General features: G+C 63.7%; 104 protein-coding genes and 1 riboswitch (2 of these 105 cut by a window edge). Of the genes, 58 read left to right on the top strand and 46 right to left on the bottom strand.

The features are described 5' to 3' along the window. The 4 genes from B0919_RS14170 to B0919_RS14155 all read left to right on the top strand — a co-directional run. A protein-coding gene (locus tag B0919_RS14170; protein ID WP_078012931.1) for an acyltransferase family protein crosses the window boundary here: on the top strand, positions 1-914 show its 3' portion. The gene continues 274 nt to the left of window position 1, outside the view; 914 of the gene's 1188 nt are visible here — the last part of the coding sequence; its start codon lies off the left edge, out of view; its stop codon occupies positions 912-914. Between the two features lie 141 nt (positions 915-1055). After that, entirely contained in the window at positions 1056-1781 is a 726-nt protein-coding gene (locus B0919_RS14165) for a DUF3891 family protein (RefSeq protein ID WP_078012930.1), read from the top strand. Positions 1782-1854: 73 nt separating this feature from the next. Then, positions 1855-2832, top strand: a complete 978-nt coding sequence (locus B0919_RS14160) for a YihY/virulence factor BrkB family protein (protein WP_078012929.1) — start codon at positions 1855-1857, stop codon at positions 2830-2832. Positions 2833-2892: 60 nt separating this feature from the next. Continuing rightward, positions 2893-3555, top strand: a complete 663-nt coding sequence (locus tag B0919_RS14155) for a hypothetical protein (protein ID WP_139362132.1) — start codon at positions 2893-2895, stop codon at positions 3553-3555. A 126-nt stretch (positions 3556-3681) separates the two neighbouring features. Here the strand turns inward: B0919_RS14155 and rlmN are convergent, their stop codons facing one another. The 3 genes from rlmN to B0919_RS14140 all read right to left on the bottom strand — a co-directional run bounded on the left by rlmN (position 3682) and on the right by B0919_RS14140 (position 6098). Beyond that, positions 3682-4755, bottom strand: a complete 1074-nt coding sequence (rlmN, locus tag B0919_RS14150) for a 23S rRNA (adenine(2503)-C(2))-methyltransferase RlmN (RefSeq protein WP_078012927.1) — start codon at positions 4753-4755, stop codon at positions 3682-3684. Between the two features lie 63 nt (positions 4756-4818). Then, a complete protein-coding gene (locus B0919_RS14145; RefSeq protein ID WP_078012926.1) occupies positions 4819-5418 on the bottom strand; it encodes a hypothetical protein in 600 nt (199 codons plus the stop codon). 254 nt (positions 5419-5672) lie between these two features. After that, on the bottom strand, positions 5673-6098 hold the full coding sequence (locus B0919_RS14140; RefSeq protein ID WP_078013021.1) for a thioesterase family protein: 426 nt from the start codon (positions 6096-6098) through the stop codon (positions 5673-5675). A gap of 189 nt (positions 6099-6287) precedes the next feature. Here B0919_RS14140 and mnmD point away from each other — a divergent pair, with 189 nt between their 5' ends. The 5 genes from mnmD (at position 6288) to B0919_RS14115 (ending at position 10154) form a co-directional block, all read left to right on the top strand. Next, a complete protein-coding gene (gene mnmD / locus B0919_RS14135) occupies positions 6288-6968 on the top strand; it encodes a tRNA (5-methylaminomethyl-2-thiouridine)(34)-methyltransferase MnmD (protein ID WP_078012925.1) in 681 nt (226 codons plus the stop codon). A gap of 67 nt (positions 6969-7035) precedes the next feature. Further along, entirely contained in the window at positions 7036-7794 is a 759-nt protein-coding gene (locus B0919_RS14130) for a protein phosphatase 2C domain-containing protein (RefSeq protein ID WP_078012924.1), read from the top strand. Positions 7795-7866: 72 nt separating this feature from the next. Next, positions 7867-9093 (top strand): DUF2157 domain-containing protein, encoded by a 1227-nt coding sequence (locus B0919_RS14125; protein WP_078012923.1) that lies wholly within the window; start codon positions 7867-7869, stop codon positions 9091-9093. Continuing rightward, entirely contained in the window at positions 9093-9659 is a 567-nt protein-coding gene (locus B0919_RS14120) for a GDYXXLXY domain-containing protein (protein ID WP_078012922.1), read from the top strand. Before B0919_RS14125 ends, B0919_RS14120 begins: the two co-directional genes overlap by 1 nt. A 3-nt stretch (positions 9660-9662) precedes the next feature. Continuing rightward, complete coding sequence (locus B0919_RS14115; RefSeq protein ID WP_078012921.1) at positions 9663-10154, top strand: hypothetical protein; 492 nt, start codon at positions 9663-9665, stop codon at positions 10152-10154. 78 nt (positions 10155-10232) lie between these two features. On the opposite strand, the gene B0919_RS14110 is transcribed toward B0919_RS14115, so the two are convergent. The 4 genes from B0919_RS14110 to bshC form a co-directional block, all read right to left on the bottom strand. Further along, on the bottom strand, positions 10233-10742 hold the full coding sequence (locus B0919_RS14110; protein WP_078012920.1) for an ExbD/TolR family protein: 510 nt from the start codon (positions 10740-10742) through the stop codon (positions 10233-10235). A gap of 67 nt (positions 10743-10809) precedes the next feature. Beyond that, complete coding sequence (locus B0919_RS14105) at positions 10810-11397, bottom strand: 5-formyltetrahydrofolate cyclo-ligase (RefSeq protein ID WP_078012919.1); 588 nt, start codon at positions 11395-11397, stop codon at positions 10810-10812. After that, positions 11394-12359 carry a hypothetical protein gene (locus tag B0919_RS14100; protein WP_139362131.1) on the bottom strand — a complete coding sequence of 322 codons (966 nt, stop codon included), beginning with the start codon at positions 12357-12359 and terminating at the stop codon, positions 11394-11396. Before B0919_RS14100 ends, B0919_RS14105 begins: the two co-directional genes overlap by 4 nt. 58 nt (positions 12360-12417) lie before the next feature. Further along, positions 12418-13998 (bottom strand): bacillithiol biosynthesis cysteine-adding enzyme BshC, encoded by a 1581-nt coding sequence (bshC, locus tag B0919_RS14095; RefSeq protein ID WP_078012917.1) that lies wholly within the window; start codon positions 13996-13998, stop codon positions 12418-12420. Positions 13999-14158: 160 nt separating this feature from the next. Here bshC and B0919_RS14090 point away from each other — a divergent pair, with 160 nt between their 5' ends. After that, positions 14159-14362 carry a hypothetical protein gene (locus B0919_RS14090; RefSeq protein WP_078012916.1) on the top strand — a complete coding sequence of 68 codons (204 nt, stop codon included), beginning with the start codon at positions 14159-14161 and terminating at the stop codon, positions 14360-14362. Positions 14363-14619: 257 nt separating this feature from the next. On the opposite strand, the gene rimO is transcribed toward B0919_RS14090, so the two are convergent. From rimO to B0919_RS14040, 11 genes are all read right to left on the bottom strand, one after another. Beyond that, entirely contained in the window at positions 14620-15933 is a 1314-nt protein-coding gene (rimO, locus tag B0919_RS14085) for a 30S ribosomal protein S12 methylthiotransferase RimO (RefSeq protein WP_078012915.1), read from the bottom strand. A 310-nt stretch (positions 15934-16243) separates the two neighbouring features. Then, the gene (locus B0919_RS26070; RefSeq protein WP_410503625.1) at positions 16244-16336 is read right to left on the bottom strand and encodes a hypothetical protein; all 93 of its coding nucleotides are present in this window, start codon (positions 16334-16336) and stop codon (positions 16244-16246) included. 183 nt (positions 16337-16519) lie between these two features. Next, the gene (locus tag B0919_RS14075) at positions 16520-17665 is read right to left on the bottom strand and encodes an acyltransferase family protein (RefSeq protein ID WP_078012914.1); all 1146 of its coding nucleotides are present in this window, start codon (positions 17663-17665) and stop codon (positions 16520-16522) included. Between the two features lie 171 nt (positions 17666-17836). Next, a complete protein-coding gene (ftsY, locus tag B0919_RS14070) occupies positions 17837-18814 on the bottom strand; it encodes a signal recognition particle-docking protein FtsY (protein WP_078012913.1) in 978 nt (325 codons plus the stop codon). 237 nt (positions 18815-19051) lie between these two features. Then, a complete protein-coding gene (locus B0919_RS14065; RefSeq protein WP_078012912.1) occupies positions 19052-19213 on the bottom strand; it encodes a DUF4295 domain-containing protein in 162 nt (53 codons plus the stop codon). 8 nt (positions 19214-19221) lie between these two features. Then, entirely contained in the window at positions 19222-19404 is a 183-nt protein-coding gene (gene rpmG, locus B0919_RS14060; protein WP_059068866.1) for a 50S ribosomal protein L33, read from the bottom strand. A 197-nt stretch (positions 19405-19601) separates the two neighbouring features. Continuing rightward, positions 19602-21248, bottom strand: coding sequence for an aminopeptidase P family protein (locus B0919_RS14055; RefSeq protein ID WP_078012911.1), 1647 nt, complete (start codon positions 21246-21248; stop codon positions 19602-19604). A 183-nt stretch (positions 21249-21431) separates the two neighbouring features. After that, positions 21432-21671 carry a 50S ribosomal protein L28 gene (gene rpmB, locus B0919_RS14050; RefSeq protein WP_059068864.1) on the bottom strand — a complete coding sequence of 80 codons (240 nt, stop codon included), beginning with the start codon at positions 21669-21671 and terminating at the stop codon, positions 21432-21434. 94 nt (positions 21672-21765) lie between these two features. Beyond that, entirely contained in the window at positions 21766-21939 is a 174-nt protein-coding gene (locus B0919_RS25285) for a DUF5522 domain-containing protein (protein WP_176133047.1), read from the bottom strand. Between the two features lie 9 nt (positions 21940-21948). Further along, positions 21949-22329 carry a RidA family protein gene (locus B0919_RS14045; RefSeq protein WP_078012910.1) on the bottom strand — a complete coding sequence of 127 codons (381 nt, stop codon included), beginning with the start codon at positions 22327-22329 and terminating at the stop codon, positions 21949-21951. 48 nt (positions 22330-22377) lie between these two features. Further along, complete coding sequence (locus tag B0919_RS14040; protein WP_078012909.1) at positions 22378-23286, bottom strand: LEA type 2 family protein; 909 nt, start codon at positions 23284-23286, stop codon at positions 22378-22380. Between the two features lie 195 nt (positions 23287-23481). Between B0919_RS14040 and rocD the strand changes: the two genes are divergently transcribed. The 6 genes from rocD (at position 23482) to B0919_RS14010 (ending at position 29285) form a co-directional block, all read left to right on the top strand. Then, entirely contained in the window at positions 23482-24744 is a 1263-nt protein-coding gene (gene rocD, locus B0919_RS14035) for an ornithine--oxo-acid transaminase (RefSeq protein WP_078012908.1), read from the top strand. Positions 24745-24888: 144 nt separating this feature from the next. Beyond that, the gene (locus B0919_RS14030) at positions 24889-25119 is read left to right on the top strand and encodes a hypothetical protein (protein ID WP_078012907.1); all 231 of its coding nucleotides are present in this window, start codon (positions 24889-24891) and stop codon (positions 25117-25119) included. A gap of 131 nt (positions 25120-25250) precedes the next feature. Further along, entirely contained in the window at positions 25251-25799 is a 549-nt protein-coding gene (locus B0919_RS14025) for a hypothetical protein (RefSeq protein WP_139362130.1), read from the top strand. Between the two features lie 265 nt (positions 25800-26064). Further along, positions 26065-26904, top strand: a complete 840-nt coding sequence (locus tag B0919_RS14020) for a hypothetical protein (protein WP_139362129.1) — start codon at positions 26065-26067, stop codon at positions 26902-26904. An 81-nt stretch (positions 26905-26985) separates the two neighbouring features. Then, on the top strand, positions 26986-27978 hold the full coding sequence (hemB, locus tag B0919_RS14015; protein WP_078013020.1) for a porphobilinogen synthase: 993 nt from the start codon (positions 26986-26988) through the stop codon (positions 27976-27978). A gap of 98 nt (positions 27979-28076) precedes the next feature. Further along, entirely contained in the window at positions 28077-29285 is a 1209-nt protein-coding gene (locus B0919_RS14010; protein WP_139362128.1) for a transglutaminase domain-containing protein, read from the top strand. A gap of 39 nt (positions 29286-29324) precedes the next feature. On the opposite strand, the gene B0919_RS14005 is transcribed toward B0919_RS14010, so the two are convergent. Together B0919_RS14005 and B0919_RS14000 are read right to left on the bottom strand one after the other, a co-directional pair. Continuing rightward, the gene (locus B0919_RS14005) at positions 29325-29996 is read right to left on the bottom strand and encodes a hypothetical protein (RefSeq protein WP_139362127.1); all 672 of its coding nucleotides are present in this window, start codon (positions 29994-29996) and stop codon (positions 29325-29327) included. 205 nt (positions 29997-30201) lie between these two features. Further along, positions 30202-31656 carry an APC family permease gene (locus B0919_RS14000; RefSeq protein ID WP_078012902.1) on the bottom strand — a complete coding sequence of 485 codons (1455 nt, stop codon included), beginning with the start codon at positions 31654-31656 and terminating at the stop codon, positions 30202-30204. A 140-nt stretch (positions 31657-31796) separates the two neighbouring features. Between B0919_RS14000 and B0919_RS13995 the strand changes: the two genes are divergently transcribed. The 3 genes from B0919_RS13995 (at position 31797) to B0919_RS13985 (ending at position 34970) form a co-directional block, all read left to right on the top strand. Continuing rightward, positions 31797-32744 carry a cation diffusion facilitator family transporter gene (locus B0919_RS13995; RefSeq protein WP_078012901.1) on the top strand — a complete coding sequence of 316 codons (948 nt, stop codon included), beginning with the start codon at positions 31797-31799 and terminating at the stop codon, positions 32742-32744. Positions 32745-32854: 110 nt separating this feature from the next. Beyond that, positions 32855-34105, top strand: coding sequence for an amine oxidase (locus tag B0919_RS13990; RefSeq protein ID WP_078012900.1), 1251 nt, complete (start codon positions 32855-32857; stop codon positions 34103-34105). A 139-nt stretch (positions 34106-34244) separates the two neighbouring features. Next, a complete protein-coding gene (locus B0919_RS13985; protein WP_078012899.1) occupies positions 34245-34970 on the top strand; it encodes a phospholipase D-like domain-containing protein in 726 nt (241 codons plus the stop codon). A gap of 172 nt (positions 34971-35142) precedes the next feature. Here B0919_RS13985 and B0919_RS13980 read toward each other — a convergent pair whose 3' ends face one another. Continuing rightward, positions 35143-36039 carry an alpha/beta hydrolase gene (locus tag B0919_RS13980; protein ID WP_078012898.1) on the bottom strand — a complete coding sequence of 299 codons (897 nt, stop codon included), beginning with the start codon at positions 36037-36039 and terminating at the stop codon, positions 35143-35145. A gap of 287 nt (positions 36040-36326) precedes the next feature. On the opposite strand from B0919_RS13980, the gene B0919_RS13975 reads away from it, so the two are divergent. The 3 genes from B0919_RS13975 to B0919_RS13965 all read left to right on the top strand — a co-directional run bounded on the left by B0919_RS13975 (position 36327) and on the right by B0919_RS13965 (position 38693). Next, positions 36327-37049, top strand: coding sequence for a tetratricopeptide repeat protein (locus B0919_RS13975; protein WP_139362126.1), 723 nt, complete (start codon positions 36327-36329; stop codon positions 37047-37049). Between the two features lie 67 nt (positions 37050-37116). Beyond that, positions 37117-37815, top strand: coding sequence for an outer membrane beta-barrel protein (locus B0919_RS13970; RefSeq protein WP_139362125.1), 699 nt, complete (start codon positions 37117-37119; stop codon positions 37813-37815). A gap of 92 nt (positions 37816-37907) precedes the next feature. Continuing rightward, entirely contained in the window at positions 37908-38693 is a 786-nt protein-coding gene (locus B0919_RS13965; RefSeq protein WP_078012895.1) for an SDR family oxidoreductase, read from the top strand. A gap of 262 nt (positions 38694-38955) precedes the next feature. On the opposite strand, the gene B0919_RS13960 is transcribed toward B0919_RS13965, so the two are convergent. The 3 genes from B0919_RS13960 to B0919_RS13950 form a co-directional block, all read right to left on the bottom strand. Further along, the gene (locus tag B0919_RS13960; RefSeq protein WP_078012894.1) at positions 38956-39846 is read right to left on the bottom strand and encodes a RimK family alpha-L-glutamate ligase; all 891 of its coding nucleotides are present in this window, start codon (positions 39844-39846) and stop codon (positions 38956-38958) included. Positions 39847-39972: 126 nt separating this feature from the next. Beyond that, the gene (locus B0919_RS13955) at positions 39973-42441 is read right to left on the bottom strand and encodes a M4 family metallopeptidase (protein WP_078012893.1); all 2469 of its coding nucleotides are present in this window, start codon (positions 42439-42441) and stop codon (positions 39973-39975) included. Between the two features lie 401 nt (positions 42442-42842). Beyond that, positions 42843-44177 carry an amidohydrolase gene (locus B0919_RS13950; protein ID WP_078012892.1) on the bottom strand — a complete coding sequence of 445 codons (1335 nt, stop codon included), beginning with the start codon at positions 44175-44177 and terminating at the stop codon, positions 42843-42845. 65 nt (positions 44178-44242) lie between these two features. Here B0919_RS13950 and B0919_RS13945 point away from each other — a divergent pair, with 65 nt between their 5' ends. Next, positions 44243-44917, top strand: coding sequence for a phosphatase PAP2-related protein (locus B0919_RS13945; protein WP_078012891.1), 675 nt, complete (start codon positions 44243-44245; stop codon positions 44915-44917). A 4-nt stretch (positions 44918-44921) separates the two neighbouring features. Here the strand turns inward: B0919_RS13945 and B0919_RS13940 are convergent, their stop codons facing one another. Beyond that, on the bottom strand, positions 44922-45713 hold the full coding sequence (locus B0919_RS13940) for an SDR family NAD(P)-dependent oxidoreductase (protein WP_078012890.1): 792 nt from the start codon (positions 45711-45713) through the stop codon (positions 44922-44924). Between the two features lie 64 nt (positions 45714-45777). Beyond that, the gene (locus B0919_RS13935) at positions 45778-46596 is read right to left on the bottom strand and encodes a phytanoyl-CoA dioxygenase family protein (RefSeq protein ID WP_078012889.1); all 819 of its coding nucleotides are present in this window, start codon (positions 46594-46596) and stop codon (positions 45778-45780) included. Positions 46597-46803: 207 nt separating this feature from the next. Here B0919_RS13935 and B0919_RS13930 point away from each other — a divergent pair, with 207 nt between their 5' ends. From B0919_RS13930 to B0919_RS13915, 4 genes are all read left to right on the top strand, one after another. Further along, positions 46804-47589, top strand: a complete 786-nt coding sequence (locus B0919_RS13930) for a WG repeat-containing protein (protein WP_078012888.1) — start codon at positions 46804-46806, stop codon at positions 47587-47589. A gap of 345 nt (positions 47590-47934) precedes the next feature. Continuing rightward, a complete protein-coding gene (locus tag B0919_RS13925; protein WP_176133046.1) occupies positions 47935-48447 on the top strand; it encodes an energy transducer TonB in 513 nt (170 codons plus the stop codon). Between the two features lie 272 nt (positions 48448-48719). After that, entirely contained in the window at positions 48720-49034 is a 315-nt protein-coding gene (locus tag B0919_RS25280) for an energy transducer TonB (protein WP_176133045.1), read from the top strand. A gap of 265 nt (positions 49035-49299) precedes the next feature. Next, a complete protein-coding gene (locus B0919_RS13915; RefSeq protein ID WP_078012885.1) occupies positions 49300-50859 on the top strand; it encodes a hydroxymethylglutaryl-CoA reductase in 1560 nt (519 codons plus the stop codon). Positions 50860-51131: 272 nt separating this feature from the next. On the opposite strand, the gene B0919_RS13910 is transcribed toward B0919_RS13915, so the two are convergent. The 4 genes from B0919_RS13910 to B0919_RS13895 form a co-directional block, all read right to left on the bottom strand. Then, the gene (locus B0919_RS13910) at positions 51132-51659 is read right to left on the bottom strand and encodes a hypothetical protein (protein WP_078012884.1); all 528 of its coding nucleotides are present in this window, start codon (positions 51657-51659) and stop codon (positions 51132-51134) included. Between the two features lie 153 nt (positions 51660-51812). Further along, positions 51813-52343: a hypothetical protein gene (locus B0919_RS13905; RefSeq protein WP_139362124.1), complete on the bottom strand. Its 531-nt coding sequence runs from the start codon at positions 52341-52343 to the stop codon at positions 51813-51815. A 196-nt stretch (positions 52344-52539) separates the two neighbouring features. Further along, complete coding sequence (locus B0919_RS13900) at positions 52540-52908, bottom strand: hypothetical protein (RefSeq protein WP_139362123.1); 369 nt, start codon at positions 52906-52908, stop codon at positions 52540-52542. A 271-nt stretch (positions 52909-53179) separates the two neighbouring features. Continuing rightward, on the bottom strand, positions 53180-54385 hold the full coding sequence (locus B0919_RS13895) for a homogentisate 1,2-dioxygenase (RefSeq protein WP_078012881.1): 1206 nt from the start codon (positions 54383-54385) through the stop codon (positions 53180-53182). Positions 54386-54740: 355 nt separating this feature from the next. On the opposite strand from B0919_RS13895, the gene B0919_RS13890 reads away from it, so the two are divergent. Further along, a complete protein-coding gene (locus B0919_RS13890) occupies positions 54741-55499 on the top strand; it encodes a response regulator (RefSeq protein ID WP_078012880.1) in 759 nt (252 codons plus the stop codon). Positions 55500-55634: 135 nt separating this feature from the next. Beyond that, entirely contained in the window at positions 55635-57491 is a 1857-nt protein-coding gene (locus tag B0919_RS13885) for a sensor histidine kinase (protein WP_078012879.1), read from the top strand. 313 nt (positions 57492-57804) lie between these two features. On the opposite strand, the gene B0919_RS13880 is transcribed toward B0919_RS13885, so the two are convergent. The 4 genes from B0919_RS13880 to B0919_RS13865 all read right to left on the bottom strand — a co-directional run bounded on the left by B0919_RS13880 (position 57805) and on the right by B0919_RS13865 (position 63310). Then, positions 57805-59502: a S41 family peptidase gene (locus tag B0919_RS13880; protein WP_078012878.1), complete on the bottom strand. Its 1698-nt coding sequence runs from the start codon at positions 59500-59502 to the stop codon at positions 57805-57807. A 480-nt stretch (positions 59503-59982) separates the two neighbouring features. After that, positions 59983-61122, bottom strand: coding sequence for a TlpA disulfide reductase family protein (locus B0919_RS13875; RefSeq protein ID WP_078012877.1), 1140 nt, complete (start codon positions 61120-61122; stop codon positions 59983-59985). 115 nt (positions 61123-61237) lie between these two features. Then, complete coding sequence (locus tag B0919_RS13870) at positions 61238-62263, bottom strand: LLM class flavin-dependent oxidoreductase (protein WP_078012876.1); 1026 nt, start codon at positions 62261-62263, stop codon at positions 61238-61240. A gap of 51 nt (positions 62264-62314) precedes the next feature. Then, complete coding sequence (locus B0919_RS13865; protein WP_078012875.1) at positions 62315-63310, bottom strand: RimK family alpha-L-glutamate ligase; 996 nt, start codon at positions 63308-63310, stop codon at positions 62315-62317. A gap of 406 nt (positions 63311-63716) precedes the next feature. After that, positions 63717-63817: riboswitch (SAM riboswitch) on the bottom strand. 196 nt (positions 63818-64013) lie between these two features. Here B0919_RS13865 and ruvX point away from each other — a divergent pair. The 15 genes from ruvX to B0919_RS13785 all read left to right on the top strand — a co-directional run bounded on the left by ruvX (position 64014) and on the right by B0919_RS13785 (position 83379). Further along, a complete protein-coding gene (gene ruvX / locus B0919_RS13860) occupies positions 64014-64433 on the top strand; it encodes a Holliday junction resolvase RuvX (RefSeq protein ID WP_078012874.1) in 420 nt (139 codons plus the stop codon). Beyond that, positions 64430-65017, top strand: coding sequence for a peptide deformylase (gene def / locus B0919_RS13855; RefSeq protein ID WP_078012873.1), 588 nt, complete (start codon positions 64430-64432; stop codon positions 65015-65017). The genes ruvX and def overlap by 4 nt, the downstream gene beginning before the upstream one ends. A 96-nt stretch (positions 65018-65113) precedes the next feature. Further along, the gene (locus B0919_RS13850; protein WP_078012872.1) at positions 65114-66097 is read left to right on the top strand and encodes a zinc dependent phospholipase C family protein; all 984 of its coding nucleotides are present in this window, start codon (positions 65114-65116) and stop codon (positions 66095-66097) included. Between the two features lie 135 nt (positions 66098-66232). Next, a complete protein-coding gene (locus tag B0919_RS13845; RefSeq protein WP_078012871.1) occupies positions 66233-66604 on the top strand; it encodes a DMT family protein in 372 nt (123 codons plus the stop codon). A gap of 103 nt (positions 66605-66707) precedes the next feature. Continuing rightward, positions 66708-67535, top strand: a complete 828-nt coding sequence (locus B0919_RS25275) for a hypothetical protein (protein WP_176133044.1) — start codon at positions 66708-66710, stop codon at positions 67533-67535. A 51-nt stretch (positions 67536-67586) separates the two neighbouring features. Further along, complete coding sequence (locus B0919_RS13830; protein ID WP_078012869.1) at positions 67587-68273, top strand: response regulator transcription factor; 687 nt, start codon at positions 67587-67589, stop codon at positions 68271-68273. A 13-nt stretch (positions 68274-68286) separates the two neighbouring features. After that, positions 68287-69654: a sensor histidine kinase gene (locus B0919_RS13825; RefSeq protein WP_139362122.1), complete on the top strand. Its 1368-nt coding sequence runs from the start codon at positions 68287-68289 to the stop codon at positions 69652-69654. A gap of 27 nt (positions 69655-69681) precedes the next feature. Further along, positions 69682-69900 (top strand): DMT family protein, encoded by a 219-nt coding sequence (locus B0919_RS13820; RefSeq protein ID WP_254846577.1) that lies wholly within the window; start codon positions 69682-69684, stop codon positions 69898-69900. 58 nt (positions 69901-69958) lie between these two features. Next, on the top strand, positions 69959-71131 hold the full coding sequence (locus tag B0919_RS13815) for a hypothetical protein (RefSeq protein ID WP_078012866.1): 1173 nt from the start codon (positions 69959-69961) through the stop codon (positions 71129-71131). Positions 71132-71247: 116 nt separating this feature from the next. Then, complete coding sequence (locus B0919_RS13810) at positions 71248-71559, top strand: CD225/dispanin family protein (protein ID WP_217701033.1); 312 nt, start codon at positions 71248-71250, stop codon at positions 71557-71559. A 27-nt stretch (positions 71560-71586) separates the two neighbouring features. Further along, positions 71587-71991, top strand: a complete 405-nt coding sequence (locus B0919_RS13805; protein ID WP_176133043.1) for a DUF2752 domain-containing protein — start codon at positions 71587-71589, stop codon at positions 71989-71991. 352 nt (positions 71992-72343) lie between these two features. Continuing rightward, positions 72344-74689: a patatin-like phospholipase family protein gene (locus B0919_RS13800; protein ID WP_078012864.1), complete on the top strand. Its 2346-nt coding sequence runs from the start codon at positions 72344-72346 to the stop codon at positions 74687-74689. A 526-nt stretch (positions 74690-75215) separates the two neighbouring features. After that, positions 75216-75764 (top strand): phage tail protein, encoded by a 549-nt coding sequence (locus B0919_RS13795; RefSeq protein WP_078012863.1) that lies wholly within the window; start codon positions 75216-75218, stop codon positions 75762-75764. A 219-nt stretch (positions 75765-75983) separates the two neighbouring features. Further along, on the top strand, positions 75984-76712 hold the full coding sequence (locus B0919_RS13790) for a phage tail protein (protein ID WP_254846576.1): 729 nt from the start codon (positions 75984-75986) through the stop codon (positions 76710-76712). A gap of 184 nt (positions 76713-76896) precedes the next feature. Continuing rightward, positions 76897-83379, top strand: coding sequence for an Ig-like domain-containing protein (locus B0919_RS13785; protein ID WP_176133042.1), 6483 nt, complete (start codon positions 76897-76899; stop codon positions 83377-83379). Between the two features lie 80 nt (positions 83380-83459). Here the strand turns inward: B0919_RS13785 and B0919_RS13780 are convergent, their stop codons facing one another. After that, entirely contained in the window at positions 83460-85538 is a 2079-nt protein-coding gene (locus B0919_RS13780; protein WP_176133041.1) for a T9SS type A sorting domain-containing protein, read from the bottom strand. A gap of 489 nt (positions 85539-86027) precedes the next feature. Here B0919_RS13780 and B0919_RS13775 point away from each other — a divergent pair, with 489 nt between their 5' ends. Next, positions 86028-87836 (top strand): peptidase, encoded by a 1809-nt coding sequence (locus tag B0919_RS13775; protein WP_078012859.1) that lies wholly within the window; start codon positions 86028-86030, stop codon positions 87834-87836. A gap of 362 nt (positions 87837-88198) precedes the next feature. Here the strand turns inward: B0919_RS13775 and B0919_RS13770 are convergent, their stop codons facing one another. From B0919_RS13770 to B0919_RS13735, 8 genes are all read right to left on the bottom strand, one after another. Beyond that, on the bottom strand, positions 88199-89536 hold the full coding sequence (locus B0919_RS13770; protein ID WP_078012858.1) for a Gfo/Idh/MocA family protein: 1338 nt from the start codon (positions 89534-89536) through the stop codon (positions 88199-88201). Positions 89537-89704: 168 nt separating this feature from the next. Continuing rightward, positions 89705-91276 (bottom strand): alpha,alpha-trehalase TreA, encoded by a 1572-nt coding sequence (gene treA / locus B0919_RS13765; protein WP_078012857.1) that lies wholly within the window; start codon positions 91274-91276, stop codon positions 89705-89707. Positions 91277-91371: 95 nt separating this feature from the next. Further along, entirely contained in the window at positions 91372-92397 is a 1026-nt protein-coding gene (locus tag B0919_RS13760; protein WP_078012856.1) for a glycoside hydrolase family 43 protein, read from the bottom strand. Between the two features lie 165 nt (positions 92398-92562). After that, complete coding sequence (locus tag B0919_RS13755) at positions 92563-93162, bottom strand: hypothetical protein (protein WP_078012855.1); 600 nt, start codon at positions 93160-93162, stop codon at positions 92563-92565. 13 nt (positions 93163-93175) lie between these two features. Then, positions 93176-93880, bottom strand: coding sequence for a hypothetical protein (locus tag B0919_RS13750; protein ID WP_078012854.1), 705 nt, complete (start codon positions 93878-93880; stop codon positions 93176-93178). Positions 93881-93984: 104 nt separating this feature from the next. Continuing rightward, positions 93985-96483: a hypothetical protein gene (locus B0919_RS13745; protein WP_078012853.1), complete on the bottom strand. Its 2499-nt coding sequence runs from the start codon at positions 96481-96483 to the stop codon at positions 93985-93987. Between the two features lie 17 nt (positions 96484-96500). Then, on the bottom strand, positions 96501-97658 hold the full coding sequence (locus tag B0919_RS13740) for an alpha-xenorhabdolysin family binary toxin subunit A (RefSeq protein WP_078012852.1): 1158 nt from the start codon (positions 97656-97658) through the stop codon (positions 96501-96503). 363 nt (positions 97659-98021) lie between these two features. Beyond that, on the bottom strand, positions 98022-98417 hold the full coding sequence (locus tag B0919_RS13735; RefSeq protein WP_078012851.1) for a hypothetical protein: 396 nt from the start codon (positions 98415-98417) through the stop codon (positions 98022-98024). A gap of 185 nt (positions 98418-98602) precedes the next feature. Here B0919_RS13735 and B0919_RS13730 point away from each other — a divergent pair, with 185 nt between their 5' ends. After that, complete coding sequence (locus tag B0919_RS13730; RefSeq protein WP_078012850.1) at positions 98603-99934, top strand: NAD(P)/FAD-dependent oxidoreductase; 1332 nt, start codon at positions 98603-98605, stop codon at positions 99932-99934. A 194-nt stretch (positions 99935-100128) separates the two neighbouring features. Here B0919_RS13730 and B0919_RS13725 read toward each other — a convergent pair whose 3' ends face one another. Beyond that, positions 100129-101100: a cation diffusion facilitator family transporter gene (locus B0919_RS13725; protein WP_078012849.1), complete on the bottom strand. Its 972-nt coding sequence runs from the start codon at positions 101098-101100 to the stop codon at positions 100129-100131. A 156-nt stretch (positions 101101-101256) separates the two neighbouring features. Between B0919_RS13725 and B0919_RS13720 the strand changes: the two genes are divergently transcribed. The 4 genes from B0919_RS13720 (at position 101257) to B0919_RS13705 (ending at position 104368) form a co-directional block, all read left to right on the top strand. Further along, the gene (locus B0919_RS13720) at positions 101257-102180 is read left to right on the top strand and encodes an SMP-30/gluconolactonase/LRE family protein (RefSeq protein ID WP_139362121.1); all 924 of its coding nucleotides are present in this window, start codon (positions 101257-101259) and stop codon (positions 102178-102180) included. A 122-nt stretch (positions 102181-102302) separates the two neighbouring features. After that, positions 102303-102740 carry a carboxypeptidase-like regulatory domain-containing protein gene (locus B0919_RS13715; RefSeq protein WP_078012848.1) on the top strand — a complete coding sequence of 146 codons (438 nt, stop codon included), beginning with the start codon at positions 102303-102305 and terminating at the stop codon, positions 102738-102740. Positions 102741-102978: 238 nt separating this feature from the next. Continuing rightward, positions 102979-103374: a carboxypeptidase-like regulatory domain-containing protein gene (locus tag B0919_RS13710; RefSeq protein ID WP_078012847.1), complete on the top strand. Its 396-nt coding sequence runs from the start codon at positions 102979-102981 to the stop codon at positions 103372-103374. Positions 103375-103735: 361 nt separating this feature from the next. Then, on the top strand, positions 103736-104368 hold the full coding sequence (locus tag B0919_RS13705) for a response regulator transcription factor (RefSeq protein ID WP_078012846.1): 633 nt from the start codon (positions 103736-103738) through the stop codon (positions 104366-104368). 214 nt (positions 104369-104582) lie between these two features. Here B0919_RS13705 and B0919_RS13700 read toward each other — a convergent pair whose 3' ends face one another. Further along, entirely contained in the window at positions 104583-104993 is a 411-nt protein-coding gene (locus tag B0919_RS13700; protein WP_078012845.1) for a hypothetical protein, read from the bottom strand. 108 nt (positions 104994-105101) lie between these two features. Further along, a complete protein-coding gene (locus tag B0919_RS13695) occupies positions 105102-105692 on the bottom strand; it encodes a helix-turn-helix transcriptional regulator (protein WP_139362120.1) in 591 nt (196 codons plus the stop codon). Between the two features lie 921 nt (positions 105693-106613). On the opposite strand from B0919_RS13695, the gene B0919_RS13690 reads away from it, so the two are divergent. From B0919_RS13690 to B0919_RS13655, 8 genes are all read left to right on the top strand, one after another. After that, positions 106614-107111 (top strand): carboxypeptidase-like regulatory domain-containing protein, encoded by a 498-nt coding sequence (locus B0919_RS13690; RefSeq protein WP_078012843.1) that lies wholly within the window; start codon positions 106614-106616, stop codon positions 107109-107111. A gap of 271 nt (positions 107112-107382) precedes the next feature. After that, a complete protein-coding gene (locus tag B0919_RS13685; RefSeq protein WP_139362119.1) occupies positions 107383-109269 on the top strand; it encodes a hypothetical protein in 1887 nt (628 codons plus the stop codon). 52 nt (positions 109270-109321) lie between these two features. After that, positions 109322-110500 (top strand): M12 family metallopeptidase, encoded by a 1179-nt coding sequence (locus B0919_RS13680; RefSeq protein ID WP_078012841.1) that lies wholly within the window; start codon positions 109322-109324, stop codon positions 110498-110500. 599 nt (positions 110501-111099) lie between these two features. Next, positions 111100-111393 (top strand): hypothetical protein, encoded by a 294-nt coding sequence (locus B0919_RS13675; RefSeq protein ID WP_139362118.1) that lies wholly within the window; start codon positions 111100-111102, stop codon positions 111391-111393. Between the two features lie 205 nt (positions 111394-111598). Then, positions 111599-111907, top strand: a complete 309-nt coding sequence (locus B0919_RS13670) for a hypothetical protein (protein WP_078012839.1) — start codon at positions 111599-111601, stop codon at positions 111905-111907. Between the two features lie 171 nt (positions 111908-112078). Next, positions 112079-112879 carry a hypothetical protein gene (locus B0919_RS25505; protein ID WP_217701032.1) on the top strand — a complete coding sequence of 267 codons (801 nt, stop codon included), beginning with the start codon at positions 112079-112081 and terminating at the stop codon, positions 112877-112879. Positions 112880-113128: 249 nt separating this feature from the next. Next, on the top strand, positions 113129-113653 hold the full coding sequence (locus B0919_RS13660; protein WP_078012838.1) for a hypothetical protein: 525 nt from the start codon (positions 113129-113131) through the stop codon (positions 113651-113653). A 281-nt stretch (positions 113654-113934) separates the two neighbouring features. Then, positions 113935-114224, top strand: partial view of a hypothetical protein gene (locus tag B0919_RS13655; RefSeq protein WP_139362117.1) — the beginning only. Its footprint extends 433 nt past the window's final position; only the first 290 of its 723 coding nucleotides appear in the window; the start codon lies at positions 113935-113937; its stop codon lies beyond the right edge, outside the window.

Genomic DNA, 114224 nt, shown 5'->3' with positions numbered 1-114224 from the left:
GGCTCCAGCGCCTGCTGCTGCCGTTGGTGTTTGGCATGCTGGTGGTAGTGGTGCCACAGGTGTACTACGAGCGGCTGACGCAGGGTGCCGGCTATACGTCCCTGCTCGACTTCTACCCCCACTACTTCGAGGGCACTTACCCCAAGGGCAACTTCTCCTGGAACCACCTGTGGTTTATTGCTTACCTGCTGCCCTTCTCGCTGCTCAGCCTGCCCCTGTTTCTGCAGTTGCGCAAGCCGGCCGCGCAGGCCGCGCTGGCCCGCCTGAGTCAGTGGCTGCAGCAGCCGGGCCGCGTGCTGCTGTTTGCGCTGCCGCTGGTGCTGCTGCAGCTCGTGTTGCGCCCCTACTGGCCCGACCACCGCAACCTGGTTTCGGACTGGTTTAACTTCGCTTTCTACCTGACCCTGTTCATCTATGGGTACCTGCTAGGCCCCTTGGCGGGCTTCTGGCAGGCCGCTGAGCGGCAGCGCTACCTGTTCCTGGCCCTGGGCCTGGCCGCTTTCAGCTTCTATTACTGGGCCGACGACTATTATTACGCTCTTATCGGCGGGGCCATCAAGCGCGCTGTGCAGGGCTTCAACTGCTGGTGCTGGATACTCGTCTGCGTGGGTTTTGGGCGGCGCTACCTCAACCGCAACTCCCCGCTGCTACAGCGCGCCAACGAGGCGGTGTACCCATTTTACATTCTGCACCAAACGGTGCTTATCGTGCTGGGCTACTACGTGCTGCAATGGCACGCCACCAACGGCGCCAAATTCCTGATTATTGCCTTGGGTACCTTCGGCTTCACCGCGCTTCTTTACGCCGTAATCGAGCGTTTTTCGGTGCTGCGGGTGCTGTTCGGCCTCAAGCCCCGGGCGGCGCGCAAAGCCGCGCCGCATCAGGCACTGGCTACCGCTGCTTATCAGGCTTAGCAAACGGTCCATCGGGAAGTGAGCAGCCGCCGGGCAAACCACACGGGAGTTGCGGCGTAACCGGTCAGCGTCCGTAGCTACCGGGGCCAGTAGCCCGTATCAAGCAACCGGTTCCATCGTACCTCTGGCCCCATCTGCTCCATGATTGTCAACTACACCGCCGACGGCTGGCAGCTGATTTACCAACAGGCCCACGCCCTGCTGGCGGCCCAGCTGCTGCACCAGTGGCCTGCATTTCTGCCCCTCGACCGGTGGGTGGGCCTGCTCGCCGCCGCCGCCCAGCACGACGACGGCCAGCGCCGCTGGGACGGCCGCTACGCCCTCACGCCCGCCGGCGCCCCGGCCGACTTCACCATGAAGGACTTCTCGCTGGAGCAGGCCACCGAAGTCATGCACGAGGCGCGCTTTCAGGGCCGCTGGCGTAGCCTGCTCACCAGCATGCACATGAGCTTTCTGTACGAGGAGCTGCGCGGGCAGCAGCCCGAAATCGATGTTTTTCTCGATGAGCAGCGCCAGTGCCAGCAGCGCTGGCGCCGCGAGCTGAAGCTGAAGAAAGATGAGGCCCAGCAGGCCTACGCCCTGCTGCAGTGGTGCGACCGGCTCAGCCTGATTCTGTGCCGCCGCGAACTGCCCGAAATGGAGCGCGCCCTGGAAATCAGCCTGGGGCCCGACGGCCAGCGCTACGACGTGCGCCAGCGCGCCGATGAGTCGGTACAGGTGGCGCCGTGGCCCTTTGCCGCCGCTGAATTTGAGGTATCGGTAGAAGCCGCCGTGCTGCGCCAGCTGCAGTTCGGCAGCGACGAGGAGCTGAGCGCGGCCATTAAGGCAGCCCCAGCCGAAACCCTGCGCTGGACGTTGCGACGCTGAGCTCCTCGTCAACGCGTGGAGCCCCGGGGCCGTAGTACCGCCTAGACTTACTCCGCCGACCTAGCTCCGTGCCATGGCTTCTCATTTCCGCCTCTCTTCGCTGCCCTCGCTGCTGAGCAATACGTTCGCGCAGTTCAACGAGAACAACTCCCTGCGCCTCGCCGCCGCCCTGTCCTACAACGCGGTGCTCTCTTTGCCGCCGCTGCTGCTCATCGTCATTGCCACGGCCGGCACCCTGCTAGGGGAAGAGGCGGTGCAAGGGCAGGTGTTTGCCCAGCTCAATGGCCTGGTCAGCGCCGACGCGGCCAAGACCATCCAGGACTCCATCAAAAGCTTCAACCAGCAGCGTCAGGGCGGCATGTCGGCGGCGTTGGGCATTGGCACGCTTATTTTCACGGCCACTACTTTCTTCGTCACCCTACAGGAATGCCTCAACAGCATCTGGAACCTGCGCGTGAAAACGGATAACAACGTGGGCGTGATTAAGCAATTCGTCCGCGACCGGGTGCTATCCTTTGGCCTTATCCTGAGCGTGGCCCTGCTGCTGCTCATTTCGTTCGTCATCAGCGCCACGCTCAGCTTTTTCACCGGTTACCTGCAGCGCATTCTACCCGACGTGGCCGTAGTGCTCATCCGTCTGGTCGATTTCGTGCTGTCCTTCAGCGTCACCACGGTGCTCTTCGCGCTGATTTACCGCTTCCTGCCCGACGCCCTCATCCGCTGGCGCGACGTGTGGGTGGGCGCCGCCTGCACCGCTCTGCTCTTCGTGCTCGGCAAATACCTGCTCACATTCTACATCAGCACCGCCGACCCGGGCTCGGCCTTCGGCGCGGCGGGCTCCATCATTGTGCTGCTGATCTGGATTTACTACTCCTCCCTCATCATCTTCTTCGGGGCCGAGCTTACCCAGCAGTACGCCGACTGTTACGGCGCCCACGTAATGCCCAAAGCCCATGCCGTCCGCATAGAAGTGCGCGAGGTGCCGCCCGGCGAAAGCAAAGAAGAGCAGAAGACCGGCCGCCCCCACGCCGAAGGCCGCTGGAAACAGTAAGGCTATAGCACGCCGCGAATAGAATTAGGCGGCTGACCGGCTCCGCCTTACCTTGCCGGCATGAAGCTTTTCTATTTCCTGTTAGTTATCTGGGCGTTGACTATATCTGCGGCCCGAGCTGGTGGCCCGCCAACTCCCCCGGATACCATCCCCGGGCAACAGCAGCTGATCCGCCGGGTTGCGGCTGATGCCTGTAAAGAACTGGGCTCCCCTGCCGCTTCTCTTTCGGCGGCCGAAGCGCAGGAGCAGTTGGAGCGAGGCATCGAGGCAGCCATTACCAAGCACGAAAAAGCCGCCGAGCGGCTCAGCCGTTCGGCATCTTCGCCCGATGCGAGGCGGCAGTTCAGCGAGGGGTTTTCCACTGCCGTGGCGCTGGAACTGATTAAACACTGCCCCGCCGGCCAGCAACTCTACAACGCGTTCAGCAATACGGTGGCCGCGCACAGCCCTGCCGATCAGCTCCTGGAATCCATCGGCAACGACTTGTGCGCGAGCCTGGCCCGCCACCAAGCCAACGGGGATTTTGCCACCCGCAAGCCGGCAGAGCGGATGGAGCTTTTTCACGCCGATTTTTTACGGGTGGTCAACGGCTACGGACCGCAAATCATGCGCGTGCACGGCGCTAAGGCCAATACCCAGGCGTGGGTTGCGGACATGAGCACGCAGGTAACCAGCTACCTGGAACGGCACTGTCCCAACGCCCTACTGTCCTTGGGCCGTTAGCCAGCGCGCCCCGACGGCAGCCTGTGCCCGACCGCAGCCAGATGGCGCCCGGTAGGCTATTACGCAGCACGGCCCGCTACGCAAACTGTGCGTAGCGGGCCGTGTATGCTTTGTGAAGCACAGCGGTTACGCCGGCTGGGGCTGGCCTTCCTTGGTGGCTAGCTGCCCGCAGGCAGCGTCAATGTCCTTGCCGCGCGAACGGCGCACGTTCACCTGCACGCCGCGGTCGGCGAGGTACTTCATGAAGGGCACGAGGCGGTCCTCCTGCGCATTGAGGAAGGCAGCCGGCGCGATGGGGTTGTACTCGATCAGGTTGACCTTGCAGGGAATCCACTTCGTAATTTCCAGCAGGTTCTTAGCGTCCTCGATGGAGTCGTTGAAGTTGTCGAACACGATGTACTCGTAGGTCACCATGCGGCCCGTCACCTGGTGGTAGTGCTGCAGGGCCTCCTTCAGCACCGGCAGCGAGTTCGACTCGTTGATGGGCATGATGGTGTTGCGCTTCTCGTCAGTGGGCGCATGCAGCGAGAGGGCCAGGTTGGCTTTGAAGCCGTCGTCGGCCAGCTTCTTGATCATCTTGGAGATGCCGGCGGTGCTCACCGTGAGGCGGCGGGCGGCCATGCCCAGGCCCTCCTTGTTGTCAGTGATGCGCTCCACGCTCTTGAGCACGTTGGCATAGTTGAGCAGCGGCTCGCCCATGCCCATGTACACGATGTTGGTGAGCGGGGTACCAAAGTGCTCCTGGGCCTGCTGGGCGATGATGGCGACCTGGTCGAAAATCTCGGCCGTGTCGAGGTTGCGTTTGCGCTCCATGTAGCCGGTGGCGCAGAACTTACACGTCAGCGAGCAGCCCACCTGCGAGGAAATGCACGCCGTCATGCGCTCATCTTTCGGGATGAGCACGCCCTCCACGAGGTGGCCGTCGTGCAGGCGGAAGGCATACTTGATGGTGCCGTCCGAGCTTTGCTGCTGGGTATGGATCTGCACCGAGTTGATGCGAAAGTGCGCCTCGAGCAACTCGCGGGTGCTCAGCGAAATGTTGTTCATTTCGCTGAAGCTGGTGGCCACATTGCGCCATAGCCATTCCATTACCTGCTTGGCGCGGAAAGGCTTTTCGCCGTGCTCCACGAAGAAGGCTTTCAGCTCGTCGAGCGTGAGTTTGCGGATGTCGCGTTTGGTGACGATGGGCAGCGTGATCATAGCACAAAGGTACAACCAAACAGCGGCTTAGGTTCCCGGACGGGTCCGGGTTTGCGGGCGCGCCTAGAAGGCCACCGCTTTGCGCTGGCTGGGCAGGTAGGCCAGCCGGCGTGCCGGGGCGTCGCCCTGGGCGTAGCGGAAGCCGGGCAAGCCGGTTTGCTGCAGCTCAGTCCACACGCCGGCTTCCACCCCAGAAGCTGGTGCCGTACCGGGTGGCACGGCCGGCATCACAAACTGTTTTTGGGTCAGGAAGCCCCGAAACTGCGCCAGCATGTAGGCTTGCTGCCGGGCCGCGGGTGCCCGGCGCAAGGCTGTGGGCAGTAGCGCCGTGGCCGCAAACTGCTCGCGCCAGAGCGTGTCGCCGGCGGCCGAGATGATACAGAAGCGCACCACCGCCCGCTGCACGGAGTCGCCCACCAACTGCAGGCTGAATAAGTCCTGGTCACGTGCGGTGGAAAATACGTGCCGGCTCACGCTCTGCGACAATAGCCGTTGCTTGGGCAGCGCCGCTACGGCCGTGGCCGAATCGGGCCCGGTGGGGTACTGCACGGGTTCAGGGGTGGGCGCCGCCTGGACTTGGGTTCGTTTGGGCTCCGAGTCGCAGGCGGTAAGCAGGGAGCCGGCCAACAGCAGCAGGCCTATGGGGCGGGAGAGTACAGTCATCGAGCAAAAAAGCGGGGCGCAGGCTGCGCGGCCCGGCAGGTAGAGGTCAAAATTAGCGGCAGCAGGCGCTGATACGGATAAGTGCGCTACCTCGGCTGGCACAAACGCCGCCCGCGTCACCCGGGGCGGCAGGGCCGGATGCGCCGCGCCCGGTCATTTACGGTGGCAGTTTCCGCCTTTTTTGGCATTCCGTCTTCGAGCAGCAGCTGCCTATAACACCACTAGCCGACGCGGCCCCAACTCAGCCCGCGGGCTCAGGCCGACAGGCGGGCAGCCGCTTCCTCGGGCAGCGTGGCGAGCTTGCGGGTAGTGTAGTCGAAGCACAGCATGCCGGTTTTGGCCCGGGCTATTTCGCGGCCGGCGGTGGTGTGTACGTGGTACACCACGTCGAAACCGTACTTGTGCAGGTCGGTGGCGGCCATCTGCACGCGCAGTACGTCGCCGTAAAAGCCTTCGCCCTTGTACTCCACGGCCAGGTCGGCCATGATCATGCCCTGCCGGGTGGCCGGGTCGAACTCGGTGAGCTGCATCTGGCGCAGAAACTGCACCCGGGCTTCGTGCAGCAGGCTCACCAGGGCGTCGTTGCCGAGGTGGGCACCGTAGTTGAGGTCGGTGATGCGGACGGGCAGGTCGATGGTGACCGAAAACGCGGTGGGCAGCGCAACTTTAAGACGAGCCATGAAATAAAAAGAAGTTTGGAACTGCAACCTGCGCTCCGGCAATTACGATTAAGGCGATTTTTCAGCGTTTTACGGCCCACAAATATCGGCACGCCTAATTTGTGGAAGTTTATGATTTGACATTAACTTACATCCCGCTCCAGCCGCCTTGGGTGCGTTTCTGTTCCCCCTCTTCTCCTCCGTTCCCCCATGATTGTAGAAGTTCGCCCCACTGCCGATGGGTCCAGCACGCTTTACGTGCCGGCCCTCGACGAGCATTACCATTCCACCCACGGCGCCGTGCAGGAAGCCATGCACGTGTACCTGCAGGCGGGCCTGGAACCAGCCCTGAATGCGGCCAGCGGCCCCGCCCCGGTGTGGGTGCTGGAAGTTGGCTTTGGTACGGGCCTGAACGCGCTGCTCACCCTGCAGCGCAGCTTTACCTCGGCCGCCCCCATTTTCTACGATACCATTGAGAAGCACCCGCTATCGGCCGCCGTGATTCGCAAGCTGGGTGCCGAGCGCTACATCCTCAACCCTGAGCTGCTGGAATGCTACGAGCTGCTGCACGAAGCCAGCTGGGACACCACCGAGGCCCTGACACCCAACTTCGCCTTGCTGAAGCTGACCGGTGCCCTGCAGGATACGCCGCTGGCCGAGGACACCTACCACGTCATCTACTTCGATGCCTTTGCGCCTGAAAAGCAGCCCGATATGTGGACCGACGAAGTGTTTCAGCAACTGTACGCGGCCACTGCGCCGGGCGGCTGCCTGGTGAGCTACTGCGCCAAAGGCAGCTTCAAGCGCAGCCTGAAAGCGGCCGGCTGGCAGGTAGAGTCCTTGCCCGGCCCGGCCGGCAAACGCGAAATGACGCGGGCCTGGAAGCGGTAACCTGACTTACCCATCCCGGAAACTATCTTAGGGCGTCGGTTCCGCGTGCGGGGCCGACGCTTTTTGTATGCCCGATTCTTATTCCTCACCCCCGATTATCTCGCAGCTCACCCGCATCGGCGCCCACCACCTCAACCACTGCGAGGATTACACCGTGGTGGAAAGCCTGGGCGGGACGCGGCTGCTGGCGGCCGTGCTCGACGGCTGCACCATGGGCACCGACAGTTATTTCGCCGCTACGCTGGTAGGTAAGCTGCTGCGTCGGATTGCGGTAGAGCTGAGCTACGAGGCGTTTTATCAGCGGCAAGCGGCGCCTGAGCTGGCAGATACCCTGCGCGAGGTGATGCGCCGGCTAATGCCCGAGCTGCGCGCCCTGAAAAGCCAGCTGCAGCTCCGCGACGATGAACTGCTCACCACCCTGCTGTTGGCGGTGGTTAATACGGCTACTGGCGCCGTTGAAACCCTGGCCCTGGGCGACGGCCTGATATGCCTGGACGGACAGCTGACCGAATACGAGCAGCAAAACACGCCCGATTACCTGGGCTACCACCTCGCCGAGGACTTCGAGCTGTGGTACGCCGCGCAGGCACAGCGCCTTTCGGCGCTCGGCGTCAGGGAGCTGAGCCTGAGCACCGACGGTATCTTCACCTTTGTGCAGCCGGCGGCTCCTGCTGCGCCCTTGCCGCTCAATCCGGTCACCTACCTGCTGGGCGACACCACGGCCCCGGCCTCGCCCCACATGCTACGCCGAAAGCTGCTGGCCCTGGAACAGCGCGGCCTGGTAGCCACCGACGACCTGGGCATCGTGCAGCTGCGCTGGGCGTAGCCGGGCTGCTTGAGCTTTGGAAGGCAGCAACTAGCCGCAAGTGCACCTTTCCGCGTAAGTTGAAGCCGCATTATGAGCCAACGATTTCTCGATACCGAAGGGCCCGGCTGGGTAGAGCGCGGCATCATCAGCGCCGAACAGCTGCAGCAGTTGCGGGCGCTGTACCCCGAGCAGCCGCGGGCCATCGGCTTGCTGCCCCTGCTAGGCAGCCTACTAGTGGGCCTGAGCGCGCTGAGCGTAGTAGCGGCCAATTGGCAGGGCCTGCCCGAAGCCCTGCGCCTGGGGCTGCTCATCGGCGCGCTGGTGGGCGCCTACGCAGGCGGCGAGTACTTTCTGGCGCGCGGGCACCGCTCCATGGGTATTGGCTTGATTGGGCTGGGCTTACTGCTGTTCGGGGCGGGCATCGTGCTCACCAGCCAGCTCTACCAGCTCGTGGGCTACGACGTGACGGGCCTGCTGGCCTGGGTGGTGGCCGGCGTGGGCCTCACTTACCTGTACCAAAGCCGCTCCCTGCTCCTGCTCACGGTGGCCATTGGCGCGGTGGCGCAGGGCTATAGCGTGGGCAGCCTCAGCACCTACAGCTACGCCACCGCGGGGCTGCTGGCTGGCGGCCTGGGTTACTACTGGTGGCGCCGCCCCGATAGCCTGTGCGGCGTGGTGTTGTCGGCCGGGCTGCTGTGGCAGGCGGCGTTGCTGGTGCAGCACCTGCACATCAAAATCACCTGGTTTTTTGTGCCGGCTATGCTGGTATATGCCCTCGGCGACTGGCAGCTAGAGCGCCCGCAGGCCCGCGGCTGGCAGGCGCCCCCGCTGGTAGCAGCGTTTCTGTTTACGCTGGGGCTGGCCATGTTCGGTGAGGCGGGCAGCTACACCAACGAGCTGCGGCCCCAGCCGCTGGGCTTCCTGGGGGCTTTGCTGCTGGTATTTCTGTTGTCTCTGGCCGGCAAACGGGCCCGCGGCCGCCTCGGCAGCGCCGCCGACTGGCTCTTGCTGCTGCCGGGCTACTACTTCCCGGGCGGCTTGCCGCTGGCCGTGGCTACGCTGGTAGTGCTTTATGCCTATTCCGGCTCAGTGCTCTACCGTGGCTTCCGCGAGCAGGCCCCCGACCGCGTCAACCTCGGTACCGTGCTCTTCGTGCTCACGACCATGGTGGCTTACTTCAAGCTCACGTGGGGCTTCATGGACAAGTCGCTGTTTTTCCTGCTCGGGGGCGTGCTGCTGCTCGGGCTGAGCTGGTACCTGCGCCGCCAGGCTAATAGCATCCCGCCCGCCGACCAAACTTCTAACCCGCGTTCCTGATGCCGTTGCCGACCTTTCTGGTGCCCGCACCCGAACACCGCCGCCGCTGGGTGCTGCTGGCCATCGGGGCGCAGGTGGTGTTCCTGTTGCTGGTGGCCGCCGCGGGCTACGCCGTCACCAACTACGGGCGCACCGTCACGCTACGCACCTCTCCCATCGACCCGCGCGACCTGCTCCGCGGCGACTACGTGACCCTCAACTACGACATCAGCCAAGTACCCCGCCGCCTGTGGCGCGGCAGCGCCGAGCCCCGCCGGCGGCGCCCGGTATACGTGGAGCTGCAGCCCGATTCGGCCGGCTTTCACCGCGCCGTAGCCGTGTACCCCGACGAACCCGCGACTCTGCCGACGGGCCACGTGGTGCTGCGCGGCTGGGTAGCCAATGCCTGGCGCCAGGGCCTGCAGCTGCGCTACGGGCTGGAACGCTACTACGTGCCCGAGGGCACCGGCCTGCAGCTGGAGCGGCAGTCGCGCCGCGGCCCCCTGCGCGTGCACGTTAGCATCGCACCGTGGGGGCAGGCGCGTATCACGGAGGTGAGCCATACTCCTACTGCTTCGCCCCGGTAACTCATGCCTCTTGCCATTGGGTATCGTGCGGCACTCTGGATGCTTGGGCTGATTGCGACTAGCTTGCTGCTGTACGGCGGCTTGTTCGGCTTCCGCTCCCTTGCCGGGCCGGAGCTAGATATCCAGTTCCACAACACCTACTTCGTCGTGACGCCCGCGCACGCCCTGGGCTTTATTGCGCTGCTACTGGGTTTGCTGAGCGGCACCATCTATCTGCTCCTGACGCGGTTGCCGGCGCGGGCAGCAGCTTGGGTGGTTGGTCTGGCGGGTTTGGTCCTTATCTGCCTGCTTAGCACTGCCATCAGCGCAGTGTCTACAGCCATCGGCTACTGGGCACTGCCGGGTGAGGCTGACCACAACTTACCGGCTTCGCCTGAGGCTGGTCACGTGTTACCACGGCTGCTCACCTCGCTGAAAGGGCTGCAAATACTACTGGCCGCCGCGGTTTTGTTTGCCGGTGTGAAGCTTGCCCGCAGCTACCGGCTCGGTAAATAGCCAGGGCCCGGCCGGGATTATGGACGCGGCTGATTCGTCTGCCCACAACCCCGGCCGGGCCCCAAATGCAATTACTCGTTAGCGGTGCAGCAAAGCCAGGTCGGCCGGGCTGGTGTCTACCACGGCGTACTTTTTCTGGCCAGTAATGGTCATTTCGTCCAGGGCGTCCACCATGTCGCGGTAGGTAGCGTCGGGGGTAGTTTTGATGAGCACCACGGTACGGGGACTGCGCTGCCGCTGCTTCAGCAGTACCTGCCGCAGCCCGTCGGCACTGAAGCCGGTGGTGTGCAGCTCGGCCGGGTTCTGCGCATCGTTCAGGCCGTAGAAATAGTGCACCCGGTTTTTACCGTCCAGAATCAGCGTCAGCGCGTCGGCCTCCACGATAACGGGCGGCACGTCGTTGATATCAGGCTTCACCGGCATGGTCAGCTGCATCACGTTGGGCTTGCTGAACGTGGTGGTGAGCATGAAGAAGGTCAGCAGCAGAAAGGCCAGGTCTACCATCGGCGTCATGTCGAGGCGGAAGGCGTGTTTCTTGGCGCGGGGCTTGGTGCCCCGGGACTCGGCGGCGGCTTGGATTTCGGCCATGACGGATACGGGCTTTGGTGAAGACTAACTGCCTTACCAACGGCCGCTTCCGCCCCGATATTGTTGGCTACACCGCTTCCGGCGCCGGCCTAAAGCGCCACACCTTCTCCGGCGTCACGCAGGCGTGCAGGGGCACATCGCCGGGCCACACGTCGGCGATGCGCGGTACGGGCGGCTCCAGGCTCAGGCCGATGCGCAGGGCGCGCGGGCATTCGGCCAGGAATCGGTCATAGAAACCCTTGCCATAGCCCACGCGGTGGCCCTGCTCGTCGAAGGCCAGCAGCGGCAGCAGCACCGCGTCGATGTCGGCGGGGCTGATTAGCGGGGCATCCACCGGCTCCGGAATGCCCCAGGCGCTTTCGACCAGCGGCGTGTCGGGCGTCAGCAGGCGGTGCGTGAGGGTGCCGCTGGCCTGCACCACCGGCACCACTACGCGCGTGCCGGGCTGCTCAGTCCATAATCGGCGGATGATGAGCCAGGTATCGGGCTCCTGCCGCCGCTGTAAGGGCAAAAAGAGGTGTACCGCGCGCCAGGCGCCCACATCGAAGCCGGCAAACAGCCGCGCAGCCATGCGCGTGCTGCGGGCTGCCAGCTCGGCCGGCGGCAGCGCCCGTCGCCGGGCCAGCATCAGGCGGCGCAGCTCGGCTTTGGTCATGATCTGGAACGGGCGGCAGTCTTGCGGAAATGCTGCATAGCTGCGTCGCTGCCCGATTCTATGCCGAAGTATGCCCAGGGGTAGGGCGTGAAGCGCGGGGCTAGTTGGTCCAGCAGCGCGTCGCGCCGGGCCCGCTCACCCAGCAGGTGGTACACATAGGCCAGGTGGTTATTGGCGTAGATGGATACCAGCGAGTCGCTGACGGGCAGCGCGGGCAGGGCCAGCACCTGCCCGATGCGGTCCTGATACGCGGGATACCAGCGGCGGAGCGCGGTTGCTTCGCTTTCCGTTTCGCGCTCCAGGTCGTCGTACATTTCCACCAGGTACATCAGCCACAGCGCGTACTGCACCCGCGGCTCGTCCACCGATTCGATGTAGCCCACCAGCTCCTCCTGACTGCCAAACCAGCGCGGCGAAGCCACCTTGAACAAATGGTGGTAGGCCCAGAACTTGCCCGGATCGAGGGCCACGCTTTCGTGAAACGCAGCCAGCGCCGCTTCCACATCGCCGAAGCCCTGTTCTACGCGCACCAGCCGGGCTCGTGCTTCGCTGCGAAACAGCTCGCTGCCAAAGGAGCCGCTCAACCGTTCGTGCGCCAGCCGCAGGTACTGCTCGAACCCGTTGATTTCCGTCTCCGTCAGGTCCTTGCCATACTTGGCAGTGCGGGCTTCCCAGGCCTGAAACAGGTACCAGGCACCGAGCGCCAACCGGCTGAACTCATCGTCCGGGCGGCTAGCCAACCGACTAATTTCCAGGGTGTAGGCTTCCGTCAGGCATAGGCCGTCGAGCAGGCGGGAAAGCTCATCACCGGAGAGGCCAGCAGCCAGGGACGCCAGCTCTTGCCAGCGCTGGGCACGCACGAGGGCGGGCGGGCCATGCGCGCTCAGCAGTCCGAACGACAAATCCCGCCCGGCGGGCGCCGGCGGGCGCCCCGAAAACAAGGAGGACAAAAAGGAAAACATGCGAGCTGGCCGTAGAGGTCAATAGTGGCCTCAAAATAGCGGAATTCCGGCCGCCGCCTTACTCCTCCTCGATAACCGTGAACTGCAACGCCAGCGGGTCGAAGGCCTCGATGAGCTGCGCGACGAAGCCGGGGTTGTTCGTGAGGATGCTCAGCACATTGTCGTGGCGCTCCTGCAGGCTGCCAGTCGGAAACAGCTTTTCCTTGAGCCCGCTCAGCTGGTTGTAGGCCGTTTCGTGCTTGGTTTCGGCGGCCTTGCTCAGGCGCTTCTCCAGCCCCGCCACGATGCCCGCTACCTTCTGCTGCTCGGCGGCCACGGTCTTCACCAGCGTCGGGTCGACGCGCTGGGCCAGGGCCGATACGGCCGCAAAGGCTTCGGCCAGCTGCTGCTGCTGCTCGGCCAGGCTCACTTCCTCCTGCCCCACGGCGGCGGCCACCTGCTTTTTCAGCTCGGACAGCGGGCGGAACAAGTCGTCGGTGCTCAGGCCCAGCTTGCGCAGCTTGCCCAGGTGCGTGCGGCCCACGTACAGGGCCGAGTTGCGCAGCAGCACCAGCGGCATGGGCACCTGGTAGTGGTCGAATACGCCCTTGAGCTGCAGCCAGTAGTTTACTTCGGCCCCGCCGCCCACGTAGCAGAGGTTGGGCAGCAGCAGCTCCTGGTAGAGCGGACGCAGCACCACGTTGGGGCTGAAGCATTCCGGCTCGGTTTCGGCGCGGCGCACGGCTTCGTCGGTGGTCCAGCGAATGTCGGTGTTGCGCACCACCACGTGGCCGTCTTCCAGCTCCAGCCGCTCGCGCGTGCCGGTGCTGCTGAGGTAGAAGAGGTTGAGCGGGCGGCTGTACACCTGCGGCTTGTAGCCCGCAGCTTCCAGGGCTTCGTCGGCCGTCTGCACGGCCTTGAACGCGGGTTGGCTGCGCAGCTCCCCGGCCAGCACAGGGGTCAGCACGGGTTTCAGGTCGGCGTCGTCAGGCTCCACACTCAGCAGGCCGTACTCCCCGAACAGCGTGTGCACGAGGCGGCGCATAGCTTCGGCCAGCGTGGCACTCTGTTCGTAGGCTTCGCGGAAGGCGGCCGGCACCTCGGCGGGGAGTTGGCTGAGCACCTGCTCGGCCAGGCCGTCGAGCTTCAGCCGGCCCACGGGCCCGCCGGTCTGCTCGGCCTGCCACTCCAGCTTCTTGCCGAAGAGGTGCAGGTGGTTGATTTCGGCAAAGTCGTGGTCTTCCGAGGCCAGCCAGTACACCGGCACGAAATCGTGCTGCGGGTACTCGGCCTTGAGCTGCCGGCACAGCTTGATGACCGTGGCGATTTTGTAGATGAAGTACAGCGGCCCGGTCAGCACGTTGAGCTGGTGGCCGGTGGTCACGGTGAAGGTGGTGTCCTTTTCAAGCAGGGCCAGGTTGGCCTGCACAGCCGGATGCACTTCGGGCAAGGTCTGGTACTGCCGCTGCAGGGTAGCCGTCAGCCGCTGCCGCGTGGCGGCGGGATAGTGCGCCTGCTTTTCGGCTATCTGCTCCGCAAACGCTGCCAGCGTGGGAAATCGGTGGTAAAACGGCTGGAGACGGGGCTCCTGGTTCAGGTAATCGGTGAGAAACGCGCTGAACGCGCCGGTGGCGGCGTAGGGCAAACAGTGCACGGGCATGGGCGGTCGGGAAACGTTACGAGCTGCAACGTTCGCAAAAAAACCGGGCCCCGCGCCGAATGTTCACTCGCAACCTTCTTTTCCCGACTTGCGTCTTCCCTGCGCCCGCCCAATTCGGTATATTGCTTACTTACCCTCCACCACTCACTACCACCCCCTTATGCACTTTTCTACCTTGATTTGGGGCTGGCTAGCAGCCGTGGCGCTGCTGCCGTGGCTCTACACGCTGTGGCACATCCGCAGCGGCGAGTTTCCGGGCCGTTCGGAGCGGCGCCGGTGGTTGTTTTCGGTGATGTACCTGCCCATCCTTGGCATGTGGCAGTACTGGACCAGCGGCGTGCACCGCCGCAACCTCTCCCATTAACTTCCCCCTCGTTGCCGGCTCCGCCAACGGCGGTAGTACCGGCAGTCATTGCGAGCAACGCGAAGCAATCCTTCCTCTAGTAGCACCGCCGACACAATACCTACTCACCAAAAACGGCCCCGCCCGAAACCAGAGTTACTTGGTTTTGGGCGGGGCCGTTTTTAGTTTGTGCCAGTTGTACCGCTTCTACCACGAGAGGAACGATTGCCGCGCTCCGCTCGCAATGACTGCCAGTGAACCGCCGCGTGCGCAGCCGCTTACTTCACTACTTCGCCGTACAGGTCGAAATCCGAAGCGTCGGTAATTTTTACCTGAGCGAAGTCACCGAGGCGGATGTACTGCTCGGTGGCGGGCACCAGCACTTCGTTGTCCACTTCGGGCGAGTCGTACTGGGTGCGGCCCACCCAGTAGCCGCTTTCCTTGCGGTCGAAGAGCACCTTGTAGGTGTTGCCCACTTTCTGCTCGTTCAGCTCCAGCGAAATGCCCTGCTGCAGCTCCATGATGGCGTCGGCGCGTTCCTGCTTTACCTCGGCCGGCACGTTGTCCTCCAGCGAGAAAGCGTGGGTGTTTTCCTCGTGCGAGTAGGTGAAGATGCCCAGGCGCTCAAACTTTGTCTTTTCCACGAAGTCGTACAGCTCCTGGAAGTCCTGGTCCGTCTCGCCGGGGTGACCGGCAATGAGGGTGGTGCGCAGGGCTATATCGGGCATGCGCTGGCGGATCTGGTCGACCAGCTCCACCGTGCGGCGCTTGCTGATGCCGCGGCGCATGGTCTTGAGCATGTTGTCGCTGATGTGCTGCAGGGGCATGTCGAGGTACTTGCACACGTTTTCGCGCTCCTGCATCACGTCCAGCACTTCCATCGGGAACTGCGAGGGATAGGCGTATTGCAGCCGGATCCAGTCGATGCCGTTCACGTCGCTCAGGCGGCGCACCAGCTCGGCTAGCTTCCGCTCACCGTACTTCTCCAGGCCGTAGTAGGTCAGGTCCTGCGCAATCAGCACCAGCTCCTTGGTGCCCATGCGCGCCAACTTGGTGGCCTCCGTCACCAGGTCGTCCATCGACTTGTCCACGTGCTTGCCGCGCATCAGCGGGATGGCGCAGAACGAGCACGGGCGGTTGCAGCCCTCGGCAATCTTGAAGTAGGCGTAGTGCTTGGGCGTGGTCAGCAGCCGCTCGCCCACCAGCTCGTGCTTGTAGTCGGCGTTCAGGGTCTTGAGCAGCTGGGGCAGTTCCAGGGTGCCGAAGTAGGCATCCACCTGCGGAATTTCCACTTCCAGCTGGTCCTTGTAGCGCTGCGAGAGGCAGCCCGTCACGTACACCTTGTCCACCTTGCCGGCTTCCTTGGCGTCGGCGTACTGCAGAATGGTGTCGATGCTCTCCTGCTTGGCGTTGTCGATGAAGCCGCAGGTATTGATGATGACGATGCCCGACTCGTCTTTGGTCGATTCGTGCGTCACGTCGTAGCCGTTGCCGCGCAGCTGGCCCATCAGCACTTCCGAGTCCACCAGGTTCTTGGAGCAGCCCAGGGTGATGACGTTGACCTTGTTGGCCCGATTGCCTTTTACTTTCATTCTGCCTATGGCGCGAAGTTTCCCTCCGCGTATCGTTGTGCAGCGCCTCCTCGCGGAAAGCACCTAATCCTGAACATTTTGCCGCGTTTTCGCCGGGGGCGAAAATGGGAGGGCAAAGGTACGAAGACGCCAACGCCTTTTCCTAGGACGAACGTTCCTTCGGTTTACGGATGCGCCACCGGCACCATCCGCTTCATCAGAATATCGGTTTGCCGGTCGTCGCCCAGCGTAAACACGTGCTAGCCAAACGCCACGAAGCCGTTTTTCTGGTAAACCGGATGGCGCGCGGATTTTCTTCCCACACGCCCAGTCACACGTACTTGGCCCGGGCCTGCGCGGCCACCTCCACGGCTTTGTCGTACAGGACCTGCCCCACCTGCTGCCCGTGATAGGCCTTCAGCACGTAAATGCGCTCAATTTCTAGTACCTGAGCTACCTCTGGTCCACACCATGCGTTTCTTTTTATTAATGCTAAAAACGATACGGCTGAGTACCCCGCGCGTCCAGACCCAGCAACCAAACAGCACTTTTTCAGCTAATCAACATTGCCCGGAGGCTAAGCCCGCCGCTCCGCTATACAATAAACCTACAATCCTCGCCCGCCCGTCAGCACGCCGTACACTCCCGGCACCGCCCGGCGCAAGGCCGCGCCGAGTAGCACGGCCAGGGCCGCTACCGCCAGCGGCAGGAGCAGGAACGTAAGCAGCTGCTGCCGCGGCCAGTGCTGCAGTACGGCTTCGGTGGCGTAGTTCACCAAGGGCACGTGCAAGGCATAAATCATAAACGAAAAGCCCGTCAGCCACTGAAACCAGCGCCGCTGCATGGCCACGCGCACCAGCGCGTTCGAGCCAAACCACATGACCAGCACGCCCAGCAGCTCGGCCGCCCGGTGCAGCAGCAGCATCGGCATGAACGGTGGATGCGCGTAGTAAAAGGCCAGCCAGGTTTTCAGCCCGACAATGCCCAGCCAGAGCGCAGCAAAGGGCAGCAGCCGAAACCAGCGCGGCTGCAGCAGTACTTCCTTGCCGCGCCGCCGCAGCCACACGCCTAGGGCAAAGAACAGCAACCCATTGCCTTCGACGAACAGCACGTTAAACTCCGTCAGCCAGAGCAGCGCGGCTACGACGAAGTAGATGCCCGCCGCCCGGTCGAGCACCCAGCGCAGGGCCGGGTATGCCAGGTTGTACACCAGCAGGCTACGTAGAAACCACAACTGAAACGGCACCGGCAACAGCAGCCAGCGCAGCAGCAGCTGCCCCGGCGAATACCCGCTCACAAACGGGTTCTGCGGGCCGAAAATGCTCAGCGCCGCGTCCTGCACCAGCTGCCGGGTGTACGGATGCTGCTCCAGCGCCCAGGTGAAGCCCAGCCCGATCAGGCTCCAGAGCAGGTAGGGCACCAGCAAGGTGCGCAGCCGCCGCTTCACCCGCTGCCCGTGCGGCGTGCCCGCATCGTGGTGGGCAAACAGGTAGCCCGATATGGCAAACAGAATCGGGATGCGGAAGCGCAGCAGCCCGTTGGCCAGGAAGTACTGCAGAAACGACCCCACCGACAGCGGCTCGTCGACGGGCGTCCAGGGCTGTAGGTAGCGGCTGTGCAGGTTGTAGGCGTGCACGTACACCAGCAGCAGCATGGCTACCAAGGACCAGAACCGCAGCTTCTGGCTCAGAAACGGGTCGAGGCGCTCGGGCTGCACCAATGGCGGAGCGGTGGATTTGTAGACGACTTCCATAATCGGGCAGATGCACCCGGCGGCGCAACCGTTGGCTGGTTAGGCAGATAATTGCGGCAGCGCACTCCCGCAATCAGGTACGCTTGGCGTAAGCCCTAAAAAGAACGTCATCCTCCGTGTGGCGCAGGCCAGACAAAGGATGACGAATCAGGAATGGCGACGGGTTCTTCCCTATTTTTTCGAAAACAGCGAGTCTACGAACGTGCGGCGGTCAAACAGTTGCAAATCGGTCATCTTTTCGCCCACGCCGATGTAGCGTACCGGCACATTCAGCTGATCGGAAATGCCGATGACCACCCCGCCCTTGGCCGTGCCGTCGAGCTTGGTAATAGCCAGGGCCGAAACCTCGGTGGCTTTGGTAAATTCCTTGGCCTGCAGGAAGGCGTTCTGGCCGGTGCTGCCGTCGAGCACCAGCAGCACTTCGTGCGGGGCGTCGGGAATAACCTTCTGCATCACGCGCTTGATCTTGCTCAGCTCGTTCATCAGGTTCACCTTGTTGTGCAAACGGCCCGCCGTGTCGATGATGACCACGTCGGCCTGCATCTCCACGCCCTTCTGCACCGCGTCGTAGGCCACCGAAGCCGGGTCGGTGTTCATGCCGTGCGAAATCACCGGCACGCCCACGCGCTGCCCCCAGATGATGAGCTGATCCACGGCGGCGGCGCGGAAGGTATCGGCGGCGCCGAGCACCACCTTTTTGCCGGCCGAGTGGAAGCGGTGCGCCAGCTTGCCGATGGTCGTGGTTTTGCCCACGCCGTTGACGCCCACCACCATAATCACGAAGGGCTGCCCGTCGGCCCGGTCGCTGCGCTCGAGCACGGCCGTGGAGCCGGAGTCGTTCTTTTGCAGCAGCTCGGCAATTTCCTCGCGCAGGATGCGGTCCAGCTCCGAGGTGCCCACGTACTTGTCGCGGGCCACGCGCTTCTCGATGCGGTCGATGACCTTCACTGTGGTGTCGATGCCCACGTCGGCGTGTACCAGCACGGTTTCGAGCTCGTCCAGCACTTCCTCATCGACGGTGCTCTTGCCGACCACGGCTTTGCTGAGCTGGTCGAAGAAGCTGGTTTTGGTTTTTTCCAGCCCTTTGTCCAGCGACTCGCGCTGCTCCTTGTTCTCCTTATCCTTCTTAAAAAAATCGAACAGGCCCATGTACTAGGTCTTAGGGGGTTAGGTCTTAGGGCTTAGCTCGGCACAACTAAGCCAACGAACAGGCCGAAGGGGCGGCGTAACTAAGACCTAAGCCCTAATCACCAAGCCCTAACACGCAAAAAAGTCCCACGGGAAGGCGGGACTTCTTCACTTATCGAACGGGCGCGTAACGGCGGCCCCGTGGGGCACCGGATGGGCGTTGGCACAGCCTTGTGACCGTACGCACCCGCTAAGGCCTTACTTGGTGCCGGAAGCGAGGAACTCCTGCACTTTGTCCACCGGTACCATCTCCTCCTTGAAGGTGTAGGCGCCAGTCTTGGGCGAGCGGACCGCACGGATAACCTTAGCCCAGTCTTTGCCGCCCGAGGTTTTCAGGGTAGCTACTACTTTCTTAGCCATGACTCAGCTTACTTGATTTCCTTGTGAACGGTCATTTTCTTGAGTACCGAGTTGTACTTCTTCAGCTCGATACGCTCCGGAGTATTTTTCCGGTTTTTCGTCGTGATGTAGCGCGAGGTGCCCGGTTGGCCCGAGTTCTTGTGCTCGGTGCACTCCAGGATTACCTGCACCCGGTTTCCTTTCTTGGCCATCGTGGTACGGTCAGAACGTGGGTTTCGATTTTAGGACTGCAAAGATACGCGGAGTTTTGGAAAAGTCAAACTCCTGACTGGTTGTTGGTTGATGGTTTTTGGTTTTTGGTCCCTGGAAGGCTGCTGGCAGCGCCCGAGGGGGCTCCTTTTCAGCCGCGTACACAGCGCCTCAGCGGCCCAAAACGACTAACCAGCAATTACTTCAGCTCCGGCAGCTTGAAGTTGTCCAGCGCACTGGGCCTGGCCATCATGGCTTCCACTTCCGCTACGGTGCGCGGGGCTTCCTTCGAGAGGTTGTCCCAGCCGGTGGGCGTGATGAGCACGTCGTCCTCGATGCGCACGCCGATGTTCCACCACTTCTTGTCGCAGGGGCTGCCCTCGGGGATGTAGATGCCGGGTTCCACCGTGATGACGTTGCCAGCCTTCAGCGGTCCGTAGCTGCCGCGGTCGTGCACATCGAGGCCGAGGTAGTGCGAGGTGCCGTGCGGGAAGTAGCGGCGCACTTCGGCGTCGGTCTTCACGATGCCCAGCTTCCTGAGCCCGTCGGCAATGACTTTCTCGGCCGCATTGTGCGGAGCCCGGAACTCGGCGCCGGGCTTGCAAGCCTGAAAGCCCGCTTCCTGCGCGGCCAGCACCAGCTCGTAAATCTGTTTCTGCTCGGGGCTGAACTTGCCCGAGGGCGGTATGGTGCGCGTCACATCGGCCGAGTAGCCGTGGTACTCGGCACCGCAGTCCATGAGCACCAAGTCGTTGCCCACGCGCGGCTTGTCGTTGGTTTCGTAGTGCAGGATGCAGCCGTTGGCACCTGCCCCCACGATGCTGGGGTAGCCCTGAAATTCCGCCCCGTACTTGCGGTACACGTACTCGTGCAGGCCCTGCACTTCCATCTCACCCATGTCGGGCTTCAGGGCTTTCATCACTTCCTGCTGCCCCACCGCACTGATGCGCACCGCCTGGCGCAGCAGCTTGATTTCTTCCGGGGACTTCACCTCGCGGAGCTGATCCAGCGCGTCGCTCAGCGTACCCCCGTCAATGCGGGAATTGGGCTTGTTTGCTACCACTTTCTCCCGGGCCGCTTTGGAATCAGCCTTCAGAAAAGCCTGCACGTACGCGTCGTTGGCCACGGCCGGCTGGCTGCTGGCCAGGTTGGCCACGTAGGGCCGCAGGTTGTCGCCGTTGGCCACGCCGTAGCGCTGAATCAGCTGCTGCACCTCGCTCAGGCGCGGGTTGTAGTCGGCGGGCACGTTGGCCTTCTGCCGGAACGTAGCCACCAGATTGAACAGGTCGGCGGGGTTGTCGGCATCGTCGCGCACGTCGGCCGGCATGTCCAGCACCAGTACCTGGCTGAACTTGTCCCAGGCAATGGGGGCGGAGGCAAATTCCTTGTTGTCGGCCGTGTATTGCAGTTTGAGTTGCTGCCTGGTGCCATCGGCCCCGAGGCGCCGGCCCGTCCACACCTCCCGCTGCGGGTCGCGGGGCTGTACAAACAGGGCTTCCGTCACGCCGCTCTGCCCGCCCAGGGTTTGCGGGTCTTTGAAGAGCAGCAGCACGCCATCGGGCTCGTCGTAGCCGGTAAGGTAGTACAGGTCGGGGCTCTGGTGGTAGACGTAGCTGACGTCGTTGGCGCGGTTGCGCACCGGCGCGGTGAAGATGACGGCCACCGCTCCGGCCGGCAGCTGCTGGCGCAGGGCTTCGCGGCGCCCGCGGTGAAAGGCCGGGTCCAGGAAATCGGCCGGGCGGCCGGGGCCCGTCTGACGCTGGGCCAGCGCCGGCGCGGCGCTCAGGGCACTTACACAAAACAGCGCGAACGTTCCGCGACGGAACCACGACGACACAGACGACATAGCAGGTAGAGGTAGAAGCCGCCTACGCAACGCACGAGGCGGCCCAAACAAAGGAAGTGAGATTCGGGCGGTTCGTTGCGCCGCGCGGGCCCCAACTTCTGCCAAAATCTCACTTCCCCAAAAAGCAATCGGTAGCCCGGCCCGAGGCCCAGCTACCGATAATACCTTCGCCAGCGGCGCTACTTAGTAAACTACGTAGCCTTCCTGCTTGGCTTTCTTCAGCACGGCCATGATGCCGTTCTTGTTGATCGTGCGGATGGTCGATGCCGCAACGCGCAGGGTTACCCAAGCATCCTCTTCGGGGATGTAGAAGCGCTTCTTCTGCAGGTTCGGGTAGAACTTGCGCTTGGTCTTGTTGTTGGCGTGCGACACGTTGTTACCAACGCGCGTGCGCTTGCCGGTCAGATCACAAACTCGGGCCATGGCTATGTGTACTTTGAAGTGACGATGCTAGAAAAAGGGACGCAAATATCGGCAAAAGTCTGAATTAGTCAAACTATCCCTGAAAAATAGTGCGTTAGACCGCCCCGGATTGGCCCTTGGCGGCTTTCTGAGCCTTCCAGGGGCAGTGCCGGCAGCCGCTGCCGCAGCAGTGGCCGCGCCGCCGGTGGTACTGCTCGGTGAAGACCATGTAGCCCTCGGGGGTGTAGTAAAAGTCGCCGGGCTGCAGGGGCTGGGGTTTGGCTTTCATGCAGTAGCCTCAACCGCGCAACGCCGCAATACATTCAATCTCGACCAGTGCCTCCAGCGGCAGCCGCGACACTTCCACGGTGGTGCGGGCGGGCCGGTGCGCCCCGAATACCTCGGCGTACACCGCGTTCATGCGCTGAAAGTCAGCGAAGTTTTTCAGGAACACGGTGGTCTTGACGATGTCTGCCAGCCTGAGACCTTGCGCCGACAACACCGTGGCCAAGTTCTGCAGCGCCTGCCGCGTCTGCTCCTCGATGGTGCGGGCCTCGATTTGCATGGTAGCGGGGTTGAGCGGCGTCTGACCGGAGCAGAACACGAGGCCGCCGGTGACAATGGCCTGGGAGTACGGCCCCACGGCCTGGGGTGCGTCGGGGTGATGAAGGATTTGCATGGGCGCCAGCAGCCGAAGGAGCTGCCCCGCAAAAGTAACGGCCAGGCGCTACTCCCCTTTGCGCGGAATATCCTTCAGCTCCTTGAGCGTGCCCTCGCTGTTGAAGCGCATGCTCATGTCCTTGGGATTGTGCCGCCCGGCTGCCACCACGGCCACACCATTGAGGTCGTAGGCGGTTTTGTCGGCTTTGAAGAGGCTCTTGAAGGCCACCTTGGGCAGGGCTTTGGGCTGAAAGGTGACGTGAATGGGCATGATTTCGGTCCCGCGCTTGCGAAAGGTCACGTCCTTGGTTTCCAGACCCTTCACCTCCATATCGTCGCCGCCGATGCGGAAAGTGTACTTCACGCTACGGATGGTAACGGGAAAGGGGTTGTAGTTGGTCACGCGCAGGTTCACGGTGGCTTCGCCGCGCTTCAGGCCCAGGTGAGTCACGTCCACGTCGGCTACTTCTACTTTGGGCATTTTGGGTACGTACACCTTCTTCGACACACGTATCGGAATCTTCTCCACGCCCATTAGCGGCAGGCGGGTATACATCTGCATGACCATTTCCACGTCGACGCAGTCCTGCTGAATGTCTTTGATTTTGCGCTTGAGCTGGCTCATATCCACGCTGAGGGGAATATCAAGCTGGCTGCTGCCGCGGCGCTTCACCACGGTGGGCTCGGTCTTGGCGCCCTGGGCCATCCGCTCGCCGTCGATGCGCGTGACGTAGCTGAAGCTGTCAATGCGCAGGCCCATGGGGGCGTGGTTTTGCAGGCTCACCTGCATGCGGGCCTTGAGAGAGTCGGCCGTGATGTTGCCCACATTCATGCTGGCGTTTTCGAGGGTGGGCAGCAGTTTCTTGCCGTTGTCGGTGGCCTTGTAGCCGATAAAGCCGCTCACGACGAGCAGTAACAATAGGCCGAGCAGCGCCCCGAGCACGGGATGCCGCCCGAAAAATGACTTTCTGGCCATATTCCGAGGGAGTTGATAACAGAGTGAGATGATTTGCCCGCCGCGTCCTGCACCGAATCGGCGTAACTCATCTTCTTCACGACCATAGCAGGCAAATTGTTATCGTTCAGCTACTTACTGTCGAGCATCTTCCCTGGTCGTTTTCCGTACTTTTGAAGCCTCCGACCCCATTTACCCATCCCAACATTCCCCGCCATGTCCGTTAGCACGCCCCCCGCTACCGCCGCTCCCATCGAGCTCAGCAGCCACGACCTGATGCAGCTGGAAGACCAGTACGGTGCCCACAACTACCACCCGCTGCCCGTGGTGCTCAGCCGCGGCGAGGGCGTGCACCTCTGGGACGTGGAAGGCAAGCACTACTACGATTTCCTTTCCGCCTACTCGGCCGTGAACCAGGGCCACTGCCACCCGCGCATCATCAAGGCCCTGACCGACCAGGCCCAGAAGCTCACGCTCACCTCGCGCGCCTTCTTCAACGACCAGCTCGGCCGGGCCGAAAAGTACCTCTGCGAGCTGTTCAACTACGACAAGGCGCTGCTGATGAACTCGGGCGCCGAAGCCGTGGAAACCGCCCTGAAGCTGGCCCGCCGCTGGGGCTACGAGCAGAAGGGCATTGCCCCGAACCAGGCCCGCATCGTGGTGGCCGAGCACAACTTCCACGGCCGAACCACCGGCATCATTTCCTTCAGCACCGACCCGGACAGCACCGGCGGCTTTGGCCCCTTCGTGCCCGGCTACCAGGTGGTGCCCTACGACGACCTGGGTGCCCTGGAAGCCGCCGTGCAGGACCCGCACGTGTGCGCTTTCCTGGTCGAGCCGATTCAGGGCGAGGCCGGTGTGGTGGTGCCTTCGGATGGCTACCTGGCCCACGCCCACGAAATCTGCAAGCGGCACAAGGTGCTGCTCATCGCCGATGAAATTCAGACCGGGCTGGGCCGCACCGGCGAGCTGCTGGCCTCCTGCTACGAGGGCCTGCACGCCGACATGCTGGTGCTGGGCAAGGCGCTGAGCGGCGGGGTGCTGCCCGTGTCGGCAGTGCTGGCCCGCAACGAAATCATGCTGGGCATCAAGCCCGGGCAGCACGGCAGCACCTTCGGCGGCAACCCGCTGGCCTGCGCCGTGATGGTGGCCGCCCTGGACGTGCTGCTGGAAGAAAAGCTGACCGAAAACGCCCGCGCCCTGGGCGAGGTGTTCCGCGAGCGGATGCGCCGCGTGCAGGCCAAGCGCCCCGAAGTGGTGGAGCTGGTGCGCGGCAAGGGCCTGCTCAACGCCGTGGTCATCAAGCCCCACCCCGACGGCCGCACGGCGTGGGACGTGTGCGTAACCCTGATGGAGCGCGGCGTGCTGGCCAAACCCACCCACGGCGACATCATCCGCTTCGCCCCGCCGCTGGTCATCACCGAAGAGCAGCTACACGAAGCCTGCGACGTGATTGAGGAGGTTATTCTGGCGTTTTAGGGGCCGGGCGCTGGCTCCAGCTACTTACCTGCACCCAGCCATTCCGCATTTTCGCACAGCTACGGAACGGTTTCGCCAAGTCCGGCGGTTAGGCGGCTGATTGATAGCGCACTTTTGCACTGTCGCCACCACCAAACCCCGGTTATGCTGCTTCGCTACGCCCTACTGTTGACTTTTTCCGTGCTGACTTTGGCCAGCTGCCAGAGCGCCCGACCCACTCTTTCGGCCTCGGGCTGGGCGCTTACCGGCGCCGCCACCGACTCTACCGTAGTGCTGATGCACAGCTCGCAGGGCCCCGAGCCCGTGCGGGCCACCGTCTCGATGACCGAGGCGCGCAGCATGTCGGCCGAGCGCGCCGGGGCCGGGCGCCGCTAGGCCGCCGGGCCGTCCGACTTCCCGTATTCGCCGCGGTGGGCTGCCCAGCCCGCTGCGGCGAACTGCTTTTCGGGCTGCGCCGTAGGTAGCCGAGCCGGTGGTATTTTGCCGCGGCCCCTTGCCTCTGCCCGATGTCTACCCCCTTCCCGCGCCGCCTGACCTGGCTGCTGGCCCTGACCGGCTTGCTCGGCGGCTGCCACAGCGCCAAACCCAGCTTCACGTTCCACTCCGCCGCCAGCACGTCCGTGGCCGAAGCGGCGGTGCCGGCGGCTGCCGCGCCGGTGCCCGCAGCAACCCCGCCGGCCGTAGCGGCCGCGTCGGCAGGGCCTGCGGCGGCGCGGCCCACGCGCCCCGTAGCGGCGGCCCCGGCCGGCCCGACGGCGGCGCGGCAGCTACGGCCGGCGCCCTGGCGGCAGGCTCTGCGGCCCCGGCCGGTAGCGCGCCACCAGGCCAGCCGGCAGCCCGTTCGCCCGCGCTCCGAATCCGGCCCCAATACCTTTCACATCGTGCTGGGTGCGGTGCTCATCGTGAGCAGCATCGTGGTGGGGCTGTGGCTGGGCGGCTGGCTGGGGCTGGGCGTGGGCGCGGCCATCATGCTGCTGGGCGACTATTTCCTGGTGCTGGGCATCGGCGGCAAGCACGCCTGGCTGGAGATATTCCAGGAGTTTTTCAATATGTGACCCTGGCCGGGCGCTTGTTGCGGGCGGGGCCGGCTACGACGTTGCGCGTCGAGCGGAGGAATACCACAACCACCGGGCTACGACCAGCTGAAAAGTCAGCTCCCGGCGGGGCAGCGGCGCTTGTCAGCCGCTATACGGGGCATTACGGCAGCGGCGCCACGTCGTGGCCGATGTCATACCGCCCGGCGTTTTGGCCGGAATAAGCAGCACGAAACGACTTACTTGCCCACTCGTTGATTTCGTTCCACAAGCTTCTTCCTTCCGCATGCGCCGCTGCTGTTTACTCCCGTTTGTGCTGTTACTCACGTTGTTGCCCGGCCTGCTGAGCAGCTGCCAGAGCAGCCGGCCGGCGTTCTATTTCGGCGCCCGGCCCGCGCCGGCTCATGGTGCAGCGGCTGTGGCTTCGGTAAAAGCCGCCGCGCCACCCGATTCGGCCTTTGGTGCTTCATCGGCGGCAGCGGTGGCCCGGCCGGCCGCAAATGCCCGCATAACGGCTCCTCAGCGGCTCCGGCAGCCGCGTTCCACGCATCAGCTCTCTCGATTCGCGCCCAAGCGCCAAAACCCGGCGGACTCCAGAGCCCGCGTAGCTGGCCGGGCCGTCCGGCGAGGCGCTTTTCAGCAGCGGCCCCACCGCAATGCCGCCGACTACGACCACGGCAAAGCCCTGGGTGAAACCATCCTGGCCGCGCTGTACGTGGTGGGCCTGGCCGTGCTGCTGATTCTGCTGCTGTCGGCCACCACGGCGACGGGGCAGCTGATCTGGGGCATTGCGCTGGGCGTGGCGGCCCTGCCGTTGCTGTACTGGATTGGCCGGGTCGTGGCAGCGCTGATTCGTCCGGCCGGAAATGCCCGGCAGCACCGACGTGCCTTCGTTAACGAACGGCCCCGACACCTGATTTCTTCAGCGCGGCAACCGGGCCTTTCCGAAGCTGAGCTATTCCTAATCTGCGTTGCGCTTGTGGGCATAGCGCTACTACTGCGCTTGCTGCTAGGCATTTCGTTCTTAGGGGCGCTGGCTATTGCCGTGTTCGGCGTTCCGCTTCTCGTTATCTGGGCAATGCTTCTGATTGACTTAGCTCGCAATTCCTCGCCGCGGAAGTCATAACAGCGGCCCTACATGTAGTACCCCGCCCCGCAACTTTATCTTTGCTCCGGCTGTTTTGCCCGGTTGATTCACGAGTTTCTCATGGCACTAATCCCCACGCACCGCCCCCGGCGGAACCGCAAGTCCGAAGTCATCCGCAACATGGTGCAGGAAACCAACCTGTCCGTGCACGACTTCATCTATCCCGTGTTCCTGATCGAAGGCGAAAATAAGACCATCGAAGTCACGTCGATGCCAGGCATCAACCGCTACACGGCCGACCGGCTCATCGATGAAATCGGCCGCTGCGTCGACCTCGGCATCAAGGCCTTCGCGCCTTTCCCCAGCATCGACGACCGGCTAAAGGACCGCCTCGCCAAAGAAAGCCACAACCCCGACGGGCTCTACACCCGCACCATCGCCCAGATCAGAAAGGCCTTTCCGGACGTGGTCATCATGTCGGACGTGGCTATGGACCCCTACTCCTCCGATGGCCACGACGGCATCGTGGACCCGGATTCGGGCGAAATTCTGAACGACGCCACCCTGGAAGTGCTCGGCCAGATGGCCCTAGCCCAGGCCCGCGCCGGCGCCGACATCATCGGCCCCTCGGACATGATGGACGGCCGCGTGGCCTGGATCCGCGACGTGCTCGACCGCAACGCGTTCAGCCACGTGAGCATCATGAGCTACACGGCCAAGTACGCCTCGGCCTTCTACGGCCCCTTCCGCGACGCCCTCGGCTCGGCCCCCAAGAAGGGCGACAAAAAGAGCTACCAGATGAACCCGGCCAACCGCCGCGAGGCCCTGCGCGAGTTGGCCCTCGACGAGCAGGAAGGTGCCGACATGGTGATGATCAAGCCCGCCCTGAGCTACCTCGACGTGATTCGGGAAGTGCGCAACCACACCCAGCTGCCTGTGACGGCCTACAACGTATCGGGCGAGTACGCCATGGTGAAGGCGGCCGCGCAGAACGGCTGGGTCGATGGGGAGCGGACGATGCTGGAGGTGCTCATGAGCATCAAGCGCGCCGGCGCCGACGCCATCCTGACCTACTTCGCCAAGGAAGCGGCTCAGGTGCTGCGCCGCGGGTAAGCCAGCTCGGCAAGCTGATTTATGGGCAAGTTCGGCGGGCTCTCCGCTGAATTTGCCCATTTTTATTGCCCAGTTTCACGGGCTATTTCCGCTTGGCTATGTATTCTCGTTTGGTTATCCTCGCCGCCATCAGTCTGGCGCTTACCTCGGCCCCGGCCCACGCGCAGCAGGCGCCAGCTCCTCTTTCGGCTCCTTACCAGGCCATTGATGCGCGCATGCAGCAGCTACCCGACTCGACCGCGCGCTCGGTGGATGGGGTGGCCCGCTACATCAAAGCCGCGTTTGCCACCGACGACGACCGGGCCTGGGCGGCGCTGGCCTGGACGACCCGCCACATTCGCTACGACCTGGACGGAGTATCTACCGCCGATTTTGCCTACGAAGCCGGCGAAGTGGTACAACAAGCCCTGAGTACCCGCGTGGGCACGCCCGCCGCGTACGCCGAGGTCTACGCCGCCCTGGCCAATCAGCTGGGCCTGAAAACCTACGTGGTGAGTGGGCAGGCCCAACGCGCGGCAGAACGCGGCGGCCCGCCCTTTCACTTCTGGTGCGCCACCCGCCTCGGGGGCCAGTGGTACCTGCTCGACCCGGCGTGGGCGGCCGGCTACCTGGCCAACGGCGCCTTCGTGCCGCAGCTGAGCAGTACTTACTTCAAAGTCGCGCCGGCCGAGTTTGTGCGCACGCACCTGCCCTTCGACCCGCTCTGGCAGCTGCTGCCGACGCCCTATTCGCCGCAGCAGTTTCAGCAGGGCAAGGTGCCCGCGCCGCTGGCGCAGCCGTGGGCCGTGGCCGATTCGGTGGCTGCCTACGAGCGGCTGAGCGTGGTGGGGCAGCTGCGCAGCGCCAGCCGCCGGGCCCGGCAAGCCTTGCGCACGTCCCTGACCGAGCTCTACCTGAGCGGCAACGAGCGGTACGAGCAGAACTACTACGTGACGGAGCACAACCGCATGCTCGCGGCCTACAACGAGGCGCAGCAGCACGCGCAGCAAGCCATTGCGCAGCTAAACGCCTTTCTGGCTTACTACAACCACCAGTTTCAGCCCCGCAAGACCGATGCCCAGCTGCGGCAGCTGCTGGCGCCCATCGGGGCCGACTTTCAGCGGGCCCGCACGCTGCTCAGCACCATCCAGTTTCGGGAGGAAACGCGCCAGGCCACAGTGCGGGAGCTGACGGCTGCCGTGCAAAGCGGCGAAGCACGCCTGCGCAAAAGCCAGGCCTTCCTGACGCGGTACCTGGGCACGGCGCCGGCCCAGCGGCCGGTGTTGTTTACGACCAAGGACGCGGCCCGCAACGAAATGCTGCGCTAAGCCGGGCTTGGGCCGGTCGTCGTTGCGCCCCGGAGCGGCTCAGGAGCCAAAATCGGTGCCCAAGAGCCGGCGCACCTGCTGGTCAATAACCTTGTCCTTCAGCAGCTTGTCTCTTTTTACGGCGCAGTGCCCGTAGTACACCACGCGCTTTTCCTGCCGGTCGTACACCAGCGCGTAGAGGCCCAGGCGGCTAGGCTGCGGCGCCGAAGCCAGCATGGGGCCGTAGAGCGCACGTTGATGGCCGTATTGGTTGGCCGTTTGCCAGTTGTTGTCGGTGGTGCGCATGAAGCCGCGGCACATGGTGAGCAGGGCGTAGCGGCCGGCCTGCTGGGCGGCGAAGCTCTCCAGCACGGGCAGCGGCGCCGAGAAGCCTTCGGCCGGCTGGCGGGATAGTTGGGCCATGGCGCGCTCTACCTCGCGGCGCAGCTCGTCGCGGCGCAGGGAATCGTCGGCGGGGGCGGGGCCGAGCTTCAGCTGAGCCGCTTGCCGCTGCAGGCTGCGCTGAAGACAGTCGGCCATGTAGCGCGAAAACCACGGGTCGGTGGGGGCCTCGTCGCCGCGCACCACCAGGGCCATGACGGCCACCGGGCGCACGCACACCATGTCGCGGGCTTCGGCGGGCCGGAAGCCGTGGTAGGCCTGGCGCGTCACGCCGCAGCCCGTCAGCAACGTACCAATAACAACACTACAGGATAGTAAAACGCGGCGCATAGCCTTCGGCGGTAGTATGGACGATGCGGCAAATATAGTCGCTGCATCTGCTCAACGTGCCGTCTTAGAGGCCATTCCGAAAGTTTGGATGGTCATGCTGAGCGCAGTGGAAGCATCTCTGCTGCTTCGTTGCGCCTCACCCCCTGGCCCCCTCTCGAAAAGGAGAGGGGGAGCCTAACGAAGCGGTAAAGATGCTTCGACAAGCTCAGCATGACGTCCTTTTTTCCTGGCTTGGCGCGAACGGCCAGCGGCCCTGCCGCCGGCTCCAGAGCAGAAACACGCCGGTGCCCAGGGCCATCATCAGCAGGGCGGCCAGCTGGAAAGGCAGTACCAGCTGCGTGTGCGTGACCGGGTTCTGGTAGAGCACGGCCCCGTCCTTGATGCTGACGAATACCCACAGCCACACCACCACGGCCACCACCACCGGCAGCGGGTACAAGGGCATGCGGAACGGCAGCCCGGCCGTGCCGCGGCGCCGGCGTAGTAGCATCAGCCCGATGGCCTGCCCTACGAACTGCACCAAGATGCGCATGGCCAGGATGGCGCTGATGACCTCGCCCAGCCGAAACAGCAGGCTGAACACGAAGCCCACGCCCCCCAGCAGCAGCAGGGACACGTGCGGAAACTGCTTGGTGGGGTGCGTGCGGGCAAACACGGGCAGAAACTCGCCGTCGGCGGCGGCGGCGTAGGGGATGCGCGAGTAGCCCAGCAGCACCGCAAACAGGGAGGCAAACGCCACCCACAGCACCAGCGCCGTGGCGGCTTTGGCGGCCGTGGGCCCGTAGATGCGCTCCACGAAGGTGCTCACGATGAACTTCGACTGGCTGGCCTCCTGCCAGGGTATGACCGTGCCCACGCTCCAGTTCAGCAGCAAGTACAGGGCCATGATGCCGAGGATGCTCAGGAAGATGCTGCGCGGAATCACGCGCTCCGGCTCCCGGATTTCGCCGCCCAGGTGGCACACGTTGTAGTAGCCGAGGTAGCTGTAGATGGTCTTGACGGTGGCCTGCCCCATGGCCGCCGAGAGCAGCACGCCCGGCAGCGCCCCCACCCCGCCGGCCGGCAGCCAGGCCACCGCGTGGGTGCTGTGCGTGAGCCCACCCACAATGAGCCAGCCCATCAGCCCCAGCACGCCCACCCACAGCAGCACGCCCAGGCGGCCGATATCGGTGATGCGGCGGTAGAGCAGGGCAATGAGCAGCAGCACCACCGTGCCCGACACCAGCTTGGGCTGCCAGGTATCGTTCAGGGGCACGAGGTAGCCGAAGTACTGCGCGAAACCGATGGCGCCGGAGGCCACCACCAGCGGCGCCTGCACCAGCGTCTGCCACACGTACAGAAACGACATCAGCCGGCCCCATTTCTGCTCACCGTAGGCCAGCTTCAGAAAGCGGTAGGAGCCGCCGGCCTCGGGGTAAGCCGCCCCCAGCTCCGACCAGATCAGCCCGTCGATGAGGGCCAGCGCGGCGCCTACGGCCCAGGCCAGCAGAAAGTACGGGCCCATGAAGCCCATCACCAGCGGCAGCGTCACGAAGGGCCCGATGCCCACCATGTCAATCATGTTCAGGGCCGTGGCGGGCAGCAGGCCCAGCTCGCGGCGCAGGGGCGGCGCGGCGGGCACGGGGGCAGTGGCCGGCACGGGAGTAGAGGTATCGGGCATAAGCAGGCTATACGGGGCAGCGGGGTGCGAAGTAACCCGTAGTAGCGGGCAGAAGTTTTCGGCCGTATGTTGCGCCGGTAAGCCAATCCGTTGGCTTTGCGTATAGCTAGGCCGGTCCGACCATTCCAACTACGCTTTCTGTGGCAAATCCCAATTCGTCCAAAGCCGCCCTCTACGGCGGCCTGCTCGCCAACGTCGGCATTGCCGTCAGCAAATTCGTAGCGGCCTACATCACCCGCAGCTCGGCCATGCTCTCGGAGGGCATTCACTCGCTCGTCGACAGCGGCAACGCCGTGCTGCTGCTCTACGGCATGAACCGCAGCCAGCGCCCGGCCGACGCGCGCCACCCCTTCGGCCACAGCAAGGAGCTGTACTTCTGGGGCCTGATCGTGGCCGTGCTAATTTTCGCCATTGGCGGCGGCATGTCGTTTTACGAGGGCATCAAGCACATCGAGCACCCGGAGCCGCTGACCGACCCGCTGTGGAACTACCTCGTGCTAGGCGTGTCCATCGCCTTTGAGGGCTGGGCGCTTTACCTGGCCCTGAAGGCGCTGTTTCACATGGAAGGGGCCCGCGAAGCCGGTTTTTGGCGCACCCTGCGCGGCAGCCGCGACCCCGCCGTCTTCGCCTCGGTGCTCGAAAACCTGGCCGCCGTGGTGGGCCTGGTGGTGGCGCTGCTGGGTGTGTACTTCGGACACCTGCTGCACAACCCCTACCTCGACGGGGCGGCCTCCATCGTCATCGGTGTGCTGCTGATGCTGGTGGCCGTGTTCCTGGTGGCCCGCTCGCGCGCCCTGCTCATCGGCGAGGGCGTCGATGCCAGCACGCTGGCTACCTTGGAGCGCATCACCACGCAGGACCCGGCCGTGGAAGGCCAGGCCCGCACCCCGCTGACTATGTACCTCGGCCCGGCAGACGTGATGCTGGCCCTCGACGTCAAATTCCGCCCCGATATCAGCGCCACCGAAGTCGAAAAGGCCATCGACCGCCTGCAGGACGCCATCCGGGCCGAGCACCCCGAGTTCAAGCGTATCTTCATTGAGGCGCATTCCGTATCGGCTCGGGAGCGGGTGAGCTCAGCCGTTTAGGCCGGCCCACGCGCTGCCCCGCGCCCTGCCTGCAGCATTCCCGATTTCTTGTTGCCTGTTCTGTCGGGCCGCCCCGTGGTGGGTGGCCGCCACTTCTCAGCTATTACCTTATGCTGCACCTCGATGCGCCCCTGACCCCGCACCGCCCTTCGCCTTTCCGCTCCTTCTGGATGGGCGGCTATGAATGCACCGACCAGCAGAACTGCTTCGGCCACCGCGTGGATTTTCTGCACCAGACGGGCCATTACCAGCTCCTCAACGAAGACTACCAGGACCTGCAGGCCTTCGGCATCAGCACCGTGCGCGAGGGCATCCGGTGGAGCCAGGTGGAGCGCACGCCCTACCACTACGACTGGAGCACCGTGGCCGAGATGCTGGAAGCCGGCCGGCGCTACGGCGTGCAGCAGCTCTGGGACCTGTGCCACTTTGGTTACCCCGACGACCTGACGCCCCTGCACCCCATGTTTGCGCGCCGCTTCGCCTCACTGTGCCGCGCCTTCGTGGACTTTTACCGCTCCGTGCGCCCCGACGACGAGCTGATCGTGACGCCCATCAACGAGGTGAGCTTTATGAGCTGGCTGGGCGGCGACGCCCGCGGCACGGTGCCCTACTGCGTGGGCCAGGGCTGGGAAGTGAAGTACGGGCTGATGCGCGCCTACATCGAGGGCGTGGCGGCCCTGCGCGAGGCCGACCCGAGCATCCGCATCCTGACCACCGAGCCGCTGGTCAACATCGTGCCCCCGCTCGGGGCCGACGCACACCAGCTCCAAGTAGCGCGTGAGCGGCATGGGCACCAGTATCAGGCCGTGGACATGCTCAGCGGGCGCATGTGCCCCGAACTGGGCGGCCGTCCCGAGTACCTCGACCTGCTGGGCTTCAATTACTACTACGACAACCAGTGGGATAGCCACACCGGCGCCCGCCTGGGCTGGGTCAACGAAGCCAACGACCCGCGCTGGCGCCCGCTGCGCAGCCTGCTGCAGGAAGCCTACCAGCGCTATCAGCGCCCCGTCGTCATCACCGAAACCAGCCACCCGCTGGAGCACCGCCCCGACTGGGTTCGCTCCGTGGCGACGGAGTGCAAGGCGGCCCTGGAGGCCGGCGTGCCGCTGCTGGGCGTGTGCCTCTACCCCATCATCGACCGGCCCGACTGGGACTTCCTGGACCGCCCCTGGCACCGCTCCGGCCTCTGGGACGTGGAGCCCCGCGCCGATGGCCGGCTGGACCGCGTGCTCTATGAGCCCTACGCCGAGGCTTTGCGCGAGGCCCAGGTGCAAGTAGCCGGTGCCGTTGTGCCCGCCCCGGCCGAGCCGCACAAGGCCCGCAAACCCCGCAAAGCCCCGGAACTGCTGCTGCCCTAAGTACCCCTTCCAGAAACCGCCGGGACGATTTCGAAATCGTCCCGGCGGTTTCTGAAATCGTGGCCACGACTCTGCCCGGTGCCGTAACGGCTGCCTGGCGGGCGTCGGCACGTCATTTCCCTTGCTTTCTTTCGCTTACATGCCTGCTTTCCCCACCGCTGCCGACCCGTTCCTGCTCCTCAGCCGCTTCCGCCAGGCCCTGACCGATGCCTCGCTTTCGGCCGCCGAAGCCGAGCACCTGCGGCGCGAGGCGGCGGTCTTTGCCGATGCCGGCGGCGACGTGGCGCAGCTGCGCCGGCAGGTGTTTGCGCTGGCCAAGGAATTTGTGGGCACTCCGCTCGACAAGGCCGTTATCAGTTGGCTGGCGGGGGCTACGGCCCTGCTGCCCGGCGCCGAGGCGCACCACCCGCAGGTGTACTTCAGCCCCGGCGACGAGTGCGTGGCGGCCATCAGGCGCTTTATCGGGCAGGCCGCGCACCGGCTGGACGTGTGCGTGTTTACGGTGGCCGATGACCGCCTGACCGCGGCGCTGTTGGCCGCGCACCGCCACGGGGTGCAGGTGCGCCTGCTCACCGACAACGACAAGCTGCTGGACCGCGGCTCCGACGTGCAGGAGCTGTACCGCGCCGGCATCCCGGTGCGCACCGACTGCACGGCCAATCACATGCACCACAAGTTTGCCGTGGCTGACCACCGCGCCGTGCTCACGGGCAGCTATAACTGGACGCGCTCGGCCAGCCTTTACAACCTGGAAAACCTGCTCATCACCGACGACCCCGCCGTGGTGCAGCCCTACGACCGCGAATTTGAGCGGCTTTGGGGCGAAATGGGCGTGTTTGAGGGCCAGCCGACGCTCAGGAAGTAAAAAAGCCGACCCACAGGACCGGCTTTTTCCAACACTCACTTGGTTGCATTATAACTCCTTGCCTTTTGCGCCAACGAGTTGCCGGGGCCACTAGCCAAAACCGGTAACCGGAAGATGCCCGGTTGCTTTGGCAAGCAGCAAATCAGGTAGACGAGCACCCGCAAAAAGTAGCCTAATTCGTCGTTGGCTGCTCTGCCCCCACAAAGGGCAGCAGCCGCTGGTAGATGAGGTTATCGGCCCAATAGAGCTGCAATACCATGGCCACGTGCGTTTTGCCCGGCATCGGGGTGAAGACGGGCGGGGCGCCCAGCGCCGCCAGCTGCTGCCGAAACTTTTCGGAGCTGCGCCGGATAGACGGATACGTTTTGCCGCCCACGAACAGCAGGCAGGGCGGGCTGTCGGCGCGCAGGTGGTAGAGCGCCGATACCTGCCGCCACCCCGCCGAATCGGGGCCGAAGGGCACGAGGTACTGCGCGTCGTTGGGGTACTCCATGCGCTGCAGGTAGTCGTACATATCCAGGCCGGCCGGGTCGTCGAGGATGGTGCCGCGCACGGGATTCTGGAGTTGCCCGCGGCGGGCAAACAGGGCGTCGTCGGTGGCCAGCAGCGCAGCCAGGCCGCCGCCCGCCGAGTGCCCCATCAGGTAAATGCGCTGGGCGTCGCCGCCGTACTCGCCGATGTGAGCCTGCACCCACAGCACGGCCCGCACGCAGTCGTCGGCCATCTGCGGCACCCGCACCTGCGGCGCCAGCCGGTAATTGATGACCACGGCTACCACGCCCTGCTTAGCTAAGCGCCGCCCGATAAAGGAGTAGAAATTCTTGTTGCCGCTGTTCCAGCTGCCCCCGTGGATGAATACAACCACCGCCCGGGGCGCCGTGGGCCGCGTGCGCGGGGCGTACACGTCGAGGCGGTGGCGCTGAGCGTCGTAGGCGGTATCGGTGGCGGGCACGTAGGCCAAGTCGGCGGTGCGGCGGCTGGCGCGGGCGGTGGCGTATTCGTTGGCCACGCCCAGCAGCAGGGGCAACGTGAGCAGGGCCGGCAACGCCAGCCATCGGCGGAAGGACATAAGCGGAAGGGCTGCCGAGAAGCAGGTTGCCGGCATCTACGCAGCGGCAGCGCCCCCGGATGCTGCCTGGGCCCGCAACCGGCCGGCGGCGCAGCGCCCGACAGCCGCCATACCTCGTTCGGCACCGGGAGCAAAGCGTGGCATGCTTTCGGCAGCGGTACGATGGAAAGACATACCACGAGCCCTCACCCGAACGTTGATAACGCCCGGCGCCTCGGAACTTGGTTGCGGAGTACCGGTGTATCTTTAGCCGCTTGGCTGTACGCAGTGTACCCCGGCTCTGCTTTATGACACGGATTCCCCTTCTTCTTTCCCTCTCGGCAGCCTTGCTGCTCGGCAGTCCCGCCTTCGCCCAAAAAGTCAAAACGAAAACCAAAACTGCTGCCGCTGATGTGCCGGCCGCGGCCCGCCGTACGCTGCCGCTGTTTGGGGGGCTTACGCCCGAGGCGGCGCAGCAGTTTGTGGGCGAGGCGTTTCTGAAAAATGCCGAGCAAAGCTTTGCTTCGCGCGCCGAGGCCAGCCAATTCTTCGCCAACAAGGGCTACGAGTACCTGACCGAAGGCAAGGCCGATACGGCCCGCTCGCGTTTCAACCTGGCGTGGGTGCTCGACCCCAAAAACCCCGAGCCCTACCGCGGCCTCGGCCTGCTGGTAGCCGCCAGCTCGCCCGACGAAGCCATCGGCCTTTTCAACCAGGCTCTGGCGCTGAACCCCAACAACACGCAGCTGCTCTCCGATCTGGGCGCCAGCTACCTGCTGCGCTACGGCCAGACCAAGAAAAGCAAGGACCTGAAGACGGCCGACGAGCTGCTGCAGCGCGCCGTGGCGGCCGACGCCAAGAACGCCTACGCGTGGCAGCAGCTCTCCTGGGCGCAGTACTACGCGGAGAAGTACCCCCAATCCTGGGAGTCTTTGCACAAGGCGCAGGCCCTGGACCTGAGCACCCTGGATTTCGAACTGGTCAGCCAGCTCAAAGAAAAGCTTCCTGATCCACAGGGCTTGATTAAGTAACCGGGCGGCAGACAACGTACCCGCCTCGCGGGGCGTATCGGCCTACTCACCTTTGTCTTTTCTGTTCGTGCGCATAGCCCCTCTCCTTCTTGGCGCCGCGCTGCTCCCCGTAGTGGCGGCGGCCCAGGCTCCCCGCCGCCACTACGATGCCCAGGCCCGGGCCTTCTACCGCGGTCCGGTCCGCCTCACGGCCGGCGGCGGAGCCGCGCTCTACATCGGCGACCTGGGCACGCTGCGGCCCGGCCCCGCGTTCAACGCCGGCGTGGTGTACACCTGGCGGCCGCACTGGTCGGTGGGCGGCGAGCTGACGTGGTTTCAGCTGGCCGGCGTCGACCAGCTGAAGGAGCGCAACCTCGGTTTCCGCGGCCGCAACCTCTCGCTGACCAGCTTTGTCCGCTTCGAGCCGCTGACCGACCGCTCGTGGTACGCGGCTACCAGCCGCGAGTACGCGCGCGTGAAGCCGTTTCTGCAGGCCGGTGCGGGCTTTGTCATCTACAACCCAAAGTCCTACCGCGGCACCAATATTCCCAACAACGCCGAGGGCTTCCTGCCGCCCGAGCGCACCGACTACCCCGCCACGGCCCTCGTTGCGCCCGTAGGTGGCGGTCTGACGTTCAACGTGGTACCGCGGCTGTGGATTACGGCCCAGGGCAGCTACGCCTTCACTACCACCGACCACCTGGACGACGTGAGCAAGCGGGCCAACCCCGACCAGAACGACGGCTACGCCCTGTTTGAGCTGAAAGCCGAATACCAATTGAAGTAACCGCCGCCCGGTAGTCGTCCGCAGAAAAGCCCGTTGCTCCTCTTGGGCGGCTTTGTATACCCGCTACCGGCGCGCCTTACCAATTACCTCCCATGCCCTTTCCCGCTGATGCGGCCACGCGCTGGTCGCTGCAAGGCCGCGTGTTTCTCGTTACGGGTGCTTCCGCCGGCATCGGCGCGGCGGTAGCCCAGGAGCTGCTGGGCTTCGGCGCTACCGTGGTAGCCGCCGCCCGCCGCCCCGAGCCGCTGCAGGCGGCCGTCGATGCCTGGCAGCAGGAGGGCCTCGACGCCCACGCCGTAGCCGCCGACGTGAGCACTGCGGCCGGCCGCCAGGCACTGCTCGCCGAGGTGCGCGCCCGCCACGGCCGCCTCGATGGCCTCGTCAACAACGTCGGGACCAACATCCGCAAACCCACCGCCGACTACCAGGAAGGCGAGTACCAGCACGTGATGCAGACCAACCTGGATTCGGCTTTCGCGCTGTGCCAGCTGGTGTATCCGCTCCTTAAAGAAAGCGGGGCCGGCAGCATCGTCAATATCGCGTCGGTGGCGGGCCTCACGCACGTGCGCACCGGCGCCGTGTACGGCATGACCAAAGCCGCCATGGTGCAGCTCACGCGCTACCTCGCCGCCGAATGGGCGCCGGACCACATTCGAGTCAACTGCGTAGCGCCGTGGTACATCCAGACGCCCCTGGCGGCGGGCGTGCTCAGCAACGAAGCCTACCGGGCCGAAGTCATCAGCCGCACGCCCATGGGCCGCGTGGGCGAGCCGCAGGAGGTGGCCGCCGCAGTGGCGTTTATGTGCCTGCCCGCCGCCAGCTACATCACCGGCCAGACCCTGGCCGTGGACGGCGGTTTCGTCGGCCACGGCTTTTAGGCGGCAGCGGAGCGTCGGTTCACTCACTGTCATTGCGGGCGAACCGAAGGTCGATGCAGTCAAGCGCAGCAACCGCAGGAAGGCGTAGCCAATCGGTCCTGACCAATGTGCTGACCCTGAAATGAGCACCGCCCGAAACCAGCTTCTGCAGTTTCGGGCGGTGTCGTTTTGGGCTTCTACCGGTTGTATCGGCAGTGCTACTGGAGGAAGGATTCCGTCGCTTTGCTCGCAATGACAGCCGGTGTGGCCGTGGCGCCGTATTCTACTTTTCGATGCTCGTCAGCCGCAGCAGCGCATCGGCGTAGCGTGCGAAAGCGGCTTCGCCACCGGCCTCCATGTACAGGAACGGCTCGATCAGCTCCAGCTCCATGAGCCAAAAGCCTCCTTCCGGCGTTTCCACCCCATCGACGCGGGCGTAGAGGCAGCCTGGGGCGAAGCGCTCCACGATGTCAGCGGCCACGCGCTGGATAGCAGCCGAGGGCGTTTCGGCGTGAATACCGCCGCCGAACATATGCTGCACGCGGAAGTCGCCGGCTTTTGGGGTTTTGCGCACGCAGTGGCTCAGCTCGCCGCCGAAGTAAATCAGCGACCATTCGCCGGAGGTTTGAATCTGCGGCAGAAAAGGCTGGGCCAGAAAGTCCCCGGCATCGACCAAGGACTGCAGCTGCGGCGCGGCCACGGCGGCTTCCTGGCGGGTGAGGGCGAAAGTGTCCTTGGCGCCGCCGCTCACGGTGGGCTTCAGCACGAGGCGGTCGGTGGCCAGCTCGGCCAGCAGCGCGTCGGTGTCTACCTGGCTGCCGCGGGCCAGCCAACGCGTGGGCACGATGGGCACCCCGGCCAGCTCCATGTCGCGCAGGTACGCTTTGTCGGCGTTGTGGCGCACGATGCCGGTAGGGTTGAGCAGGCGCACGCCGCGGGCGTCCAGCGCGTCGAGCCACTGGTGAAACTCGGTGGGCCGGTCGAAATAGTCCCAGGGCGTTTTCAGCACGGCCACGTCGAAGGATTCCCAGCGTACCGCCGGGTCCGACCACACGGCAAACGTTACGTCGATGCCGCGGCGGCGCAGGTAAGCGGCTAGTTCCTGGTCTTCGTTGGCGACGCCGGTGGCCGCGTACTGGGCCAGCGCGTCGCAGGTAACAAGGGCAATATGCATAGGTGCGAACAGACGAAAGGTAACCGGCCAACGACGCACGGCCCGGCCTTTTCGTTCACAAAAAAGCCCACCGTGTGCAGTAACACGGCGGGCTTTCTGGGTTCTGAGCCCCGTTAGCGAAGCGGGTTATTGCTTCACGAAGCGGGTGCGGAAGGCTTTCTGGCCATCCGACAGGCTTACCTGATAGATGCCGGCGCGCAGCTGGCTTACGTCGAGTTGGCCGTCGGCCAGCAGGCGTACCTGCTTCACTTCCGCCCCGCGCTGGTCGTACACGTGCACGGCCTTCGGCTGGCCGTTGTTCGGCAGCGCCACGGTCAGCATACCCGAAGTCGGGTTCGGGAAGGCGCGGGCCTCACGGGCTTCTTCGTTGCCCAGCGGCGTAGCGCCCGAGATGCTGGCGAAAGTGCTCGGAGCCAGCGTACCGCCCGTGATGTTCACGGTGTAGTCTTCCGTCTCGCCGTAGCTGTAGGCGCTGCAGCTAGTAGTGGCCGATGCGTCGCTCATGATAACGCGCAGGCGCGTGGTACCGCTCTTGGCCGTGGCGGGCACGGTAAAGGTGCCGCTCAGCGTGGCCGCGCTCGAGGAGGAGCCCGACACCACCAGTTCGCCAGCGTCGGTGAACACGCCGTTCTTGTTGTAGTCGATGTACACCTTCCAGTACTCGGTGTAAGCCGTGCTGGTGAAGCCGGCCGAGAAGTAGATGGTCTGCGACGAGCCCGCCGCAATGCTGGTGCTGGTGGCCGTACCATCGTAGTAACCGGCGTCTTTGCTCGATGCCCGGTTGATGGAGCCCAGCTGCACCAGGTCAATCCACTCATAGCTCTGGTTGGAGCCCTTCGACGCGCAGTACGCGGTGGTGCCGGTGCCACCACCCGTCGAGCCTGCGCCCACGCCCACGGCACCCCAGGCGTTGGTCACGGCCGTTACCTGCGTGGAGCCGGCGCCGAACAGGTCGGTGGCGGCGTTGATGGTGGCCGTGCGGGCCGCGGCATAGTTCGAGGAAGCCGTCAGGTACACGCTTTCGGCGCGGAAGGCGATTTTGGCCGCGGCGTCGATGCCTACGCCCGCTACCGAGAAGGCCGTGCCCTTGTCGTTGGTGCCCGAGCCGCCCTGCGCCAGCAGGTAGAACCAGTAGTTCAGCACGCCCGAGTTGGTGTGCACGCCGCCGTAGTCGTTGTACTGGGTGGGCGAGCTGGTGGTAGCCTTCCAGTAAGTGCCCTGGTAGGTGTCGGGCTGGCCGTACTGGTTGGGGTTGCTCATGGAGCGCAAGGCACCGCCGGCTTTCATAATTTCCTCGCCGATCAGCCAGGTGCTCTTGCCGGTCAGGCCGTAGGTGCTCACGGCGCGGGCTTCCACGCAGGCACCCCAGATGTCGGAGAAGCCTTCGTTCATGGCCCCCGACTCGTTCTGGTAAGTCAGGTTCGAGGTTTTTTCGCACACGGCGTGGCCGATTTCGTGGCCGCACACGTCCATGGCCGTCAGCGGCTTAAAGGTGCTGGCCCCGTCGCCGTAGGTCATTACCGAGCCGTTCCAGTACGCGTTTTCGAAGCCCACGCCGTCGCCGGGCGTGTCGTCGAAGTGCACGTAGCTCTTGATTTTAGCGCCAGCGTTGTCGAAGGAATTGCGGTTGAAAACGGCCTTCCAGTAATCGTAGGTGCACTGGGCGCCGAAGTGGGCGTCGCCGGCCACGTTGTCGTAGTTGGCGTTGTTGTACTCCGTCCAGCTGTTGTCGGCGTCGGTGAAGTCGACAGCGGCGGTGTAGCTGCTGCCCTTCTTGGCGTTGTAGGTTTCGACGCCCAAACCGCGGGTGTACTCGCGCAGGCGGTAGGCCGTGGCGCCGGTGGAGGTGGTGTAGCTTTCGTTGGCCAGCGAGCGGGTGCCGTTGTAAGCCGTGGCGAAGGTGGCGGTGCCGGCGGCGTGCTTGATGATGGCGTCCTGCAGCACGATTTCGCCGGTGTGGGCGTCCACGTAGATGTAGGCGCGGCTCACCGGCTCGGCGGCGTACACGTCAAACTTCCAGGCCAGCGTGGGCTGCCCGGCTTTGGCGGCGTCCATGCTCAGGCCGTTGCGCACGATGACCAGCTCACCGGTGGGCTTGAAGGTGCGCTTGCCCTCGGTTTCCATGGCAAAGCGGCCTTCGCTGTCGACCTGCCACATGTACTTACGGGCCCGCACGAAGCCCAGCGCCGACTGCAGCGCAGCTTCGGCCGACAGCGCGGGGCGCGTGCTGAAACCCTCGCCCAGCTTCTCGAAGTCGCCGCTGAGGCTTTCTACCTGACCGTTGCGGCGGTGCGCGGTGTAGGTAGCGTGTTCTACCTTAATGCCCTTGAAGAACTGTTGGAACTTCTCGTGGGTAAAGCCCAGCTCGTCGGCTTCGGCGCGGGCGGCGCGTAGCTCGTCGTGCTGCGTGAGCGGCAGAATAGCCGCCATGGCCTGACGGGAGTCGCTCAAACGGCTGGCAGCGGGGAACTGCACGAATTCGGGCAAACCGTCGGCACCATTGATGCGCTGCACGGCGGCGCGGGAGCCATCCTGAGCCTGGGCCGCCAGGCTGCCGAGCAGCGCCAGACCCAAAGCAGAGTATTTGTTAAGCATAGAACGCGGGTTGGAGGGTTGGTTGTAGAAAAGAGTTGGACGGGAATGGGAGTCGCTTGAGGCGGCGGGCAAATTAATATTTTTTTAATCTTTCAAATGTTTCAAATCGATTTTGGCAAAAAAATTTACTCAAAATAAAAATCCATTAATAATCAACCTCTAAAACCGATTTCGCGTATCGCGCCCACGCCACCAAAAACGAGGCCATTAGAAAAACGCTATTTCTATTACTTGGTCACTGCATCCACCTGTTTTCGCTCCATTTGCACCAAGAGCTATTCCTTGGTCAAAATTCTCTGGCAAACTTCTAACTGCTTTCTATCCATCGTACCATACCGAAATGCAACTGCCCGGCCACAGTCCTGCTAAGAACCATGGCCGGGCAGCACAATGCAGCGGGCTTACTTTTTCTTGCCCGTGCCGCCGCTTAGGTAATCGACGGTGAGCTGCGCCAGGGTACGCACGCCCAGCTCCAGCCCGCTTTCGTCGATGAAAAAGCCGGCGGTGTGGTGCGGGGCCGTAGTAGCGGCATTAGTGCCGCGGGGCATGCCGCCGAGGTAGAGGAACAGCCCGGGCACTTTCTCCTGGTAGCAGCCAAAGTCTTCGGCCCCGGTCACGGCTTTCATGAGCGTCACATTGGGGGCGCCGGCCACGGCCTGCAGCGTGGGCAGCATGCGGGCCGTCAGGGCAGGGTCGTTGTAGGTGAGGGGGGCGGCGGGGCGCACGTCCACCTCGGCCGTGGTGCCGGCGGCCTCGGCAATGTTGGTGGCAATGCGCTTCACGCTGCGGCCCAGCAGCTCGCGCGTTTGGGGGTTGAGGGCGCGTAGCGTGCCCTGCAGCTCCACCTGCTCGGGGATGATGTTGTTGCGCACGCCGCCGTGCACCATGCCCACCGTCACCACGGCGGCGTCTTCGGTCAGCTGCACTTCGCGGCTCACGACGGTTTGCAGCGCCACGATGATTTGTGCGGCCGTTACCACCGGGTCGGTGGCCAGCCAGGGGTAGGCCCCGTGCGCCGATTTGCCCTTGACGCGGATCTGGAACACGTCGGCGCTGGCCATCATGCCCTCGGGCCGGTACTTGATCTGCCCGACTTCGGTCTGGGCGTTGACGTGCAGGCCGAACACGGCGTCGACTTTGGGATTGTCGAGCACGCCCTCTTTCACCATGAGTTTGGCGCCGCCTTCCTCACCGGGCGGCGGGCCCTCCTCGGCGGGCTGGAAGACGAACTTGACGGTGCCGGGCAGGTCGGCTTTCAGGCCGCTGAGCACATTGGCCGCCCCCAGCAGCATGGCTACGTGGGTGTCGTGGCCGCAGGCGTGCATCACGCCCACTTCCTGCCCGCTGTACTGGGCGCGCACCTTGGAGGCGAAGGGCACCTTGGGCTCTTCCGTCACGGGCAGGCCGTCCATGTCGGCGCGCAGGGCTACCACGGGGCCGGGCTTGCCGCCGCGCAGCAGGCCCACCACGCCGGTTTTACCCACCCCGGTTTGCACTTCCAGGCCCAGGCGTTTGAGTTCGGCGGCTATCAGGGCCGCCGTGCGGGTTTCGCGGTTGCCGAGCTCGGGATGCTCGTGAATGTCGCGGCGCCAGGCCACCACTTGCGGCTCCACGCGGCGGGCGGCGGCCTCGATGCGGCCCGCCAGGGCACTGTTGGACTTTTGGGCGGCCGCCGGCGAAGAGGCCGCGGCGAGTAGCCCGCAGGCTACCACGAACGGAAGACGAAGGCGAAACATACAGCGCCGTAAAACTGAAGTGGGCGCTTAAGGTACAACGCGCGCCGCGTGTAACTTGCTTGCCCATGCCCATTGCCCTTTTCTCTACCGCGCCGCCGCTGCGCCAGGCGTGGCATCAGGCCTGGCGCCACCCTGCTTTTCGGAGGCTGCTGGCCGGGGCGCTGGGCGGATTGCTGCTGCTGGCCGCACTGATTCCGCGCTTTTTTGCCTGGGTGCAGCAGCGCCCCGGTGTCCGTCCGCCCGATGCGGTGCTGCTGCACCTGCCGGCCTACGATGTATCCGGCCTCACCTTCGCGGTTATCTACGCGGCCATCGTGCTGGGGCTGGCCGTGCTGCTGCCCCGCCCCCGGCAGCTGCTGCGGGCGCTGTGGGGCTACCTGCTGCTTCACGGCCTGCGCTTGGTCACGCTGGCGCTGGTGCCGTGGGAAGCACCGCCGCACCTAATCGTGCTGCACGACCCGGTTGTCGACCGGCTTTTTTATGCCTCGGCCACCAGCATTACCAAGGACTTGTTTTTCTCCGGCCACACGGCCACCGTGCTGCTGCTGGCCCTGGCGGCTCCGCCCGGCCGGGTGCGTAAGGTCCTGCTACTAGGTACAGCCCTGGTAGCCAGCTTGGTGCTGGTGCAGCACGCGCACTACAGCTGGGACGTGCTCGGGGCGCTGCTGGCCGCGCCGCTGGCGTGGCGGCTGGCCGGCTACGTTACCAACCCCGCGCGCTCCGAGGCCGCGCAGCCCTGAGCGGTTACTTCAGGAGCTTCTCGTACAGGCCAGCGGCAACTTTCTCGGTCAGGCTTTTGGGTACCACGCGGGTGAGGGCGGCCGAGAGCTTGTTCAGGGCACCGGGAATGATTTCGGCCTCGCCGGCCAGCAACCCAGCTACGCCGATACGGGCCACGTCTTCCGCCGACATGGCGAAGCGGGCAGACGTTTCCTGCAGAGCCGCGTTCATGCCGGCACGGTCGGCAAAATCGGTGGCGGTGGCGCCCGGGCTGAGGCAGCTTACAGATACCGGAGTGCCCTGCAGCTCGTAGCGCAGCCCGCGCGAAAACGTGAGCAGAAAGGCCTTGCTGGCCGCGTACAGCGCCAGCGTGGGCACAGCCTGGTAAGCGGCGGTGCTAGCCACGTTCAGGATGTAGGCCCGGGCTTGCTGCCGCAGCTGCGGCAGCAAAGCGTGCGTGAGGGCCACGGGCAGCAGCATGTTAAGCTGCAGCATCTGCTGCTGCTCGGCCAGGGGCAGCTCGGCAAAACGCCCCCACAAGCCAAAGCCGGCGTTGTTGACGAGTACGGCCAGCTGGTCGGTGGCGCGCTGCTGCACCCAGTCGGCCAGCTCCTGAGCGGCGCGCGGGGCCGTCAGGTCCAGGGCCAGGTAGGCGGCCGGCACGCCGTGGGCAATGCGCAACTCGGCGGCCAGGGCGTGCAGCTCCACGCTGGTGCGCGCGACCAGCAGCACACCGTAGCCGCGCCGCGCCAGCTCGTGCGCCAGGGCGCGGCCAATGCCGCGGCTAGCGCCGGTTATCAGGGCGTAAGAAATCATGAAACGAAAGCCGGCAGAAGTCCGGCGAGAGGCCACACGGGGCGGGAAAACAGGGAACGGAAAGTCATTTGACGAGGTGCAAAAACCGCAGGTAAAACGGCGTCGGGCTGTGCTCGTGCTTGGGCTGGTACTTGCCGGCCAGCACGGGCACGTACATCACACGGCGGCGCGAGGCCTCGCCCACCAGCGGCGAGCGGGCCACGCGGTGCCACATGCGCCCGTCGTGCACGGTCAGGTCGCCGGCCTCGGTTTCGATGGCCACTTCAGCGGGGTCGGCGGCGGTATCCTTGAAGTACTTTTTGCGCAGCAGCATGCTGGCCAACGACTGCCGGTGCGTGCCGGGCAGCACCCGCAAGCCGCCGTTGTGGGCCGGGCAGGCGTCGAGGTGTACGCCCACGTTCAGCATGGGCCCGATGCGGCGGCCGTAGAATACGTCGCGCAGGGCATCGGTGTGCCAACCCATCTGCGAAAACTCTGAGCCCGGCACGTTCACGTAGTGGTTGACCACCAGCCCGTCCTTCTCGTTCTCGCCGATGCGGCCGCCAGGGGCGTCCAGCAGCTCAAACAAGGCCGCGAAGCGCGCGTCCTGCAGAAACGCGTGCAAAACCGGGCTGTGCTGCGAGGCAAAGGCGAAGCGCTGCACAATGGGGCGGCCGTCCACATCGTGGCCGTACTTGATGGGCACGCCGTTGACTTTGGCGACGCCCGTACGCAGCCACTGCTGCTGCACGGCTTCGGTGGCCCGCAATAGGACCTGCACGGCCTCGGGGGTAACGAAACCGCGAAAATGCAAGAAGCCGTAGCGCCGGAAGAAGTCTACCTGCGCAGTGGTAAGCCGGGGCGAGGTCAATGAAAACCGCGGGTAATCAGCAGCGAGAAGCATGGCACATCAGCTGAAAAAACGGTACTGCGGAGCCGGGCAGCGGCACTTACTCAAGATACCACCCGCAAGCCGCCATCGAAAGTTTCCGATGCGAACTTATCCGGCGCCGGGTGAAGCCGTGGTGAAGGCCATGATTCACCGCCAATTGTGTATTTTCGGGAAGCCTTAGCCCTGCCCACTCCACCTTTCGGCGGCTCTTGCTTTCGTATGAAACGCTTTGCCTGGCTCCCCCTGACGGGCGGCTTCCTGCTCGGCCACCTGGCCCTGGCCCAGACGCCGGCCACGGCCCCGCGCTTGGTGCCCTACCACAAAGGCGCGCAGTGGGGCTACGCCGACCGCCGCGGCCGCCTGGTGCTGCCCCTGCGCTACGACGAGGCCGGCCCCCTGGTCGACGAGGTGGCCTGGGTGCGCATCGGCACGCGCTACGGCTACATCGACGGGGGCGGCAACCCCATCACGCCGGTGCAGTACGAGCGGGCCGGCACCTTCCGCAACGGCCGCGCCACGGTGATGCTCAACGGCGAAACGTTTGACATTTCCAGCACGGGCAAGCGCCTGACCGAGCCGGCGGAAGTGGTGGAAGAAGACTTCCTGCCCCAGGGCGACCCGATGCGCCAAGGCGGCAAGGTGGGCTTCCGCTTCTCGGTGGGCCAGGCCACCGTGCCGCCGCTCTACGACGAAGTGCGCGACCTGTACCACGACGGCCTCGTGCTGGTGCGCCAGGGCCCGAAGTGGGGCGTGGTCGATAGCCGCGGGCGCATCCGCCTCGCGCCCGAATACGACGCCATCCGGGCCGTGGAACAGAACGGCTACCAGTTCCCCATTGTGGAGCAGCAGGGCCGCTTCGGCTACCTCGGCACCGACGGCAAGCTGCTGGTGCCGCCCAAGTACGCCGCCGCCGAGCCCTTCGAGGCCGGTGTGGCCCGCGTAACCACCACCAGCGGCGTGGTGGGCTACATTGATGCCGAGGGGCGGGAGTATTTCAGCGAGTAAGCGGCGGAATACTGCCGCCGTGGGTACGCGCGTTCAGCATCATGTAGTGCTCTATTGCTCTAGCTGATTATGCTGCACGCGCTGCCCATTACCAACGTTCTGCTCAGCCCCTGCCCGGTACCGGCCGAGCAGCTTACGCCCGTAGCGGGCGGGCACTTCTGCGCCGACTGCCAGCGCGTGGTCTACGACTTCACTGGGGCCTCGCAGCAGGAGTTGGCCGCGGCCCGTGCCGCCGCGCCCGATAGCCGGCTATGCGGCCGGTTTCGGCGCAGCCAGCTAGCAGCTGCGGCACCCACGCCCCCACCTCGACTGCGCCCCCAGCTGCGGCGGTTTCTGCTGGCGGCGTTGCTGATTCTGGTACAGGGCTTATCGGCGCGGCAGGCCTGGGCGCAGGTGTGTGGTAACCGACCACCTTTTAAGGTCGCGGCAGTACCGGCTCAGCTATATCAGCTACCAAGTAGCTGGCCGCTGCTTCCCGATGCGCTACCACCGGCTATTGACCTTGCTAACGAGCCGCAAGAAGCTGTTTTTACGGGTATGCTGGAGCCTACGCCCCAATTTCCGGGCGGCATTGAAGCTTTGCGGCAGTTTCTGCATACCAACATTCATTATCCCGCCACCACGGCCGAAGGAAAAGTCTTCATCACCTTCACTATAGACGGCACGGGGCAAGTCCACAAGGCCAAAGTTCTAAAAGGAGCTCATCCCCTTCTCAATGAAGAAGCCTTGCGGGTAGTGCGCCTTATGCCCCGCTGGCGCGTAGATTTTCAAGGCCGGCAGCCATACAGTGTTGACTATACATTACCTATCAGCTTCATCCTCACGGAGGAGGCCACGAGTCCAGCAGGTTCTAATTAAACTTATCGGCCTACTTGGCTGCTCATCCTATGCTACACGAGTTTCTTAGGGTCCCGCTGTCCTTCCAATTAAAATGCCCCCAGCTCCGACAGCACCTGTTTTTGGCGGCTATAGCACTGGGAATGCAGGCCTTGATAGCTTGTGAAATAGCACCGCGTCCTGGCGCTACTGATACCAACACCTCTAGGTCCAGGCCTAAGCTTTCATTGGCCGAAGCCGCCTCAGGAGCAGTCGACACCAATCGGTTCGAATGCGTATTGCCGATGGAGCGCATGGCCGAATTTCCCGGCGGTCTGGATAGCCTGAATAGCTATTTACAGCGCAATCTGCATTACCCCAATGCTCCACTTCCCTGGCCAGGACTCAAAGGCAAGGTATTCGTCAGCTTTACCGTACTGCGCACCGGCCAGATAGCTCACGCGCATGTTGAACGCGGCGTGAATCCCAAACTTGACGCCGAGGCGCTGCGCGTAGTACGAGCAATGCCCGCCTGGAAGCCAGGGGAGCAATTCGGCCAGCCAGTGGCCATAGTATACACGCTGCCCATTACTTTCTTGCTCGACGCAGATACTACGGGTAGCCAGTAACTATGCCTGCTACCGCTCCAATAGTGTTCGGGCAGCGGTAAGCTGGTTCATCGTACCTCAGTTGGTGGCACCTAGGAGCGTCGTGCGCTTGCTACAGTCCTTTGCACCCAGCCGCAAGCAGGGCCAGGCGATGAACTACGCTACGTCGTAGCGGTGGAGTTTTCCGCCCGGTAGCATTCCATCCGGAAAACCTTAAACTTATACCCAGGCAAGCATCTCTTCCGTACCACAGCCGCTACCACTCTCTCCGAACCCCATCCCGGCCATGATCTTCACCCCGAGCCCGATGTTGCTCAAGCTGCTCTACACCCGCGGCAGCCTGCACAACCTGCCCGACAACGGCGGCGTCGCCTTCTCCCTCAAGAACCGTCTGGACACCGTGCGCCTCACCCGCCTCGATCAGGTGCGCGTCGACGGGCGCACGCTCGGGCCCGAATCCATTACCCTGGACCTGGGCGACGGCAACGTGCGCCCGGCCACCGAAATCGGGGAAGACGGGGGCGTAAACTTCCCGGTGGGCCAGAGCATCACCGTGCGCCTGCACACCGAGCCGCTGCCCGAGGGCATGCACCCGGTGCAGCTGCAGTTCGAAACCGACCCGTTCGGCACCCTGAACGTGGAAGTAGAGGACGCCATCGTGCACCAGGAAGGGGCCCGCGTGCGCATTCCGCGCCACGACCACGACGACTATTCCGAGGCCGCTATCCAGGCCCGGCAGCGCTTTGCCCAGGACTTTACCGGGCAGGAGTTCGAGCACATTCACCAGTACTCCTTCGATGCGCACATGCTGCAGGGCAACTGCGAGCATTTCACCGGCGTGGCGCAGATTCCCATCGGGCTGGCTGGCCCGTTGCGCGTCAATGGGGAGCACGCGCAGGGCGACTTCCTCATCCCGATGGCCACCACCGAGGGCACCCTGGTGGCCAGCTACAACCGCGGCATGCAGGTGCTTAACCTCTGCGGCGGGGTGAAGTGCACCGTCATTGGCGACGCCATGCAGCGCGCCCCGGTGTTCGTGTTTGAGGATGCGCGCGGCGCCCGCGACTTCGCCCGCTGGATTGACGAGAACATCGACCCCATCCGGGCCGAAGCGGAAGGTACCTCGCGCGTGGCCAAGCTGCAGTACATCGACACGTACCTGGCCAACAAATTTGCCTACCTGCGCTTCAACTACAGCACCGGCGACGCGGCCGGCCAGAACATGGTGGGCCGCGCCACTTTCGCGGCCTGCTCCTGGGTTCTGGAAAACTACAAGGGCGCCGGCATCCGCCACTTCTACCTCGAATCCAACTTCGCCACCGACAAAAAGGCTTCGCAGATCAACGTGATGCGCACCCGCGGCAAGCGCGTGGTGGCCGAGGCCGTCATCAAGCGCGACATCCTGCAGCAGCGCATGCGCGTGACGCCCGAGCAACTGGCCTACCACGGGCAGGTGAGCAACGTGGGCGCCTTCCTCTCGGGGGCCAACAACAACGGCGCGCACTCGGCCAACGGCATCACGGCCATGTTCATTGCCACGGGGCAGGACGTGGCCAACGTGTCGGAGTCGTCGGCCGGCGTGATTTACTCCGAAGTGACGCCCGAGCGCGACCTGTACCTGAGCATCACCATTCCCTCGCTTATCGTGGCCACGCACGGCGGCGGCACCGGACTGGCTACACAAAACGAGTGCCTGCGCATGCTGGGCTGCGTGGGCCGCGGCACCGTCAATAAGCTAGCCGAAATCGTGGCCGGCGTGGTGCTGGCCGGCGAGCTAAGCCTGGCCTCGGCCATCAGCAGCTCCGACTGGGTCAGCTCGCACGAGCAGTACGGCCGCAACCGGTAATCAACCCAAGTTGCGGGTAACCTAAAGCCAGAGCTAAGGTTAGTCCCCCTCCTCAGCTGAGGAGGGGCTAGGGGTGGTTGACCTCGATTTAACACGTCCGACACAGAACGTCATGAAAAGCCGCAGTCGAGACATCTCGCGTGCTGATACCGGCTAGTAACCTTTAGCTCTAGCCGTTCAACCACCCCTAGCCCCTCCTCAACTGAGGAGGGGAACTAACTCTAGCCACGTTCTACAACTTGGGCTGTGTCATTCCTCCTTGTTCCTTCTGCCTACAAAGGGTCGGCCGTTACCTTGAACTTGTAGTTGATGCTCATGTCGGTGTTTTGCGTGAGCGGACTGCGGAAGCGCGTTTCCACGCTCAGGATGTACTGATCGGTCTTCAGGTACTTGTCCAGCTTGGCGTTGCTGGAGCGCAGCTCAATGGTTTTGACACCCATGGGCACCTGGTCGAGGGAGGCCAGCAGGGTCCGCTCGCTCGGGTCGAGGCTGATGTACACGGCCACGTTTTCCAGAAAGTCGAAGTTGGCGTTGCTCGGCCCGCTGATGTCCAGCGTGAGCTTGTTCAGGCTCACGTCCTTCACCAGATTGGCGGCGGTGTTGGCCTTGCGGTACTCCTCGGCCGAGTTGAACTGCACCGGAAAAGCCAGCAGCGGCAGCTGGCCCACCAAGGGCGAGGCCGGCAGCTGAAACGCCTGCGAATCCTCGATGTAGAACGTAAGCAGCTCGTTGATTTTCTTACACGCGCCCACCCCCAGTAGCAGGACGGCTATCAGGGGAAGTAGAAGTTTTTTGGTCATAAGCACACGGTGGAGGTTGCGGCGAAAATAGCACGCTACCTGCGCATTACAACATACTCATCAACTAATACTGCCCTGCGCCGCCCAAAGCAAACTGCCCCGGTCGCCCTGGCAAAACCAGCGCAGCCGGGGCAGCAGCCTAAGTGGGCAAGGCTACAGCGGGTCGGCCGTTACCTTGAACCGGGCGTCGGAGCGCACGTTGATGTCCTGGCCCACGGCGCGGCGGATGCGCGCCTCGGTGGTCAGGGTGTAGCTCGGGGCCTTCACGTACTTATCGAGCTTGGTGCCGCTGGGCTGCAGCTCGATGGTTTTGGCGCCCGTAGGCACGTTGCTCAGCGAGGCCAGCGGCACGCGGTCCGTGTTATCGGTGCTGATGTAGAGCGTGATGCTTTCGAGGAAGTCGAAGTTGGCCGTGCTCGGGTCGGTGACGGTTAGGGTGAGTTTGTTCAGGCTCACGTCTTTCACCAGGTCGGCGCGGGTGTTTTCGTTCTGGAACCGCTCTTCCGAGCGGGTGCTTACGGCCACCGGCGAAATGGGCAGCATGGACCCAATCGGCAAGCCGCTACCGGGCACGCGGATGTTCTGCGTGTCCTCGATGTAAAAGGTCAGCAGCTTATCGAGTTTCTTGCAGGAAGCAGCCCCAATGAGCACCAAGGCGGCAAACAGAAATAGGACTTTTTTCATGTACAATCGGGAGTATGGGGCAACATACGCCATTATCAACCCACTTGGTTTCGCTCTAACTATAAAATAACGCAGATTCGCTCCAGAACCCTACAACACATAAATTAAGTACACCCGCACCCAATTATTGTACTTACGCAATTTTTCATGGCGCTTATACACCCACCATTCCGGTGCTACCTACGCTCCGAGCCCATTAAGGCTTGCGCGCCTGCACCTGATACCGCAACTGCAGCTTCAAATCGCCTGCTAGCTGAGCGCCGGACTGCAGCTCAACTGCGGGCGCTACGTAGTACGAGCCGGCTTTTAATTCGCTCAGCATGGACGGGCCGCCGTGGGTGAGCAACAACCGCGTCGCTCCTGACGGAATAGCCGTCGTCTGCGCCAGCACACTGCGGGCGCCTTGGGCATCGATCAGGTAAACGGTAACAGAACGCAGCCGATCGAAATTTTGCGCAGCATAGCTGCTGGTCAACTGCAGCTCTACTTCGCTGAGCGTGGCAGCTTGTACTTGGTTGGGCGAAGTGCCGTTGTTGTTACTAGCCTGATCGAGCCGGGAATACACCTGCCGCACCGGCAAGTAGTGCTGCGGCCCGGGCCCTAAGCCCAACTCCGCGCCTGGGTATAGGGCCGAATTTACCACCTCAAACGTTGCGATGGATTCTTCCTTTTTGCAGCCGAAACCAACGGTCAGCAGCAGTAGCCAACCCAGCGCAGACGGAATGTGAAACGCGATACGCCTCATGGAGTCATCAGTAAAAAAGATAGCAGCTACTTCTCCTGCCCCGCGGGGCAGGAGAAGTAGCTGCCAAACTACGGCGAATCCGCCACCTTACCTAGTCCATCATATCCGCCGGCTTGGGCCCGGCGTGCGGGTAGTCGGGGTTCCAGCTCATGGGGTAACCGGTATCCTCGTACTGCAGGGCGGTTTCGGTAAGGTAAAGCGGGCGGAAGGTGTCCACCATCACGGCCAGCTCGTGGGTTTCTTTCTTGCCGATGCTGGCCTCCACGGTGCCCGGGTGCGGGCCGTGCGGCAGGCCGGAGGGGTGCAGCGTGAAGGAGGCCAGGTCCACGCCGCGGCGCGACATGAAGTTGCCGGCCACGTAGTACAGCACCTCGTCGGAATCCACGTTGGAGTGGTTGTAGGGCGCCGGAATCGACAGCGGGTGGTAGTCGAACAGCCGCGGCACGAAGGAGCAGATGACGAAGTTGTGCGCCTCGAACTGCTGGTGCACGGGCGGCGGCTGGTGCAGACGGCCGGTGATGGGCTCGAAGTCGTGGATGCTGATGGCGTAGGGGAAGAAGTATCCGTCCCAGCCCACCACGTCGAAGGGCGTGTGGGCGTAAATCAGCTCGTGCAAGGCGTCCTCGCGCTTCACCAGCAGGCGGTATTCCTCTTTACCGTCGTCTTCGGTCACCAGCTCGTGCGGGGGCCGGATGTCCCGCTCGCAGTAGGGCGAGTGTTCCAGCAGCTGCCCGAAGTGGTTGCGGTAACGGCGGCACGTTTCCACCGGGCTGAACGACTCGATGATGAGCAGGCGCACCGGCCCTTCTTCGAAGTGAAACTGGTGGATGATGGTGCGCGGAATGACCACGTAGTCGCCCGGCTCGAACTGTACCTTGCCCAACTGGCTCCACAGCTCGCCGCGGCCCTCGTGCACGAAGATGACCTCGTCGGCCAGCGCGTTCTTGTAATAGTAATCCATGCGCCCCGCGGTGGGGTTGCAGATGCTCAGGGCCACGTCGGCGTTGGCCAGCAAGGTCTGGCGGGCCGAGAGGTAGTCGGTGCCGGTGCTGGTTTGGGGCAGGGTGCGCAGGTGGGTGGGCTGCAGCGGGCGGTCCTTCAGCAGCTTGGGCGCGTAGGGCCGGGGCGTGCCCACGCGCTTGATCTGCGTGGGCGGGTTCTGATGATAGAGCAGCGACGAAACGCCCGAGAAGCCCAGCGTACCCACCAGCTGCTCGGAGTAGAGCGAGCCGTCGGGCTGGCGGAACTGGGTGTGGCGCTTGCGCGGAATCTGACCGAGGCGGTGGTAATACGGCATGTTCGGCGAGGAAAACGGGGTGGGAAAACGAAGCTCGGGGTAGGCCGTGAAGGTACGAAAAAGCCGTACCGCCCGGCGCAGTCTGCGCCGCGTACCATGTGCCTGCTGATACGGCCCGGCTCTGCGCCATTCGGCTAGGCAATCAGCTTACTGGCAGGCCTTTGCCAAGGTTGTTAAGACAATCCGCCGGTTATATGCAGCAAGCCCAATGCGTTAGACAATTATTCGCGCCGCTTGGATTTTGGCAATGTCCGCGGGGCTCCCGACATTAGGTGGCCCAATTGCCGCGCCCAGTGACCGGGTAGTTTTTGGCGTCTTGCCGGCATTAGATTTTCCTTGCTGAAGTACCTCTGCCATGAGCGACAGCCGCGTGCACATTTTACTGGTCGAAGACGAAGCCGTGCTGGCGCTGGACCTGAGCGACCTGCTGGAGGCCGAGGGCTATACCGTGGTGGGCCCGGCCCGCAACGGCCGGCGCGCCCTGGAGCTTTTCGAGCAGTACCCCATCGACCTGCTGCTCTGCGACATCAACATTCAGGGCGACTGGGACGGCATCGAAACGGCGGCCCGGTTGCAGGCTCTGCGCCCGCTGCCCATCATCTACCTCACCGCCCACGGCGACCGGGAAACCCTCGACCGCGCCCTGCAAACCAGCCCCGCCGCCTACCTCACCAAACCCGTGACGCTGCCCGGCCTGCGCGCCGCCATTGAAGTAGCCCTGCGGCCTTTCACGGCGCCGGCCACTCCCGCGGCCGCCCCCACCGACCGGGAGCCACTCTCGCGCGAGTCCATTTTGCAGCTCAACGGGCACGTGTTCATCAAGCACAACTACCAGTTTGTGCGCGTGCCGCTGGCCGACATCCTCGTGCTCGAAGCCGATAACACCTACACCACGCTGGTAACGGCCTCTCGCAAGTACGCCCTGCGCCTGCCCCTGAGCACGGTGCTGGAGCGCCTGGCCGTGCCGCAGCTGGTGCGCGTGCACCGCTCCCACGCCGTCAACATTCACCAGGTGGAGTCATTCAGCGAAACCGAGGCGGTGGTGGCCGAGCACACCGTGCCGCTGGGCCGTCAGTACAAGGAGTCGTTTTTGCAGCACTTCCTGGTGCGCTAGCCGCCGCTTACCTACCAAACCCGGTCGTTGGCCCACGTGCGCGGGTTGCTCGGGCGCCGGGCGTAGCAGCCGCTGATCAGGCCGTTTACCTTGCAATACGCCGGGCGGTACCGGCACCGCTTTCTTTCCTGTTTTATGCGTCCGTGGTATTGGTTAGGTAGCCTGTGGGCCGTGGTGGCCATGACAGCGACGGCACAAGCCGGCGCGCCCACCGATACCGCTCAGATACGGCGGTGGAGCGAGCAGGCCCGGCGCGAGCTGTCCAGCAACAACGACTCGGCCCTGCGCCACAGCCGCTACGTGGTGCGGCTGGCCCGGCAGCTGAGCGACGGGCGCGGGCTGGCCCAGGGCTACCTGCTGCTGGGCAGCGCCCTGCGCAACAAAAGCGACTTCGACTCCAGCCTGTACTACGGGCAGCGGGCCCTGACTTTGTTTGAGCAGCAGGGCCGCAGCGAAGGCGAAGCTGCCACTTACAACCTCATTGCGCAGACTTACAAGCGCATGGGCGACGGGCAAACCATCCCGCTGCTCACGCGCAAAGCCCTGCGCCTGGGCTACCAGGCCGAAGCCGCGGCCCGCCGCGGGCCGCACTACTCCGAGCTGAGCCGCGCCTACATCACGCAGGGCATCGTGTACCGCGACCTGGGCCGCCTCGATTCAGCCGAGCAGTGTTACCTCAAGGCCCTGCACGTGGAGCAGCGCTTTCACCCGCAGCCGTCGTTTCTGCCCGTGGTGTACGCCGATTTCGGGCAGCTGCTGATGGACCGCGACGCGAAGCTGGACGAGGCCATTGCCTACTTCAAAAGGGCCATTCCGCTTTACGAGCAGCAAAACAACCGCAACGGCCTGGAGCACGCCTACCGCAACATCTGCTGGGCCTACCGCCGCCAGGGCCGCTTTCAGGAGGCCATTGCCGCCGGCGAAAAAAGCCTGGCCCTAGGCCGCGCCTCCGGCGACCCGCACCGCCTCTGCAACTCGCTGCAATCGGCCTACATGGCCTACCGCGCCGCCGGCCAGCCGGCCCGGGCCCTGGAACTGCTCGATGAGTGGAAAAGCACCCAGGATGCTCTCGTCAACGTGGACATTGCCCAAGCCGTGGCCAAGGTGGAAGCCGCCTACGCCGCCGAGAAAAAGCAGGCCCAGATTACCCGCCTCGGCGAGGACAACGCCCGGCAAAAGCAGCAGCTCTGGGCCCTGGGCGCCGGGGCGTCGTTGCTGGCCGTGCTGCTGCTGGTCACGGCGCAGCAGTACCGCATCATCCGGCGCACCAACGCGCAGCTGCAGCTCACCAACGGCACCATCTCCGAGCAAAACCAGCGCATCAGCGAGCAGGCCACCCGCCTCACGGTGCTGATGAAAGAGCTGCACCACCGTGTGAAGAACAACCTGGCCATCGTCTCCAGCCTACTGCGCCTGCAATCGAATCGCCTCACCGACGAGGGCGCCGTGCGGGCCGTGCGCGAGGGCCAGCAGCGCGTGGAAGCCATGGTGCTCATTCACCAGCGCCTGTACCAGACCGACAACGTGGGCAGCGTAGACATGCGCGCCTACATCCACGACCTCGTCGACGGCCTGCTGGCCGCCTACGGGCACAGCCGCACCTACTTCGACGTGCAAGTGGAGGTGGAGTCGCCGCCGCTGGACATCGACTGGGCCGTGCCGCTGGGCCTGATCCTGAACGAGTTGCTCACCAACGCTTTTAAGTATGCTTACGCCAACGTAGCCCATCCGGCGCTGCGCGTGTATTTCGGCCCCACCGCCGACCACGGCCTGGTGCTGGAAGTGCAGGACAACGGCCCCGGCCTACCACCTCCCGACAGCAGCAATCTGCGTCGCTCCTTCGGGCAGCGCTTGGTCATGTCCCTGGCCGAGCAGCTCGGCAGCCAACTGGAACAGGAAAACCGCGGCGGAGCGTATTTCCGGCTGCGTCTGGTGCCACTACCGGCGGCCTTCGTCGTCACGACGGCGGCGCCCAGCACGGTAGAGGCCTGAGCAAGCGGTCCAGGGCAACGCGCTGTTGTAGGGTTGGCTTCGCTAGGACAATGCTCTATGCCCGTCATGTCGAGCGCAGCCGAGACATCTTGCTCGGGTGGTAAGCTGCTCATTGAACGCCTCGAAAAAGGTTCGTCCTGTCGAGCTTGTCGAGACATCTCGCGTGCTGATGGCCGATAGTGACTTCATCTTGCAACGATTGAAGTTACTACGCGAGCGAGATGTCTCGGCTGCGCTCGACAGGACGGGCTGATTGTGGCTGTTCAGGTGTAAGCTGGCGTACTCAAGTCCCTGACCAGGTAGTTGCCTCCAGCTACTGCCCGTTCGTCTCGCCCAGCGCCAGGCGCGAGTTGGCCTCTTGCAGGCTGATCATGGCCTGTTTCAACTCGTGGTCCTGCTCGCGCAGCACGGCGTAGTAGGCGTCCTTGCCGTAGGCACTGCGGGCCACCAATGCTTTCAGCTGGTTGCGCAGAGCGGGCGTGCAGCGCTCCAGCGCAGCGGCATTGGTGCGCACACCTTCCTGGGCGGCGCGACCAGCTAGGGCCTGCAGCTGAATGGCGCTGACCTCGAAGGTGCGCAGGTACTGCTCGAAGGTAATTTGCTCCAGCTCGGTACGGTGCTCCTGGTAGAGCGTCAGCGCAAACTCACGCACCAGGTTGCTGCCCTGCAGACGGGCGAAGTAGCGGTTCTGGGTGGTGCTGTCGCGCGGCACGAACACGTCTGGCATGATGCCGCCGCCGCCGTACACTGTGCGGCCGTGCGCGGTGCGGAAGCGCAGCTTCGGCGCGAAGTGGACGCTGTCGGCGTGGAAGGCTTCGCCGCGGGCGTAGCGCTCCTGAATGTCGCGGTCGTAAGCGGCCACGCCGTCGCGGTAGGGCTTCTGAATGGAGCGGCCCGAGGGCGTGTAGTAGCGCGCAATGGTCAGGCGCAGCTCCGAGCCGTCGTTGAGCGTAATCGGCTGCTGCACCAGGCCCTTACCGAAGGAACGGCGGCCTACCACCAGGGCGCGGTCCTGATCCTGCAAAGCGCCGGCCAGCACTTCGGAAGCCGAGGCCGAGCCCTCGTCGACAATGACCACCAGCGGGCCGTCCTCAAACTCGCCGGCCACCCGCGAAAACGTCTGGGTGTCGTACTGGTCGCCCTTGCCGTCGGTGTACACGATTTTGCGGGTACCGCTAATAAATTCGTCGGCAATCCTGGTGGCGCGGTCGAGGTAGCCGCCGGGGTTGCCGCGCAGGTCGAGCACCAGCTTAGTCATGCCTTCGCGCCGCAGCCGGCCCAGGGCTTCCTTAAACTCCTCGTAAGTGCCGGCGGCAAAACGGCTGATCTTGATGTAGCCCGTTTGCCCATCCGGGAGCAGCGCGGCCACGTCCACCGAGGCGTTGGGGATGCGGTTACGGGTGAGCGTGAAGATTAGCGGGCGGCTCTGGCCGCGGCGCAGCAGCAGGATGCGCACTGCGCTGCCGCGCGGGCCGCGCAGCCGGGCAAATACCTGGTCGTTGCTCAAGTGCTGCCCCGACACGTTTTGCCCATCCACGGCCAGCACCCGGTCGCCGGGCTGCATGCCGGCCTGCTCAGCGGGCCCACCGCTGAGCGGGGCTACCACCGTCACGGTGTCGCGAAACATGTTAAACTCCACTCCTACCCCGTCGTAGTCGCTCTGCAGAAAGGCCGCGGCCTGCTGCTGCTCCTTGGCGGGGATGTATACCGAGTGCGGATCCAGCCGCTCCAGCAGGCGCTTGATGGCGTAGTCCGACAGCTCCTCGGCGTTGACCGAGTCGACGTATTCGCGGTCCACGTAGCTCAGGATTTCCTTGAACTTCAGGTAGCCGCGGGCCGTGGCGTCGGGGTTCTGGTCGGAGGGCCGAAAGGGGTTGGAGCCCAGCAACACTCCGCTCAGCAAGGCAGCGCCCAGCAATATAGGTTGCCGCCACCGCGCCCAGGCGCGCCGCGTCGCACTGCTACCGGACGCGGGCACGGCCGGAGCTTCGGGGCGAGAAGCTGGATTCATCGGTTATGCGAGCGAGGAGAAGTGGGCGATAAAGAGCGGGTTGAGTCTCAGAATACTAGTCAAATTTACTTCAACTATTCCGAGACCATTGGGCGGAAGCCGTAAGCATGGCTATTTTCAGATAATAAGTCAACAGCATATTCGATTAGAACAATAGTTGAGGTATTGCGGCACCTCTCTGGCAAAGGTCGGGCAGAGCCAGCGCAGCGTCAATCACATGATCAGGGCTGACTGGGCCGAAAACAACGCAGCTCAACGCCGGTGCCCATGTTGAGTAAAGGCGTGAGTGGGCACCGCCGTTGAGCCGGAAAGGGAGGGTGTAAGACTAGAAGTTAGAGCTAGCTCCCCTCCTCAGCTGAGGAGGGGCTGGGGTGGTTGACCTTAACGTCTGGGCGTCATCTAGTATTAGCTTCCTAACCCTAGCTTTTCAACCACCCCTAGCCCCTCCTCAGCTGAGGAGGGGAAGTAGTTTCTTAGCCTTTAATTTGACTTCTTCAGCAGACGGCCCAGGGTATTCTGCAGCTCTTCGCCGGTAAGGTTGGCAGCCACGATTTTACCCTGCGGATCGATGAGGAAGTTCTGCGGAATGGCCTGCACGCCGTACTCCTGGGCAGCGGCGTTCTGCCAGTATTTCAGGTCCGACACGTGGTTCCAGGCCAGCCCGTCGGACTGGATGGCTTTCAGCCAGGCTTCGCGGCCGGTAGGCTTGTCGAGCGACACGCCGAGTACGGTGAAGCCCTGGTCCTTGTAAGCGTTGTAGGCCTTCACCACGTTGGGATTTTCGCGGCGGCAGGGGCCGCACCACGAGGCCCAGAAATCGAGCAGCACGTACTTGCCGCGCAGGCTGCTCAGGCTCATGGGCTTGCCTTCGGCGTCGTTCTGGGTGAAGTCGGGCGCCACGGCGCCGATGGCCGTCTTCTGCACGCGCTTCAACTGCTCACCCAGCCGCACGCCCTGGGGCGTGGTGCGTAGCGCGGGCGCGAGGCCGTTGTAGAGGGCCGCAAACTCGTCGGCTTTGGGGAAGTAGCCCACGGCCTTGGGCAGGGCAAACAGGCTGAAGCGGGCGTTGGGGTTGGCCTTCACATAAGCCGCGTATACCTGCTGTTCCTGGGCATCGAGCGGGTCGAGCTTGGCTTCCAGCGCCTTGATGGTGGCCGCGTCGCTCTGCTTTTCCTTGGGCAGGGCACGAAACTCCTTCATGGCGGCCGTGGCTTGGTCGCTGAGGGGCTTGAGCCTGGCCTGCAGCTTGTTGTTCTCGACGTTGAGCGGCGTGCCCGTGGCCGAGCCTTTGCGGGCCGAATCGGCGCTGGTGAAGACAATGGTCCCTTTTTCCAGGTACAGCTCCGTCGCGTCCTGCGACTTGTTGTAGGCCGTGCCTTTGTGCGCCAGCGTCAGGCGGGCCAGCACGGCTTCGGCCGGGGCGCCTTTGAACTCAAACTCGCCGTTTTTCACCTCTACCGAATCAGTGGTGCGCTGCTTGTTGATGGCGTAGGTCAGGTAAGCCTTGGTCACGTCGGCTTTAGGTCCGAGTTTGCCCTTGAGCACGTAGGGTTCGGTGGGCGCGGGCGCGGCGGCTACCAGCATCAGTAGCAGGGCCGAACCTTGGAGAAGGGTTTTCATAAAGACTTATGTTGAGAGTATCTGCAAAACAACATACTTGATTTGGAGCGCAAAGCCGCATCTGCCACCAAGCCAGTGACGTGGAGTGCTACTCCGCGCCACTGACTTGGCAGATTTAGGCCAGTACCTCAATGACGGCCTCCGAGAAGCGCTCCATTTCTTCCAGCTGCGGGCTGCATTGCAACAGGAACAAATCCACGCCGGCGGCTTCGAACTCGCCCACGCGGTCGGCAATCTGCTGCGGGGTGCCGGTGAGGCCCGAGCGCAGGCCGCGGTTCGACACCGAGTAATCCTGCAGGCTCACCTGGTTTTCGAGCTGCGTGCCCGCCAACCACTGCTGGTAGTTTTTGTAGCCGGCGGCCGAGCCCTGCACGTTGGTGATGCGCTCCAGCTCTTTTTTCACTTCCGCCTCGGTGTTGCGCACGATGCTGTAGGCGGCCACCCCGAATTTCATCGGCGGCAAGCCCAGCCGGTCGCGGCGCTCCTGCAGGTCGCGGATGCGGCGGCCGATGGCTTCGGGCGCGTCGCCGTGCATCACGTAACCGTCGCACTGAGCGGCAATCATGTTCTTGGCCGCCTCCGACTCGCCCCCGGCGTACAGGAACGGGCGCGGGCGCGACACGGGCTTGGGCTGCAGAATGCTGTCCGTCACCTCGTAGTACTTGCCCTTGAAGCTGAAGTGGTCCTGCTTCCACAGGTTATCCACCACCTGCAGCCACTCGGCGGTGCGGGCGTACCGGTCGTCGTGCTGCTCGAAGTGCACGCCGTACTTCTTGGCCTCGTCCTGCCACCACGACGACACCACGTTCAGGGACAAACGCCCGCCGCTGATGTGGTCAATGTTGGCGGCTTGCTTGGCCAGCAGCGCCGGCGAATGGAAGGTGGGCCGCACGGCCACCATCAGTTCCAGTTTCTTGGTGACGGCGGCCAACGCCGCGGCCGTGCTCCAGGCATCCAGACTCGGGGCTTCTTCGCCCTTGATGTCGTTCAGGTTCAGCTCGGCGATGAGCGAAAGGTCGTAGCCGAGTTCCTCGCTGCGCTGGGCCAGCGTCTTGACGTAGTCCCAGTCGGCGCGCATGTTTTCGTCCTCGACGTTGCGCAGCCACCCGCCAAAAACGGGCATCCAATATCCGTAACGCATCTTGCTTAAGGGGCTGATGTGATGGAATGTGCTGAGTGTGAGAGTCAGCGACTAGGCCAGGGCGCCGGCGGTAACGTCGGCCGTGGCGGTGTCCAGCTCCTGCTCCAGGTAGTCCACAAAGCGCACGTAAGGGTCGAAGCCGACCACGTTCACGGCGTCGGCCACGAAGTTGGAGAGGGCGTTGATGTCGTAGAACAGCACCTCGCCGGTGCGGTCGTCCACCAGGTACTCGATGCCGCCCACGTCGATTTTGGCGGTGGCTACCAGGCGCTCCACGGCTTCAATCACCTCGACCGGCGGCGTGGTGGCTTCTACCTGAATGCCCTTCTTGGGCGCCTCGGTTAGGCAGAACTCGCCCTCGGTGGCGGGCTCGTCGGGAATCTGGCAGATTTCGGCCGGGCACAGGTTGAAGCTCGTGCCGGTGGTGTACACCTTCATAGCGTACAGGAATTTGCCGTTGAGCGTTTCCACGCGGGTGATGTGGCCGCCGCGGGGCTGCACGAATTCCTGCACCAGGGCCGTCTGGTCGATGCCGAGGTCAATCTGGCCGGCATCCACGGCCGCCTGCAGGCCCTCGGGCGTATCGAAGCGCACAATGCCCGCGCCGCTGCCGCCGATGTTCACCTTCACCACCAACGGGTAGCTCAGCTCTTTGGCAGCGTCGGGGATGCGCGAGACGTGGTTGACGACGCGTGACTTCGGAAACTTCAACCCCAGACCAGCCAGCAAATCCAGCTGCCGGGCTTTGTTGGTTTCGATGCCGGAAGCCACCGTACCGTTGATGACACGCACGCCCAGACGCTCCAGGTGCGTGAGGAAGCCGGCCGTATGGAAAATGCCCTGGCCGTGCCCGCGCAGGTAGGCCGAGGAACTCATGCGGTTGATGACGAGGCCGTAGCGGCTTTCCTCCTCCGAGGGGTCGAAGAGGTGATGCGCAGCATCGATTTTCTCATAAGGCACGCCGCGGCGGTCCAGCTCAGCGAAAAGCGGCTTGAACCATTCGGGGTGCTCGTAATAAATACCAATGGGCTTGGGGTACTGGGCCATAGCTAACAAAGAAGTGACGAAAGGAATGCCCGGCAGTCAGCGGCTACCCGGTGCGCCCGGGAACCGTGCGGGGCAGAAAAAGCCAAAAACAGAAGGGCCGCGGCGCAGAGCCGCAGCAACGGGGAGGCCGGCCGTAACGGCGGGCCCAGGGCCGGGCTGGCACCGCCCGCCAAACGGCGCACGCGGCGACAGATGCGCGCTACGCCGATTGGCGCAGCCACACCTGCAGGGCAGTGGTTACACTACCGCCAGGTTAGCCCGGAAAAGGCAGGAGTTGACCAGCTCAACAACAACACGCCGCGCAGACGCAGCCCATACAGCAGCCCGACGCCATAGCGCGCGGGGTGAGGGCTCGGAAAGCGAGAGAGAAAGCGGCGATGCGGTTGGTTGAAGCCACGGCTACTTGTTTTTATATGGTCAGGACTTGGCACCGTTCCCGGGAAAAGCTTCCCGCTGGTGGTTGCCGGCGTTTCGCAGAGCCTGTCTCTCCACGCCTCTGTATAAAAACAATCCTTTGGTCGGAAAGAATTGGTAAGGCAAAGGTACAACCGCGCGTTTGAGAAAGACAAACTTTCGTGCAATAGCCATTGTATGTACAGCGTGACAATCGTGCGGGCGTAGCGCAATAGCTAGGTGCCGTATCTTTGCAGCCGCCCCGCCGCATCGGCGCGTGGCACTTGCCGCCTTATCCCACGCTTCAGTTATGCCCCGCCTTCTTGCCATTGATTACGGGAACAAGCGCGTGGGCCTGGCCGTCACCGACCCGCTGCAGCTCATTGCCACGCCGCTGGACACGATTCACAGCAAGGATTTGTTTGACTTCGTGAAGAAGTACCACCAGCAGGAAGGCGGTCTGGCCGGCATCGTCATCGGCATGCCGCGCACGCTGATGAACGAAGCCACCGACTCGACCTCGGCCGTAGTAGGCGTAGTGCGCAAGTTGCGCCGCGAGCTGCCCGAGGTGCCCGTGCACGAAGTGGACGAGCGGTTTACCTCGCGCATGGCGCACCAGACCATGCGCGACGGCGGCCTGGGCCAGAAAGCCCGCCGCGACAAAGCCTTGGTGGACCGCATCAGCGCCACCATCATTCTGCAATCTTTTCTCGACTCTCGCCCGTTATGATTTACCCCATTGTAGCCTACGGTGACCCGGTGCTCAAAGCCCGCGCCAAGGACATCCCGGCTGATTTTTCGGCCGATGAGCTGCAAAAGCTCATTGCCGACATGTACGAAACCATGTACTACGCCAACGGCGTGGGCCTGGCCGCCCCGCAGGTCGGCAAGAGCGTGCGCCTGTTCGTTATCGACTCCTCGCCCATGACCGATGACGACGAGGACGATGACGCCCCGGCCGAAACGGGCATCAAGCGCGCGTTCATCAACCCCGTGATGCTGAAGGAAAGCGGCGAGGAGTGGCCCTTCGAGGAAGGCTGCCTGAGCATTCCCGGCATCCGGGAGCGGGTGTTCCGCCAGCCCGACATCATCATCCGCTACGAGGACGAAAACCGGCAGGTGCACGAGGAAGGCTTCTCGGGCATGACCGCGCGCGTGATTCAGCACGAGTACGACCACCTGGAAGGCGTGCTGTTCACCGACAAGATTTCGGCCTTTAAGAAGCAGATCATCAAGAACAAGCTCACGCGCATTGCCAAGGGCGACGCCAAGGCCGACTACCGCATGCGCTTTGCCGGGCAGCGCGGGCGCTAAGGCCACTGATTCTGCTTGATTTTCTTTGGCAAACGCCCGGCCCAGCCGGGCGTTTTTGCTTTCTTTGGGTAGGCTAATCTACTCTATCCTTACGCTATGCTCCGCCGTCCTATCCTCGCTGGTTTATTGGCCCTGCTGCTCTGGCTGGTGCCGCTGCGGCCCGACACCCGCGCCTGGGGCTTTTTCGGGCACCGCAGCATCAACCGGCTGGCCGTGTTTACCCTGCCGCCCGAGATGATAGGCTTCTACAAAAGCCGCATTGAGTACCTCACGGTGCAGGCCACCCGGCCCGATTCTCGCCGCAACGTGGTGCAGGGCGAGGCCCCGCGCCACTTCATCGATCTGGACGTGTACGGCGACTCGGCGGCCTACAAGCTGCCGCGCAACTACGCCGACGCCGTGGCCCGCTTCGGCGAGGACTCCCTGCAGCGCCACGGCATCGTGCCCTGGCACGTGGCGCGCATGAAAAACCAGCTGACGGAGGCCTTCCGGGCCCGCGACGCGGAGCGCATCATCAGCCTCTCGGCCGATATGGGGCACTACGTAGCCGACGCCTGCGTGCCGCTGCACACCACCCACAACTACAACGGGCAACTCACCGGGCAGCGCGGCATTCACGGGCTGTGGGAGTCGCGGCTGCCCGAGCTGCTGGCCTCCAACTACGACTTCTTTACCGGGCCGGCGCCTTACCTGATCAAGCCCACCGACGCCATCTGGGCCACCGTGACCCGCTCCAGCGCCGCCGTCGATTCGGTGCTGCGCTTTGAGCGCGAGGTGACGCAGAAACTGCCGGAGGACCGCAAATACAGCTTTGAGGAGCGCGGCGGGCGCACCGCGCGGGTGTACTCGCAGGAGTTCAGCCGCGAGTATCACCAGCGCCTGAGCGGGCAGGTGGAGCGGCAGATGCGCCTGGCGGTGCGCATGGTGGGCGCGTTCTGGTTTACCTGCTGGGTAGATGCCGGTCAGCCCGACCTGAACAACCTGCCCAAGCTTACCGCCGACGAGATGCGCCAACTGGCCCTGCGCGACAAGGAGGAGCAGGCCGCTCCGGCCGTGGAAACGCACGGCCACGTGGACTGAGGGGGCAGGGAGTGAGTTTCTGAGTTAGGGAGTTTGCGAGTGGTGCGCTGGTGCTCAGCCGCCACATTTGCTTCTGCGTACGCACCTTTGCCGGCCGGTGCTACCCAGGGCCGGCGGCTTCTTGTTGCTGCACCTATGAAAAGCCTCACGACCATCGTCCTGCTCTGCGTCTCCAACCTGTTCATGACCTTTGCCTGGTACGGGCACCTGTACTTCAAAAAGCTGCCGTGGTTTGCCAAAACCGGGCTGATTGGCGTGGTGCTGCTGAGCTGGGGGCTGGCCTTGTTTGAGTACGCCTTCCAAGTGCCGGCCAACCGGATCGGCTTCGCGGAAAACGGCGGACCGTTCAACCTGTTTCAGCTCAAAGTCATCCAGGAGGTTATTACGCTGACCGTGTTTACCCTCTGCGCCGTGTTCGTGTTCAAGTCCGACACGCTGCGCTGGAACCACCTGGTGGGCTTTGCGCTGCTGGTGGTGGCGGTGTACGTCATCTTCCGCAAGTGGTAGGCTGAAGAAAAATTAATGTGGAGTTCAGCCCGGCCTCAGGTGCGCGGCGGAAGTTTGGGCCGTCGACTGGGAACAAGCCCGGCCGCGTAACCGCTCCAACCGTATGTCTACTTCCCAGCGCCTGCTCATCGGTTTGCTGGCCGTCGGCCTGGCCCTGCCCGCCGTGGCGCAGAAGACCACCAAGACCAAGCAAAAAACCAAAACGGCCGCGTCGGCGGACCCGTCAGCCCCGTTCCGGAAAAGCGCTGGCAGGGTCGTTTACACCTTGTCCGACAGCAACTACTACAGCGGATCCCTGCTGCGCTACACCACCAACGAAGAGGGGCTTTACGACGGCTTTGTGGCCAGCAGCAACGGCAAAGAGCTGGCTGTGCACTTCCCGCCGCCCCGCGCCAAAGAACTGATGGCCGCCGCTAAAGCCGGCCAGTCTGTGCGGTTTGGCGCGCTCAAGCTGTCCTCGCTCACCGGTACCAAGCAGCTCGAGCTAGTGGTACTGAAACGCCCAGAAGGCGACATTGTGTTGGCGCCACCTGCGCCGCCGGCGCCGCCCGCGCCCCCATCTGCCCCGCCCGTGGCCCCGGGTGCGCCTGCCGCCCCCGGGGCTATGGCGCCCCCGCCCCCGGCCCCGCCTGCTCCCCCCGCTCCGCCACGGCCCGAACTGATGGAGATGCGCACGGTGGAAGGCCGCATCAGCGCCCTGCGCTTTGATGAGCAGAACCATCTGCGGGGCATCACCCTGGCCGACCATACTGTGTTGCTGTTTCCGCCCCACGTGGGCGAGCAGCTCCGCGACAAGCTGCAAGTGGGCACCACCGTACAGGCCACGGCCTTGAAACGGAGCCTGCGCGAGGGCGAAGCCGCGGCCGACAACGTGCCCCGGCTCCTGACCGAGTCCCTGACCATCAACGGCGTCAAATTCGTGACGCGCTAACTTTCAGCCGCAACGCGGGGCCATTTGCTCCGCGTTGCGTAGTTTTTGCCGATGCGCATCCTCATTGTCGAAGACGAAACCCGCCTGGCCAGCTTCCTGCAGAAGGGCCTCACGCAGGCCGGACACCTGGCCGACGTGGCCGCCTCGGGCCCGGCGGGCCTGGAGCTAGCCGCCACGGTAGCCTACGACGTAATCCTGCTCGACCTGATGCTGCCTGGCCAAAACGGCCTGGACGTGCTGCGCAACCTGCGCGAGTTTGGCTTGCCCACGCCGGTCATCATCCTGAGCGCCCTCACCGATACCCAACACGTAATCCGCGGCCTCGATGCGGGGGCGGTGGACTACCTGCGCAAGCCCTTCGAGTTCGACGAGCTGCTGGCCCGCCTGCGCATCGTGCAGCGCAAAACCGCCACGCCCGCCGAAGCCGCGCCCCTCGCCGTGGCCGACCTCGTGCTCGACCCGCTGCAGCGCATCGTGACGCGCGGTGGTCGGCGCGTGGAGCTGACCAACCGCGAATTTGCCCTGCTGGAGTTGCTGCTGCGCCACGCGGGCCGCGTCCTGCCCAAGACGCGCATCGCCGAGAAAGTCTGGGACGTGGATTTTGACCTGGGCTCCAACGTCATTGAGGTGCATATCTCGCAGCTGCGCAAAAAGCTCGACCGAGGCGCGACCGAGCCGTTGCTCGAAACAGTCATCGGGCAGGGCTACCGCCTGCGCAACCTGCCCGTCCAGGTCTAGCCCTACACGCGTTATGGCTTTGCTCTCGACCCTGAGTTTGCGCCGCCGCTTGCTGCTGGGCCTGGCTGGCGGGCTGATGCTGCTTACGCTGCTGGCCGGGGCGTACCAGTACTTCAGCCTGCGCCGCCTGCTGGCCCGCGCCGACCACGAGCGGCTGCGCGCCCGGGCTGAGCTGCTGCTCAGCCGCATCAGCCTGGACCCGCTGCCCACCCTGCCCCTGCCCGACCAAGCCAGCGAGCAAATGCGTGTGGTGCTTCGTTTTCCCGGTCGCGCGCCCTGGGAAGTGTTCCGCTCGCCCGGCTTCCCCACCGACAGCGCTGCTTCCCCGACGCACCCGCTGCAACTCGTGCACGTGCAGCGCCCGGCCGCCGTACCCGGCCCCGGCGCCAACGAGGCCCTGCCCACCGGGCAGCTGCTGCTGTGGCTGGCACGGCCGGCCGCGCCGCTGGCCGCCGAGCTGCGCCAGGTGCGCACGGTGCTGCTGCTGGGCTTGCTGGGCAGTGCTGGCTTGGCCGCTTTGCTGGCGGCCTGGCTTGGTGGGGCGGCCCTGCACCCGCTGCGCCGCATCAGCGCCCAGGCCCAACGGATCCGCGACGCGGCCAGCATCGAGCCGCTGCCCGTGCCCGCCACCGGCGACGAAGTGCAAACGCTGGCCGAAACCCTCAACGCCGTGCTCGGCCGCCTGCGCGAGCAAGCCGAAGTCCAGGCCAACTTTCTGGCCGCCGCCGCCCACGAGTTGCGCACGCCGCTGGCCACCCTGCAGCTCAGCCTGGACGTGACCGGCACCGACCCCACCGTGCCCGCCGTCACCCGCGAAGCGCTGGCGGGGCACGGGGCCGAGCTGCGCCGCCTCAGCCGCCTGGTGGAGGACTTTCTGCTGGTCAGCCGACTGCGCACGCCCGAGGCGCTGCCGCTGTACCGCGCCGCCGTGGAGCTGGACGAGCTGGTGCTGGCCATTGTGGACCGCGCCCTGCCCGCCTTCCGGGCCGCCGGGCGGCAGCTACACCTGCACATCGACGAACAGGCCGCGGATTACCGCCTCAGCACCGACGCCGATAAGCTCACCACCATTCTGCTGAACCTGCTTGACAACGCCCGCAAGCACGCCCGGCTGCACACATCGGTACAGGTGCAGGTAGCGCGCACCGCCGACTACGTAGGGGTGAGCGTGCACAACGAACTGCTGGCCCCACTTGGCGACAACCTGACCAGGTTGACGGCGCCCTACTTCCAGGCCGATGTGCTACAAGACGGCGCCGGGCTAGGGCTGTGGATCAGCAGCCGGCTGGCGCAGTTGCTCGGGGCCGAGCTGCACTTTACCGAAGCCGCCGGGCAGCTGCGGGTTGAGTTGCGCTTTCCCGTCGCTGTCCACGGTGCTTAAAGTGGCTTTGGAATGTGCTTCAGCGAAATGGTAACGCGGTGGAATCAGGCCTCAACCGGATCGGCTTCGCGGAAAACGGGGCTGTTCAACCTGTTTCCGCTCAAGGTCATTCAGGAGGTCATTACGCTGACGGTGTTTACCCTGTGCGCCGTGTTCGTGTTCAAGTCCGACACGCTGCGCTGGAACCACCTGGTGGGCTTTGCCTTGCTGATAGCGGCGGTGTATGTGATTTTCCGCAAGTGGTAGGCGGGCTGAATAGCACTTTGCCGTAGCTTCGTGGAATTATCCTTTTCACTCACGCGGCATGCGTCGTTCTTTACTTATTCTTTCAGCCCTGGCTTTTCCGGCCCTGAGCTTTGCCCAGAGCACCTTTTTTCAGCCCGGCTACATTGTGCGAACCGGTGCCCCCAACGATACAGTGCGCGGGTATCTTGACGCCTACCATGCGACGCGCCGCGTGGGCTTCGTGCGGTTTCGCCCTAGCTTGGATGCCCCCGCCGAAACCCTGCGGGCCCGGGATTTGGCGGCGGCTGGCACCGCTGATAGACGCCAGGCTTTTCGCACGCGTATGGTCAACGGCGACAGTCTGCGCATTCTGGAATTAATCACCGCTGGCCCGCTGAACCTGTATACCGGCTATTCGCCCCGTTCCGATGTCGATTTCATGATTGAGCAAACCGGAGGCGAGCTGCTGCCCTTGTCCCGCGCGCAGTATGAGCCGGTGCTCAAAGGCGTGTTGGCCGGCTGCCCATCGCTCACTACCGACAACAGCCAGCCGCGCTTGCACTACGCCCGCGTATCGCTAGGCCGACGTATCGACCGTTACAACCGCTGTCAGCCGGATGTTTCGGCGCGCTATTTCCCCGGCAGCAAGCAGCGCACCGAGCTAAGCATACGCGTGGGGAGCCAACGCAGCCAATTTTGGTCTGTGTACAAGAATCAAGATTTCGGTTTTAAGAAACCAGCGCCTGCTACTGATATAACGGGCGCCGTGCAACTGGCCGTACCCATTGGTGGCAGCCTCAAGGCGGTGGTGGAAGCGTCCTACAGCCGCGCCCGTTCTTTCACGCAGGTCCATGACATGCCCCGGGCAGCGACAAATTACTTCACGCGCAGCATTGATCTGCAAGCACAATTGCTGCAAGTACCCATTATGCTGCGCTGGCAGCTTGGGCGCGACGCCCAGCGCGTACGCCCTTACCTGGAAGGGGGCGGTGGTCTCAGCATGGTACTGAGCCACCGCGCTTGGTACAGCGAAATTCCGGACGTGCCCACGGACCGCCCTGACGCCTACGAATTGGGCATGTCCCCCGTGACGGGCTTTTCCCGCGGTGGCGCTGGCGTGGTCTGCCGTACCCCCATCGGCAACGTTGGGGTAGCATTTCATACCCAGCGTCTATCCACCTCCAGCCCAAACGAGAAGTCTTACTCGTATCGCCTGCGCCAGTCGGACCTCTCGCTGACGTATGCCTGGTAAGAATCGTGTCTGGCCGCGTTAACTTTTGGTCATTATACCCCGGGCCCATTGGCCAGTTTGCGGGCTTTGCTTACCTTCCCGGCTAACCATTCCATCTTCTCAAATTCCAAACCCTTATGGAGCAATCCTATTCCTCCCCCACCGGTGGCATGCCGCCCACCAATGCTCGGCCGAAAAACTGGCTGGTGGAGTCGATTCTGGTGACCCTATTCTGCTGCCTGCCCTTTGGCATCGTGGGCATCATCAACGCGGCCAGCGTCAATTCCCGCTACGACGCGGGCGACTACAACGGCGCCTTGCACGCTTCTGAGCAAGCCGGCAAGTGGACCAAGATTGGTTTGATCATTGGTCTGGCCTCGATTGTACTCAGCTTCATCCTTTCGATGCTGGGTGTATTCGGCAGCCTGATGGGCGCTTCGAACCTGTAAATGACCGCTACGGCATTACAACCCGCTGTGCGCCGCCGGCTCGGCTGGCGCGCAGCGGGTTTGGTATTGGCGGCCAGCGCACTGCTCTTCGTGTACTTCCGCTTCGACCCCAGCCGGTACTTCTTTCCGAAGTGCCCGCTGTACTGGCTGGCGGGCCTGCACTGCCCGGGCTGTGGTACCCAGCGCGCCCTGCACGCTCTGCTGAACGGGCGCTGGGCCGAGGCTGCCGGCCACAACCTACTGGCCGCTGCTTACACGCCCGTGGTGCTGTTTGGCGGCTTGGAGCGGCTGCGCGCCGAAGTAACCGGCCAGCCGCGCCGCGCGTCGTTTCTGTACCGGCCCTGGTTTGGCTGGCTGACCGCGGCCCTGGTTATCGTGTTTGCCGTGCTGCGCAACTTGCCCGGCCCACTCGGCCACTGGCTCGCGCCCTAACTTGCCCACCGCCCCGGCTGCATCAGCCGGGGCTTTTTTGTGGCCGTGTTTTCGAAAGCATTGGCAGATCTGTCACTCCGCACGTTTGCTAGCGGCTGCTCAAAGTCGCTTGCTCACACGTGGCACGCCTCTTCACCGACGGCTCAGGATGCTGGATAAAACGGGCGCGGCAACGCGGGCGCGGCACCGGATATCCGAAAACTGCTTGCCGGCCTGAGTCGCGCCAAAAGGCTGAATTCACCCCGCGGCAGACGCCCCGAGCGGCCCCGCGAATCTCGACCGGCCGGCCCTCACAACCCGGCTTACCCCCCTGCGTACCAAGCGCGTTGCCCTCTCCGCTTCTTCGCTTTCTATGCACCGTTTTCTCCGCCTGATTGCAGGCTTACTGATTCTCTGTTTTGTGTTACCCCGCCCGGCGGCGGCCCAGAAAGTGGGCCTCGTGCTCAGCGGCGGTGGCGCCAAAGGCCTGGCCCACGTGGGCGTGCTCAAGGTACTGGAAAAGAACCGCATCCCCATCGACTACATCGTGGGCACTAGTATGGGCGCCATCGTGGGCGGGCTGTACGCGGCGGGTTACTCACCCCGCGAAATCGAGGAAATTGTCATCAGCCCGCAGTTTCAGGACTGGGTAGCGGGCCGCCCGCTCGAGGGCAAGGTGTTCAACTACTACGACGCCGACCCCTCCCCCGCCGCCCTGCACCTGCGGCTGGCCCTCGACTCGACCCTGAAAGCGCGCGTGACGCCCAAGCTGGTGGACGACGTGACCCTGAACTACGTGCTGGCCACCATGCTGGCCCCGGCGGGCGCCATTTCGGGCTACGACTTCAACAAGCTCTTCGTGCCGTACCGGGCCGTGGCCTCCGAGGTGTTCACGCGTGAGAAAGTGGTGCAGCGCAGCGGCTCCCTGTCCGACGCAGTGCGCAACTCCATGGCCTTTCCGCTGGCCTTTCGCCCCATCCGCCAGCCCGATGGCCGCTACCTCTTCGACGGGGCCGTGGTCGACAACTTCCCCACCGGCGTGATGCGCGAGGAGTTTCAGCCCGACATCATCATCGGGGTGAACGTGGGCGACGTGGCCTACGGCAAGTACCCCACGGGCAAGGACGATGCGCTGCTCACCAGCACGCTCATCTTTCTGGGCTCGAACGCGGCCGACACCCTATCCGTGGGCAAGAACGGCATCTTCATTCAGCCCGACCTGCAGGGCGTCACGGCCGCGGACTTTGCCAAGGTGCGCAAGCTGGTGCACTCGGGCGAGCAGGCCGCCGAGGCCAAGCTGCCACTGGCGCTGCGCCGCATTGCGCGCCGCGAAGACACGCTAGCCCTGCAGCAGCGCCGCCGCGACTTCCAGAACCGTGCCCCCAAGCCGGATTTCAAGGAAATCCGGGTGCAAGGCGTGCCGCAGATGCAGCAGGGGTTCGTCACCCGGTTTTTCCGGCGCACCGGCTCCACCTACACCCCTTCCGACATTGAAGAAGGCTACTACCGCCTCGTCAACAACGACTTCTTCAACAACGTGTACCCGCGCATCCGCTACGACCGGCAGAAGGAAGGGTACGTGCTGAACGTGGATGCGCGCCAGAACTCCAACCTGACGACCGACCTGGGCGTGCTGCTGACCACGCGCTCCATGAGCAATTTTTACCTCGGTGGGGCCTACCGCTACCTCAACCGCTACCTCTACACCATCCAGGCCGACGCCACCATCGGGCGCTTCTACAACGGGGCCGAGGGCTCGTTTCGGGTGAGCATCCCCGGGCGTATTCCGCTGTACTTCGAGCCCACCATCGTCTTCAACAACTTCAACTACCAGGATACCGGCGGCCTGCTCGATAACGGCAAAGCCGCCCAGAACACCGCCCTGCAGCAGCGCGACCTGAAAACCTTCGTGCAGGTGGGCATCAGCCCGAACTACCGCAGCCGCTACATCTTGAGCTTCGGCGCGTTTACCAACCGCGACCGGTTTGCCAACGCCGACGAAATCAGCTCGGCTGCGACCCTCGACCAAAACCGTTTTCACGGCTTCACGGCGGCGGTACAGTTTCAGCGCAACTCGCTCAACCGCCGGCAATACGCTACCAAGGGCCGCCGCGCCGAGTTCAGCTTCCGGGGTGTGACGGGCGAGGAGAAATACAACCCCGGCTCCACGGCCGAGGGCCTGAGTGGCCGCAGCCGCAACCACCAGTGGGTGAAGGCCACACTCTTTACGGAGCAGTACTTCAGCCTGAACAAAGTCGATACCGTGGGCGCCCGCACCAATGCTTGGGGCTACATGACGGAGCTGGTAGCCAGCACGCAGGGCTTGTTTGCCACTTACCGTTCCACGCTCACCACCTCGCCGGCCTTTCTGCCCCTACCCGACTCGCGTACTATCTTCCTCGACAACTACCGCGGCACGGCCTACGCCGCCGCGGGCCTGCGCTACGTGCGCGCCATTGCCGGGTCGTTGGAGTGGCGCACCGAGGGCTACCTGCACGCCTTCGTGCGGCCCTGGGACCGGCGCCCGGATAACCCGCTGCTGGCCCAGCGCACCAACTTCCTGAGCCGGCCCTACCTCACCATCATGACGGGCTTCCAGTACCAGACGCCGGTTGGCCCGGCCGCCATTCAGTTCATCCACTACGACGAGCGTAACAACCAATTCGGCGTGTTTGCCCACATCGGCTACGTGCTGTTCCGCGACCGGTCGCTGGATTAACCGCTAACTCTTCCCGTTGAGGCGGCCGCCGCTTAGCTCTGATCCGAGCTGGGCGGCGGCCGTTCGCGTTGGTGAGTTTCGGCTTTCCGCCCACCAAATGCGGTAGCTCGCTGCCTGCCACCTGCCGCTGGCCACCATTGCCAAGCCGTCCGCCGGTAGCGCGCTTTACTTGCAAGCTGAAGGACCCAAAAGGGCTGGCCGCCCCGTTCAGCTGTTAGCTGCGTTTCCCATAGTGACAATATCCCAAGTATAATATGACTTTTACCTATAGCATTAAGAATAGATACACTATATTCGTCCGCGGTTTGCTGACCCCAGAGTTAGCGGCCCTTTTACGCTGCCTGCACGCTCCTCAGTGGTTCGTGCCCTCCTACTACCACACCATTGCACTTATAGCTTCTTTGCTCTGCGGTACCTACGGGTGCCCGCTGAGTTAGTATTGCCTTGTACCTGTGCTTACCGCTGCCAGCTGGTGGCTTTAGAAGTTCTTTCCCATCCTTTTTCCTTCTTCTCAACTCATTCTTTTATGGACGAAGCTTACATCGGCTCTATCGTACTGTTTGCCGGCACTTTTGCGCCCCGCGGCTGGGCGTTCTGCAACGGGCAGCAACTGTCCATCGCGCAGAACACGGCGCTGTTCTCCATTCTGGGCACCACTTACGGCGGCAACGGCCAGACCACTTTCGGCCTGCCCGACCTGCGCGGCCGCGTACCGGTGCACAGCGGCATGAGCCAGGGCCCCGGCCTGAGCCCCTACCAGCTGGGCCAAATGTCGGGCACGGAAAACGTAACGCTTACTACGGCGGAGCTGCCGGCCCACAACCACCAGCTGAACGTGAGCAAATCGGCGGGCTCGGTGAGCAACCCGGCGGGGGGCTTTCTGGCCATTACCAATGGCACCGACGTCAACGGCGAATCGGTGACGGTGAATGCCTACGCGCCGAACGGCGACGCCACCGCGGCGCCGGCCTCCATCGGCCTGGCGGGCGGCAATAAGCCGGTGAACCTAGTGCAGCCGGTGCTCGGGCTGAACTACATCATCTGCCTGCAAGGCCTTTTCCCCTCGCGCGACTAGTAGCCTCTTCTCGCTGGCCCCAGTGCTGTATCGTGGCTGCCCGTAGCAGCTCCGGCAGCGCTGGGGCTTTTGTGGCTAACGACTTCGCTTTCAGGGTAAATAAGCACTACTTTTGCACCCCAGCTCGGCAGTAGCTCGGACCGCACAAGTGCCGCTGGCCGCCCACGCCATTGGGAAACCAGTGCTTCACCTCTCTCAACAACCTTCTTTTCCCTTTCCATGAGATTAATCGCTACTCAGCAGGGCATCGTTTCCGCAGCCCAGGTTGCAGGCCAACCTACCGCCGACCCAGCTCGCCGCAGTTGGCTTAAGCGCCTCGGCGCCCTGCTTGGGGGCGGCCTGCTGGCCGGTCCGGCCATGGCCGCTACGTCCTCCCGACAGCCTTACGGCACCAACGCTTTAGAACCGTACGTTGGCGAAATCATGCTATTTGCGGGCAATTACGAAGTACAGAATTTCGCCTTCTGCAGCGGGCAGATTCTGTCCATCGCGCAGAACACGGCGCTGTTCTCCATTCTGGGCACCACCTATGGCGGCAACGGCCAGACCACCTTCGGTCTGCCCGACCTGCGCGGCCGCGTACCGATGCACTTTGGCCAGGGCCCGGGCCTGACAAATCATATACTGGGCGAGCGGGCCGGCAGCGAAAACACGACGCTGATACAGAGCAACATGCCCGCTCACTTGCACACCGTATTGGGCGGCGGCATCAGCTCCGCTACCGCTACCACCAACTCGCCCATAGGGGCAGTGCCAGCCGTACTGACGGGCACGGATGTGAACGGTGAAACTGTAGACGTGAAGGGCTACGCCCCCACCGCGACCGGCAACTACCCGGGCGGCAACACGGGCATAGCGGGCAGCAGCACCCCCTTTTCCACCATGCAGCCCTATCTGGCGCTGAACTACCAGATTTGCTTGTACGGCGTGTACCCGTCGCGCAACTAATACCACCTGCCTGGGAGTGAGGTCCCGGCAGGCTGCTCCGACGTTGGCGTGCCTGGCTTCGGCCAGGAGCCACCGGCTTTGCCCGGTCTTCACTAGTAGTATCCCCATGCATGGGCACGCCCCCTTCGGCTCGGCGACGAGCAGCGGGCGGGCCCTTTTTCGGCGTTCATCCGATAATCGTTCTATGAAAAAACCTTACCTCTCTAGCGGCCGGCTCCGAACAGCGGCGACGCTGCTACTATTCCTGTGGGGAGCCTTCGCGGCCCGCGCGCAGGTCAGCTACTCGGTGCAGCCGAGCCCGTTCCCGGTGTTGACTTTACCTAACCGGCAAGGGTTCTTGGATGTGGATAAAGACGGCGACCTGGACTTGCTGTACCAAGACGGCAACACTCCTGGGCAGGGCATTGCCCTTAAGCGGAATGACGGCTCGGGCAACTACACTACGTTTACGGCTGATAATACCGGCAAGTTCACCAGCGGCCCGCTCAACGGCATTACGTTCACGCAAATCGTCTTTGGCACCGTCAGCAACAACTACGCGCTGTTTGCTGTCGATTACGACAAGGACGGCGACACGGACATTGTACAGGCGGTGAATAACGCCGCCGGGTCGATATTCCGCAACAACGGCAACGGCACCTTCTCTACCATTGGCAGCCCCTTTGCCCAGTTATCCATCGCCTCACGCCGCGTCTTTATCGACGTAAACAATGACGGTGCTATTGATCAGCTATACCAGGATGGAACCGCCCCTGGCACCAATATCGGGGTGCAGATTAACAACGGCAGCGGCGGCTTTAGCACCACTACGGCTAACGGCAGCGGCACCTTCACCAGCGGCCCGCTCAACGGGGTTACGCTCACGGGCGTGGTGGCTAGCGGTGACCCTTCGGTCTTCGCGGTGGATTACGACAACGATGGCGACAGCGACCTGCTGACGGCTCCTAACAATGGTACTGGCACGCTATATCGTAACAATGGCGGCAGCTTTGCTCAGGTGACAAACCCGTTCCCGGCCCTGTCCTTTGCTTCCCGGCGCCGCTTCATCGATGTGGATGCCGATGGGGCAGTGGATATGCTGTATCAAAGCAGCAACGTAACCAATACGGGCATTGGCTTGTTGCTGAACAACGGGAGTGGCACCTTCACCAACATTGCCACCAACGCCAGCGGCACCTTCACCAGCGGCCCGCTCAACGGCATTGATTTCGATAATATTTCGCAATCCACCCCGGGCCTGTTTCCCGCCGACTACGACACCGACGCGGATATTGACCTGATCGAATTCACGGCCGGGACTGGTGGTACTGCTACAGGCCGCGTTATACGCCAGGAGGGCAATCCGCCGCTGCTGGTATCGAGCACGCCGGCCGATAACGCGACGGGCATCGCGCCGACCACCAACATCACGCTGGTATTCGATAAGAACGTCGTTAAAAGCGCGGGCAACTTCTACGTGGTGCGCACCTCCGACAACGTGACCATCGAAACCATTCCGGTGGGCGATGCGCGCGTGACGGGCAGCAACACCACCTGGACCATCAACCCCACCACGACGCTGGCGCTGGGCACGGCCTACGCCATTCGCATTGACGAAGGCGTGTTCCGTGATGCTAATAACCGGGCCTACGCGGGTATCCTGGATAACACCACGCTCAATTTCACGACCTACAACACGGCTACCGTTACCACGGCCGCTGCCGGCAGCATTACGGGCACCAGCGCCGTGCTGGGTGGCCAGGTAACGGCCGACGGCGGCGCCGGCGTAACCGAGCGCGGCGTGGTATTCAGCTCCACCAACACCACCCCCGCCATCGGCGGCAGCGGTGTGACGCAGGCGGCCAACGGCTCGGGCACGGGTACGTTCTCGGCCACCATTTCGAGTCTGGCTTCCGGCACCACGTACTACGTGCGCGCTTACGCCACCAACCCGGCCGGCACCAGCTACGGCAGCGTGCAAACCTTTACCACGCCCACGACTGTCGCGTCTATTGTGCGGGCCGGCACCGACCCAAGCAACGCCGCCAGCGTGAGCTTCACGGTGACGTTTGCCAGCTCCGTGACGGGCCTGACCACCAGCAACTTCGCCACGGCGCCCAGCGCGGGCATCACCGGCAGCAGCGTCAGCAGCGTGTCGGGCTCGGGCACTACCTACACGGTAACGGTGAATACCGGCTCGGGCAGCGGTACGCTCGGGCTGAACCTAGCCAACTCGACCAGCCTGACGCCCAGCGTAAGCAACGCGCCCTACACCAGCGGCCAACAGTACACCATCGACAAGACCCAGCCGACGGTGGCCATCAGCTCGTCGGCCGGCTTCTCGGGCAGCACCACGCTCACCTCGCCGATTCCATTCACGGTGACCTTCTCGGAGTCGGTGACGGGCTTCGTGGCTGGCGACCTGACAGTGGTCAACGGCACCATCTCGGGCTTCGCCGGCTCGGGCAGCACCTATACCTTCAACGTGACGCCCACCACGCCCGGCACCGTTACCACGGTAAATGTACCGGCTAACGTGGCCCAGGACGCGGCGACTAACTTCAATACCGCTGCCACCCAGTTCAGCATCACCTATCAGCAGCCCACTGCTACCGTCACGGCCGTAACCGGCCAGACGCCGACGCCCACGGCCACCGCCACGGTGAGCTACACCGTGACGTTCTCGACGGCAGTATCAGGCTTGACGACCAACAACTTCTCGGTCACCAGCACCACGGGCGCCACCGTGACCAGCGTATCGGGCTCGGGCACTGCCTACACCGTAGTGGTGAATACCGGCACCGGTGACGGGACGCTGCGCCTGAACGTGAACAACAGCACGGGCGTGACGCCGACCATTACCGGCCTGCCCTACACCAGCGGCACTACCTACACCATCACCAAGAGCTTTGCGGCCGCGCCCACCCTGCGCATTCAGGGCGCGGGCAGCGCCAGCGGCAACAGCGACGTGACGGCCTTCGTGGACGTGGTGCAGGTGCTGCAAGGCGGCTCGGCCGTGCCGAATGCCCTGCAGAACAGCAGCTTTGAAAGCAGCAACGTAGCTCCTAGCAGCTTCCTGTACCAGCAGCAGGGCGTGGTAGCCGCGCCCTGGAGCTTTGGCACCCAGGCCGGCGTGTCGCGCAGTGGTAGCGGCTTCGGCTCGACGGCGGCGGCGGGCGACGCGGTGGCTTTGCTGCAAAGCGCAGTCGGCAGCAACGGCAGCGTGTCGCAGAATCTGGCCGTGCCCACGGGCAGCTACCAGGTCAGCTTCCAGGCCATTCAGCGTGACTACACCTCGCGCGACCAGGTGCTGAACGTGTTCGTGAACGACGTTTTCGTAGGCAGCGTTCAGCCTACCAGCGCCTCGGCCTACCAGACCTTCACCTCGGCCACGTTCAGCGTGACGGCCCCGGCCCTGACGGCCACCGTCAGCACCACGGCCAGCAGCCCCACCAGCACCGCGCCGATTCCCTTCGCGGTGAGCTTCTCGCAGAGCGTGGGCACCTCGTTTACGGCTACGGACGTAACGGTATCGGGCGGTGCGGTAACGGGCGGCAGCTTCGCGGGTAGCGGCAGCGGGCCCTACACGTTCACCATCACGCCCAGCGGCACCGGCACCGTTTCGGTGAGCCTGGCTGCGGGCGTAGCTACCGACGCTAACAACACCGGCAACACTGCCAGCAACACGGTGAGCGTGCAGTACAACCAGCCGCAGACGGCGGCTCCGGTGGTATTAGTACCGGCCAACGGCGGCTACGTCAGCACCGCCACCCCGACTTATGCGGGCAACAACTCGCCGGTCGGCGCCACCATCCGCGTGTATGTGGACGGCGTACTGCTGTTCAACTCGACCACGGTCAATTCGGCCGGCAACTGGGCCCTCACTCAGCCCACGGCCCTGGCGCAGGGTTCGCACACGGTGTACGCCACGGCCCAGCTCAACGGCCAGACGGTGAGCGTCAACAGCAACACGAACAACTTCTTCGTCGACTCGGTGCGGCCCACGGTGGCCACCAGCTCCACGGCCACGAGCCCGACGAGCACCTCGCCCATTCCGGTGCGGGTAACGTTCTCGGAAAACGTGACCGGCTTCGTGACCGGTGACGTGACGGTGGGCAATGGCACGATTACCTCGGGCAGCTTCTCGGGCTCGGGCACTACCTACAACTTCACCGTGACGCCCACCGCTCCGGGCACCGTGACGGTGAGCGTGCCGGCCAACGTGGCCCAGGATCAGGCCGGCAACGGCAACACCGCCGCCACCCAGTTCTCCATCCAGTACAACCTACCCGTCACGGCGACGCCGGTGGTGCTTGTACCGGCCAACAACAGCACTACCGCCAACGACCAGCCGACCTACAGCGGCACGGCCCCGGCCAACGCGACGGTGACAGTGTATGTGGACTTTACCAGCCGCGGCAGCACCACGGCTACGGCCGGCGGCACCTGGAGCTTCACCCAGCCTTCGAGCCTGGCTACTGGCTCGCACACGGTGTATGTTACGGCTCAGCTGAACGGCTACGCCATCAGCGCCAACAGCAACGTCAACAACTTCATCGTACCGAACCCGGCCACCTACACCAGCAGCACGGCCGATCAGCCCAACACCGGCCGGGTGGCAGCAGGCAGTACCAACCAGGAAATCCTGCGCGTGGCCGTCGTCATCGGTGGCGGCAACGACTCCCCGCTGAGCGCCCAGTCGATTTCGTTCACCACCGGCGGCAGCACCTCGGCCGCGGATATTGCGGCGGCACGGGTGTACTACACCGGCACCAGCGGCACTTTTGCCACCGCCACGGCCTTTGGCAGTGCAGTAGCCAACCCGAACGGCTCCTTCACCATCACCGGCACGCAGCAGCTGACCACGGGCGCCAACTACTTCTGGCTGGCGTACGACGTGGATGCCAACGCCACGAGCCGCAACGTGCTCGATGCTACCGTGCCCAGCCTGACCATCAGCGGTACGACCTACACCCCCAGCGTAACGAGCCCGACCGGCAACCGCCAGATCATCAAAACTGACCGCGTGGCCGGGCAGGCGCTGCGCTTCGTGGGCGGAAGCACCGCCGGTTACGTAAACTTCAGCGCCGACGCGACCAATCCGGCACCGGTGCTGAACGGACAATACACGCAGATAGCCTGGATCAAACCCAACATCGGGACGGGTAGCACGACCTACTACGTGCTGGGCAACGGCACGGGCGACTCGGCAGCGCCCTACATTGCCGTAACCGGCAACCGGCGTATCGAGGCCGGCTTCGGCTCAAGCAACGGTTTGCAGAGCAAGCAGACTGGTCCGCAAACCATAGCAACCGGCGCCTGGAGCCAGGTAGCCGCCATCTACAACGGCAGCACCCTCAGCATCTACCTCAACGGGGAGCTTCAGACCTCGCTCAACACGACGAGCACGCCGGCCAGCACGGCCGTCAACTACGTGGGCAGCGCCGGCACCACCGGGGCCAACTACTTCCCCGGCGACATCGACGAGGTGAGCCAGTGGAACCGGGCCCTGAGCCTGACGGAGCTGCGCCAGCTGCGTCACCTCACCCTCAGCGGTGTGGAGACGGGCCTGGTTTCGTACCTGCAGTTCAACGAAAGCGGCACCACCACTACTGATGCCATCAGCGGCACGGTGGGCAGCCTCACCGGCGCCACGCGCGTAAGCAGCACCGCCCCGGTGGGCTACGGCGTGAGCCGCCTGCTCTCGGTGACGGGCACGGGCAACTACGTTTTCACGGGCACCAACGCGGCCATCAACTTCAGCAGCACCGGCGCTACTCCTTACGACGTAGTGGTGAGCCGCCTCGATGGCCAGCCGCTGGGCACCCAGGTCAGCGACCCCAGCCTGCAGAATGTGTTTACGCCGGCTTACTGGATTGTCGACCGGTACAGCAGCACCAACTTTGCCGCGACTATCACCTACACGCTCAGCCCGGTGGACATCAGCGTCGCCGACCAGAATGCCCCCGCCAACCTGAAGCTCTACAAGCGCGAGAGCAACAGCGACGGGGCCTTCGACGCGCCGATTTCCGCTACGGCTGCTAATGCCGCCGCGGGCACGGTGACCTTCCCGGTTACGTCGTTCAGCCAGACGGTTATCGGCAGCTACGGAACCTCGCCGCTGCCGGTGGAGCTGGTGGCCTTCACGGCCGAGCGCGTGGGCAAGGACGGCCTGCTGCGCTGGACCACGGCCCAGGAGAAGAACAACGACCGGTTTGAGGTGGAAAGCAGCGTGGATGGCCGCACGTTCCGCGCCATTGGCCGCGTAGCCGGCCACGGCACGAGCACCAACCGCCACGACTACCAGCTCACCGACGCCAACCTGGCCCGTTACGCCCGCTCGGTCATCTACTACCGCCTGCGCCAAGTGGACCAGGACGGCTCGGAGCACCTCTCGGATGTGGTGACGCTGGCCGTGCCGCAGGGCGCTGCCGTCAGCGCCACGGCTTACCCGAACCCGACCAGCGACCAGCTGTCGGTGCGCGTGGGCGGCGTGCAGGAAGGCAAAGTGGATTGCCAGCTGTTCGACGCGCAGGGCCGCAAGGTGCTGCAGTTTGGCCAGCGCCTCACGGTCGATTCCCAATCCGACCTGACCACGTCGGTGCGCCACCTGCCCATGGGCGTGTACATGCTGCGCATCACCCTGCCCGACCGCGTGGTGAACCAGTCGGTTATTATCAGCCGCTAATTCCCGCAGGGAATAGCCCAAAGAAAAAGCCCCGGCCGGTTGGTCGGGGCTTTTTCTTTGGGGGTACGCGGCCGCTACGCCTAGTAGCGCACCAGCGGCAGCGTAATGGCGGTAGCGCCGCCGCTTACTTTCACCACGTAGGTGCCGGGGCGCAGGTCCTGCAGCGGCAAGGCCTGGCGCTGGGCGCCGGCGGCGGTGTGTTGCTTCACCAGGCGCCCGGTCACGTCCAGAATACGCACCGAGTAGGTGCCGGCGGCCAGGCCGCTCAGGTCCAGGGTGGCTTCCTCCGCGGCGGGGTTGGGGTACAGCGCTACGGCCACATTCGCGGCCTCGAAGCGCACCACGCGGATGTCGCTGTAAGTGGCCGTGCCGTCGAAGTCAATCTGGCGCAGGCGGTAGTAGGCCGTGGAGCCGCTGCGGCCGGCCCCGGCGTCGCGGAAGCTGTACTCGGTAGTGCTGCTGACGGTGCCGTGCCCGGCCACGGTGCCCACACGCTCAAAGGCGGCGCCGTTGCGGGAACGTTCTACCTCGAAGCGGTCATTGTTCTTTTCCTGGGCCGTGCGCCAGTTCAGCTGCGCGTCGGCGCCCTGGGCTTTGGCCTCGAAGCGGACCAGCACCACGGGCAGCGGTGCCGTACCACCACCGATGGCGGTGGTCACGGAAGCCGAGTTGTTGGCGTCGACGGGGTCAGGCACGGCCGTGGAGGCGGCGCGGGCCAGGCCGGCAACGGGCCCGGTAGCGGGAGCGGTGAACGTGGCCGAGTTGGTAACGGCCGTGGCGCCGCTGGCCAGGCTGCCAATCGGCGAGAAGGTTACCCAGCCGGTGCCCGGGTCATAGGTGCCGCCGGGAGCCGATACGCTGGCCTGGGCCAGGCCAGTGGGCAGCTGCAGCTTGGGCACCACGTTGGTAGCCGGGAGGCCGCCGGCGTTGGAGGTACGCATGGAGTAGGTAATGGGCGTGCCGGCCGTGGCCGAGGTCGGGCCGCTGACGGCGGCGGCAATGTCGGCGCCCTGCACCGTTACCCGCATGTTGGCCGGGCTGGAGGTGTAGTCAGCCCCCAGAATCGACTGGATGGTGTACGGGGCCGTGACGGTGCCGGCGAACGTACCGGAGGGCGTAAACGTGACCACGCCCTGCGCGTTGACGGCAAACGTGCCCTTGCCCGCCAGCGTCAGCGAGGTTTGCTGGCCGGCGGTGTTGGGGTCCAGGTCCACCGACGTGGGGTCGATGCTGCTGCCCGGGGCCACGTCGTTGTCGAGCACGCGGATAGTAGCGGCCGTGTTGTAGGGCGTAGTGGCCACGTCCACGTTGGCGAAGGGCACCTGCACGATGTTCAGGTTGCGGATTTCGTGCACGTTGGTGCTGCCGCCGGTGGAGCCGGCAAAACCCAGGCGCAGGTTTTGGGGCGGCGTGGCCACCTGGAAGTTCTGAATGGCCGTGTGCACCTCCGAGCCGTGCTGAATGCGCACCGTGATGCGGTAGGTAGTCACGCCACCCGAGGTGGTGGGCACCACGTCGATGAAGGCGCGGCGGTAATCGGCCGAGCCGGTCTGGGCCCGGGCCGTGGGTACGTCCAGCTCGAAGCCCAGCTCGCCCGGGTCGGTACCGGTCAGGTAAGGGTAGTCGGTGGCAGCCGAGCCGTTGCCGGCCCCGCGGATGGCCACGCCGTTGGGTACGCGGCCGTCGGCGTCGGCGTTGGGGCTGCTGCCCGAGCGGCCTTCGTTGCCGTTGGAGTAGTTGCCGAACTCGTCGATGCCGATGCCGATGTAGCCGCGCGTGACGCCCGGCGACACGGGGTCGATGGTTTTTTGGGCGTAGCCCAGCGAGCCGCCCGAGGCCCCGATGCGGAAGCCGCCGGTGGGCTGGTTGGCGTCGACGAGGAACACGCTGAAGCCGTCGGCGCCGTCGGGGGTGGTTTTGCCGTAGGAGAAGAACTCAAACGAGATGGTGAAACCCGCCCCGGCCGGGAAGCCTACGTTGTCGATGACGTAGCCGGCCTGGTTGGTGGCCGCGTCGGTGAGGCGCAGGTAGCCCTGACCCACGGCGTCGTTGCCGGTGCCGCCGATGCCGGTCAGGCGGGCCGTGCCGCCGAAGGTGAAGTTACCGGCGGAGCTGCCCTTAAAGGTTTCGTTGCGCGGAAAAGCGGATGTCTGAGCCACAGCGGTGCCGCTCAGACATCCGAGTAGCAGCAAGGTACTGCCACACTTAAGCAGGCCGGCCAAAGCCGGAAGAGTACAAGTTGTTTTCATAGCAAGCGTAGAAGAAGTGGCGCGAGAAGGCAAATCAAATTTGCACTGAAAGGTAGGGGCACACGAATTTTATTCGCAATACCGGCCCTGAAATTTTCTTACCTAAAGTCAATTCCAAGGCAATATTCTTGACCTTTTGACGTATTTTATTTTTAAAGTTATATTATGCCAGTATGTTCAAATTGTTGCTCACAACCTACTTCAACCAACCATCATTTTGCACTAAAGCAACCAGACTGCCACCAACCCGCATAAATACCTTATGAATAAAGTCAAAATAGCCACCAACTATAATCGGGTGCTTTTCAGGGCTTTTATGGCCCGGTCTAAAAATCTCCTGGCCTGCCGCGCAACGATTGGCCGGCTTCTGCATCCGTTAAAACGCTCTTACTTTGCCTTATGCATTTTTCCTTTCGCCCCGCTCTGCTAACCGCCCTGTGCGCAGTGGCCGCCCCGGCCTTGGCTGCCTCCGAACTTAGCTACACCGTCACCATCGACCCAGCCAAGTCGACGGATGAGTTTCAGGTCGCCCTGCAGCTGCCCAAGAAGCTCAAGAAAGACCAGGCCATCTACCAGTTTGCCTCCACCGCGCCTGGCACCTACCAGGTGATGGACATGGGCCGCTTCGTGCGCAACTTCCAGGCCTTCGACGCCAAGGGCAAGCCCCTGGAGGCCAAGCAGATTTCCACCAACCAGTGGCAGCTCGCGCAGCCCGACAAGACGCGCGAAATCCGCTACACCATCGCCGAAACCTGGGACACCCCGGTGAAGGAGCACCGCATCTACCGCATGTGCGGCTCCTCGCTCGAAGCCGACCACGCGCTGATCAACGGGCAGACCATTCTGGGCTACCCGCAGGGCATGCAGAACGAGCCGCTGCGGCTTAAAATCAACTATCCCAGCGGCTGGAAGGCCGGCTCGGCCCTCACGCCCGACGCCCAGGGCTACTACCACGCCAAGGACTACGACCAGGCCGTGGACTCGCCCATTCTGCTGGGCCGCCTGACGGAAGCCACCACCAAGCTCGGCGACGCCGAGGTGGCCTTGTACTGCTACTCCAAAACCGACGTCATCAAGGCCGAGCCGCTGCTGGCCGACATGCAGAAGATGCTGAACGCCGCCCAGGCCTTCCTGGTGCAGCTGCCGGTGAAGCGCTACGCCTTCCTCTACCACTTCGAAGACCAGAGCCAGGGCGCCTGGGAGCACTCCTACAGCTCGGAGTACGCCCTGCGCGAGCAGCCGCTCACGCCTGAGTACGCGCAGACCATTACCGACATGGCCGCGCACGAGTTTTTTCACATTGTGACGCCGCTGAACATCCACTCGGAAATCATCGAGCACTTCAACTTCGTGCAGCCCACCGGCTCGCAGCACCTGTGGCTGTACGAGGGCACCACGGAGTGGGCCGCCCACATGATGCAGCTGCGCGGCGGACTGGTGCCACTGGACCAGTACCTGAACACCCTGCACGAGAAAGTATCTTTCGACCACCTGCGCGCCGACACCACGTACTCGCTCAAGCGCCTCGGCCTGAACTCGTTCTCGGACGAGGGCCAGCGACAGTACGGCAACATCTACCAGCGCGGCGCCATGACGGCGGCCCTGCTCGATCTGCGCCTGCTGGAGCTGTCGGGCGGCAAGCGCGGCCTGCGCGACGTGCTGCTGGAGCTAGCCAAGAAGTACGGCCCGAGCAAGCCCATCAGCGAGAAGGACTTCTTCGACGATTTCACGAAGATGACCTACCCCGAAATCCGCGACTTCTTTACCCGCTACGTGGAAAACGCCGAGCCGCTGCCGCTGCAGGAGTACTACAGCAAAGTGGGCATCCGCTACGACGCGGCCCTGCGCACCGGCCGCAAGCTGGCCTCGCTGGGCACCAACGGCTACGGCATGTCGCAGAGCGGCGGCATTGCCTTTACGGAGGTAAGCCCCACGCTGCAGAGCTGCGGCGTAGCCAAGGGTGACCAATTGGTAGCCTACGAAGGCATGGCCCTGAAGCAGGAAAACATCCGCCAGGTCTTTGCTGCCATGCAGTCCGCCAAGCCCGGCGCCGAAGTGGAGCTGACCATCAGCCGCGACGGCGCGGAGAAGAAAGTGCGCTGCCGCACCCTGGAGCGCGACGAAATCAAGCGCTACAACTTCACCACGGACGCCAACGCCACGCCGCAGCAGCTGGCCCTGCGCCAGGCCTGGCTGAAAAATATGTAGGCCGCAGCCCGCGCGGTTTGAAAAGGCTCAGGCCAGACAATCTACTGTCATCCTGAGCGCAGCGAAGGACCTTCTCACGCTGGATAGTAATCTATCTGGCGTAGAGAAGGTCCTTCGCTTTTAAAGTCTGTTGGCATTTTCGATTCCGGGTCCTGCTCCATCTGGCGTCCGCTTGTCAAAGCAGGACCACTGCTGCGTTGCGCCTCACCCCCCGGCCCCTCTCCGCAAAGGAGAGGGGGTGCCTGACGACGCGGTAGAGAGGGTTCGGCAGGCAGACGACAGATAGTGTATGACGTGCCAGTAGCAGTTTTGGCAGAATCAGACGCTGCCGAAAACAGCATTTACGGCGACTTGTCAGCGGCTTAGCTGTCTTTGCTGGGGGCTGAGCCGCGGAAGGCGTCCAGCTTGCCGGCCGCGGCGGTGCTGATTTTTACCGGTTTGTTTTCCTTGGCCGACTGGTAGATGGCCTCCATGATGCGGTGGTCCTGTAGGCCTTCTTCGCCGGGGGTGTAGGGCGTTTTGTTTTCGCGCACGCACTCGGCCATGTGGTCCAGCTCCAGGGCAAACTGGTTTTTCTCCGTGATGCTGGGCTTTTCCTTCACCTCGTGGCGCTCCGGCTCGGGCGCGTGGGCGCGCTCCAGCTGTAGGCCGTGGTAGGAGAAGCCGGGGTCCATGCCAAACCAGCCCCGCTCGGCGTACACGCGGTAACGCTTGGCGTTGAAGGCCCCGTAGCTGGTGGCGCAGTTGGCCACTGCCCCGCTGGGGAAGCGCAGCTGGAAGTGCACGTTTTCTTCCACCTCCTTGAAGCGCGGGTCGTTCGGGGTGGTGTGGATCTGGGCGTAGACTTCCGTGGGTTCTTCGCCCAGGATGTAGCGGGCCGTGTTCAGGCAGTACAGGCCGATATCGGGCAGGGCGCCGCCGCCGGCCAGGGCTTTCTTGTGCCGCCACTGGTTCGGGTCGCCCTGGTTCTGGCAGTTGATGGCGTCGATGACCTTGACCTTGCCGTAGGTCTGGTTGCGGGCCATGTCCTTCACCATGCGGTTCATGGGCTCGTACTGAATGCGGTAGGCAATCATGAGCTTTTTGCCTGCCTTCTGGCAGGCCTCAATCATGCGCTGCGCCTCCTTGCTGGAGTTGGCCATGGGCTTTTCGCAGAGGATGTGCTTGCCGGCCTTGGCCCCGCGAATGGTGTACTCCTCGTGCATGGAGTTGGGCAGCACGATGTAGATGATTTCGACGTCGCGGTTGTCCTTGAGCTTGTCGTAGTTCTGGTAGCTGTAGCAGTTTTCGGGCTTCACGCCGTACTGCCGGGCCACCTTCTGCATCTTGTCGGCGTCGCCGCTCACCAGCGCCACCAGCCGGGCCTTCTTGGCATCGGCGAAGGCCGGCAGGATTTCTTCCAACGTAAGGTGCCCTAGCCCTACCACGGCGTAGCCCACGCGCTGCTCCGGCGGCTGCGGATTGGGCAGCGCACCTTTCTTGGGCTCGGTGTTGGCGAATATTTCGGGCAGCTTCACGTCGGTGGGGCCCTGCTGCGGCCAGGCGTCGGCGCCGGGCGCGGCCTGGGCTTCGTCGGCAGCGTAGGCGGCTAGCCCGCCGGTGACGCCCACGGCCAGCAGCCCGCGGCCGGCCTGGTTGATAAACTGACGCCGGGAAGCGTCGCACAGGGTTACATCTTCGTCGGCAGGATGTAGCGGCATAATCGTCGGATGAAGGTGGTTTGGTTGCAGGGTAGCCGTTGTGGCACGGCGGGCATCGGGCAGGCCAACCCGCTGATGCCCAAGTCGCACAAGCTTTGCTGTACGCAGCCCCGCCGCGTTTGGGCTACCCCGCCTCCATAATTTTCCGCCGGCGGTTGAGCTTCGCCGCTACCGCGTGGGGCCGATCTTGTACTGGTTCATCAGCCGCAGCAGCACGCCGTTGGTCCAGCCGAAGCCGTCCTGCGTGGGGTACTCCCCGCCGCCGGCCACCACGTGGGTATCCTCTACGTTGTACTTCTCCAGCAGCTTGCCCGTCTGCTCAAACACGCGCACGTTCGTGGCCACCCAGCGCTGGGCAATGGTGCGCGCCAGCTTGCCCTGCTTGTAGCGCTCCAGCCCTTCGATGGCCACGTACTGCAGCGGCGCCCAGCCGTTGGGCGCATCCCACTGCTGCCCGCTGTGGTTGAGCGTAGTCACCAGCCCGCCGGCTTTCAGAAAATCCTTTTCCAGCCCCGCGGCCACGCGCCGGGCCTGCGCGAGCGAGGCCACTTCACTGTATAGCGCAAACGCCGCAGCCAGGGTGCGGATGCGCGCCGGCTGCCGGGCTGTCAGGTCATAATCGACAAACCAGCCAAGCTGCTCATTCCAGCAGTAGCGCCGGATGGCCAGCCGGCGCCGCTCGGCCCGCTGCTGGTAGTCCTGGGCCACGGCCGTATTGCCCTGCTGTCGGTAGCTACGGGCCAGGGTCAGCTCCAGCCCGTAGAGCAGGCAGTTCAAATCCACGGGCACCAACTCGGTGGTGCGGATGCTGGCCAGCGTACCGGCCGGCCCGAACCAGCGGGTGCTGAAGTCCCAGCCCGAGGCGGCAGCGCTCCGCACGTGACGGTAAAATGTGGGCGCGGCCTGCTGGCTCTGCCGGGCCGTGGCCACGTCCTCGGCGTACGACTCCTCGCGGGCGTAGTCGCCGCTGTCCCAGTAGCGGTTCAGCACCTCGCCGCCGGGCAGGCGCACGGCGCGGCGGCTGGCTTGCCCGGGCTGCAGGGAGTCGCTACCGGCCATCCAGTGGGCATATTCGCGCAGCAGCTGGGGCTGGTAGCGCCGCAGCACCGAGTCGCCCTGCACCTGGGCCAGCAGCTCCACCATCGGCCCGAAAAACGGCGGCTGCGAGCGAGTAAGGTAGTAGGTGCGGTTGCCATTGGGGATGAAGCCGTAGCGGCTGATTAGGCTGGCGAAATTATCGACCATGCCGCGGATCAGGTCCGCGCGGCCGCTTTCGCGCAGGCCCAGCATGGTGAAGTACGAATCCCAGTAGTACACCTCGCGGAAGCGGCCGCCCGGCACCACGTAGGGTCGCGGCAGCGGGATGAGCGAGCTGTAGCGCCCCACCGAATCCTGCGGCTGCCGCCGCAGCACCGCCCAGAGCGTATCGAGGTGGTGGCGCAGGCCGGCGACCACGTGGCTGCGGTAGGCACTGGTGGCGGGCGCGGGCAGCTCGAAGTACGTTTCCACGAAGCGCCGCAGCTCGAAACCGGGCTGCGGCCGCTGCTGCTGGAAGGCCCGCTCGATTACCGCCGGCGCGGCCTTGGGCCGGGCATCCACGAAGGTTTTGCTGTCGGCAAACACGCGGCTCAGCTGCACGGCCTCGAATACCGTGGGGTACAGCTGCCGCGGCGAGGCTTGAGCCAGGACGGTTTGCACCGTTAGCAGCAGGGGCAGGCAGAGAAGCAGGAATCGGAGCATGGTAGGAGCGCGGCTTGGCGGTTCGCGGGTCGTTACTGAGGCTTGAGCGGGTCGCCGAACGGGTATTGTGCTGCGATACGCGCACTAAAGGTTAGCTACGCTGACCTTGGGTTTGTGCTGCACACCGGTGCGGGCTGGGGCTGCCAGCGCGAGGCCACGCCGCCCGTCACCAGCCGCGGCCAGCCGTCGGCGGTGTACTCCAGCCGGTCGAGCAGCATCACGCGGCGCGAGTAGCCCTGGTCGGCGTCGATGGCGTTGAAGGTGGGCTGCGCGGGGTCGATGGCGTGATAGGCCAGCCAGTCCTGCCCGGCCGCGTCGGTTATCACGCAGTTGTGGCCGGGGCCGCGCCAGTCGGCGTTGCCCTCCAGAATGGCACCGGGGCCGCCGGTAGCATCGGCCAGCGTTTCGAAGGGGCCGGTAGCTGCGTGGCTGCGCGCCACCAGCACGCCGTAGTGCGCGTCGGGGCCGCAGCAGTTGTTGCCGGAGTAAAACAGGTAGTACCAGCCGTGGCGCAGAATCACCCAGCTGCCTTCGATGAGGCGGTGGTAGTGGTGCTCGTCGTCGGGCTGGGCGGGCAGTACCTCCACAGGCTCGCTGCCGGGCAAAAAGGAAATGCGGTCGGGCGCCAGCTCCTGCACCCGCAGCGGCCCGAAGCCCGAGCCCCAGTACAGCCAGCGCCGGCCGGTGGCGGGGTCGTCGAAGGCCATGGGGTCGATGTCGGCGAAGCCAGGCAGGCCGGTCTGCAGCAGCGGCCGGCCAATATCTACGAAGGGCCCGGCAGGGGCGTCGGCGGTGGCCACGGCCAGGCACAGTCCGGGGCCCTGGTCGGGCTCGGCAGAGTAGTACAGGTAGTAGCGGCCCGCGTGCTCACTGACGTGCGGCGCCCAGAACTCCTGCGTGCCGCGGGCCCACACGGGTTTCTCGGGCAGGGCTTCGCCGAGGTAGTGCCAATGCACCAGGTCCTGGGAGCGGGCTACCTGAATATTAACGATGCGCCCGCCGAAGAGCTTGGTTTGGGTGCCATAGACGTAATACCAACTATCGGAAGCCTGAATAATGGTCGGATCCGGAAAATCGGCGTCGAGCACGGGGTTGCGGTAGCGGCCAGGAGCAGCAGGCATGGCAGAGCGACAATGATGCGGCTCTACTCTACGCAGCTCCACCGCCGAAAAGCCAACTTTTCAGCGTCGGCGGCTAACGCTGCCTCTAAATCAACACTTTACCTGACCAGTTATCGTTCGTGCGTAGCTCTTCTTACCTCCACAGTATGCACGGCGCCGGATGCGTCACCCGAGCAAGCTGGCCAGCGTTGCTTCCGGCACGGATTGCCCGAGACGGCTCAGGGCCTGCTGCAGCTCGGCGGCGCTGGGTAGCGGCGGCAGCTGTAGCCTGGCCTGCAAACTTAGGGTAGGCCGCAGCAGCCAGGTACTGGCCGCATCGGGGGCCGGGGCTGTGCTCATCACCCGGCAGCCGCGGTGGCCGCCGTGGTCATCCGCGGTAGCGGTTACGCTCAGGTAACGCCCGTTGAAGCCCTGCAGCCGCACGAAGAAATCCGCCGTGCTCAGGGTCAGTATCTCGTCGCGGCCCACGCCGGTAATCCAATCGGCAGAATGCGGGGCCTGTACCTGCACGTAGTAATTCCAGTCGTCGCGCACGCTGGCGTAGAGTGTGCGACCGGCGTAGCCGTTTTTGGGCGACAGGGCTACGTGCTGCTCGTCGAGCTTGTGCAGCACCCACACAAAAGAAGAGGCGTCGGCAGCGTCGCAGTTCAGGGCCGAATACAGCCAGTTGTAGGTCACGCGCAGGCGGCCCTGGTTCGAGAGCGGCAGTAGTTCGGCCTCCACCACGGGCCCGGGCGCGGCGGCTTGCCACAGCGTTGTCAGCATAGTGTAGGAACGGTTACAGGGCGGCTAGGGCCGGCTGGCTTATCAGGTGATGCTGGAAGGCACCAACTTCCTCGCCGATGGCCCGCCAGGTTAGCAGCGCCTGCTGCAGGTTGAGGTCGAGCAGCACCGCCACCGTGAGCGGCAGCTGCCCCTCCAGCAGCGGGTGCAGGTCGTCGGCAATGGCGCTCCAGTCGCCCAGTACGCGGCCGCAGGCCGTATCGACGGCCCGCGTAGCCTGCCCGATGGGTTGCCCCAAAAAGCCCAGCCGGTCCTGGTAGCGGCTGATTTCGGTGTCCACCACCCCATTGACGAGATGAAAGTTGCTGATCGGCTCGCGCAGGGCGTCGCAGGCCTGGCTAAGCACCTGGGTTCCTTGTCCGAGTTCGGTAAAGGCAGCCTGCGCCCGCGTGCGCAGCTCGGCGGGCAGGTCGGCGTTGGGGTCCAGCAGGGCTACTTCCTGGGCCAGGGGCGTAAAGCGCTGCCGGGCCCGCTCGGCATAGGCCGCCAGCTGCCGGCTTAGGTCGATGATACCGGGAAAGGTGCTCGTCTGCCATTGCTGGCACACCGTCATCAGGTCCGGAAAATGGGGCAGCATAACTTGGATTTCGCCGGCCAGAGGCTGGGCCAGCTGCGTCAGGCTCACGCGCTGCTGAATGGCCGCCCAGTCGGCGGGCGGCACGGTGAAGAGGTCGGCCACGGAGGCCCGGGCAATGTCCACGGAAAGGAGCAGGTAAAAAGTTTACAGATGGTAGCTACGCCGCAAAGCGCCGGGGCCAGGGCCGTTGCCCCGCACCCCGGCGCTGTTGCTAAAGCGAAGCCGGATCAGGATTCGGCTAGCAGGGCCGTCGGCGCCTGGGCCTCGGCGCGGGCCACGCGCTTGGCGACCGTGCCGATGGCGCTGCCTTCGAATTGCAGCGTGACCTTGCGCAGCTGCGCGAGGTCGAGGCCCGCGTTGGCCGGCAGCGGGTTGACGCGCACCGTCCACTCGGTAAAGGGCGTGGGCTGGAAGTAGGCGTATTGCACCTCGTTGTCCACGCGCCCGTCCAGCTCGATGTAGCCCAGGGAGCCATCGGGGAAGCGCCAGTCGGGGTGGAGCTGGTGTCCTTCGGGGCCTTCCACGTGGTACTCGAAGGGGCGCTTGAGCGGCGCGCTGGAAAACAGGTATTCCTGGCCCTGAAACTGGTCGCGGTAGTTGCCAGAAGTGCTGATGGTCAGGCTGATTTTCTGCTTGCCGCGCGTCTGGGCGCCTTCCAGCCAGGCCCGCACCGCCGTGATGCGCACCCGGTTGAGCCCCAGGAAATCGGCCTGCGCGGCGGGCATGGCCCAAGTGGCGGGTTGCCCCTGACGCAGAGCCTGCAGGAAGGCCTCGTCGGTGATGTCCACGTGCTTGTTGCTCATCACGCCGGGAGCCGGGTTGAACTGCTCCAGGGCCGCGGCCTGATCCAGGGTAATGGCCGTGAGCGACTTCAGCCCGCTTTCCAGCCCCCCTACTTTGTCGAGCACCTGCGGGCGCACCTGCGAGGGTGCCAGCGCCCAGTAGGCGTAGGAAGCCCGATAATTGTGCAGGGCCGCCAGCAACGATTCCTTCGCGTCGAGGTAACGCTGGAAGAACTGCTGCATCATCGCCGCCGTGGCCCGTTCGCCCACTTGCAGCGCCTTCACGTAGGCGTCGAGGCGCTCCTGCTGCTGCGCGGCCAGCTGTTCCTGCAGCAGCACGCGGGCGTATTCCTGGGCGGCCTGCACCGCCGCCAGCTGGGCCGAGGCCACGGCCTGACCGTAAATCACCAGGATGTCCAGCTCGTTCTGGTACTCGCGGGCAAAGTTGATACCCTGCGCCACGGGCGTCTCCAGCACCGAATGCACTTTCAGGCTAAAGATCTGCCAGGCGTCGCCGGCCGACAGGTCGCCGGCCTCCGCGTCCAGGTTTAGCTTCTTCAGCATCTCCACCAAGCTGTGGGCGTCCTTCATGCTGCCGCCGGCCTTCACGAAGGCCAGCACCATCACCCCCATCTTCTGCAGGCCCAGCACTAGGTTCTTGAGCTTTTTCATCGCGTCCACCAGCTCCTTGGCCATCTTCACGACGCCCGCGGTGCTGCTGGCCGCCGAGGCCACGGCCTCGGTGGCAGCCACGGCCTGGCCGAGGGCCGCCGGAGCCGCCGCGGGCGCAGCGGCGGGCGCCGCCACAATGGCCCCGATGGCGCCGACGCAGGTTATCACGGCCGTGCCCATTTCCATCAGGCCTTTCAGGATCATGCGCCGCTCGTACTCGGGCAGGCCGGCTTTCTCGAAGTCGATGCCGGTCATCTCCGCCTTGTGCTGCTGGGCGTTGAAGTTGCTCAGGGCCTTGTCGACGGCCGCCTGGGCATTCTGGTAGTTGGTGGCGGCCTGCTGCTTGAGCGCCTTCACGTACTGGCTCTGGTACTGCGCGTTGTCGCGCAGCGCCATGGCCTGCTCGATGTTCTGCTTGGTGAGTACATCCTGTGTATTCAGCGCCAGGTACTTGTTCTCGTATTCCTGGGCTTCGGCCACGAAGGCGCCTGCCAGTTGGGTGTACACCGAGGCCGTGAGGTAGGGCACAAACGCCGCCCCGTTGGCGCGGGCGTTGATTTGCGAGGTCAGCAGGGACACCAGCGTGCAGCTGCGCCAGAACAGGCCCTGCAGTTCCTCGGCTTCGGCGGCCCAGGCTTTCACCCAGTTCATGATGCCCAGTGCCAGCGGCGGGTTTTCATCGTAGAGCAGCGAGCCGAACAGGAAGGCGTTGGTCAGAGCCAGGCTCATGGCCTCGGGCAGCTGGTTGGGTATGCCCTGGGCGTGGGTCAGGGGCTGCAGGCGGGGCAGCTGGTCGGTGTCCAAATGCAGCTGTACCCCGTCGCCGGCCAGCGGGGCGGCCACCGTAAAGTTGGCTGGCTGGGCCTGCCCGCTCAGCACGGCCTGCGCCGTCCAGCTGCCGCTGATTTCGGCGGCGTACAGCACGAGGCTGGCCGTGTTGCTGTGGCGGTAGTCGAGCACCACGGCGGCCTTGTCCCCCACTTCTATCCGGCGGGCCTGCACTACCAGCGCGGCGGAGGCCAGCAGCCAGGTAAGCCGCGCGGGCACGGTCAGCACATCGGCGTAGAGTGTTACCTGGGCCGGCGCATGCCCGGAGGCATCCAGGGCGGCTTTCACGGCGCCCAGATCCAGGTGCATGGCCCGAAAAGTAGCGCTGTTGGGGGTGATTATGGCGTCGGTGGCGTAGGGCACGCCGCCCTGCACTTCGAGGCCCTGGTAGAGCGCCGCCCAGTCGGCGGCGCTCTGTGGGAGTTGCGAATGGCTGGTCGTCATCGGTTGGCGGCGTCGGACTAGGCGGTGGCTTCGGCCGGCTCGGCTACGGCCTGCACGGGCGCCGTGGAGTTGCCGTCGATGGAGATGTAGGCGTTGGTGCGGTAGTCGTTGGCCTCGGTGGCCACGTTCTTCCAGGCCACAATGGCTTCCTCGATGCCCAGGTTCATGATGATGGGCAGGGCCTGGCGAATGTCCTGGTCGATCAGCGAAACGATGTTTTGCAGGTCGGCGTGCAGCGCGCCCCAGATGCCCTGAATCTTCTGAATCACCGGCAGGGCCTGCGCCAGGTCCTGGGTAATGCGCGTCATGCCGATTTCGGCGTTGTGAATGGCAATGAGCAGGTTGGCATCGGCCGCCAGCTGGGCGTTCATCTTGTCGATTTTGGCCTGCGCCGCGTGGATGGTGTCCAGCGCCGCAGTGGCGCGGTGGCCGTACACGCCTGCCACCACGGCGGCGGCAATGAGGCCCTCGGGTATCAGCCAGGCGTAGGTGGGCGTGGTGGCGGCCACCGTCACGTCGTAGTTGTACTCGTCGGTGGCTTTCTTCACGATGGCCTGCTCGTCGGCAATCTGCTTGGTCAGGTCCTGCACTTCCTTGCTGGTGGTGCCGTACTTCTCGTTGTACTTCTTCACCAGCCCGCTCTTTCCATCGGGGCCCAGCAGCGTGGCTTTGTCGGCTTCGGTTTGGGTGGCAAACTCGGCTACCTGCTTATACACGGCGCCGGCGCGGTCGGCTTTGTCCTGCGCCGACTTCGACAGGTTGTCCAGAATGGCTTTGAGCGCTTTTTGGGCCTGCGCGTTATCGGGGTCTTCGGTCAGGATGTCGGCTTCTTTCTGAATGGCGCCGTAGTACGTCGGCACTTTCAGGTTGTAGGATACGATGTCGCTGGCCAGGTCGACGCTGGCCGGATACGTGGTCTTCTTCCACGTATTGCAGTGCGTATTGATGGCTTTATAGCAGTCGATCAGCTCCACGAAATCCTTCAGGTCGGCGGGGGCACCGGCGCCCAGCGACTTTTTAAAGGCCTCATCGGTAATGGGCAGCGCCAGGGCGTCCGTTACGTACACCTGAATGGCGTACCACTCAGCCTTGGAAAGCAGGAAGGGCCGGCCACCGGTGGTACCGGGAGTAGCGAGGCCAGCGGGGCTAATGTTAGGGGAAGACGTGGTGGTCATGGATGTGAAAAATTTGATGATAGATTGGGTTGAAAAGCAGCCCAATCTTACCGCCTCATCTTTCGGTGCCAAAGGAACAACCCTGCCTGGCTGTGACTACCACTTTACGACCGGGCTGTATAACGCCCTGCCGGAACTGGACAATTCCATTTATTATTGATACACTACAGGTGCATAGTAGTCAATAGCTTACCGCGCCGTTCCCGTTCTGAAACTTGCAATAATCTTAACACGACTCTAGCCAAGCGGTGGAAATCAGCGGCTTCCGCGGACAAATCTTCCCCAAACCACGCCGCCGTGGCCGACGTATGATGTGGCCCGCTAGCCGTTACAGCGGAGCTGGTGTTCGGCGTCCGGCCAGCCTTACGCCTGCTGCTGCAGCCACAGGTAGGCCGAGGCCACGTCGTCGAACGAGGCTACTACCGGCTTGGTGATGTGGCGGATGACGTTTTCGGTGGCTTCGCGGGCCTCAAAGTCACGCGGGTACACCCAGGCCACGTACTCCAGCCCGGCGTTCATCATTTCCTCCAGCCACCACGCGCCCCACAGGGTCAGCTGCATCGATTGGCGCGTCACGCTGGAGTTGTCGTTGAGAATCTTGCGGCAGGGCCGGGCCCGCAGCGCCTCCAGCATCTGCAGGCACGCCGCCTGCGACGACTCCTGGTCGTGCTCCCCGCGCCAGTCGGTGTACAGCCAGTGGTTGGCTTCGTCGTAGCCGATGGCCAGGCCGGGGGTGTTTACAAAGAAATGCAGCTGCATTGGTGGAATGCGGGTAATAAAAGGCGGGCAACAATAAAGGTACGCGTTTGGCCCGCCAATGGCTGAGCAGCGGCCACCACCGGCCACGCGGCCTACGTATACCGCGCAGCTTTTTTCGGCGGCCGGGCAGCCCTGCCCGTATCTTACGCGCCCTTACTTCTACTCCCCTACCCTCTTCGTTGCTTATGGAAGGCTTGGCCAAAATCGAAGACCTCGGCAAGCCGCGCGTCGTCATCGTGGGCGGCGGCTTCGGCGGCCTCGAACTCGCCAAGGCGCTGCGGCACGCCCCCGTGCAGGTGGTGCTCATCGACAAACAGAACTACCACACGTTTCAGCCCTTGCTCTACCAGGTGGCCACGGCCGGGCTGGAGGCCGATACGGTGGTGTCGCCCTTCCGCCAAATCCTCGACGAGCAGCAGAACCTCTACTTCCGCCTGGCCGAGGTGCAGCGCATCGACGCCGACCGGCAGGTGGTGGAAACGTCCATCGGGCTGGTGCGCTACGACTACCTGGTGGTGGCTACTGGTGCCACCACCAACTACTTCGGCGATGCGCAGATGGAGCGCAACGCCATTGCCATGAAAAGCGTGGAGGACGCCATCGAGCTGCGCAACACGGTGCTCACCAACTTCGAGAAGGCCCTACAGCTCGGCGACGAGGAGCAGCTGAACTCCCTGCTCGACTTCGTCATCGTGGGCGGCGGCCCCACGGGTGTGGAAATTGCCGGGGCCCTGAGCGAGCTGCGCAAGCACGTCTTCCCCACCGACTACCGCGAGCTGGACTTCCGGCAGATGGATATCCACCTGATTCAGAGTGGGGACATACTGCTGAAGGGCATGTCGGCGGAGGCTTCACAGGCCTCGCTGAAGTACCTGGAGGATTTCGGCGTGCAGGTGCACCTGAACAAGCGCGTGAAAAGCTACGACGGTTATACCGTAACGCTGAACACCGGCGAAACGCTCGTCACGCGCACGCTCATCTGGGCCGCGGGTGTGGCCGGCGCCCCGCTTACGGGCCTCGCGCCCGAATGCCTGCGCAAGGGCGGCCGCTACGCCGTCGACCAGTACAACCGCATTCAGGGCTACCCCAACATCTTCGCCATCGGCGACATTGCCGCCATGGTGTCCGACGCGTACCCCGAAGGCCACCCCATGCTGGCCCAGCCCGCCCTGCAGCAGGGCCGCCTACTGGCCCATAACCTCACCCGCCTGCTCGCCCAGCAGCCCCTGGAGCCCTTTCGCTACGACGACAAGGGCGCCATGGCCACCATCGGCCGCAACCACGCCGTGGCCGACATCAAGCTCTTCGGCAAAGAATGGCGCACGCAGGGCTTCCTGGCCTGGCTGATGTGGACGTTTATCCACCTGGTTTCGCTCATCGGCTTCCGCAACCGCTTCGTGGTGCTGCTGAACTGGACCTGGAGCTACTTCACCTTCGACAAAGGCCGCCGCTACATCATCGGCCGCGTGCGCCAGCCCGTGCCCGTGGAAGCCACCACGGCCAAGGCCATAGTCTAGAGCTAAGGTTAGTTCCCCTCCTCAGCTGAGGAGGGGCTAGGGGTGGTTGACCACTCATCAGAACGTCCAACAAAGCCCATCATGTCGAGCGCAGCCGAGACATCTCGCGGGCTGACGCTAAATAGTATCCCTACCCCTAGCCTTTCAACCCCCCCCAGCCCCTCCTCAGCTGAGGAGGGGAGTTAGTTTTAATCTTAGCTCAAGGTAGTAGCTGGTTTTTCGGTCCCTACCTCCTCCACCGGCTGCACGAACACGTGCTGCACGTCGGCGTAGTGCTCCTTGATGTTGGTCTGCAAGCGCGCTACGGCCGTGGTCACCTGCGCGGCCGTTAGCGCGGGCTCGAAGGTGACAGGCAGCACCAGCAGCACCTCGTGCGGGCTCAGGTAGGTGGAGAGCGGCGCCCCCACGGCGTGCACGGCTTCGTCGGCCTGCGCCAGGGCCACCACCTGGGCGCGCAGGGCCGGCTCGGCCGGCTCGCCGAGCAGCAGACTTTTGTTTTCGCGCAGCAGCAGCAGAGCTACTATTACCAGTATCACCCCAATCAGCAGCGAGGCCACGCCGTCGAGGTAAGGGTTGTTGAGCTGGTGGCTGAGAAACACGCCGAGGAAGGCCACGATCAGGCCCAACAGGTCGGCCGCGTCCTCGAAGAGCACCACGAACAGCGAGGGGTCTTTGCTCGCCCGAAACGCGGCCCAGAACGACATTCCCGAGGCCGCCCGTTGGGCATTGAAAGTGCGCAGGGCCACCACAAACGAGGCGCCATCGAAGCAGAAGGCCACGCCCAGCACCACGTAGTTCCACAGCGGGTTGCTCATCTCCGTGGGGTGGCGCAGGTGCTGCACGCCCTCGTAGACGGAAATGCCGCCGCCGATGCCAAAAATGCAGACCGCCACGATAAACGACCAGAAGTACAGCTCCCGGCCGTAGCCGAAAGGCCGCTGCTCGGAGGCCGGCCGCTGGCTTTTGCGCAGGCCCAGCAGCAGCAGCCACTCGTTGGCCGTGTCGACCACCGAGTGAATGCCTTCGGCCAGCATGGCCGAGCTGCCGGTAAAGGCCGCGGCCACAAACTTGATGGTGGCAATGGCCAGGTTGGCCGACAGGGCCGCAATGATGGCCGTTTTGGACGAAGGCGGCGCGGCGCCGGTGGTAGCGGAAGCGTCGGACATAGGGAGCAGTAAACAGTAGCTCGGCCGCAGGTGGCCCCACAGCTGCCTGCTTGGTACGCGCCTGGAGGCAGCGCGGCCGAAGAATTCGCGTAAAAGCCACTTCTTCGCGCCGCGGCCGCCGCAGCGTTTGCTTTTCCGGCTCGTCCTTATTTCCCTATGACTTACTCCGCCCTGATGTTTACCGGCCTGCTTAGTGCGGGCCTGCTGTTGCGGGCCGCCGCGCCGTCGCACGGCCAGGCTGCGCCGGCTACCAGCCCCGTTATTGCCCCGCAGGCCAAACTGCAGCTGGTGGCCCGGCAGTTCAAGTTCACCGAGGGCCCGGCCGTCGACAAGGCCGGCAACGTGTTCTTCACCGACCAGCCCAACAACAAAATCTGGAAGTACGACACCAGCGGCAAGCTCAGCGTGTTTCTCGACCCGGCCGGCCGCGCCAACGGCCTGTACTTCGACCAGAAGGGCAACCTGCTGGCCTGCGCCGACGAGCAGAACCAGCTCTGGTCCATCAGCCCGGCCGGCAAGGTAACGGTGCTGGTGAAGGACCTGCAGGGCCGCCGCCTCAACGGCCCCAACGACCTGTGGCTGAACCCCAAAAACGGCAGCCTCTACTTCACCGACCCCTACTACCAGCGCGACTACTGGACGCGCACCACCTCCGAGCTGGACGGGCAGAAACTGTACTACATGGCCAGCCCGCAGGCCGCGCCCGTGGTAGCCGACGACCAGTTCCGGCAGCCCAACGGCATCATCGGCACGCCCGACGGCCGCACGCTCTACGTAGCCGACATCGGCGCCAACAAAACCTACCGCTACCGCATCGGTGCCGACGGGAAGCTGCAGGACCGGCAGCTGTTCGTGGAGCAGGGTTCCGACGGCATGACCATCGACACGCAGGGCAACGTGTACCTCACCGGCAAGGGCGTGACCGTGTACAACGCTGCCGGGCAGCGCATTGAGCACATCGACGTGCCGGCCGAGTGGACGGGCAACGTGTGCTTCGGCGGCAAAGACCGGCGCACGCTCTTCATCACCGCCTCCGACGCCGTTTTTGTGCTGCCGATGCGGGTAAAAGGCGTGCAGTAACGGGCGGGGCGCCCCCGGTTAGCAACGCCGGTAACCGGGGGCCAGCCTCGGGCAATATTCAGCGGGCAAACCAACCGTTTACTGGTTTCGCTCGTTTGCTAAGTGCCCCACCGCTACGTGCTATGCTGCAAACTGTATCCCTTCTTTCTCTAGCCGGTCTGCTGTGCTACGCCGGCACGGCCCAGGCCCAACACTCCACGAGCGGCTCCAGCCCGGTGCCCGGTCAGTCGGCTCCCTCCTCCGCGGCGGCTTCTTCCGCGCCCACCTCTTACGTACTGCAAGGGCAGGTGCTCACCGAAGACAGCCGGCCGCTGCCCGGCGCTACCATCCGCGTAGCCAGCAACAAGCAGGTGTACATCACCAACTCGGAAGGCTACTTCTCCTTCACCTCGCCGCAGCCCGCCGAGGAAGTACAGGTCAGCCTGGCCGGCTACGACGAAACCAAGGCCCAGCTGCGGCGCGGCCCGGTTACGCCCATTTCGCTGAAGCTGCTCCCCGGCACGCGCTTCAAAGCCGACGGCCGCATCAAGAAAACCGACAGCACAGGCAAGATCCGCTAGTAGCACCCGCCCTATGGTCCCATGCCGCCACCCCACCAGGAGGGCGGCATTGTTGTTTTCCAGCGAATCTGACGGTGTAGACAATAACACTAAAGCGCGGTCCTGAGAATGGTTGGGCTATGGTACCATCCGTGCGTTCATCTCCCTAGCCCCGCCAAAATATTTACCTTATTCAATAAATACTTGCACATTATTATTTTAAACTTAATATTTAAACAAACTTAAATACCAATTCATCATGCGCACTATCTTCTTCTCTTCCCTGCTGTTGGGCTGCCTGCTGGGCGCTACTGCGGCGTATTCCCAGTCTTCGCTCCCTACCAAGCCCGCAACGGAGGCAACGGAGCCGCAAGTGATTCGCGGGCAGGTCCTGACCGAAGACGGCCAGCCCCTGCCAGGCGCCACGGTGCTATTGAAGGGCACCAAACAAGTGTACAGCACCAATTCCGACGGCCAGTACGCGTTTGCATCAGCGCTACCGACCCAGGCAGTACAGATCAGCCTGCTGGGCTATGCCGACGTGGACGCGACCGTGCGCCCCGATGTCACCAACTCCACTATTCTGCAGATGCTGCCGGGAACCCGCGTCAAGAAAGGCAAACTGATAGCCGTAGGGCGTGAAACGGCTCAGTAAGCCTCAAGCCACCGGCCCTGCTTCCGCCCGCGGGGCTATCTGCTGGCAGCTCCGCGCCGCTGGCTCTTGGCCGGTTCGGGTTCGGAAGACTTTAGCACGTATTGGCTGACTGCTCAACTCGCATCCGTGAGCAAAACCGGCGCAGCGGCCATAGTGCTCCTGCAATGAGTGGAGCGCGCGAGTAGTTGTAACTAAGTCATTCACTCATATAATTTTTTTACGCCAGACGCATTGCAAAACATGTATATACAGCTGATATTGCTCCATTCGCGGCACCAGCCGAACTGCCTCCCGTCCCATTCTGCCTGCACACCTATTGTTCCCCATTTGTCACCCCCTACATGACTATACTCCTACCCACATGTTGCCTTCAGCTTCAGACGGCGTCCTCGTGGCAGCGCCGCCTTCTCTGCATCGGCAGGGCCTGCTCGCTACCCTGCACGATGCCTGGCCAACCCTAGCGCTTACCCTCACCCCCGACGCCGCGCAACTGCCCGCGCTGCTCCGCCAGCAAGCGTTTGCGCTACTTATCCTCGACGGTTCGCTGTCCGGCCCCCAATTGCCGGAGTTGCTGGATACGCTGCGTCGCGCCCGCAGTCAGCAGCCCATGCTGGTGCTGACCGGCCAGCGGCTGCCGCCCAGCATGCGGCAGGCCCTGCAATGCCACGTAGCGCTGCTGCCCCGGCACACCACGCCGCAGGAAGTTATAGCCGCCGTGCGCCCGTGGCTTAACGGCGCTTCTGGTGGCAGCATCTCCCCCGTTTCCTCTTTTCCCGCCCGGCACCATGCTCCGCCCACGCCTTTCAGCCGGCGCGAGCTGGAAGTGCTGCGCCTCGTCGTGGACGACCACTGCAACCAGGAAATTGCCGAGCAGCTGTGCCTGAGCGTGCGCACCGTGGAAAGCCACCGCCGCGCCCTGCTCCAAAAAACCGGTGCCCGCACGCTGGTGGGCCTGGTCGTGCAGGCCATGCGCGAAGGATGGGTAGCGGCCTGATGCGCGTCCCATAACCGCAGCGACAAGGCAGCCTCTGAAAACGCTTCATGCCGGGTCCGGAACCGATTCAATAGCTACGCCCCAGATGCCCAACCGGCAAGCAGCCGGCACGACATGCCACCGCGAGCTTTCCGGGTATGCCCAAACGACGTCGCCCCGGCCGCATATGCGGCCGGGGCGACGTCGTCCTGAAAAAAGCAGCTGCCGAGCTAATCTACAGCGTGGCCCGGCGGGCCTGCACAGCGCCGATGTAGGTGTTCAGCTCCGTGATTTCGGCTTGGATGCGCGCCAGCTTCAGCTCCTGGTTGAGCGCCCCAACGGCGCTACGCGCCTGCTGCTGCGCAATGAGGGAGCTTTGGCGGTTTTCGGCCCGCCGTAGCGCCGCCTGGTTTTTGCGCTTCACATCGGTGTCGGGCAGCGTGGGCAGCAGCACCTGCAGCGCCCCGATTTCGGAAGCCAGGCTGTCCAGGGCGGCTCGCGTTTCGGTGGCGTTTTCGGACGTGTTGTCGCGGCGGAGCGCGATGCTGGCCGCGGAGCTGTTCAGCTCGCGCAGGTCGTTTTGGGCTTGCGCCAGGGCCAGGTCGCAGTCCGCGGTGTTGGTAAGAAGGCTGACGGTGTACGCCATAATAAAAAGGAGTTAGGAATAGATGATGGCCCGAAACTAGGCCTCGCCCTACTCCTTCGCAATCAGGCATATTGCCGCAAAAAGTAGTCGTGGCAAAATCCACCACGACTACGGGGTAAAATTGCCACGACTACCAAGCAGCCACTGCTGAAGCTCAGCCACTTCGGCTTCTAACAGGCGCAAACGCAGCATTTGCAGCGCTTGCGCCGTGGTGGGCTCAGCCGCCAGCCGGGCCAGGGCCAACTCAGCCTGCGTTTCCAGCCAGGGCCGCAGCCGTGCATCCAGGGGCTGCGCAGCGGCATTGGTCGGCTCCGCCAACAATTGCGTGAGGGCCGCCAGCCAGCGCCGGGCCTGCTCCGTTTTGGTTTGGGTACGGGCGAGTTGGCGGCGCCGCCGTTCGGCTTTTACCTGGCACACGCGCAAGCGGTCCTGCACCGCCGGCACATCCAGGGGCACCGGCGGCGCCGTGGAGCTATCCATTGGCAATGGCACCGCGGCAGTTGCCACATTTTCTGGTGGCATAAGCTTCACTAGCCGCTGCAGGCGCCGCGCTACCTCCTCGGAGAATAGGTGCCGGCCGGCCTCTATGTGCGCTATCTGACTTGCCGTCACGCCCAGCAGCAGCGCCAGCTCCGCCTGCGACAAGCCAAAGTAGCCTCGTACGGTGGCCGCCAGGGCAGTAGAAAAGGTAAACCGCATAAAACTGCTGTTTGGATAAGCCCTTGCCCCGCCCATACCTTGGATTCAGCAGGCCCGGCCGAACTCAGCGAGGCGTCCGTTGGTAGAAGCGACTATCAGTTCCGCCGACGGACTGACTAAAGTTCCCGAAAAAAAACTTCTGGAACTTTAGCCGGCTTTTTTCTGAAAAGAGAAAAAGGTTTTCCTTTTCGCCGCGCAGAAAAGTTTTTGAAGAGCAGGCAGAGGCTTCCATGCATACCCGCTTAGCTGCTACCTCACAGCTGCCTTTGTGGGTGCAATGAAAAATCAATCGAAGCGGTGACATGCACCGGCTTTGCAGGCCGCAGCTCAAGGGCCTTGTTCACAAACCACCCGAAACTGCTGCTATGCCGTCCGACCTATTACCCCCCTACAGCAGGCTCACGGCCCGTGTAGCGACACTGTCGAGACGCCTGCTTGCGTCTCAGCCGCTGACTGATTGGCGCCTACTCGGGGCGGGCGACTGAGACGCAGGCGGGCGTCTCGCCACTAGCTTTGAAACCGTTCTGGCAGCTCCCATAGCAGTTGTATCCGCCTCGGCAATCAGCGTGCGGCGAGCAGCGAGGACAGGGCATCGGGTGAGGGCTGTTGTCGGCTGCGCCAACTTTAGTATCTGGTTGGAATTATACAAAATGCTAGCAGCTATAGCTTGCCCTACCTGTGGCGTTACTGCAATTTTTCTTTTCCTAAAAACGTCAAATCAATACTTCAAATCACCTTTTCGGTTATTCCCCGAAGCCCGGCCGCACAAGCAATGCAAATCCTGATTAACTTACCCTAGGCTCCTCGTCGCGCCTTGTCCTATTTCGCCCGCTGTAAAGAGCCGTTCAATGCTCTAACCAGACGGCCAGGGACAAGCCGACCGGAGCCTTACTGCCCCCTTTTCACCTTCACCACCTTGCTATGAAACTGCTTGCTACCCTCACTTTCGGCCTGGCTTTGACGGCCGCGGCCCAGGCTCAACAACTAGTGGCCCAACCCGACTCGGCCCAAGCGGCCACTGCTCCGAGCGTGACGCCGGCTGCCGCAACGGGCGCTCCTGCCGAAGTGGCCGCGACGCCTGCGGCCCCGGCTACGCTGGAGTGCAACACGCTCTCCGGCCGCGTGGCCGACGCCTTCGATTACCCCCTGACGGGCGCCACCGTGATGCTGCGCACCCGCGACCAGGTCTTCAGCGTTGACGCCTTCAGCACCAACGGTGACGGCCGCTACCTGATTACCTCCAAGAAGCCGATTCCCCGCGACGCGGTGCTGCAAGTCAGCGCGGCGGGCTACACCAGCGTGGAGCAGCCGCTGAGCAGCTGCAAGCCGCTGGATATTTCGCTGGAGCTGCTGCCGGGCACCAAGTTTAAGTCGGACGGGCGGATCAAGAAAACGGCAACGGCGGGCAAGGTGCGCTGATTACCAAGCGGCCCGCCACCCCAGCTCTTAGCGCCGGGCGGTAGAACGACCAACGTTCTGCCGCCCGGCTTTTTTGTTTGCTCAGGCCTCCCGGCAACGAGAAGCCTGGCTGCTAAACCAGTCTAATATTCAGTGCTACCACTGATTTCCTGCTGAACAATACCGGGGAAGTTTAGCCGCTTGTTTCCTCATCTGTAGAATCTTAAAATCGGCACAACACAAGTCTAATCGGCTCGGCTGCTTTGAAGCCGCACGTTCTTCTACTTACTGCATGAAAACAACTTTACCTCGCTTTTACTCCCGCCTGCTCGCATTCCTGTTGGCAACTGCAGCTGTGCTGCCGCAGCAACTCCAGGCGCAAAATGTGCAGCTAACGGTTACGGCCTACAGTGCTACCGGCAGCCCCAGTGCGGTTGTTGGAGGCCTTACCCTGCCCACCCTGCCCGGAAGCGCTGCTAACAACGCAGCCTATACCATTAAGATAGAAGGCTTTCCCATCCCACACAAGGAGGGCGTTACTGCAGGAACCAGCATTACCCGCTCGATCTGGGCAAACGGCCCGCAGTTTGATTCGCGGCTGGCTGCGCGCATTCTGTTGGATACCATGCGGCGGTATGCCTGGCGGAACGACGCTGTAAACAAGAACCTGCAAGCCCATCCGCAGAGCTTCGCCAGGCAGCTGTTGCTTGTCCGGGGTGCCCGCCCATTTGGCAAATGGAAGCGCCAAGGCTCAACGGAGGAGCAGGCCATTGCGAAAGGCTTCATCGAAGCCGTCAGCGCGCAGCTGGCCAGCGAGTACACCAAGCACGTGCTGTCAGGCGCAGGCTTGACCGAACAACCCGTCACTACCCAGCACCGGGTACGGCGCCAGGAATACACCATCAGCAGCAACAGCGACTTCCCGCGGTATCTGAAACCGGGCGCAGTGGTCAAGTTTCCGTTTCAGCAGCTGAACTGGTTGAAATACGCTCCCACGGTGGAAAGCCAGGGCTTTGTGCGTGAATACGCCCAGGACAAAGAATTCGCTTCTTCATCTGGTGCTAAGACGGATTCAGCTAAGAATGATAAAGCAGCGCACGGTATACTTCCTTCAGAGTCCTTAACAGTCCGGGAACAAAAACTAGAGGTAGCAATAGCGGACTTCAAAGAACTGGTGGCAGAGCTGGAGCATACTTACCGGGCCGATTATTGGCCTTCGGTACAGGAGGATCTGGAAACCCGTACCAAGCTGGTTGAGAAGGTCTTTGGGGTGAGCTTCGTTTCAGCCCGGCAGTTCACCGAAAAGCCACAAACCCTTCAGCAACAAGCAAGTACCCTACTTAAAGAAGCCGACGCAGCTATTGCTAAAGGAAAACCGAAGCAAGCCGTAGAAGAAGCCCAGTCGGTAAAAACCCGCCTAACGCCAATACTGGATTACCTAAAGCCCTACACGACAGCTACGGATGAGCAGAAGCGGCTGGCGACGCTGGGCGATGCCCTGGTACAGCTGCGCACCGCTACCCGGCCCCGAGTGCCTACCGTCCTGCTGCTGCCGGATGATAAGGACGAAGCCGATGTAACCATCACCTATAAAATCAGGTCTGAGTATCAGTCGCCCAGCGGCGTGACCCTCACCCCTCTAGCGGCGCAGAAGTTTACCATTCTGCTGCTGCCCCGCTTCCGGATTACCGGTTCCATCGGGCCGTACTACAGCGGGTTGGTTGACCACCGCTTTTCTTTCTTGAGCGACTCTTTGCTTACCGGCCGTACGCAGGGCACAGCGGCGGATACGACGACGCGCAAAGTGTACTCGCCGCGCAAACGCATTGAGCGCGACAACGACGACGAATGGTTTAGCAGCGTTGGCGCCAGTGCCTTCATTCACTTCGAATACCGCCTCAGCCCTTTTATTGGCCTGGGTACAGCCCTGGGCATAGGCGTGCAGAACGACGGACCGCGGCTCCTGTTCGGTCCCTCCGTCTTGTTTGGCAATAGCCAACGCGTAGCGCTTTCGGGCGGCGTAGCGACCGGCCGCGTGACGCGGCTGGCCAGAGGCTACGCCGAGGGCCACGAAAACGCCATCAAAGACCCGGGCACCTCGCAAGTACCGACGCGGGTAGTCAACGCGGCTTCGTGGTTTGTGGGCCTCAGCTATAATCTATCCAGTAGCCGCAAGTAAAGCGCATTGCCTGCCGGCCAATTCTCCTTCACGCCCACTACCACCGCTTGTCATGGAAACTACTACCCCCAGCTCCGCAACGCCGGCAGATGACGCATCGGCCCAAAACGCCCAGCGCCGCTACTGCACTATCAAACAAGGGCCGGCGCCGGCTATTCCGGCGGGCATTCAGCCCACCCGCGCCATTATAGTAAAGGACACGAAGAAGCGCTGGATAAATGGCACCGTGCTGCACTACTACTTTTTCAACCGCCCTACCGATGGCGGCTACCTGACTTTTACTGATGGACACCAGGAATGGCGCTCCTGGGTGGGCGCCCCCGATCAACAGGCCATAGTCAGGTGGGCCTTCCAGCAGTGGAAAGCACTAGGCATTGGCCTGGAGTTTCGGGAAGTGTTCAGCCGCGAGCAGGCCGAAATTCGCATCGGCTTTATGCAGGACGACGGCTCCTGGTCCTACGTCGGGCGTGACCAGGTGCTAAGCATCCGCGATGCAAACCAGCGCACCATGAACTTCGGCTGGAATTTGAGCGACGCCTACGGCCACGATACTGCCCTGCACGAAATCGGCCACACGCTGGGCTTTGAGCACGAACACCAATCCAATTTTGCGGGCATCGTCTGGAACGAGCCGGCTGTAAAGGCCTACTTCGGCAAAGGCACCGCTAACAACTGGGACGAGGAGACCATTCAGCTCAACATCCTCAATAAGGTAGCGCCCAACAGTGTAGAAGGCTCCAACTGGGACCCCAACTCCGTTATGGAGTACCATTTCGCGCCGGGCCTGGTAACGGCTCCCCAGCCCTACGACCGGACAGGCATTACCCCGGCCGGTGGTCTGTCGGCTCAGGACAGGCAGTGGATTCTGCGGGCCTATCCCCCGTTGAGGCCAGCAGCGATGCTTCTGCCGGGCCAGGTAGAGGAAATAGGCACCGACAGCGGCACCCAACGGGACTTTCTGATTAAGCCAACCCAAACGGGCCTTTACGAAATAGCCACCTCCGGCCCCGACGATGCCGATACCTTACTGGTATTGTTCAAAGACCAGCCAGCGGCGGCTTCCACCCCGGGCCCGCTGTTTCTGGCGGGTGACGACGACAGCGGCGAAGAGCGGAAGGCCAAGCTCCGGGTAGAGTTAACAGCCGGCCGCGAATACATATTGCGAGCCAAGCAGGTATACAACTCTTCAGCGGAGCCATCCATCATCAAACTGACAGCAGCCAATAGCTAACGGACGGCTGCGAACCTATTCATAAGAAGGAAGGACCAAAGCTGGCCGGGAGTCACTTATAAATTCCCGGCCCGTTCTAAGCTCTAAAATCAAGCCGGCTATAGGTGCTTCGCGCAGCTATGGCCGGCTTTGCATTTGTACCATAGCCTTCCTGATCGACCCACAGTCGTTTGTGGCCGAAGACGCGCGGTGGGGTGCATGGTGCGGGACCAGACTGCTGGGTCGGGGCCTTGTGGAAGGCCGCAGGTCCGGCCCAGAACCCAGAAGGTGGTGGCAGCTGCGGAGTGAGGCTGATATAATTAGCCACGAGGCGGCAGTCTTTCCTTGCGCCCAGCTCAACCAGCCGGCAGGTGGTACATGCGGCGCTCTGAAAGCTAGCAGCTCTGATTATTTCAGTGGTGGCACTGATTCATTACTTGCTGACAATGAACAGCTTTAACACATCAGTTTCCTTTCAGCGCTGAGGAAGACCGGTGCCGCCCCCTGCCTGCCATGCTCCCGGTTTGGGGGGTTGCCCTCCCTTGCGGTAGCCCTGCCTGCCGCCAGGGCAAGGCCTTGTGCATGTGTACTTCATCACCTCCAACTTCATTTCTTCCGCTATGAACGCTCCTGCTTCCGCCGCCTCGGCTATGACCTTCGAGCAAATCGACCAGCACATCGGCGATTTTGATTTTCAGCAGTACATGGCCGGCGCCACCCCAGCGGCTGCCGGCTCCCCCGACCGGGCCATGGCTCCCGCAGCGGCTGCCGGCCTCGACCTGGGTAAGTTCTGCCCGGTTTATGGCAAGGTAAAACCCATCCTGACGGCCTTGCTGGCATTCCCACTCATCCCGGAAAAGTGGAAGACCGGCATTCGGACCCTGACGAGCCTGCTGGATGCCGTGTGCCCCTAACGTTTGTCTCCAGGACACCGAGGGTACCCAGGCGCTTCCGATACCGCAGGGCACCAACGCCACGCTTACCGAACGTTGGCTGCCTCGGGGGCGCAGCTATGTCCTGCGGAGGCGTCTTGAGTACCGGGTACCGGGCCCTGCTCCGGCCGCCATGCTGTGCTAAGGTGTAAGCATAGACCCTTTCTCTCCTCCAAATACCTGATCCATGGCCTCTGATTTAACTGCTGATGTTCGCGTAGGCTCTGCCCTATGGATTACCGTTCTGGGCTTACTGATTACCGCGGCCCTTGCCGTTTACCTGGTAGCGCAAGGCAAGCCCGTGACCGATGTTGTGGCCCTGGTCGGCGTATTTACCAGCCTGATCGGTACCCTGGTCGGGGCTTTCCTGGGCATTCAGGTAGGAGCCCAGGGAAAAGCCAAGGCCGAGGAGGATAAGGCCAAGGCGGAAGAAATTACCCGTCGGGCGCTGGCAGTACTCCCACAGGAGCAGGCCGACATGGTATTGGGTCGTTAGCTGTAAGCAGCACTGCCTCCGCTACCTCCGCTTCTTAAAGCCTGTTGAGAAATTCAGGTTTTGGTCATGCTTCGACAAGCGGACGCCAGATCAAGCATGACGTTCTGATGGTCATTTGAGCAAAATCCCAACACGCTCCTAGTTTTTGCCAACGCCTTATTACGTAACCTTATGCTGGTAGCCGTCGATGATGTTCAACTGGAGTGGCACCCCACCCTGGGCCTGCGCAGCCGCTACAAGCTGGCAACGGAGCCAGACTGGTCGGGGTGGCAGGCACTAGGCCCCGCTGAGCACGGACTAACCGCCCTGCTACTCAGTGGCCAGCCCCTGTGGTATAATCTGCTGACCGGCACGCTCTGCGTGGGCAACAGCTACGCCGCCGCGGCAGCCGACCTGGCCCCGGCGGCCGATATCATGCCGCTGCCCACGCCCAACGCCAACGATGACGACGCGGCCAAACAGGAGGAAACGGCGGCAATGGATGCCGACTCTACATCCGACGCCGGCGCGGCCAGGGCCCTGGCGCAGCCGCTGCGCTTGTCCGGGCCCTGGCGCACGGCCGGGTCGCTGCTGGCGCTGCTCAACCAGGTTAACCGCCGCTACCCCAACCGCAGCAAGGTCAGCGACGGCACCATCGGCGACGCGGCACACCAGACCACCAATTCCGACCACAACCCGCACGTCAGAGACGGGAGCATGGGCGTGGTAACGGCCCTGGACATTACCCACGACCCGGCCCGGGGCTGCGACGCCGGCCGGTTGGCCCAAGCCCTGATAGCCAGCCGCGACTCACGTTTGAAGTACGTGATTTGGAACCGGCGCATCGCCACCGCCGGCCCCATCGATGTGGCAACGGCCTGGACGTGGCGCCCCTACAACGGCACCAACCCGCACGACCACCACGTGCACATCTCGGTGCAGCCCAATAAGACACTCTACGACGCCGTTACGCCCTGGGCAATGCCCTCCTAGCTTTAGTCTGCGCTGCGTTGCCGGCTTCTTCTCGCGGCGTACGACCTACTGATTCGCGGTCGAAGAGGCATACCCTCTCATATGGCTCACGGGTTGACACCTATCACAGTGGACGGCAGAAGAGGTTCGGGTAGGCTTAGCTACTGCCCTACCACCTAGCCGCCCCTGTTGTCAGCATTCGTGCCCACGCGCTGGCCGTGTGCCGGGCTTGTCTGGTCTCTCACCACTACTGATTAACGCCCTTTGCCCATGCCTCCCAGAATCACTTGCCGCGAAGACGCCCTACCTGCATTACAGCAAGCCGTAGACCAAGCCAATCAAGTACTGGCCCGACCTGAGTTCTACGCAGGTATCCGAAAGCACAAAGATTTCAAGAGCACGAAGGTTAAGCCCGCCACTATTGCCCAGCTGATCGAAAGCTGCGAGCTGGAATTCCACGTCGACACGTTCGAGCCAAACGAAGATCAGGGCAAAACCCTGGGCTTGTTTAGCCACAAGCGGCCGACTTACCTGTCGCTTAATGCCACCAAGCTCGCCAACCGCTCCGGGTGGAGCTCCACGTTTTTCATAGAGGATGTGGCTTCCACCATCATTCACGAGTCGGTGCACGCCGTGGATCATGCCAACCCCGACTACCGATTCGGGCACAAAAACCGCAAGCGGGGTTCTGCCCCCTACTGGATCGGCAACCACGCCTTCCATTTACTGACTCATGACCCAGTGCTTGAGCTGGCCTTCGACCGGATTACTGAAATTGACGAAGTGGCGGTCTAACCAGCCTGCTCTGCCGGTGTGGTACACATCGTGAGTGCGGCGGTGCTGAAAACGATAGAACGTCATGCTCGATCTGGCGTCCGCGCAGTCGAACCGAAGGAAGGCGTAAGCCAAGCATCTCTCCCGCTTCGTCAGGTGCTATCCAACGAAGCGGTAGAGATGCTTCGGCAAGCGGACGCCAGATGAGCATGACCGTTCGGGGAGCCTATAACGACTTTTCAGCCACGGCCTAGGCTGTTGGCTGATTTTTCCTCTTTCTCTCATTCCTAACCTCACAGCCTATGGCAACGCTTCTCAAACCAGACGTCGTTTTTGAGCCATCTGCTATCCTGCAGGAGCATTCCATGCTCGGTGCGGTCAACCGGGACAGTTTCCCCGTCACCATCGAGGCGGTACGCCTGCGGCTGAATTCCGTGTTCATCCACAAAGTCCGCGAACCGGGCAAGGGCGAAATCCGCGTTATCAGCGTGGTCACGGACGGGATATCCGAACAGCCCATTCAACTCTTCGCCCAAACCTTCGAAAAGGTGCGCCGCAAGACCGCTCTGAACCTTGGTACCGGGGTCACGCT

The organism is Hymenobacter sp. CRA2 (assembly GCF_002007105.1).
In the GTDB taxonomy this organism is placed as follows: domain Bacteria; phylum Bacteroidota; class Bacteroidia; order Cytophagales; family Hymenobacteraceae; genus Solirubrum.
This window is presented reverse-complemented; position numbering and strand designations above follow the sequence as displayed.

Bases quoted from the DNA above. Each gene is read 5' to 3' on its own strand.
- B0919_RS13960 (WP_078012894.1), bottom strand. From the start codon at position 39,846: ATGCATATTGCCCTTGTTACCTGCGACGCGCTGGCCCAGTACGCGGCC.
- B0919_RS14160 (WP_078012929.1), top strand. From the start codon at position 1,855: ATGGCTTCTCATTTCCGCCTCTCTTCGCTGCCCTCGCTGCTGAGCAAT.
- bshC (WP_078012917.1), bottom strand. From the start codon at position 13,998: ATGCCCGTGCACTGTTTGCCCTACGCCGCCACCGGCGCGTTCAGCGCG.
- B0919_RS13710 (WP_078012847.1), top strand. From the start codon at position 102,979: ATGCGCACTATCTTCTTCTCTTCCCTGCTGTTGGGCTGCCTGCTGGGC.
- B0919_RS13660 (WP_078012838.1), top strand. From the start codon at position 113,129: ATGCCTCCCAGAATCACTTGCCGCGAAGACGCCCTACCTGCATTACAG.
- B0919_RS13850 (WP_078012872.1), top strand. From the start codon at position 65,114: ATGCTCCGCCGTCCTATCCTCGCTGGTTTATTGGCCCTGCTGCTCTGG.
- B0919_RS13775 (WP_078012859.1), top strand. From the start codon at position 86,028: ATGCATTTTTCCTTTCGCCCCGCTCTGCTAACCGCCCTGTGCGCAGTG.
- B0919_RS13735 (WP_078012851.1), bottom strand. From the start codon at position 98,417: ATGCAGCTGCATTTCTTTGTAAACACCCCCGGCCTGGCCATCGGCTAC.
- B0919_RS13870 (WP_078012876.1), bottom strand. From the start codon at position 62,263: ATGCGTTACGGATATTGGATGCCCGTTTTTGGCGGGTGGCTGCGCAAC.
- B0919_RS13685 (WP_139362119.1), top strand. From the start codon at position 107,383: ATGAAAACAACTTTACCTCGCTTTTACTCCCGCCTGCTCGCATTCCTG.
- B0919_RS13810 (WP_217701033.1), top strand. From the start codon at position 71,248: ATGGAGCAATCCTATTCCTCCCCCACCGGTGGCATGCCGCCCACCAAT.
- B0919_RS13690 (WP_078012843.1), top strand. From the start codon at position 106,614: ATGAAACTGCTTGCTACCCTCACTTTCGGCCTGGCTTTGACGGCCGCG.
- B0919_RS13830 (WP_078012869.1), top strand. From the start codon at position 67,587: ATGCGCATCCTCATTGTCGAAGACGAAACCCGCCTGGCCAGCTTCCTG.
- B0919_RS14065 (WP_078012912.1), bottom strand. From the start codon at position 19,213: ATGGCTAAGAAAGTAGTAGCTACCCTGAAAACCTCGGGCGGCAAAGAC.
- B0919_RS14165 (WP_078012930.1), top strand. From the start codon at position 1,056: ATGATTGTCAACTACACCGCCGACGGCTGGCAGCTGATTTACCAACAG.
- B0919_RS14105 (WP_078012919.1), bottom strand. From the start codon at position 11,397: ATGACCAAAGCCGAGCTGCGCCGCCTGATGCTGGCCCGGCGACGGGCG.
- B0919_RS13965 (WP_078012895.1), top strand. From the start codon at position 37,908: ATGCCCTTTCCCGCTGATGCGGCCACGCGCTGGTCGCTGCAAGGCCGC.
- B0919_RS25280 (WP_176133045.1), top strand. From the start codon at position 48,720: ATGGCCGAATTTCCCGGCGGTCTGGATAGCCTGAATAGCTATTTACAG.
- B0919_RS13800 (WP_078012864.1), top strand. From the start codon at position 72,344: ATGCACCGTTTTCTCCGCCTGATTGCAGGCTTACTGATTCTCTGTTTT.
- B0919_RS14115 (WP_078012921.1), top strand. From the start codon at position 9,663: ATGCCTCTTGCCATTGGGTATCGTGCGGCACTCTGGATGCTTGGGCTG.
- ftsY (WP_078012913.1), bottom strand. From the start codon at position 18,814: ATGGGCCTGTTCGATTTTTTTAAGAAGGATAAGGAGAACAAGGAGCAG.
- B0919_RS13950 (WP_078012892.1), bottom strand. From the start codon at position 44,177: ATGTTTCGCCTTCGTCTTCCGTTCGTGGTAGCCTGCGGGCTACTCGCC.
- B0919_RS14040 (WP_078012909.1), bottom strand. From the start codon at position 23,286: ATGGCCAGAAAGTCATTTTTCGGGCGGCATCCCGTGCTCGGGGCGCTG.
- B0919_RS13740 (WP_078012852.1), bottom strand. From the start codon at position 97,658: ATGACCACCACGTCTTCCCCTAACATTAGCCCCGCTGGCCTCGCTACT.
- B0919_RS13700 (WP_078012845.1), bottom strand. From the start codon at position 104,993: ATGGCGTACACCGTCAGCCTTCTTACCAACACCGCGGACTGCGACCTG.
- rpmG (WP_059068866.1), bottom strand. From the start codon at position 19,404: ATGGCCAAGAAAGGAAACCGGGTGCAGGTAATCCTGGAGTGCACCGAG.
- B0919_RS13785 (WP_176133042.1), top strand. From the start codon at position 76,897: ATGAAAAAACCTTACCTCTCTAGCGGCCGGCTCCGAACAGCGGCGACG.
- B0919_RS13770 (WP_078012858.1), bottom strand. From the start codon at position 89,536: ATGCCGCTACATCCTGCCGACGAAGATGTAACCCTGTGCGACGCTTCC.
- B0919_RS13725 (WP_078012849.1), bottom strand. From the start codon at position 101,100: ATGTCCGACGCTTCCGCTACCACCGGCGCCGCGCCGCCTTCGTCCAAA.
- B0919_RS13815 (WP_078012866.1), top strand. From the start codon at position 69,959: ATGCGTCGTTCTTTACTTATTCTTTCAGCCCTGGCTTTTCCGGCCCTG.
- B0919_RS13730 (WP_078012850.1), top strand. From the start codon at position 98,603: ATGGAAGGCTTGGCCAAAATCGAAGACCTCGGCAAGCCGCGCGTCGTC.
- B0919_RS13680 (WP_078012841.1), top strand. From the start codon at position 109,322: ATGGAAACTACTACCCCCAGCTCCGCAACGCCGGCAGATGACGCATCG.
- B0919_RS13825 (WP_139362122.1), top strand. From the start codon at position 68,287: ATGGCTTTGCTCTCGACCCTGAGTTTGCGCCGCCGCTTGCTGCTGGGC.
- B0919_RS13990 (WP_078012900.1), top strand. From the start codon at position 32,855: ATGCTGCACCTCGATGCGCCCCTGACCCCGCACCGCCCTTCGCCTTTC.
- B0919_RS25285 (WP_176133047.1), bottom strand. From the start codon at position 21,939: ATGAAAGCCAAACCCCAGCCCCTGCAGCCCGGCGACTTTTACTACACC.
- B0919_RS13845 (WP_078012871.1), top strand. From the start codon at position 66,233: ATGAAAAGCCTCACGACCATCGTCCTGCTCTGCGTCTCCAACCTGTTC.
- B0919_RS13675 (WP_139362118.1), top strand. From the start codon at position 111,100: ATGAACGCTCCTGCTTCCGCCGCCTCGGCTATGACCTTCGAGCAAATC.
- B0919_RS13895 (WP_078012881.1), bottom strand. From the start codon at position 54,385: ATGCCGTATTACCACCGCCTCGGTCAGATTCCGCGCAAGCGCCACACC.
- B0919_RS13940 (WP_078012890.1), bottom strand. From the start codon at position 45,713: ATGATTTCTTACGCCCTGATAACCGGCGCTAGCCGCGGCATTGGCCGC.
- B0919_RS14025 (WP_139362130.1), top strand. From the start codon at position 25,251: ATGTCTACCCCCTTCCCGCGCCGCCTGACCTGGCTGCTGGCCCTGACC.
- B0919_RS14100 (WP_139362131.1), bottom strand. From the start codon at position 12,359: ATGTTTTCCTTTTTGTCCTCCTTGTTTTCGGGGCGCCCGCCGGCGCCC.
- B0919_RS14090 (WP_078012916.1), top strand. From the start codon at position 14,159: ATGCACTTTTCTACCTTGATTTGGGGCTGGCTAGCAGCCGTGGCGCTG.
- hemB (WP_078013020.1), top strand. From the start codon at position 26,986: ATGGCACTAATCCCCACGCACCGCCCCCGGCGGAACCGCAAGTCCGAA.
- B0919_RS13975 (WP_139362126.1), top strand. From the start codon at position 36,327: ATGACACGGATTCCCCTTCTTCTTTCCCTCTCGGCAGCCTTGCTGCTC.
- B0919_RS13720 (WP_139362121.1), top strand. From the start codon at position 101,257: ATGACTTACTCCGCCCTGATGTTTACCGGCCTGCTTAGTGCGGGCCTG.
- B0919_RS13890 (WP_078012880.1), top strand. From the start codon at position 54,741: ATGAGCGACAGCCGCGTGCACATTTTACTGGTCGAAGACGAAGCCGTG.
- B0919_RS13715 (WP_078012848.1), top strand. From the start codon at position 102,303: ATGCTGCAAACTGTATCCCTTCTTTCTCTAGCCGGTCTGCTGTGCTAC.
- B0919_RS13885 (WP_078012879.1), top strand. From the start codon at position 55,635: ATGCGTCCGTGGTATTGGTTAGGTAGCCTGTGGGCCGTGGTGGCCATG.
- B0919_RS14075 (WP_078012914.1), bottom strand. From the start codon at position 17,665: ATGGAAGTCGTCTACAAATCCACCGCTCCGCCATTGGTGCAGCCCGAG.
- B0919_RS14120 (WP_078012922.1), top strand. From the start codon at position 9,093: ATGCCGTTGCCGACCTTTCTGGTGCCCGCACCCGAACACCGCCGCCGC.
- B0919_RS14145 (WP_078012926.1), bottom strand. From the start codon at position 5,418: ATGACTGTACTCTCCCGCCCCATAGGCCTGCTGCTGTTGGCCGGCTCC.
- B0919_RS14140 (WP_078013021.1), bottom strand. From the start codon at position 6,098: ATGGCTCGTCTTAAAGTTGCGCTGCCCACCGCGTTTTCGGTCACCATC.
- B0919_RS14110 (WP_078012920.1), bottom strand. From the start codon at position 10,742: ATGGCCGAAATCCAAGCCGCCGCCGAGTCCCGGGGCACCAAGCCCCGC.
- B0919_RS14125 (WP_078012923.1), top strand. From the start codon at position 7,867: ATGAGCCAACGATTTCTCGATACCGAAGGGCCCGGCTGGGTAGAGCGC.
- B0919_RS13760 (WP_078012856.1), bottom strand. From the start codon at position 92,397: ATGCCTGCTGCTCCTGGCCGCTACCGCAACCCCGTGCTCGACGCCGAT.
- B0919_RS14020 (WP_139362129.1), top strand. From the start codon at position 26,065: ATGCGCCGCTGCTGTTTACTCCCGTTTGTGCTGTTACTCACGTTGTTG.
- rocD (WP_078012908.1), top strand. From the start codon at position 23,482: ATGTCCGTTAGCACGCCCCCCGCTACCGCCGCTCCCATCGAGCTCAGC.
- B0919_RS14045 (WP_078012910.1), bottom strand. From the start codon at position 22,329: ATGCAAATCCTTCATCACCCCGACGCACCCCAGGCCGTGGGGCCGTAC.
- B0919_RS25275 (WP_176133044.1), top strand. From the start codon at position 66,708: ATGTCTACTTCCCAGCGCCTGCTCATCGGTTTGCTGGCCGTCGGCCTG.
- B0919_RS13910 (WP_078012884.1), bottom strand. From the start codon at position 51,659: ATGACCAAAAAACTTCTACTTCCCCTGATAGCCGTCCTGCTACTGGGG.
- B0919_RS14055 (WP_078012911.1), bottom strand. From the start codon at position 21,248: ATGTCGTCTGTGTCGTCGTGGTTCCGTCGCGGAACGTTCGCGCTGTTT.
- B0919_RS13795 (WP_078012863.1), top strand. From the start codon at position 75,216: ATGGACGAAGCTTACATCGGCTCTATCGTACTGTTTGCCGGCACTTTT.
- B0919_RS13880 (WP_078012878.1), bottom strand. From the start codon at position 59,502: ATGAATCCAGCTTCTCGCCCCGAAGCTCCGGCCGTGCCCGCGTCCGGT.
- B0919_RS13955 (WP_078012893.1), bottom strand. From the start codon at position 42,441: ATGCTTAACAAATACTCTGCTTTGGGTCTGGCGCTGCTCGGCAGCCTG.
- B0919_RS13875 (WP_078012877.1), bottom strand. From the start codon at position 61,122: ATGAAAACCCTTCTCCAAGGTTCGGCCCTGCTACTGATGCTGGTAGCC.
- B0919_RS14000 (WP_078012902.1), bottom strand. From the start codon at position 31,656: ATGCCCGATACCTCTACTCCCGTGCCGGCCACTGCCCCCGTGCCCGCC.
- rlmN (WP_078012927.1), bottom strand. From the start codon at position 4,755: ATGATCACGCTGCCCATCGTCACCAAACGCGACATCCGCAAACTCACG.
- B0919_RS13695 (WP_139362120.1), bottom strand. From the start codon at position 105,692: ATGCGGTTTACCTTTTCTACTGCCCTGGCGGCCACCGTACGAGGCTAC.
- B0919_RS13790 (WP_254846576.1), top strand. From the start codon at position 75,984: ATGAGATTAATCGCTACTCAGCAGGGCATCGTTTCCGCAGCCCAGGTT.
- B0919_RS14005 (WP_139362127.1), bottom strand. From the start codon at position 29,996: ATGCGCCGCGTTTTACTATCCTGTAGTGTTGTTATTGGTACGTTGCTG.
- B0919_RS14155 (WP_139362132.1), top strand. From the start codon at position 2,893: ATGAAGCTTTTCTATTTCCTGTTAGTTATCTGGGCGTTGACTATATCT.
- B0919_RS14030 (WP_078012907.1), top strand. From the start codon at position 24,889: ATGCTGCTTCGCTACGCCCTACTGTTGACTTTTTCCGTGCTGACTTTG.
- B0919_RS13930 (WP_078012888.1), top strand. From the start codon at position 46,804: ATGAAACGCTTTGCCTGGCTCCCCCTGACGGGCGGCTTCCTGCTCGGC.
- mnmD (WP_078012925.1), top strand. From the start codon at position 6,288: ATGATTGTAGAAGTTCGCCCCACTGCCGATGGGTCCAGCACGCTTTAC.
- B0919_RS13905 (WP_139362124.1), bottom strand. From the start codon at position 52,343: ATGAAAAAAGTCCTATTTCTGTTTGCCGCCTTGGTGCTCATTGGGGCT.
- B0919_RS13945 (WP_078012891.1), top strand. From the start codon at position 44,243: ATGCCCATTGCCCTTTTCTCTACCGCGCCGCCGCTGCGCCAGGCGTGG.
- B0919_RS13980 (WP_078012898.1), bottom strand. From the start codon at position 36,039: ATGTCCTTCCGCCGATGGCTGGCGTTGCCGGCCCTGCTCACGTTGCCC.
- B0919_RS13755 (WP_078012855.1), bottom strand. From the start codon at position 93,162: ATGCTGACAACGCTGTGGCAAGCCGCCGCGCCCGGGCCCGTGGTGGAG.
- B0919_RS13865 (WP_078012875.1), bottom strand. From the start codon at position 63,310: ATGGCCCAGTACCCCAAGCCCATTGGTATTTATTACGAGCACCCCGAA.
- B0919_RS13745 (WP_078012853.1), bottom strand. From the start codon at position 96,483: ATGACGACCAGCCATTCGCAACTCCCACAGAGCGCCGCCGACTGGGCG.
- B0919_RS25505 (WP_217701032.1), top strand. From the start codon at position 112,079: ATGCTGGTAGCCGTCGATGATGTTCAACTGGAGTGGCACCCCACCCTG.
- rimO (WP_078012915.1), bottom strand. From the start codon at position 15,933: ATGAAAGTAAAAGGCAATCGGGCCAACAAGGTCAACGTCATCACCCTG.
- ruvX (WP_078012874.1), top strand. From the start codon at position 64,014: ATGCCCCGCCTTCTTGCCATTGATTACGGGAACAAGCGCGTGGGCCTG.
- rpmB (WP_059068864.1), bottom strand. From the start codon at position 21,671: ATGGCCCGAGTTTGTGATCTGACCGGCAAGCGCACGCGCGTTGGTAAC.
- B0919_RS14010 (WP_139362128.1), top strand. From the start codon at position 28,077: ATGTATTCTCGTTTGGTTATCCTCGCCGCCATCAGTCTGGCGCTTACC.
- B0919_RS13705 (WP_078012846.1), top strand. From the start codon at position 103,736: ATGTTGCCTTCAGCTTCAGACGGCGTCCTCGTGGCAGCGCCGCCTTCT.
- B0919_RS14130 (WP_078012924.1), top strand. From the start codon at position 7,036: ATGCCCGATTCTTATTCCTCACCCCCGATTATCTCGCAGCTCACCCGC.
- B0919_RS13985 (WP_078012899.1), top strand. From the start codon at position 34,245: ATGCCTGCTTTCCCCACCGCTGCCGACCCGTTCCTGCTCCTCAGCCGC.
- B0919_RS13820 (WP_254846577.1), top strand. From the start codon at position 69,682: ATGGTAACGCGGTGGAATCAGGCCTCAACCGGATCGGCTTCGCGGAAA.
- B0919_RS13670 (WP_078012839.1), top strand. From the start codon at position 111,599: ATGGCCTCTGATTTAACTGCTGATGTTCGCGTAGGCTCTGCCCTATGG.
- treA (WP_078012857.1), bottom strand. From the start codon at position 91,276: ATGCTCCGATTCCTGCTTCTCTGCCTGCCCCTGCTGCTAACGGTGCAA.
- B0919_RS13935 (WP_078012889.1), bottom strand. From the start codon at position 46,596: ATGCTTCTCGCTGCTGATTACCCGCGGTTTTCATTGACCTCGCCCCGG.
- def (WP_078012873.1), top strand. From the start codon at position 64,430: ATGATTTACCCCATTGTAGCCTACGGTGACCCGGTGCTCAAAGCCCGC.
- B0919_RS13915 (WP_078012885.1), top strand. From the start codon at position 49,300: ATGATCTTCACCCCGAGCCCGATGTTGCTCAAGCTGCTCTACACCCGC.